Raw genomic sequence first — 114302 nt, 5'->3', positions numbered from 1 at the left:
TCAAAGAGTACTTTTTAGCCTTTAGAAATGTAGGCATTTTTCATGAGAATGTTGTAAATAAAGTTCTAGAAGATTTAGTCGCTGCCGTTGATCCGTACTCGCTAAAGGTCGTTGGAGATTATAACGTTCGCGGCGGCGTCAAGACAGTGGTTCGAAGAGAATACAGAGATAAGTAATGGAAATTTTAATCGGATATCTTGCGGCGATATTGACAACTCTTTCATATCTACCACAAGTATTACGCGTGATCCTCACTCGACAAACACGCGATATATCAAGGAACATGTATATCTTACAAGGGATTGGAGTTTTACTCTGGTTGATTTATGGTATTGCTCTCTCCAATCTTCCAATCATTCTTGCCAATCTGGTCACACTCGTTTCCGTAAGCATTATTTTGTATTATAAAATCATTTCTGAGATAAGGAAAGAATCTTTATGAGAAAAGCCTATGTCGACAAAGACAATTGTACATCGTGCAACCAATGTGCTGATAATTTTCCAAAGTATTTTATGATGGATGAAGAAGATCTATCTCAAACGCATATTGATGGCGCCTCAATTAATGACGCGGTCATTCCAGAGGATGATGAAAAGAAAGTCCAAAAAGAAATGGATGAGTGCCCAGGGGAATGCATCCACTGGAAACGCTAAAAAACATTTAGTTTTTTTTCCTTTTTGTTAACGATAGGATTTCTTTCGCTCGATTGAAGACATCCTTGACTGTAACCAGTTTCCAAGCTTCTTTGTCCTTTATTCCCTTCCAGTACACACCGCCGATTGTCTCCATTTCTCTCATCTCTGCATCATACCCGTGACCATGTATCGAGGTTTTCGACTCAGAAAAAATTTCCCCTTTCCGTGAACCAGAAAAATAGAGAGGAGCTCTCGTTGAAAGCAAGGCAATGGCATCAGGGTGTTGTAATTTCAAATTTGAATTTCCGACCAAAGAAGTCCAAATGGCACCTGGACACTCGCTAAGCAAATCTCTTTCTATGACCGCAAGCTCCTCTATGGAAGGCGATCGTGTTCCAGGCAGTAATAAAGCCGTTCCGCCCGAACTCTTAAAAATAAAATCAAACTTCTGTTCGTCTGCATGGATATATCCTTTTTTTAATAAATAGAGATTTGGTGCGCAGGAATGTTTTGCTGAATGGAATCCATGATCTGAAATCAGGATCAGGGCAAGGTCACGTCTCTCATATAATTTCAAGGACTTTATAAATTCCCCGAATTCGAAATCGATTTCCTTTAATTTTTCCTTAGCCTTTTCCGAGTGGGTACCGTATCCGTGGTGGATTGTATCTAGATCTGTTGTATAAACCAAAAGCAGGTCCGGGTGAAAGGACTCGTACATCCAAAGGGCCGTACGGAACTTAACCTGATCTTTTGACATATCATTTAATGGACTTCCAACATATGATTCTGCTAACCTATGTAAACCTTTCGTTGAAAGAGCTCGGAGCAGTTTATCATCCTCTGGGATTTTTTTTCGCCAGTACTGTGGCAGATTGTATTTAATTTCAGCACCGACGGTAACAGGCCAAAAAACATTCCCAACGGTTTTATTTGCACCCCGAGCCAGATCCCAAAGTGTCTCAACTTTGATATCCTCAGCATACCAAGTCCAACCACCGTCATTTTTCTCAAAAGGATCTAACGGTGTGTTATTATAAATCCCATGAATTCCAGGGTCGACACCTGTAATCATAGAAGTATGCGCGGGATAAGTAACGGAGGGATTAACAGTCTTTATACGGTATGAGAACGCGGACCTCTCTGAGAATTCCTTTAGGTTCGGAACAAGCTTGAGAATCTCGGGTGATTCAAAGTAGGAACCCAAAAATCCGTCGATGGATAGTAAGATTAGCTTAGTATTTTCTTTCTTTTTCGATTTAGGAGAATTTGGCTGTGAAAATATGCCTACACTCGTCGCAAGACATAAAATCAAGGAGAATGTAAATCCAGATCTCTTCACTAGATTTGGATTTTCCGCTTTGGATTTAGTATTCTTGTTCGGAACGAGTTGATCCAAGGAGTTCGTCTGGTATATCTTCAATGGAATCGCCGATTTGAATGGCCAATCGGTTGCCCACTTTGCCAGGTGTTGCTTTAAATTTTCCTCGATCTCCTACCTTCACGGTCAGATCACTTTTAATAGGGGTGTTCTCCAATTTGATGACATCTCCCATTTGCAGGTTCATTAGATCATTTAAACTGATATCAACACTTCCAACTTCAGATATGAGTGGGATCTTAACTTGGTCCAGTCGCTCTTGGATGACGGCTCTGTTTTCATCTACCTCACCTTTACGAATGGAAGAATACCAATACTGCGCTGATAACTTATTAATAATAGGTTCAATCGTGATATAGGGAATACAAAGGTTGGTCATTCCTTCCACCTCTCCCACTTTCGTCTCAAGGGTAATTAATACCACCATGTCATTGGGCGGAACAACTTGCGCAAACTGCGGGTTAGTTTCAATGTTTCCAAGACGTGGTCGCAAATCAATAACTGTAGACCAGGATTCACGCAAGTTACCTAGGATCCGGACAATAATACCTTCCATTACAGATAGCTCGATATCAGAAAGTTCCCTATTGACTTTGGATGACTCACCTTTACCACCAAACAATCGATCTATGATCGTAAAGGAAATGGAAGGGTCAATCTCTAGAATGGCTGAACCACGCAACGGATCCATGTTGATCACCGCAAGGGTTGTTGGATTTGGGATTGAACGTATGAATTCCTCGTAAGTAAGCTGATCCACGGAAGCTACGTGAACTACAACTAAGGCACGTAACTGTGCAGAGAGTCCCGTGGTTGCAAGACGAGCAAAAGTCTCATGCATCATCTGAAGTGTACGTATCTGGTCTTTTGAAAACTTATCAGGACGTTTAAAGTCGTATATTTTTACTTTTTTCTGTTCACCAACGGATGAATATTCATCTTCGGAAACTTCACCTGAAGATATGGCATTTAACAGCGCATCAATTTCGTCTTGCGAAAGGATTTCGGTCATTTTTTTACCTTTACCAAAAGATTCTTAATCTGCCAAAAACCGAAGTGGTCGCCCTCGTTTTTTTTCATGGAGTAGCTATACTCATATCTTGTTTTAAAACGACCTTGCATCCGTTCTACATAAACCTGAACCCGTGCATCATTCTTACTAGGATAGTCGACATTTAAAACTTTAAAGTATTTTAAATTGCCCGAGGGAGCTGTCGTTAGATATTCTTTAAACTCTTCTACTACGGAATCTCTATCTGATACTGGACTCTCTACATACATGCCACTGAAGCGATCATAATTTAATATATATTCTGAAAAATCAATCCATTTGAAGTGAGATTCCCAGTTCTTCTTCATTTCTGACCCTAGAAACAAAAAAATGGTTTCTTCCGGCGTAATCTTACCAGTTTCACCAATGTTTTGTGCTAAAGGTGTGTAATTACGATCTCGTTTGGCCTTTTGGAAGAGAAAAGAAGAAGTATTTTCAGACCTTAAGAAACTTTTTTTATCTTCGGTATAATTTGGATAAAAATACCCCGTCACAAAGTATTTATGGCCTGGGTGAAATGAATACAATTCATCTAGATAGATCGTTTTTGAGAATGATTCATTTTTATGCAGAATGATTTCTTTGTTTTCATCTCCAACCAAATTAACAATTGTATTACGGCGTTTCAGTATAGGGTCATGGAAATCTGGATCCTCTATTGGCGCCAATAACCGATCATCCTCATCCTTTATGATGATTTGAAAACTGTATCTGTAGTCGCCTGCGGGAAACAACCTAACGACTTCTTTTCCCGTATTGAAAATGGAATAGTTTAAAGGAATGCGTTCCCCTTCTACAAAATTTCTCTGGGGTAAGGTCACTTTAATTTTAGATTGTAAGGCCGTAAAATTTTCAATCGAATCCCCTCTCGCATCACGATCTGGGACGGCCAGGGCAGCCTGCGTAAGAGCTAATACCAATAATAAGATGATTCTGATGGCGGAACGCATACAGTATTCATTTCGGCAGATTTTAGAAATCTGAAATAGTTTTTTTAAGACATAACTCAAATTCGAGGCTATCTCTTGGCATCAGCGAGTATATAATCGGAAATCCGGATGAGGCGCTCAAAAATGCTACGTAGTTTTTTGTACTGATAGTAATTTTCCCTATGTTTATCAAGATGCGATTCGATGAGCGCAATCGTTTTCGTTGCCAATTTGAGGTTCTTTACTTCGTTTTCTGTAATTCCATAGAGATTCGCTTCGGAGACAAACCGATTTAATTCTTTCACAAGGCTCTCATCTGTCAGGTCTTGGATTTCGAAAACTTTTTCCACCTTCAGAATAAAGTCAGTAAGTGTTTTTTTGATTTTTGCTTCTTCTTCTGTAGGTCGCCTTTTTGCTGTCTCTTGATTTAGTTTCTCATATCGATCCAATGCCTGTTCGTAGAGATCATTTACTCTTTTTTTTTGTCCAAGAATGAAACTCATAAATGACAAAAGACCAAGTAAAGTATCTGGATAACGATTGATACCGCCAATTTCATCAAGAGCTTGCGAAAATCCCGCTTCATCATGATTTACGTTTCTAATGAATTCGAGAACTGGCTCCACAGAGGAACCAGATGTATACTTCTGGATGGTTTCTATACCTTCAAGGTAACTCATTATCTTTTGTCTATGATTGCAATATGTTTGATCGTGGTTTGCAAATTTCCCTTTTCGATGATACGATCTAAAACTTCATAACCCGTAACCAGCTGACCGAACACTGTATGAATGCCCGTTAGATTCACATTATCCACTTGGTTGATAAAAAACTGGGATCCATTCGTATTTGGACCAGCATTTGCCATTGCAAGAGATCCTCTAACGGGTCTTTTACTCGTCAATACTTCGTTGAATCGATACCCGACACGATGCAAAATTTCCAAAGCTGATAATTCCATAGCATCCATGTACGCTGCTTCTACTTCTTGACCTTTTTCTTCTAATTCTTGACGGGATTGGATATTGAACTCGGATAAAACGGCTCTTTGCAATTGTGTCTGGTAATACGGTGCTTCTTTTACTTTGAGCGTATCTAAGCCTAAGGATTTGCCGTTGATTTCATCTTCGAACTTATAACCTGGACCGCCCGTACCATCACCTCTCGGACAACCACCTTGTGCCATAAAATCTTTAATGACCCTATGAAATTTAAGACCATCATAAAATGGTCTTTTCTCCATTCCCTTCTCGGTGTTAAATTCTTTTTCGCCTTGGGCAAGATCAATGAAATTTTGAACGGTCTTTGGTGCTTCGTTTGCATACAATTCTAGGACCATATCCCCCGAGGTCGTAGTCATGACGGCATAGATTGCGGGTTTGTCAGGCAGCTTGATGGAGGTTCCTTCTTGTTTTTTAACAATCACATTTTGTTTCGCATAACTGACAGGTTCATAGATATTTTTTTTAAATTTTTTATTGGAACAAGTGATAAAAATCAGGCTGATTCCTAAGATAAAAAGGGTTATAGATAAGTAATGTCTAGATCGCATAGTTTAGTTTTTAGTTCCTTTGAAAACGATATTGATTTTTTTTTCGAACTCTTTGATTTTTCGCTTAGCTGCCCTTAGTTGCTCCATTTGCCTTTTTCGAGCCGTACCACCATAGACATTTTTTTTATCGCAAGAAGTTTCAAGGGCAATCGATTCTTCATAACCTGGCTCTGCAAGAACTGGATTCACTTTCGCTCTTTCGGCCGTTGGAATTGAAAACAAATCCCAACCCTTCTCCGAGCAAACTTTAACAAGTTCCCCAACTATTTCATGGGAGGTACGAAATGGAATCTTTTTTTGAAACACGAGCCAATCGGCAAGATCAGTTGCTGTACTAAATCCAGCACGCAAAGACCTTAAGGCATTTGCGGGAAAGATTTGAACTCCTTCAACCATCTCAGTGATCCCTTCGAGCCCAAGCTTCATCTGTTTGACGCAATCGAAAAGTGGAATTTTGTCCTCTTGGAAATCACGATTGTAGGCAAACGGAGTCCCTTTCATCATCAGAAAGATGTGGTTTAAACCGCCAATCACTCTTCCCGATTTCCCACGAATCAACTCTGCTACATCCGGATTTTTCTTTTGCGGCATGATGGAAGAACCAGTGGTCAGTGAATCTGGCAGCTTAAAGTAAGAAAATTCCTGAGAGGAAAAGAGAATCACCTCTTCGCAAAATCGTGAGGCATGGATGTAAAACTGTGAAGAAGCAAACAAAAATTTGAGAATGTGATCGCGTTGGCTCACCGCATCAATAGAATTTTCTGAAACTTTATTAAGTCCCAAATCGGTTTTCAAAAACTCTCTATCTGTCTCATAATTCACACCCGCCAAAGCACCTGAGCCTAACACGAGTTCGTCAGACCTTTCGTAAGCGCTCCAGAAGTCTTCAAAATCGCGAACGTTCGCCCAGAAATGAGATAAAAAATAATGGGAAGCACGAATCGGTTGTGCAATTTGTAAATGGGTGTAGCCAGGAATCATGACATCTACATTGTTTTCCGCTTTCGCGACCCAAGTGTCCAGTAGTCGTTTCATTAGTACAAGAATCTCTCGAATTTCATCTTTTAGATAAAGTCTTACGTCCTGCGAAACCTGGTCATTACGAGATCTTGCTGTATGTAGTTTTTTTCCTAAATCTCCCAAAAGTTCAGTTAGGCGAGTTTCAACCGACATATGAATGTCTTCATCTTCCATTTTAAAAACAAAGGTACCTGATGTGATTTCTTCACGTATTTGAAGAAGACCGCGTTCAATTTTTTTTTGTTCCTCATTCGTAAGGATGCCTATTTTTTTTAGCATTCTTGAATGAGAAATGGAACCCTTGATATCTTGCTTATAAAGCTCACGGTCAAAAGATATCGACTCCCCGATGCGAACCATAAGTGATGAGGGTGCTTGTGCAAATCTTCCACCCCATAATTTCTTTTGTTTCATCTAGGGCTCCTCTTCATAAGAGGCATTTATTTTTTCTGCCCAATCTTTCAGAATTTGAATTTCCTTGTCGGATAACTTAGCTTCGTTATGGATGAGTGTGTAACTAAAAAGGGGCATATTTCGCTCTTCTATCTCCTCAATGATGCTATCTGCGGCTGTTGCTTTTTGTTTCGGGCTGAGTTTCTCCCATTTTGAAAAATTGAGCTCCTCTTTGCCTTCCTCAATGTGGTTTTTCAGGAACAGGGAGATGGGAAATACATAGGAATACAATGGCCATTTGGTTTGGTCTGAATGGCAATCATAACAACTTTTTCTTAGGATTGTGAGAACAGGCTCACTCGCAAGGACGGGAGCCTCCTCTGATGCCGTGGACCTGTCGACAGGAAATAATTGTAGAAGGAAAAAAATACCAATGAGAGAGATGGCTATTCTTTTTATCATTCCCTCCAGCGTTTATTCTTTCTACAAGATTCAAAGTATAATTTTTCTTGCCAGGAGAGCGAAAGACGGACTTACTTGGGCTCGGAGACATCATTGGAAATTTTATTTCAAAACACGCCCTACCTTTGGGTCATCGGTGGCATCGTATTCATTCTCCTGGAATTTGTTTTTCCTGGCACGTTCATTATGTTTCTCGGAATTGGAGGGCTCATCACAGGTATGGTGACGAGACTCGTAACCATGTCATTTACCAACCAGGTGATCCTATGGATGGTATCTACCCTTGGTTCCTTACTGCTTGGCGGTCATTTTGTCAGAAAACTATTCAAATCGGAAAAATCTAAAGATCCATACATCAAGGATGACTACTTAAACCAAATTGTTACCGTCGAAAAAGATGTTTTAGTAGGCGAACTTGGCGGAAAGGTTTGGTTCCAAGGCACAGTCTGGGATGCCATTTCGACTGAAGAGCGAATTGGTAAAGGTGGTAAGGTAAGAATTCTAAAAAGAGATAATTTGGTCTTCACTGTGGAAAAAATCACAATCGAAACAGAATAAAAAAACTCTCTGAACTATAAAAAATCCTTTTTTTAAGAAAGGCACTCCCATAATCTTATGTCCTACATTCATTTTTAGGAGATAAGCAAGAGTTCATGGATAATGTTATTGTTGTAATATTTGTACTGATCGTTTTTATCATTCGTAAGACGATTATTGTCGTGCCCGAACAGAGCGAATACGTAAAAGAAAGATTAGGTGTTCTGCAGGGCGTTTTGAAACCAGGGTTTTATTTCTTAATCCCTTTCGTGGATCAAATTCGATACCGCCAAAATCTCAAAGAACAAACTATTGATATAGATCCGCAGGTATGTATCACAAAGGATAACGTCTCTGTCGAAGTTGATGGAGTACTTTATATGAAAGTGATCGATAGCGAAAAAGCGTCTTACGGTATCGACAATTTCATGCTCGCCACATCCCAGTTAGCGCAAACTACCTTGCGTTCAGAAATAGGAAAGTTGGTATTGGATAACTTACTGTCCGAGAGAGAAGAAATCAATTCAAATGTAGTTTCAAATATTGATAGGGCGACCGACCCTTGGGGGATTAAAGTCACAAGATACGAGATCAGAAATATCACCCCTCCAAAACAGATATTGCTTGCGATGGAAGATCAAATGAAATCGGAAAGAGAACGAAGAGCGGAAATTACGATCTCGCAAGGGGAAAAAGAATCTCTCGTAAATAAATCAATGGGCGAAATGCAAGAATCGATCAATATTTCAGAAGGTGAAAAAATTAGATTGGTAAACGAAGCGACAGGTCGAGCCAAAGAAATCGAACTCATTGCCACAGCAACTGCGAAGGGACTTCATCTCGTTTCAGAAGCCATCTCGAAAAAAGGCGGAAAAGAAGCAGTTAGCCTTCAAATCACTCAGGAATATCTCGATGCTCTTGGTACGATTCTAAAAACGAGCAAAACAACTGTCGTTCCAGAAAATTTAGCAAATATTAGTGGAGTCTTTGAAGGCCTTTCAAGAATTACCACCAAACTTCCACAAGGTGCAGGAGAGTAAAATGGATTATCACATCATCGTATTTTGGGTTCTCGTAACAATTTATCTTGCATACAAGCTATTTCGTTGCATTCGCATCATTCCCGCTCAGGATGTACTTCTCGTAGAAAGACTTGGAAAATACAGTCAAAGTTTGAGAGCAGGTTTTCATCTCTTACTTCCTTTTCTTGATAAAGACGCTTATTATCATACTTTAAAAGAACAGGCGATTGACGTACAACCACAGATTTGTATCACGCATGACAATGTTCAGGTGAAAGTAGATGGAGTTTTATATCTGAAAATCATTGATCCAGTCAGAGCATCCTACGGAATCGAAGATTACCGTTTTGCTTCCATTCAATTGGCTCAGACTACGATGCGATCGGTGATTGGAACGATGGAACTGGATAAAACCATCGGAGAAAAGGATCTCATCAATTCTACAATCGTAGCGGCGCTGGACCAAGCTTCAGAGCCTTGGGGTATTAAAGTCAATCGATATGAAATCTTAAACATTGTTCCGCCGAAGTCAGTTCTTGAAGCAATGGAAAAAGAGAAAAAAGCTCAGATCGTAAAAAGATCTCAAATTCTACTCTCGGAAGGAGAAAGAGACTCTCGCATCAATCGCTCGCTTGGTCTGAAAGAAGAGGCGATCAATAAATCGGAAGGTGAGAAGCAGAGAAGAATCAACTCAGCGGAGGGTAAAGCCAATGAAGTAGAAGCACTTGCTGCCGCTACAGCAAAAGGGATTGAATCGATTGCCAATGTCATCTCTGACCAGAGTGGTTCCGCTGCGATCAAACTTCAGATTACCAAGGCTTTCATACAGAATTTCTTAAAAATTGCCAAAGAGAATACGGAAATCCTCATCCCAGCAGATGTGATGAACCTTCCAAATCTAATTGCCAATCTAACGGAAGGAAGAAAGGCACCAAAGGCCTAAAAGCAAAGAATACCTAAGCTCATGTCAGTTTTTTCGACATGAGCTTAAGAGCACTTGTAGATTATTTTAAAGAGCCAGAACCGAGAATCGGACGTTCCTCTCGATTTAGTAGCTCAGGGTGTACAAGTAAGGAATCTTTGGAAAGCAATGGTTTTGTTTCACGCAAATTCGTTGCTTTCTCTTCCAATTCCAAATCAGACCCTCCAAAAACGACTTTATCTGGTATAAAATCTCCATCACTATCGATTTCAGCTCGGTCACTAAAAATAAATATAGAAGGAGTTCCTTTTTTAGTCGCATCAATCTCTCTTCTGACAATCTTTTTACGCACATTATAATGGCTTGTTGTTTCGAAGTAGCCATCGTGGTCTGAATCTTTTTGTGTCATCGCAATCAAATCGTTTGGAAGCAACCAACGAATTAGATCAATCTTTCCATCATTGTTCTCATCCACTTGCTCATGGACTTTCATCATGGTTCGAACTGATGGAGTTTTTGGGTCCTGGAAAGTGGCATGGCCTTGCCAAATGAACTCATCTGAGGAACCATTTCCATTTTTATCGATCTCTATATAGAGAACACGGTAGTTTCCCTTTTCCGGTATATAGTAACCATTCGTGTCGATGCTACCTTTTCCTGTTGTATCAACAGGCATGATGCGCATCTCGGCGCCAAACGGAAGAGGGATTGAAGTATCTTTACACTGAAAGAGAGAAACTGTGAGGAGAGAAAGTAGTAAAATTCGAAGCATGTCCATAAGGTTACGAAAAAAGCATTCTGTGAGGCAAGTGTTTTCCTTAAAATTAAAAAATCACACTCCCTGATTTTGACAAAGGTCAGCTAAGTTTTTTCTGTAAAAAGTAACAATTATGACCCTCAGGAAAATCTTCGATGATTCCAAATTGTTTATAGCCCCATTTTAAATAGAACTTGGGAGCTTGGAATCCAAACGAATATAAAAAGATGAGCTTCGCTCCTAATTTTCCTGCCTCTTCTTCTACCTGAGCCAGTAATTTGGTACCGAGTGCCCTACCTCGTTTTGACTCATCCACCCATAACAACTGGAGATTTAAGCCTTTGAAATAAAAATAGCATAACGCTCCAGCGATGATCGTGCCTCTTTCCGAATAGGTAATAGAAAAAAAATCGGTCGTTTTATGGTCCTCTCTATTCAATTTGGAAAGGCTGTATTCTTGCAATTTACCCCAGAGAAACTTCTGAGTTTCCTCATCGGGATTTGATGTCCGTTCGACTGTATATTGAGATTCTTCCAATGCATTTCCTCACATGAAGGCAGGTGCTCCGCCTAATCTTTCCATAGGATTGACGATTTGTGTGATTTGTATTCCATAATAATCATCGAGTACGATGAGTTTGCCTCTTCCGACTAACTTTCCATTCGCGAGTATATCGAGCTCTTCACCCACATTCTTATCTAGCTCGACAACTGTCCCTTCCGTCAGCTGGAGAACGTCTTTGATAAACATGGTCGTTCGTCCCAGTTCAATGGTCAATTGGAGAGTTACATCTAGAAGTAAGTTTAAATTGGCAGTATTACTTCCACCGCCGCCGCCAGATTGAGATTTGGAAGAATTCTTTGCGGGCGTGGGAGTCGAACTCGGTCCGAGAGCTGCTGCAATATCGGCAAAGGAAGGTCCTTCATCACCGCCACCTCCGCCACCACCACCGACGAGTGCGTCAAGATCATCAAGTCCGCCGCCACTCCCACCACCTGCAGGCGCAGCTCCCCCACTAAACCCACCAAGCAATGCATCTATATCTTCTTGTGATAGCGAACCTTCACCCATACGGAACCCTCTTCTAGTCTAACTGTCGGAGAAATAAAAATTCCTTCCTTGAAAAAAAATAAAACTTTCATTTTTTGTTCATTATGTCCAATCCCAGTTCGCACTTAGATTTCTTCAAAGCAAAAGAACTTCTCCTTTCAGAAATAGGTAGTGCGGGTTTTGAGTTTTTGACCGAAAAGGAGGAACAAATCTTTAAAATGACCCTGGCAGATCCAGGCAAAGAAAAGCTATTTGATTGTCTCGGAATCATTCGCAATTATATCGAAAATTTTCGGGTCTATAATTTTGAAAATGGCTACTTCAGTCTGCAAGGCCTGAATGAAAATCTTTTCGAACCAGAAAAAAATCTCTCAAACAAAATACGATTTCGATTTTCCTTTACATCAAATTTACTAAAATTTGAAGCATCTAAGCGGTCTGATTTTAGTTTCAAAGAACTCCAAGCATGTATTGCGCTGTATAAATTTTTTCTGGGGACAACTGCTACACAAAGAAATCCAAAAGAGATATTAACCAAGTTAGGTGTAGAGGTTTTCGACCCGGTTGAGGAGAAGGTGTCAGGAAATTTACTTAGTTTTGAAAATGTTTATGGTTACGAAAACGTAAAGGAACAGATTTTAGAAAGTTTGGTGATGCCGATTTTAAATCCAAAACCATTTCAGGAGATCACAAAGCTCACACGAAAGATACCTGGTTCCATTCTCCCTCGTGCTGTTTTATTTGAAGGCGATCCTGGCGTTGGGAAAACAACAATGGCAAAGATTGCCGCATGTGTCTGCAATGTTCCCATGATCTACGTTCCTATAGAATCCATACTAAGTAAATATTATGGAGAATCTTCACAAAATTTGGCAATGGTCTTCGATGCCGCGTCCCTTTTCGACAAATCCATGTTATTTCTTGATGAAATCGATTCTCTTGCTACATCGAGAGAGGATGGATTGTTTGAAGCTACACGAAATTTACTGAGTGTACTCTTACGTAAATTAGATGGATTTGCGGATAAAGGCAATACGATTACAATCGGGGCTACGAATCGAAAAAAAGATTTAGATCCGGCTCTACTTTCGAGATTCGATCGAAAGATTTTTTTCCCTTTGCCGAACCAAACAGAAAGAGCTCAGATTCTAGAAGGTTATGCCAAGCAGCTCTCGGAAGAGTCCAGGCTAAGGATTTCCCTAAATTTAGAAGGCGCCTCGGGTAGAAATTTGAAGGATTTTTGTGATTATGTCGAGAGGAGGTGGATCACAAGATCTATAGCGAATTTTGCTACAATTAGCGCTCCGCCTACCGATTTTTACTTAGAATCCTTGCCAGATTTTCGCTGGAAGTGATAAAAAAACAATATTTCGTCAATCTTGGCGAAAGAATTCCGATAAATGATATAGGATATTTCTTTACGGTAGCCTACCGTTCACTGGTATCCTCAATTTAACCGTTTTAGGATGACTCGGACATGAAACTATTAAAATTTGTACCTATATTTTTCCTCAGCCTTGGCCTTATCGCCCAAGGTGCTACGGAAGCAGACTCTGCCCAAGCAGGAATCGACACATCTCAAGATGGAAAATCGATCTCATCTACTGAAGATGAGCTCGATCAAAACATTTCAGAAGTATACAAAAGGCTCACACGCCACACAGTGCTTTTCAAAATGAAAGTTCGTACTTTACCGCACAGAACGATCTTGTATAAAGGAAAGACTAGTCAAGATGGCGAGAAATGTGAGGCAGCCCAAGTACAGGATGCCAAAGATAACACCTGCATCCATTTAGAAGTATTTGATTTCGTAGGTTCAGACGAGGGACGTTCCTATAAAAACCTTGGAGCCAAGTCCAAGAAAATGGAACTCTTTTTCGAAGGCGCAAACAATGCAGATCCAGATCCTAGAAAAGAGCAACCTCGTAACCTATCCAAGGTCAGAACTTATGTTTATCAGAACAATTTTATCATCGAAGATAAAACAATTTCTGTGATCGTAGACATGGCACCGAATGGAGCACCTGCTCATGATGATAAAATTGAATTGTTTTACCAACATGACGGATTTCCAAATTGGGGAACTCCAGAAACCCCTTCTGAAAAAGGTGTGGGAAAGTATGTTCTATCAAACGTAGAAAATACAAAAACAAACCCCATTAGAAACAGATTTAAGAAATCCTTCTATTTCAAAAACTTAGATTATTTTGATAAACTTTTTACCAAAGTATTTGATTATAATGATAGAGACTCTAACAAACATTATAAGAAAAATGTAGAAGTTCTTAAGAGCTCATTAAAATACTAAACGATTTGTAAAAGTTCTTCTTGAACTATTTAAAAACTTGTCCGAATTGTTCCACAACACTACGGTTTCCTGCGAGTCAGGGAACCGTACTTGTGAGATGCCCCGTCTGTTCCCATCGTTTTCAATTTAATTCCTCCTCCGATACAAATTTTCAAAAAGAAATAGAAACAAGAAGTTCCTTTCATTTCCAGCCGAGCAAAAGAGAATATTTGAATTTAATTCTCGATCTGCTCTATGCGCCGATTGATTTCTTCAAAACAAAGTATTCATCATACCAAACAAAAAGAAAAAATACCTCAGGTATAAAAAGCAAACCGAAGGTTTTCATCGAGATACTTTTATTTTTAATACTCAGCTTATATTTGTTGCGGGCTCTGAAAACTGAGGACGTGAAACAACAGATAGACGGCATCAAACTCGAAGAGGAAGCTCTACCGCCAGCGAATGATCCCGCACCGCCCACGATCGATTCGTCCGAACCCACTCTCGAAATCTAAATTTTGAATTGGATCATTATTACTGAGGAAGACGAGTTTTCGGAGGAAAGAATCCGAATCAATGGAAAACGAAATTTCCACATACAAGAAATATTAAAAAAGAAAGTTGGAGATACAATACGATTGCTCGTTCCGGGCATTTGCAAGGGTTTGTTTCAAGTCCAATCAATAAACCAGGATTTTGTAACCGTGATTCCTTCTTTCCTTGAGGATTTTACGAAGCAAAGTCCTCTCAGTCTGGTGCATGTTTACTGCGCCCTCCCGAGGCCGCAAACTGGTAAAAAGATACTTCACTTAGCAGGACTCTATGGAATCGGGCAACTAACATTCATTTTTCCCCATTCAAAGAATAAAGAATACCTCACATCACCTCTATATAAAGGCGGTGAAACTACCGAAATTTTTGATGGGATGTCTCAGTCTGGCAATCCGCATCCCCCTTCCTTAAAATATCTGAAGTCTATGTCTGAATTCTATGAGGTGATGGATCCGACGGACACGATCGTTTTTGATCCAAAGGGAGAACCTTTCTCTAAGTTTTCGAATATGATTAATTGCAGAAATGTTGCAAGCAACGTGAGTAAGTTTGTCTTTGGTCCTGAGTCAGGATTTTTGGCCGATGAGATCGAAATATTTCAGCAAAAAAGAATACCTATTGCTAAACTTGGAAATGTAATTTTAAGAACCGAATATGCATTTCATGCATTCCTGCACGAAACAAACCGAATCCTAGAAACTGATCCCTCCTGAAACAAGAACACGAAGTTCATCTGTCGATTGGAAAGTCTTTTCTGAGCTATCTAAATAGTACCGACGATAATTCTGCAATCTTAACATGAGCGGACCAAAAGATTTTGAAAGCTCTGCCGCTCCTTGTGCATTTTCGTCAATTTGAAAAGCCTTTCCTTGGCCATCATAACCCTTTTTAGTATAAAAAAAGGATAGTTTAAACGAAGAGCCTATCGGAATGTAGGCGGCGGCAAAAATTCGCTGTTTGTCCTTTCCACCATAATCTTCTAATGCAAATTCAAATCCGAGATGGTAAAAGTTAATATAAATCGTATGATAATAGCCTTTAACAGTTGTATTGCTCTGATTTTGCAACTGCTCTAACTTGGTTCGAATCGGCGCTCCCGTAGGAAAAGACTGAAATCTTTCGATTTCATAAAAACTATCAAAGTAAATCGGGGCATAATTTCCTGTCATTTGTCTAAGTTCGGGCTTAAAAATGAGGTTTAAATCTTTCGTACCCAGACGCATCATCGCACCATAATGTGTTCCCGTAGAATTATCTAAATTTTTGATGCGATTGAAATCGAAATAAGGCGTAAATTCGAGAAATGGCAGATTCAGAAGTCTATACTCCAGATCGTAACCTTCAATACTTACCTTGGTAACATCTTTCGTTTTCGGGTTATCAAGATTTACTTCGGTTACTGGAGACCCGTTGGTATTATAACTAATTTGTACTGGTGCAGATTTATCCCATGCATTTGTATAGCCAAGTGTTAAACGATTGTACCAAGGGTCTTCCTCTGCTATTTCCATACGAGAATCTTTGTTTATCGGTCGTATCTCTTTTGTTTTGGTTTCCGAAGCTTTTGCATCTGGATCTATTTCCTCTTCTACACTTTTCCTTCCAGCATCATCCAAAACTTTTCCACGGATGTTCATCATATAGACCATGCCACCAGATCCATTTCCAAACATGGAATAAATCTTTCGACCAATGGCGAGAGGCTTGATATAGACCCGAGCTGCATTCACATCAAAATTTGAAACTGAATTTGAGAAGTATTGCACCCCTGCATAATCCGAATTAACATCGGCCATGACAGAAGGATTATAAGAATCAAAGCGTGAAGCTGATTGGTATTTATTTACAATTGTACCGTGTCCAATATATCCATCTATTACCTTTCCGGTATATATTGAATATGTAATTTTACCGGGAACTTGTTGGTTGTAAGTCCCGTAAGAAATATAATTTAGAACTCTAAAATAATCAGCCTTACTGTTATAATCTATGTCGCGAATTTTGCCTGGCTTTGAGCCTTCAGTCACAGGATCGCGATCTAAGGCTAAGATATTGATTGGAAGTGAAAAGGAGTAGCCAAACTTGGATCCATGGTTATATGTAAAGTTTGGTGAGACAAATCCATAATAGTCGCCGCGGTAACTACTCGCACCGGAATCAAATTGCAGAGCAGAAGGTCGTCGCGTTTCTGTTCCCGTAGGAATCCAGACCTGTGCAACGAGTGCTCCTGAACTAGACAGAACACCTACTAACAGCATCAGAATCGAGACATTTTTCATAGGTTTCCATATTAGTATCGAATCCTATGGGTTTGAAAATAAGAATTTTAAGAAGTCAGAAATACAAATCCAATAATATGGAAATCTTTTCTGTTTTATTAGATTTTTTATCGACATCAGGGAAGAAACTGTCAGGAATGACAGAATACAACCAAGGGAGACCCATCTTATGCCACGTAACTTCAAAACAGAAACCATTGCCCTCCATGGAGGTCAGGAACCAGATCCGACCACAACCTCACGGGCGGTGCCGATTTACCAGACTACTTCGTATGTGTTCAAAGACACAGACCATGCGGCAAGGCTATTTGGCCTCCAGGAATTTGGAAATATTTATACAAGACTCATGAATCCGACAACGGACGTTTTAGAAAAGAGAGTGGCAGCTCTTGAAGGTGGAGTGGCAGCGCTCGCCACCGCGTCGGGACAGTCGGCTGAAATGTTAGCACTACTCAATATTGTGGAAGCAGGCCAAGAAATCGTGGCGTCCTCATCTTTATATGGTGGCACATACAACCTTCTCCATTACACGTTTCCAAAACTTGGGATCAAAGTTCACTTTGTGGACCAATCGAATCCAGAAAATTTCCGTAAGGCGGTAAATGATAAGACCAGAGCGTTTTATGCTGAAACCTTGGGAAATCCAAAACTCGACACGCTCGACATAGAAGCCGTGGGGAAAATTGCAAAAGAAGTGGGCGTTCCACTGGTCATTGATAATACTCTTCCTTCGCCTTATCTTGTGAATCCACTGAAACATGGTGCGGACATTGTCGTTCACTCACTCACCAAATTTCTTGGCGGACATGGCACTTCCATCGGTGGTATCATCGTAGATGGAGGTTCATTTAACTGGGGAAACGGGAAATTTAAAAATTTTACAGAACCAGATCCATCTTACCACGGATTAAAATTTTGGGAAGTATTCGGAAAATTTGAGCCTTTTGGTGGAGTCAATATCGCCTTTATTTTAAAGGCACGCGTGCAAGGCCTCAGAGACTTAGGACCTGCGATTTCCCCATTCAATTCTTGGCAAATTCTCCAAGGAATTGAAACCGTTGCACTTCGTTTAGAAAGACATTCAACTAACGCACTCAAAGTGGCTGAGTATTTAAGCAAACATCCTAAAGTGGAATGGGTAAACTACCCAGGCTTAACCACAGATAAAAATTTTGTTTTGGCTAAAAAATACCACCATAGAGGTCTATTTGGAGCGATTGTGGGTTTTGAAATTAAGGGCGGTATCGCAAACGCTAAAAAATTTATTGATGGTTTGGAGCTGTTTAGTCTTCTCGCTAACGTTGGTGATGCGAAGTCTCTAGCGATTCATCCTGCTTCTACCACGCATCAACAATTGTCTCCAGATGAGCAAAATTCAGCCGGTGTGACGCCTGGATTTGTTCGCCTTTCAGTAGGTCTGGAACATATCGATGACATTCTTGTAGACTTAGAAGAGGCATTGAAAAAAATCTGATCTGAAGAGATTAGAAATGCCTACGCCTGAGAAACTCGAATCTACCGGTCCCCAGTCTGTAGGCATAGTTGAGACTAAAGTTCTCAGCTTTGACTCCCTTACCTTGGACAATGGCGAAACCATTGTCCCATTGGAAGTCGCCTATGAAACCTATGGCGAACTTTCCTCCGAAAAAGACAATGCCATTCTTGTATGTCATGCGCTTTCCGGAGACGCACATGCGGCGGGCTTCCATTTGGGAGATAAAAAACCTGGTTACTGGGATCATTACATTGGTCCGGGAAAAGCATTTGATACCAATCATTACTTTGTCATCTCAAGCAATGTGATTGGAGGTTGCAAAGGTTCGAGTGGACCTCTGTCGACCAACCCGAAAACAGGTTTGCCTTATCAATCCGCATTTCCGTTTGTCTCGATTGCGGATATGGTAAATGCACAAGAGAAATTAGTTTCCCATTTTGGAATTAAACAATTATTCGCTGTAGCTGGTGGCTCCATGGGTGGTATGCAAGCCTTACAATGGTCAGTTGCCCATCCTGATCGCTTGCGAAATTGTATCGTTATGGCTTCCACATCAGAACATTCTGCACAACAGATCGCCTTCAATGAAGTTGGCAGGCAAGCGATTCTCTCGGATCCGAATTGGAATAATGGTGTGTATGGAAATCATAATCGCCCATCCAAAGGTCTTGCTCTAGCTAGAATGGTCGGTCACATCACATACCTCTCAGACGAAATGATGCGTGAAAAATTTGGTAGGAATCCTCCTAAAGGAAACATTCAATCTGCCGATTTTGCCGTTGGAAGTTATCTAATCCACCAAGGGGAATCTTTTGTGGATCGATTTGATGCAAATTCCTATATCTATGTTACGAAAGCTCTAGATCACTATAGCTTAGGAACAGGCAAAGAACTCACAAAAGCCTTAGCGGCCGTTAAATGTAGATTCCTTGTGGTTGCATACACTTCTGACTGGCTTTACCCTCCTTACCAATCTGAAGAAATTGTTAAGTCATTGGAAGTCAATGCGATTCCAGTCAGTTTCGTCGAATTGAACAATCCCGCTGGACATGATTCGTTTCTATTACCAAGTTTGGAGCAGGAATCGATCCTTCGTGATTTTCTATCTTCAACTGACGAAGGTTATTTTTATTAAATGAATGTTTTTAATCAAAAAAATAGCATAGATATTGATCTAACGAATAGACCAGATATATCCTACATCGCTCAACTGATCAAATCTGGTGAAAGAGTCCTAGACTTGGGATGTGGATTTGGTGAACTTATGCTCGTATTAAAACGAAAAGGAGTAAAAGTTCAAGGAATCGAAAAGGACGACCAGTGCATCATTCAATGCGTTAAAAGAGGATTGTATGTACATCATGGCGACATCGATGACGGTCTACAACACCATCTTGATAAAAGTTTTGATTTCGTAATCTTAAATCAGACCATTCAACAAACTTTAAATCCAGGGGAGATTATCAAAGAATGCTTAAGAATTGGGAAAAAGGTAATCATCGTTTTTCCTAATTTTTCACATTGGCAGATACGAATGTCAATCCTGCTCAGTGGAAAGACCCCAGTGACTGATTTGATGCCCTTTCGTTGGTATGATACTCCCAATTTGCATTTCTTATCAAACCAAGATTTTGCTGATTTTTGTGAAATTCAAAAAATCAATGTCCTCAAAACAGCAAGCTTTAATGACAAAAGGGAAATTCATGTTTTCCCAAATCTTTTTGCTAAACTGACACTATTTTTAATCCAGGCTAGTTCGTGATCTATTGCACAAATACAAAAAAGCCCGAAGTCTCCCTCGGGCTTTTTAGCTGTACGGCGATATTTACTATCTAAAATATGTATCGCCCAAAATCCGAAATCCTTTAGCACAAGCGTCCTTTGCATCAGAATAAATGAGAAATATTAATGTCCCACCAACTAACATTTGCTTTGATTGTTATCGATTTTTTTTCAAAAAGAGCTAAAGTTTTTAAAAACAGTAGGATTAAAATAGTTGGTTTCCTCATTCCTTAAAATCTTTTTGTAACCAGGCGACAGACTAAATCTTTCATGAATCAAAAGAGAATCCGATTTATGTTTTGTCTCCTAGGCTTTACCTTTTTTACTAATAGCCTCTTTTCAACGGAAACTGAAAAATCAAAAGAAATCCTAAGGATTGGTTGGGAAAATGATGTTTATTTAATATCAGACCGAGAATATACAAACGGGGTAAAATTAGAGTATGGCATTTATAAAAAAACATACTCACCCTCTGCACTTTTACTTTTGGCTCTGGATTCTATCATTCCCGCTTTAAGGAATCCAAATCAGCAATATTCTGGCGTTTCCTTACAACATAGCATCTACACTCCTATCAACTTATATTCTGCTGACACATCTTACGGGGAACGACCATATTCTGCCTATGCGCTTCTCTCGAATGTCGCTTCCTACACCTGGGACAAAAGCGCACTGTCCTTTGAGACTGCGCTTGGCCAGATGGGACCAAATGCCCAAGGAAAATATCTACAAGAAAAAATTCATATTCTGACAAACTCACCCATACCGCAAGGATGGGATAGTCAGATCCCAAAACAAAATTTGTATCAATTGAATACAGATTGGAAATTATTTTTTACAAAAAATATTGGAATTCAAACAACAGTTAAACTCGGCAATTTAGATACTTCTGTAAGTTTCGGACCGATTTTTCGATTCGGAAATATCAAGTCACCTGTAGCAACTGGTTTAAATTTACAGGACCAGACTCCAAACTATGATTTAGATGAGACCGAATCCTATTTTTATATCCGTCCGAGCATTCGAGACCAATCCATGAACTCCACACTCGGTGGAAAACAGAAAAATGAACTGACTGCGATCGTGCATCCTACAGATTCTTCTAGTCTTCTCTTCAATAACGGACAAACTATCTTCATCGGAGAACCTCTTTACAATTCGCTGTTAGACGAAAGTTCGAATTCGGCACTGACTCGCTTTTTTTTATACGACAGGACTGTTTCTCCTGATACACCCTTTGGTATGAAATTTTTAGTATTTAATACGATCTTTAATGGGGCCTCTGTTCCTGGAGATGGTTTAAAGTTGGCAATTCTAGAAACAATTTTAAATCCAAACTTCGATCGGACAAAGTATCCTGGCGTTGAATATTTTTTCTACGATACTCTCTTCAGAGACGAGACAACGGGCGTTTCCATTTTTTCCAAGTTACTTGCCGTTCAGTATTTTTATGCAAATGGAGTCTCGCGGCCTGAAACAAATTTAATTACGGCTTTTATCTTGTATAATGATCAGAATTCGGAAAAAACGTATCACGTAGACCTGAGAAGATTTCAAGGGAGAATTTCAACTGGTTATGTATTCCAAAATCAGAGTTGGTTTTTTCAAGCAGGGGTAGAAGTTACGAGTATCGAATATATCGCGAGTGATGGAGTTCCTTCTTATCACAGGTATACTAGCTTTCAGCTGGGAAAAAAATTTTAAAAAAATCGAGAAACAAAGGAAGAAGTGCCCCAACCACCTGCCCTTCCCCCTTGTTTCTCTTCCTACTTTACTGGAGCAATCTCATTACTGACTGGGACTTCATGTTCGCTTGCGCAAGCATAGAAGTAGCAGCCTGAGACAAAATTTGGTATCTCGTGAAGCTGGTCATTTGTTCAGCCATGTCAGTATCACGGATACGAGACTCAGAAGCTTGTGTGTTTTCATAAGCATTCATAAGTCCTTTTGCTGCATGCTCCATACGGTTGTAATAAGCACCTAAGTCAGCTCTTTGTTTAGAGATAACTCGAAGTGCATCATCACAAAGTCCGATCACGGAGTTTGCTTTTCCTGCAGTCGAAAGAGAGATGAATGTAAGAACCGTAGGGTTTCTTAATCCAAGAGCCGCAGTGTTCATTGTTTCGATGAAAACGCGCTCTCTTTGGTGCATGTTTGCTCCAATATGGAACCACATACTTGCAGTCGGATTCAATCGAGCAAAAGCTCCTGTAAGCAGTTTCATTTTGTTGAATTCTGCTTGAGAAGCGATACGATCGATCTCATCCACTAACTGAGAAACTTCAACTTGGATTTGTTGTCTATCTTCTTCAGTGTAGATACCGTTGGCTGCCTGAACAGCTAACACGCGAACTCGTTGCACGATTTCATGTGTTTCTTGGAGATATCCTTCAGCCGTTTGGATGAGGGACATACCATCAGCAGTATTTTGTTCTGCACGTCTAAGACCAGCAACCTGAGTTCTCATTTTCTCAGACACCGCAAGTCCAGAAGCATCATCTCCGGCTTTGTTGATACGCATACCAGAGGATAACTTCTCTAAATCCTTTCCTAAGTTCGCGTCATTCGCCTTTAAGGTCCTGTGCGCAAAAATAGCACTTATATTGTGGTTGATAATCATCCGGGTTCCTCCTTGAATCCGTTCCCCCTCCCCGTTAAAGGTGAGGGAAATTGATGAATTTTCGAAGAGGCCATCCTTGGCCCTTTCAAGATGATGATCGGTTCATTTAAGAGATGGGATAATACATAAATGAAAGTTTTTTCGAATAAAAGTCAGCTTCCCCGCTTGGCAATATGTCCCCCCGTCAAAAATAATCTTTGCTTTTACTTAAGTTTCTGTCAGAAAGTCCTTAAGTAGGTGTGATCAGTGCTCGAAAGAATTTTCTTAGCCAACCCTCGCGGCTTTTGTGCTGGAGTCAAATATGCCATTTCGTTTGTTGATACTGTTTTTGCTTCAAATCCAGCGGATACGCTTTATGTAAGAAAAGAAATTGTCCATAACCAGAGAGTCGTGGACGAGATGAAGAAGAGAGGAATCAAATTTATCGAGGAGTTATCCGAGGCTCCCGAGGGATCCACAGTTATATTCTCCGCTCATGGAGTCTCGCCCTCTGTGGTCGCCGAGGCGAAGGAACGAAAGTTACGGATCGGTGATGCCACCTGCCCTTTAGTGACCCGAGTGCACCGTAAAGCGAGAAACATCAAGGATACTCACCAGATCATTTATATAGGACATAGAGGTCACGATGAGGCAATAGGCACCATGGGCGAGGCCTATATGCACTTAGTCGAAGATGAAAATGATGTGATCAACTTGAAAGATAAAATTGATACCTCTAAGCCTTTGACCTACTTAATGCAGACCACACTCTCAGTTACTGATACCAAAAGTATCATCAGACAAATTGAAGAAACCTTCCCGTTTGTTGAACACCCACAAAAGGATGACATCTGTTATGCCACAACCGAAAGACAGGAAGCGGTCACCTTTATGATTGAGAATGTGGATGCCATGTTAGTCATTGGTTCTCCCAATTCTTCGAATTCCGTCAGGTTACTTCAACTTGCAAAAAAAACAAAACCTCTTTCTTTTCGGATCACAAGCAAAGAGGAAGTGAACCCCGATTATATAAAAACAAATGAAATCAAAACACTCGGAATAACAGCTGGAGCTTCTAGTCCGCAAGTTCTAGTTGATGAAATTGTTGGTGAACTACTAAAACATTTTCCTAACGCCAATGTTTCGCTCTATCCGGAAAGTAGAGAGGACACAATGAGTTTTAAATTGCCAAAAGACTTACTGACACAATTATAGATGTCGCACCTTTCGAATGAAAGCTTTGAAAAGAAAGAAGTCGGCAAGATTGACAACCTGCTTTTGGCATATGAGACCCTCTCACATATCAAACAGGCAGTCTTTATAGCAAAAGAAAAAAATGGTGAGGTTACTATTGTTTTTCAAAATGAACTGGCTCTAGAGGAATATGCAATCCTTGCATACAATGAAGTCATAAAAAAACATCCAAAAATTCCGAAGCACACAGCTGGGGAAGTATCCGTAGAAAAGAATCATTTTCGATTTTCCTTTCAGTATCGAATTTTTCTCATACGGTCAGTAGATTCCGAAGCAGGAAATTCCTTTAGCTGCATTTTAGAGAATACAACCATCAAAGATCGGGAAGCAATCCTCCATGAAAATCAAACAAAATTCAAAGAGGCAAAAAATAGAATTTCAAAGCTTAGTTTAATTTCCAAGTCTCGAGTAGAGCTTGCTTCTGAAATCGTCGAAATCTTACAGGAAGTCACACTTTCCAATCAGATTGAGTATTGGGTCTCAAATCATCATCAGATTTTTGATCATACTTCATCCGCTGCAAAACCAATCACTTATCATTGCATGGCATCTAATTTTAAGAGCAGTCGAGACAGTCAAAAAAAACTTTCCGACTTTCATGTGAAAGAGGACTTACTCTCATCTTTTTCGATCCAGTTTACGGAATCTAACGGATTGTTCAATCTTGTCTTATTTTTTAGAGTTTTCTCTAGAGTAGAGTCCATTCTCAAAATCTCTAACCTTCCAGAAACCTGGCATCCCGATTACATCAATTGGATGCAGCTCATCATGATCCTTGAGTCTTATCTAGATCGAGTACAAAAAGACAAATATTTAACGCTTTATCAAGAAATGTTCTTTCAAAGTCATGAAGCAAATTTATTGATCAGCTATAAAGAGAATAGACTTCTCCAAAGTAAAATTGAATCAGTTAACGACGCCTTACTCAAGTTAACCGGCTACACTAAGTCTGAATTGATCGGAAAAAATCCAAATATACTCATTGGTCCAGAAAAAAGAAAAGAATTTTTAGCACCCATTAAAGACGCAATCCTCTCTGGTACCAACTTATTTTCGGAAATTAAAGGCTATAAAAAGACCGGTGATGTTTTCGATGCAAAATTTACCCTATCCATTATTAGAAATGAAGGGGATGAATCTAATTTTATTTTTATCAATCTGATAGATATCAGTGCACAGAAGCAAATGGAAAATTTGATGTCCAGTCGGATGCTATTTGAAATCGGAGTTTCTTCTGCCACTCAATCGTTAATCGAACTAAACACTGCTCCGGACGCACTTGCACTTACGATGCACGATTTTCTTTTTTTTACTGAAATGGACTGCGTTTATCTTCTGAAGAAGGAAGGATTGGAGAGCGAATTCAGATACGACTTACTTTTCCAAAAGAAGAAAGATACTCAGTATAATGGGTATAAAGAAATATGTTCCTTGCCTGATTGGAAGGAATTGGGACTTTCGAGATGGCATGAAATACTTGTCAAAAATGAATCCTTAGGATTAACCGAAAGCGATTGCAGAGAATCAGAACGATGGTTTTTCGATAGAAACATAACGAAAGTATTACTCTTTCCGATTTTCATCCAATCAAAATTTTTTGGTGTTCTTGGATGGGAGCGTAAGTTCGAATCAACGCTTGGAGAAGATGAGTTGTTATTGTTTCAAACCATTACCAATTGGATTGGAAATTTCTTGGAAAGAAATCAAATCTTTCAGGAATTAAAGCTTCATAAAGAGCACCTGGAAGAATTGGTCAGGGATCGAACCGCTGACTTAACTCTCGCAAAGGAAAGAGCTGAATCTGCAAACCGATTAAAATCAGATTTTCTCGCCATGATGAGTCATGAACTCCGAACACCTTTAAACTCGATTCTTGGTTTTACCAAATTAATAGAACTTCCGCCGGGCAACGAGATGGGAAAGAAATATCTGGACTACATCCACAAATCTGGACAAAATCTTTTGAAGCTGATCAATGAACTTTTAGAACTTTCAAAGATTGAAGCAGGAAAAATCGAATGTGAGCTTCAAGAGACGGTCCCCTATGAAATCATACTCAATTGCAAAGAAAATCTAACCCCGCAAGCAACCGAGAAACAAATTTCCATCCAATTGATGACCCATAATTTAGAATCATTAAAAATAGTCTCGGATCCCAAACTACTTCATCAAATTCTAATCAATTTATGTTCTAATGCTTTGAAATTCTCACCTAACAGGTCCAAAATCAACATAACAATGCAAGTAAACCAGAATTTTCTTTCTATTGCCATTCGAGACAGCGGTGAGGGCATACGAAAAGAAGACCAGGCTTTTTTATTTGATGCTTTTACGCGCTTCTCTCAGGATTCGAAGGCACTGGGAACAGGTCTCGGATTGAATATATCACAAAGATTTGCCCATTTACTGAAAGGAGAAATCCTTTTTGAGAGCGATTTTGGACGTGGTTCCGTATTTACTCTCAAATTACCTTTAGGACTTATCCCTGATTCCAATTAATTTATAAAATAGATTGAAGGATTTTTTTTTTAGGCATAGGCTATCCGATACTTAGTAAGCTATGCCTTTGTCGAAATCAAACAGCCATACCACAGAAATGAAGTCTTTGATTTCCAAAATGCGAAGACCTCCGGGACCAGTCCTTATTGTCGAAGACCGGGAAGACAACCAAATGTTACTCGCTGGCATTTGCGAGAGTATACATGTTCCTTTTCAATTGGCTGAAAACGGAAAGGTTGCCTTAGAATTATTATCCTTAAACGAGGTAAGCGTCTTCTTAGTGGATCTGATGATGCCTGTTATGGACGGAAAATCATTTATCCGTGAATTAAAAAAACTGAAATCAGACGCTGTGATCCTCGTCCAAACGGCAATCGATGGCACAGATGAAATCATCGAAATCATGAAAATGGGAGTTTATGATTATCTCGTTAAACCCTTGAATGTTGATCTAGTTAAGACAACACTACTTAAGGCTCTCGAGTACAGATACTTGATAGATATTGAAAAGGTACTGCTTCGTGATGAATCAAAAGAATTGCGAGAACAGTTGGAATGGCTAAACTATAAGGAAACTGCTAGGAAAAGTTCGCAGTCATCTACAGAGGTGACTGCGATTTATAATTTGAAAACCACACTTTCCCAAGGGTCTGGTTTCGGAGCCATGACCACCCTCATAGATACCATTGTACAAACATCTACACGCAATGAGAATGGAACAGTTACCATAGACGGAGAATTTTTCCAAGTTTTAGAAGAAAATAACAATCACACAAAATCGATGTTAAGAGGTTTGGCCTCCGCAGTTGAGATTCTAGAATCAAAAGTAGAATTGACTAAGACCTTTTCAGGAGAGATCGTCAGTAGGATTGAAAAAGTCGCTTCGCATTTGGCCAGTGCCGCTGCCACAAAATCGATTACGATCAATCTTCCAATGATCAAAAGTGAAGTGAAGCTTTTGGTCAATTTAGAATTACTCAGTCTTTGCTTCAAAGAATTGCTCCTCAATGCCATTAAGTACGCAAATGCCAGCACCGCCATCGATTGCTTTATCACACTTACTGATGGTTATTTTTGCATAAGCTTCAAAAATCAACTTCCAAATGATATTTATAGTGACATCTCCGAGGATTCACAAAAAAGTCTTGTACTTCCGTTCTTTCGCATGCACCCTCCCGTCGAGGCACTGCACAAAGAAGAGCCTTTTAGCCTCGGCCTTGGGTTGACAATGGTTGATTTCATTGCAAACAAACACCATGGAATGTTTTTTATCAGAAAAGCCAAAGATCATACGTCAAAGGATGTAGGCTTTTGCACGATCGCAGAACTTTTTCTACCAATACAAATTTAATCGGAGTAAATAATGAGTAAAAAAATACTAATCATCGATGATTCTGCTGTCTTCAGAAAGATCATATCAGTTCATCTTAAAAATGCGAATTTTGAATTGATCGAAGCAAGTGATGGGATAGATGGATTAAAAAAACTTTCTGAGAATGAGATCGATCTCATTGTTTCGGACATGAACATGCCCAATATGGATGGAATTAGTTTTATCAAGAAAGCCAAGGAAAATCCAAAATACAAATTTACCCCGATTATCATGCTGACAACTGAATCCCAACCGGAGAAAAGACAGCAAGGTCTGGATGCTGGTGCTAAAGTGTGGCTGACCAAACCTTTTTCGCCAGAAGAACTTTTAGATACCATTTCTAAACTCATGACGTAACTCTCCCATATGGAACCAATCATCAGACAGAAAGAGATTCCAGGAGGCAAACTAACAGCCTGGGAAGGTTATTTAACAATCCAATACGTAAGTATGTGGAGAGATAAATTAATTGGTTTAAATCTGTCACCAGGTAGCAAATATTCTATAGATCTCAGCCGCATCCAGCGCATCGATACCGCAGGCATTCAATTTTTAATTTTCACGAAAATGTTCTGCGATGAAAAACACATCCACCTAACCATATTAAATCATTCCATTGCCGTCTTAAAAATGTACGATGTTTTAGGTCTTGTTAGTTTCTTCGGAGATAAAATCAAAGTATCCAAAGAACAAGCAGGTGAATTTGAATTTGCCTACGGAACGAGAAAGGAGCCGAATGGATCTTTCTGAAGTCATAGACGCCTACGTAATTGAATCGACAGAACTTCTTGGGGAGATGGAAAACATTCTCCTCGAAATGGAAAAGAAGGCGCCAAGTGAAGATGACCTCAATGCCCTCTTCCGAGCAGTACATACCATTAAAGGCACCTCGGGTATGTTTGGCTTTGACCAGACTGTCAAATTTACCCATAAAGTAGAAAATCTTTTAGACGACGTGCGTTCTGGAAAGGTAAAATTTACCAAAACACTGACTGATCTTCTGTTAAAAGCAAAAGATCATATTGATTACTTAGTGGTTGCTGAGCCGAAACAAAATGTAACCGAGGCTCGCATTCTGATCGGAAAGGAAATTCTAGAAGGCATCCAACCCTTCTTAAGTGAATCAACGCAAGAAACGATTCCTATTTTAACGAAAGAAGTGAAAGCTGCGACAGAACCTACTTTGGGTGAAGCTGGCTTCCCTAATTATTTAATCTCCTTCCGTCCCAAAAAGAATGTATTTCAATCAGGGCTTGACCCTTTTTCCTTCATCAATTATCTCAAAAAACTAGGTAAGATTATATCACTTAAGACCATTACATCTGAATTTCCTAAAATAGAGGAGTTTCAGCCTGAAGATAATTACCTAGGTTTTGAGATTCATTTCCAATCCTCATCTGACTTAGAAGCGGTTCGTAAGGTTTTTGATTTTATAGAAGGCGATTCATTCTTACATATTCTTCCTCCAGGAGCCGAAGTCCCAGATTTAGTTTATCTTGCAGGACAATTACCTGAAGAAGAAATCTATTTAGGTAATTTATGGAAATATTTGGGAATACTCAACGAACAAACATTAGTTGAATATCTAAAAATATTAGCTGGTGAATTGGAGAGTGAGAAGAGCGATACCAGTAATGAGATCGTAAATTCCGCAAAGTCTCAAATTGTTCCAGAACCTTCGCTCGTGCAAGGAAAGTCAGAAACCAAAGGTGCAACCCTAAAAGTAGACTCCAAGAGAGTAGACGTATTAATCAATCGAGTGGGAGAACTCGTTGTTGCATCGGCAAATCTAAACCAATCTGTGAGCGGAAAAAATGATTCTGCCCTTCAGGAATCTGCTCTTCTCGTAAGCAGATTGTTAAACGAAGTCAGAGAAATTTCTCTTAAATTGAGAATGGTTCCCATTGGAGATGTCCTGCAAAAATACCAACGTATCGTCAGGGATCTTGGCAACGATTTATCTAAACAAATCAATCTCCACATCGACGGAAAGGAAACCGAACTTGACCGTAACATCGTAGACAAATTGGGAGACCCTCTCGTGCACATCATTCGAAATGCCTGTGACCATGGGTTAGAAACAGCAGAAGAGCGAACCAAAAAAGGGAAAACCAAAGCTGGAAACCTCTGGATCAATGCCTACCATGACACAGGTTCTGTTGTGATCGAAATCAAAGACGATGGGCGCGGAATTCAATCCGATATCGTCTGGAAAAAAGCCGTAGAACGCGGGATTGTTTCTGGTCCAAAGCCTGAATCGCCTGAAGAAATCTATAAGTTGTTATTTCATGCTGGCTTTTCAACTGCTCATTCTGTAACGAATGTTTCTGGCAGAGGTGTTGGCTTAGATGTGGTACAAAAAAGCATAGAATCCCTCAGAGGGACGGTACAAATCCAATCAGAACCAGATAAGGGAAGTACATTCCAGATACGCTTACCCTTAACCTTAGCCATCATAGAAGGATTTCTCGTTGGAGTCGGTTCTTCCTACTACATTCTCCCGATGGAGATGGTTTTGGAATGTTTAGAATTTGATAAAAAACCGACAGACAATCAAAATCAATACTTTCCACTGCGCGGAAGTCTCGTTCCGTACATTCGGATGCGCGATATTTTTTTAAATGAAGAACGCAAAGAAAACGTACGCGAAAACATAGTCATTGTTCGGACCGGGGACAAAAAAGCGGGCATTGTGGTTGAAAGATTGTATGGCGAATTTCAAACCGTCATCAAACCAATGGGAAGTGTATTTCAGAATGTAAAAGGTGTTAGTGGTTCATCCATCCTTGCGGATGGAAAAGTCGCACTCATCATCGATTTACCATCGCTATTCGAGCGAACAGTCAATATTGAAAAAAATAAAACATTAATAAAATGAGGTTACTATGAAAAAATTTACGTTTGGAACCAAGCTTGCAACCCTATCTCTGATAGCCATCTGCTACTCTCTTTGGATATCCTATATTTCGGTTCAAAAAATTACGGAAGCATCTGCTTCTAGCCAAACGGAGCTGGAACCGATTGTAAGAAGACAAAAAATCCTTACAAATATTACAGAAAAGTTCATTCCTCTTCAAGCGCAAATTTCATCTTTGCTTGCTAGCTCGACACCTGAGGAATCTAGCACGCAATTTAAAAACATAAAAGAGTCAAGTGAGAGCATCTTAAACCTTGTTAGTGAATCCAAAAAGCTCGAATCTACCGAACCAAAGGTTAAGTGGGAAGTTTTTATTAGCGATCAAAATCTAATCGTCGCTACGGCACAAACGCTCGCAACTGAGATCATCACGGAAGAAGACAAGCTTGTAAAAAAAGAAAAATTGAAACTGAAAATGAACGAAACTTTTGCGAATCAAGCAAAATTCATCTCAGAACAGAATGCGCTTCTTGGTTCAAAACTATTGGAGACTAATGGTAACTCTGCAGAAAATGGTAGCTCCCTTCCATTAATCATAAGCAGTGCCATCTTGTTTTCTGCAATATTTTTATCGCTGGCGTATTATACATATTTTGTTAACAAGAAAAAGGAAAAATTTCATCAAGTTATCAGACTAGCATTAGATAGTGTTTCGACGAACATTATGATGGCAGATACAGATTTAAATGTTAACTATATGAACAAGTCCATCAGAAACATGTTTGCAAAGTCGGAGTCTGACATTAAAACCCAGTTGGGGCAGTTTTCTTTAAGTAATTTAATGAATAGCAATATTGATTCTTATCATAAAGATCCTAGCCACCAAAGAAAACTATTAGGATCCCTAACTTCTGAATATAGAAGTAGCATAACCATTGGAAGAAGAGAATTTGATCTTATCGCCAATCCCATTATGGGTCCTTCGGGAGAAAGGCTCGGCAGTGTTGTGGAATGGTCCGACTCGACAGAAAAAAATGCAAACCAAAAGGCTATTGAAAAATCTCAGGCCACAATAGAATTTAAAATGGATGGTACCATTGTTACAGCAAATGAAAATTTCTTAAAAACAATGGGTTATACTTTAAGTGAAATTCAAGGCCAGCACCATAGAATCTTTGTTGATCCTTCTGAGATCAATTCTGATGCTTACCACCAATTTTGGGCGAAACTCAATCGAGGTGAATTTCAAACCGCTGAATACAAACGAATTGGAAAGGGAGGAAAAGAAATCTGGCTCCAAGCTACTTACACTCCTATTTTGGACATCCATGGAAAACCAACCAAAGTCATCAAATTTGCCCAAGAAATCACTGAACAAAAAAGAAAGACCATCGATTATGAAGGTCAAATCGATGCGATTGGAAAATCCCAAGCGACAATCCAGTTTAACATGGATGGAACGATCCTCACTGCAAATGATATTTTTCTTCGTGTCATGGGATACTCTTTGAGTGAAATTCAAGGTCAGCATCATAGAATATTCGCCTTACCTGAGTTAGCAAATTCTGACGAATATAGACAGTTTTGGGCTAATCTGAATCGTGGAGAGTTTCAAACTGCGGAGTACAAACGAATTGGCAAAGGTGGTAAGGAAATTTGGTTACAAGCAACCTACAATCCAATCTTAGATTTTAATGGCAAACCTTACAAAGTAATCAAGTTTGCGACGGACATCACAGATCAAAAGAACCTCTCGATGGAAACAAATCGTGTAGTGGAAGACTTGGTTGTGGGTCTCGGGGCACTTGAAAGTGGTGACCTAACAGCCCAAATGGAGAGTACTTATAATTATGGCTTCGACAAGCTGAAAGATTCTTTCAACAACACGACGAAGACGCTCATTCAAATCATCAATGATGTAAAATCAAATACCGATGCCCTGGTGAATGCGGCAGAAGAAGTATCTTCAACTGCCAATACACTTTCACAAGGGGCTAGTGAACAGGCAGCATCTGTCGAAGAAACGACAGCTTCTCTCGAAGAGATGGGAGCATCGATTGACCAAAATGCGGACAATGCCAAGCAAACCGATTCCATTGCCACAAAATCCGCCAGAGAAGCTAAGCAAGGGGGAGAAGCTGTTAAAAACACGGTTTCTGCCATGAAAGAGATAGCCGATAAAATCTCTATCATCGAGGATATCGCGTATCAAACCAACTTACTGGCGCTAAATGCTGCCATTGAAGCCGCACGAGCCGGTGAACACGGAAAAGGTTTTGCTGTCGTTGCCTCGGAAGTTAGAAAACTTGCAGAACGAAGCCAAAAGTCTGCCAATGAAATCGGCTCTCTTGCTGGTGGATCGGTTGAAATCGCTGAGACTGCCGGTAGACTCATCGAAGAAATAGTACCTGCTATCAATAGAACAGCAGACTTAGTACAAGAGATAGCGGCAGCAAGCCAAGAACAATCCTCTGGTGTAAATGAAGTGAATAAAGCGATGTCCCAACTAGACCAAGTATCACAACAGAGTGCTTCAGCTTCTGAAGAACTTGCTGCGATTGCTGAAGAACTTAAATCTAGAGCAGAACAACTATTATCTTCAATTAGCTTTTTTAAGATCAATCAGATTGCTGCCCAAAGAAGCAAAGATGTAAAGCAAACAGCAAGAGTGACCAAACAAAACAATTTGGTAAGCCAAAGATCTGATTCTAAAAATGATGATAGTCGATTTCAGAAATATTAGGATCGGAGACTCGTATGCAAGAAATACAATATCTTACCTTCCTTATCTCTGAAGAAGCCTTCGGACTTGGGATTCTAAACATCAAGGAGATCATCGAGTTTGAATCGGTAACTCATGTCCCTATGATGCCATCCTATATTCCTGGTGTCATCAATCTTCGGGGGAATGTCGTTCCAGTCATTGATTTAAACCATCGGTTTTATAAGCAAAAAACGGAATTTGGTAGAAAGACATGTATCATCATCACAGAAGTTGCTCTCGAAAAGGAATCTATAGATGTGGGTCTTCTCGTTGATGCTGTGAATGAAGTGGTAGACATTCCTGAAAACATGATAGAAAATGCACCAAGTTTTGGTGCAAAAATTCGCTTGGATTTTATCCAAGGTCTAGGCAAGGTCGAAGATAAATTTGTTATCCTCTTGAATATAGAAAAGATTTTAAACTTAGATGAGCTTTCTATGTTACAAGAAAAATCGGCATTGCTTGAACAAAATTCAGATTGATGTCTTATCTTTCGCCAAAGTTAGTTACTGATATTTTTTTAAATCCTGGTGATCTTTATTTTGGCGGACCGAATGTTAGAGTTAGAACCTTACTCGGTTCTTGTGTTTCTATCGTTCTTTGGCATCCGAAGCTACATATCGGCGGGATGTGTCACTACCTTCTTGTAACAAAAGGCGATAAAAATGCATCGGGTCAACCTCAAGGAAAATACGGAGAGGATGCTTTCCAATTTCTATTAAACTCGGTTAAGTCACACCTTGCTCCCATTTCCGAATATGAAGCAAAAGTTTTTGGTGGTTCGAATATGTTTTCTAAAAACGAAAGAACGTTGATTGATCCTATGAATGAATCCAATTCTAAGCTAGTTGGTATTAGAAATATAGAATTTGCTAAAGATATATTGCAAAAACATTCCATAAAACTTGTTTCAGAAAACACGGCGGGTGTCACTCACAGGAAGGTATTCTTTACTATATGGGATGGTGAGGTGTGGCTTGAATCGCACCAGGACTCTTAATGAAAAAAATTAAAGTATTTGTAGTGGATGATTCGGCCGTGGTTCGACAGGTTTTGACAGAACTGTTTAGCAAAGATGAACATTTTGAATTTCTTGGCAGTGCGTCCGATCCAATTTTCGCCTTAGAGAAAATGAATTCCCAGTGGCCCGAGGTCATAGTTCTCGATATTGAGATGCCACGGATGGATGGCATCACCTTCTTAAAGAAAATTATGAGAGAACGCCCTACTCCCATTGTAATCTGCTCTACGTTAACCGAGGAAGGATCAGAAACAGCCCTTCTAGCACTTTCTTTAGGAGCTGTAGAAGTCATCACGAAACCTAAAGTAGGACTCAAAGACTTCCTAAATGAATCCTCTTTGTTGCTCATTGATGCAGTTCTTGCCGCGTCTCAGATTAACATGAGTAAGGTTACTTTTCAGGAAAATGAACCTGGAATTCGAAACAAAAATACTTCCGATCTTTCTCAGTTAAAAGCTACAGAAAAAATTGTAGCAATCGGCACATCGACCGGGGGTACTTTGGCTTTGGAAGAAATTCTTACAAAATTACCGAGAGAAAAAACTCCCGGCATCGTCATCGTCCAACACATGCCCGAAAAATTTACCGAAGCTTTCGCGAAACGCTTGAATGGACTCTGTGACATTGATGTGCGAGAAGGTAAACATGGGGATCGAGTCACGCCTGGGCTTGCACTCATTGCTCCTGGCAACAAACACATGCAATTGAAACGGTCGGGAGCTCAGTACCACATTGATGTATCGGATGGCCCTCTCGTAAATCGCCACAGACCCTCCGTGGATGTACTCTTTCGATCGGTCGCAAAAAACGCTGGTAAAAATGCTCGAGGTATCATCCTGACAGGAATGGGCGACGATGGCGCTTCTGGACTTTTGGAAATGAGGGAAGCTGGAGCTACAACTTTTGCACAAAATGAAGAATCTTGTGTAGTTTTTGGAATGCCAAAAGAAGCGATACGTCGCGGAGCAGCGGAAACGATCCTGCCACTCCGTGAGTTTCATAAGGTGATTACTGGGTATACTTAAAGTATACCCAGCTCGGAAGTTACCTTGATCATCCTGGCTTTGATCTCCTCAGGAGATTCTTCTTTCAAAATCTCATCAGGTTTTATCTTAAAGATTGGTTGTGCCTTCGTTACAATTTTACCATCAGAATCCACCATCAGATTTTTAACGACAGTCCCGCTAATGGGCGCTAGTATTTTATTAAACATCTTCATGACTTCTATGATGAACAATGGCTGACCTGCTTCAAAATGTTGTCCCTCTTCCACCATGGCTGGTAGATTCGGTGCTTCCTTCGAGTAGTACATCCCTCCCATAGGAGCGACGATCTCATCCCCGCTCATTTTAGGAGGAGGATTTAAGGTCTTGATGAGAGCATCTCTCGTCTCCGCCTTTTTAAACTCATCCGGTATCACACCTTCCAAGTTTTTATCCATATCCAAGCCAAAGAAATTTGATTTGATCCCAATGTTTGGAATCATAAGAAGCACATCCATTCCAGCTTGGAAACCTTTATGCGAAGCAAGACAAGCTGCCCATTCGGCTTCGGTAATGCGATTCGCATTTGGATTTTTACCTGATTCTAAGGCGGCACTTAGGTCTTTCCAAGATTTCAATCCTGTTCTTGTTTCCAACTCTCGGTAGAACGCTAAAAAAGTTTGTAATAGTTTCTCGTCATGATCCCAGATTTTATCTGAAGGTGCCTTAACCGAAACATCTTCCAGGTTCAGATAGTAGTACAACTTATCGAGAAATAGAATGGGGTTTTCTAAAAAGCTTAGTTTGCCACCCTTTCTATCCCAAAGCTTGCCATCATAATATCCTAAAAATCCACCCAAAACATGCGGATTAGCCAATAGCTTTTCCATTGGACGCAGAACAAATGTTACTTTTTTGGAATACATTTTCTTCAAGTCTGCGTCCGCTTTTTTGGCTTTCTCATTCCATAGGTATTCTAGATCCACATCATTGATAACTGCCTGCAAGGAGCCGATCCCTGCTAAGTAAGAGATCATAAATGCAGTCGATGGTTTGAACATCGCATCTTTGCCCAAAATCCATTGAATGAGTCCATAATGCACGAGCAGATTGGTTTCTAAATTCTGGCCTCGTAGCACCGTTTTGCGTAAGATGTTACCAAGAATCTCTAAGTTTTTGGTTCGATTTTCTCCATAGGACACGATCAGCGCCACATTGGAATCGTAAGCACCCGCAAGGTTATAGTGAACGAAAGATCCCGTGTCTGGATTTCGCGTGCAGATCCCCTGGTCATCGCGGATTTCTTCGGGAAGTGCTGCAGACCAATTTTGAATGATCCCACCAGCATGCGGCTGTAAGGCTCTATTTGTCGCATTAATTCTCACTTCTGCTCCAGAAACATTTCGAAGGATCCTTTCTGGTTTGGGTACCCGAGGTGCATGAATGGAGATGACTGCCATAGCTTCCACTAGAGAATCAATATAAAAGAAATCGTTTGGATTTGATGGGTTTACAAATTTCAACTTGTAAACCATTTCTGTCACGCGGTGCTCCACTTGGATCCGGGTGTTAACTTCCATAAAGAAGAAACTATTGCCTTCCACAATACACTCAAAGGTGGAAACACTGTTCAAGCGGATCGCCTTTCCAAACACTTCTGCCTGATGCTCCATGTCTTTTAGCGTTTCCAAATCTTTCCCTAGGATTTCTGCTTTTAGGGGATTTTCTGATTTGCAAGTCTCGATCTCTTTTTGCAGCAACTCTTGCGTGAGTGAAATCTCGAGTAGTTTTTGCTCATGCATCTGCAACGAACAATCCCTGCCACCCAGAGAGAGCGACCATTCCCCATTTCCTATCATTTGGATTTCATTATGACGGGTATTCTCAATATTTAATTCAATCAAGAAGTTTCGATTTGAACCAACAGCTGTTACCTTAGATTCCGCCAGAATTTCCATAACGGCAGAGTCAATTTGTGATTTCTCATTGATCACTCGTTGGCCTTTTCCGCCACCACCACCGATGTATTTAAAGCGAATGCGTTTGCCAGGATACTTTTTCCAAATTTCTTCGCAGAGAATGTGTGATTCTTTCTGAAGGTCGCTGATATCGGTGAGATCAATCGTTTTCTCATAAGACAACTGGAGTAAATTTTCCGCGTTGTCTTCAATGCTCAAGGAATCATTGAATGTAAAATTGATTTGCTTATCTTTAGCAAGTTTTACGAGTGAATCCTTACTTTTTCCAATCTTGTTTACGAGGGCAAGCGCTGTAATATTGTCTACACCCGGTGTCACGGAAACGTTTAAAGAACGCGCCAGTTTCTTTGCTTCGTCCTTTGCTCCTGCTCCCTTTGCCACATGTGAACTCGGACCCATGAAAATGATTCCAGAAGTTTCGATAGCTTCGATGAATTCAGCATCCTCTGCCATAAATCCATATCCCGCAAATATATGTGTATAGCCATTGTCTTTGGCGATTCCAATGATTTGTTTGATGCGAATTTCTTTTTCTTCTTTCCCAGCTCCCATATAGTCAGGGACCCTATGAATGTTGTCAGGATATTTGAAATTCCTAAGTTCAGGTGCTAATGCTTTTGGATAAACGATCGAATCTTTTTCCGAAAGAAGGATACCATATTCCTTAACACCAATCAAATCGAATACATCCATGGTTTCTTTCCGAACGGGCCCACGACATACGATTAAACACTTAATCGATGTTACGGCAAAGGATCGAATCCATTCTGAATCGGATTCTTGAAATTTAATGCGATTTAAATTTTTATCTAACATGGTGGTTACTCAAACTCCCGTTGAGGACCGCTCATAGGAGCAGGATTGTATTTTGACATCAAATAATTCAAATTCGTACCGAGCACCTTACGAGTGTACCCTGGTAAGATGATAGAAGAAACAGACCCAAGAGATAATGCTTCTTTCGGATTCATAAGTTCTTTTTCGTATCGATGGTTGATTTCAAGCAACTTTGCGTCTCTTAAAGAAGTGGCTTCTTTTTCATTCATGCCTTTCTTTAAATTTGCTTGGAAATCTTTTTGAATGGATGTGATTTCATCCTTGTAAACATACTCTTTTCCTGCAGGTCCCATTACTGCAATTCTTGCTGTTGGTAATGCATAAACAGCAGAGGCGCCAGTAAAATAAGAGTTAAATGTCGCATAGGCTCCACCAAACGCATTTCTGATGATGAGTGTAAGTCTTGGGGTACGCAAATCAATGATCGAGTCGAGCAACTTTCTACCTTCTAAAACGATTCCATTATGCTCCTGGTCTCGACCTGGTAGGAAACCAGTTGTATCTTCCACGAATACCATGGGTATATTATAGAGATTACAAAATCTAACAAACCTCGTTCCTTTTCTCGCAGAACCGATATCAATTTGTCCCGAAGAAACTGCTGAATTATTCGCGAGAAAACCAACGACATGTCCACCAATTCGGCCAAAGGCAGTGACGATATTTCGGGCACGTTGTGGTTGGACTTCAAAAAATTCGCCATGGTCACAGATCTGTTGTAAATAAAGTGTAATATCAAAAGGAGTGTTCATCCCCGTCGGACTGTTAAACGTCTTTCTGAAGAGAATATCTTCTTCGTAGATAAAACGATCTAACGGGTCGGACGTCGCATAAAAAGGAGCAAAAGATCGATTGTTATCCGGCAAATAGGAAAGAAGGCGAATGGCTGTCAAAAGGGATCCATATTCATCTGAGGTGACCAAATCCACGACACCGGATTGTCCGTGTACTTTTGGACCGCCTAGATCTTCTGCCGAAATATCTTCTCCGAGTACGGACTTTACAACTCCCGGACCAGTCAGTCCAAAAAAAGTATTATCACTTTGGATCATAAAAGATCCTTGTCTTGGAAGGTAGGCACCACCTCCTGCGTTGAATCCAAACATGAGCATGATAGAAGGAACAAGACCGCTAATTTTTCGGAGAGCCGTAAACGCTTCCGAATACCCGTCGAGTCCGCCAACCCCCGCAGGCACGTAAGCACCCGCAGAATCATTCATACCGATGAGGGGGATGCCATGCTCTCCTGCCATCAGGATCAAACGCGCTAACTTGCTGCCGTTTGTTGCGTCCATGGATCCTGCGCGAAGAGTAAAGTCATGCCCGTAAACGGCAACATCTCTTCCTTTGATTTTTAGGATTCCTGTGACAATGGAGGCACCATCAAGATTGGGACCCCAGTTTTGGTAGGTAATATTTGGTTCGGCATCCGTAAGGACTTTGATCCGTTCCCAGACTGTCATCCGGTTTTTCGAATGCTGGACACGAATACGATCCTCACCTCCACCTAAGAGAGGTTTTTCGATCAATTCCCGCCCGAGTTTGAGTGCATCGTCATAGATGCCTACAGTAGAGGAAGGGGACGGTTCTTGTTTGACTTGAAACGGATTTTCTAGGGAGTACGGCTTAGTTTCCATAAGATTATTTCCAATGTTTTGATTTGAGGCACTTAGAAAAGTGAAATTTATTAGAGAGCGGAATTTAGGTCAGGGTAGATTTGGAACAGTTGATTGATTCCGATCACATCAAATACCTTTTCCACTGCGGGTTTCAGGGAGCAAATGGAGATTTTGATTCCAAGATCTTGGCAAAGGCGCAGGGATGTAACCAGCACCCGTATTCCAGCTGAGGAGATAAAATTGACCGCGCCTAAATCGAAGATCACACCAGATCTGGCTTCGCGCACTATATCCATCAATTGCTGTTCAATGTGATGTGTGTTGTGTACGTCCATATTTCCTTGGATGTGAACAACGACTACCTCTCCCATCATTTCCGACCGAATGCTAATGGTGAAATCGCTCATAAGATCCTCTTTTCTAAATAGGTATGATTTTTATTGTCTTTGAATTCGTAGGATACCCTATCCATGAGCTTCTCCATAAGGAAAACTCCGAATCCACCTCTTCTCTCGCCCCTTAAATTGGCATCCAAGGAAGGCGACGGAACAGTCTCTCTCTGGAACCGTTTGGCCTCGTCAGTCAAAGTAAACAAGACTCGGTCCCCATCGAGGAAAATCTCACATCCAAATGTGGGAGCCGCCAAAGTCGTTTCCGCATAACCATGCATGACTATATTTGTCGCCGCCTCATCCAAGGATACGAGTATATCATCAAACGCGAATTCTTTCTGGATTTTTCCTTCTAGTTTTTCAGTTATGAAATCTCTAAATTTAGGTATGGCAGAAGCTACGGCAGGAAAGGTTTCCGAAAAAACTTCAGCCTTTTGGTTTGGAAATTTTAGGATCATGACGGTGAAATCGTCATATTGCTCTGACTCTTCTGAAAATTCCCGAATGATTTGGTAAATCTCTTCAATGATGATTTGTGAAGGTTTATCCTTTCTGGAGATGATTTCTTCGATGAGACGGTCGAGTCCAAACTCTTCTTCTAATTTGTTTTTCTCTTCGATCGCGCCATCCGTATAAAAAACTAACATGTCTCCGGGAGCCATGTCAATCTCACCACCGATATAGTTTCCAATCGGAACCACTCCGAGCGGTGCACCCTTTCCCTTTAGAAGTTCATAGGTGCCATCTTTTTTGATCCATAATTGGTCATTATGACCTGCTGAGGCAAAACGAATCTTTTTGGAAATCGAATCAAAGTTGGCAAAAAATAAGGTAACAAACATCCCGGACTGGGAATCTTCGTAAATCAACTGATTGGCTCGTTTCAGGAGTTCGGAAGGAGATAAGTTGGTCGTCCGCGAAAGTGTTCTAATGATGGACGATGACATAGCCATAAAAATCGCAGCCGGAAGACTCTTTCCAGAAACATCGGCTACAAGAAAAGAGAAGTTGGTATTCCCAAACTGATGGAAATCGTAAAAATCACCTGACACTTCTTTGGCGGCTACCGACTTCACACCTAAATCAAATTGATTGGATTTGATCAGAGCATTTGGTAAAATATTGTTTTGAATATTTCTCGTAATTTCGATTTCTTTTTCTATGGATTTTTTAGTGATGATTTCTTGGTTTAAACGTAAATTTTCATATGCTTTCGCAAGCGGACTGGAAATCGTCTTGAGCATACGCATATCCGATTCATCAAATCCATTTTTTCGACGTTTCCCACAGACATACAAAGCCGCCTTCAACGAACTTCCGCTTGGTGATATGGGCAGAACCAAATAGGATTCTTTCAATACAAAGGATTCCAATCCCATAAAAGTTTCCGAGTTTTCACTCGTGACTGTTCCCAGTAGATGGTTTTTCGATTCTATAGAATTTAAAATGAGGCTACTTTCTGAACTATCATAAAATGATTCGAAAACAATTCCCTTCTGCCTTGCATATACTTGGATTAGCTTTTTTTTACCTTCTAAAAATATAACCATCCCTGCGTCTTCGGCATCTAGCTCTTTCGATAGAATGCTGAGTGCACGTGACATGAGTCCGAGCTCGTCATGGGATTCTAGAACTGCCTGACCTAACTCAAATAAGGATTCAAGGGTGCTAACCTTTTGCTTCAGTTCTAAGTTGGCGACGTTTAAATTGTTTAAAAGCGTGGTCTTTTGTATGGCTACCGCACATGCCGAGGAAAAGGATAAGAAAAAATCGATATCATTTTGGCTAAAATTATTTCGGTCGATGGTATTGATCGCCTCGATCACTCCAATCACTTCATCTCCTGCAATGAGCGGTGCTGCCAAAATATTTCTGGTGACAAAATTTGATGCTTTGTCGACATCCCGAAAGACACGCGGGTCATTTTGAGCATCATTGATGATCATGGGTTGTTTCGTCATCGCGACATTGCCCGCAATTCCTTGGCCCACGGGAACTTTAATCTTTGCGACGGCTTCTTTTTTATCTCCAGTGACTGTATTAAAAACTAAGAATTCTTTTTTTTCATCTAACAATAAAAGTGAACTTGCCTCTGTTCTGAAAACGGATTTCGCCGAAACCATGACACGTTCCAAGACCTTTTCTAAGTCAAGAGATGTATTTATAATCACTGAAACTCGAATGATTTCCTCGAGTAAATATTGAAGCCTATTATTATTATTATGTATATTGGAATTGTCAACTAACAGAAAAATTGAAGTTACGAGAGAACTGTAGAATTGTTTCTCTTCATTGGAATAAACGGTGTCCCTAAAAAGTGCCGTTAGATTAGAAGAAAAGTAATTGATGAGATTTAAATCTTGTTCCGAAAAGTTATCAAAGTGTTTGATTCCTTCTAAAAGTATGACTCCAAGACTCAGTTCAGAAACATCTTCCCCTATATAACAAGCTATGTAGGAATCTTCTAAGGGAGGTGAATTCGGTGAGAGATGAACACCCTTTTTTAATCGGATGCTCTTTTGTGTTTTGAAGACGTGCTTGGCTATTTGCCCTGCGGAATCCGCATCATTGATGCTCCCTACTCTCGATAAATTGCCATTTTCATTTTTTAAAAAGAATGCTGCCGATTTTGCAGAAACGAGTCGTTTGGCTTGTCCCAAGATGAAATGATAGAGATCCACGAGCTCACTCGTGGAAGAAACAAAATAGCCTCCCCTAGCAGACTTTTGCACCAAAGGAGGCATGTTGGAAGAACTCACTAATATCTAATCTTTGTTAAATTTAAGAGATTCTTCACGAAGTTTTCGATTCGCTTCTTCTAATGCTTTAATTTTATCAAAGGCCGACATAAGCTCGTCTCGGCTTAAATTTGAAACCATGGAACTGGCCTGAACTGTTTCTTTGGCTTCTTTGAGCTCGGAACGCGAATAATCGATGATTTGTTCATACATTCGAATGATTTCATCGGCATTCGATAACTCTTGTTCATTGAGTCTTAAAACCTTTTCGTAACCTTTGATGATATCAGATTGAATTTTTAATTTCTTGTTCAGGTCGTCTACGTTGTCTTGACTCATTAGAAATGATTCCCCTTTCCGGATTCTTTGCATTGACAGGCTTCGTCCTTTTCACACTTTGGAAGTGCTAGGGGACGTAGCTCAATTGGGAGAGCGTTTGAATGGCATTCAAAAGGTCGGGGGTTCGATTCCCCTCGTCTCCACAAAATCCCTCAATTTTGCTTAAAAGGTTCCTTTTTTTGACTGGATGTCAAATTCTTTTTCCATTCTAAATTTCTAGATCACTTGATCCCTGGAGGGGGATTCCCAATCTAATCCTTAGAGAATCTATGGCAGTCAGAAAAATATTACGAATCGGCAATCCTCTCCTTCGTGAGTTGGCAGAAGATGTTTCAGAATCTGAAATCGGAACCAAAGAGTTTAAAAAACTCCTGAGAGATATGTTTGAAACCATGAGATTTGCTGAAGGTGTCGGTCTTGCCGCACCGCAAATCGGAATCCTCAAAAAAATCGTCGTAGTGGGCTCAGAGGATGATAACAATCGCTATAAAGGCTCACCAGCTGTTCCAGAACAAGTGATCCTAAATCCGGAAATCACACCACTCTCTCCCCCTGGGGAAGGTTTTTGGGAAGGTTGCCTCTCCGTTCCTGGAATGCGTGGTTACGTCGAAAGACCAGAGAAAATCAAAATGAAATGGCGAGATGAGAATTTTGATCCACATGAAGAGGTCATCGAAGGTTACCGCGCCATTGTGATGCAACATGAATGTGACCATCTATTTGGTGTTTTATATGTGGATCGGTTAAAAAGCACAAAGCTTTTTGGTTTTAACGAAGATGTTGAATCGGAAGGTAAACTTCTCGATTGATTTTCCTATTTATCTGTTAGGTGGCTAAAAATGCGTTCTTCTTTTGTAGAATACTTTCTCTCTAAAAGTTTATTTGTAAACTTACTTACTTTCCTGATACTGCTTGTCGGTGGCTTTACAGCAGCCAATATGAACAGGGAAGCCTTTCCTAACATTAATTTTGATATTGTTAGTGTTACGGCCATTTATATCGGTGCCGCACCTGCGGATGTTGAAAAACTAGTCACCAAACCTTTGGAAGATGCCATAAAGGAAGTGGACGGGATCAAGGAATTCAGATCTGCTTCTTTAGAAAACAGGTCAGGGATTGTGATTACCATTGATCCGAATGTTAAAAACACTCAAAAAGTAGTCGATGATATCAAATCTGCCATAGACCGCGTGCAAGATTTGCCGGATGATGTCGAGGATCCACTCGTTACGGAAATCACAACGGCAAGACAGCCTGTAATTGAAGTTCACCTAACGAGCACTTTAAAAGATGGGAAACCGTTACTAAATCCAAAAGAACTTAGAGACCAAGCGAAAATTCTTGAGGACAAACTAAAGGATCTTCCTTCTGTTGCACGAATTACCAAACGAGGTTGGCGTGATCGCGAAATGAAGGTCGATCTTCTTCCCGATCGAATGAAAGCACTTTCTATCTCTTCGACTCAAGTCGTTAATTCACTTAGATTGCGCAATATTAATTTTCCAGGCGGAAATATCTCGGAAAGATCAAAAGAAATCATCGTTCGAACGGTTGGTGAGTTTGATACAGTTGAAGAAATTGAAAATGTTTTTGTCAGAACCAATGATGCCGGAAGATCTGTACGCATCAAGGATATCGCCAGAGTATCTGAAGGCTTTGAAGATTCAGATTATTTAGATAAATCGAATGGTCTCTCCGCTATTGCCTTAACAATCATTAAGAGAGAAAAATCTGATGCAATCAACGTTGTCGACGAATCAAAAAAAGTAGTAAAGGAGTTCATTGCTGGCACCAATGGAAAAGTAGAATATGCCTTCGTTAACGATCTCTCGAAGTATATCAGAAGGAGACTCGGAGTATTAACATCAAATGCGATGTCAGGACTCGTTCTTGTAACTGCTTCCCTATTTGTTTTTCTTGGCTGGCGTATGGCCCTTATGACGGCTCTTGGAATTCCCATTTCCATTGCCATGACTTTTATCGCAATGAGTTACTTTGGCATGACCTTAAATTTAATCTCCATGATGGGACTAATCATCGTCGTTGGGATCCTTGTGGACGATGCCATTATCATTTGCGAAAACGTGTACCGCCACTTGGAAATGGGAGAAGAGCCTTTTGAGGCTGCTCTGCGCGGGACATCAGAAGTTCTCGCACCAGTACTTGCCACTGTCACAACTACCATTGCTGCCTTTGGACCAATGTTATTTATGACAGGGATTTTCGGAAAATTCATTGGATCCATTCCAATGGTCGTTATACTCTCGTTATCATCTTCGCTCTTTGAAGCTTTTTTTATGCTTCCTTCCCACTTATATGATATCAGTAAAACGACGAGCTTAAAAGGCGAGATCAAAGATGAGTCCCATTGGTTCACAAATTTTAAAAATAACGTTTACCTTCCCCTACTTTCCTTCGCCCTGAGACGAAAACTGATCATGTCTTCCATTCTCATTGGACTTTTTGTTTTCTCTCTTGTTTTACAAGGTATGTTTGGAAAATTTAAACTTTTTCCAGGCGCTGTAGAAACCTTTCAAATCAGGGTCACTGCTGAAACTGGTCTCACATTAGAGGAAACTGATAGGTACATCCAGGCCGTAGAAAATGTTTTGAAAACTTTACCTAAAGAAGAATTGGAAAATTACATTTCTCGAGTCGGTATCATTCAGAAAGATCCAAACGATCCATTTACAAAAAGGGGTAAAAACTATGCGCAAATCATGGTTTATTTAACCCCGGAAGAGACCAGAGATAGGTCCACAGAAAAAATCATAGAATACGTTAGACATAACACGAAGTTTATGTTAAACGATAAATCACTTCTATTACTCGAGGAAAAAATTTCAAAAGAGAATTTGGGTAAAAAGGTTGATATCTTTGAAACCGTACCGATTCCTAATCAGTTCCAGTATCTCACCGGGAAATTAGTGAATCTCGAATTTGAGAAATTAGCTGGTGGTCCGCCTGTCGGAAAGCCTGTTGCTATAGAAATCAAAGGAGATGACTTTAACACATTACAAAAAATAGGCGCCGATTACCGTAATGTCTTAAATCAAATACCAGGTGTCGTTGATATAGGTGATGATTTTAATGAAGGAAAGGATGAAATCCGAGTCAGTGTGAACGAAACCCTTGCTTCCTTTGCGGGTGTCAGCGTTCAGTCAGTATCGCTTGCGATCAATACTGCCTTGCAGGGTGCCGTGTCTACAAAAATCAAACGTGCAGATGAAGAAGTAGATGTGCGTGTCAGATTTCCTGAGGAATACAGAACCTCACTTACTCATTTGAATAAAGTTTATGTGAACAATCTCGCAGGAAATATGATCCCAGTTTCCAGACTTACCAATTTTGATAGATCGCCTGGGCGAGCTTCCATCAATCACTTGGACGGAAAAAGACTCCTTACCGTGACTGCAAATATAGATGAGACCGTGACTACATCAAGGAAAGTGAACTCGGATGCTAAGGTGCTCGGAGAAAAGATCATCAAAAACTACCCTGGCTATACGGTTCGATTTTCAGGAGAAAACAAAGATACAGAAGAATCAATGGCCTCGCTGGGAAGGGCATTTGGAGTTGGACTGATCATCATTTATATGATACTAGCCTCGCTTTTTAAATCCCTGACTCAGCCTTTCATCGTGATGAGTGCCATCCCTTTCGCTGTCATTGGAGTCATTTTTGCCTTCCTTTTACATGGGCAACCCTTATCATTTCTTTCCTTTCTTGGAATCATCGGGCTTGCGGGCGTTGTCGTCAATGACTCGATTGTACTTGTTGATTGTGCCAACCAACTTAAAATGGAAAACCCAAATATAAAGACTTATGATTTGCTTATGGAAACAGGATCGATTCGTTTAAGAGCGGTTATCTTGACGACTGTGACAACAGTTCTTGGTCTTTTGCCAACGGCTTATGGGATTGGCGGTCGTGACCCATTTCTCGTACCTATGGCACTTGCCTTTGGATGGGGGCTTGCCTTCGCAACGTTTATCACCTTAATCATGGTTCCAGTTTTTTACTTAACCACTTATGATTTTCTGCATTTTTTAGAAGCAAAGTGGAAGAAATACATCAATCGAAAGAAACAGGCGGCTTAATCACGCTCTTCGTTCAACACTTCGGATAGGGTTACAAATTTGTAGCCCTTCTTCTGCATGCGAGAAATGAACTCAGGAAGAATGTAAATCAGCTTATCAAATTTTCTTGGTCCGCCTAAATGCATCAGAATGATAGCTCCATTCATACCGTTTGGATCACTAGCTTCCCAGGAATCTAAATAATCGAGGGTCTCTTGACTCGTTTTGTAGTATGGATTTTTTACAACCTGTTTCTTTCCACCTTGTACCTTATACAAAAAAGGTTTATGAATATAATCAGGTAAATCCAAGGAACCTCGATTGTTACGAGACCACATGATATGATCCGTATAGCCGATCACCGCATGAGCATCGAGGATTAGCTGATTGATTGCACCATAAGGAAGTCTGTAGTACTTAGTGAGTTCTTGTTTGGTTAAGGCTGAAAATATATCCTCTACTCGTTTCAACTCTTCTGCCATCCTCGGGAGGTCTAAGACTTGTTTGGAAAGGTATTCTAGAACCGTTCTTTTTTTTTGGGATGTCTCAGAAACCGACCGAGCATAATTAAAATGGCTCCAAGTATGATTTGCAAATTCGACTCTTCCGGTCTTTGCCATCTTTTTAATGTTATCTAAATTCTGACGGATAAAAAACGAACCGCTTGTATCGGAAGGTCTTTCGTTCGATAAAAATACAGTCACACGTACATCATATTCTTTTATGTATTGTAATAAGGTCGCAAGTTCCTCACCGGTAGCTAGATCAAAGGTAAGTGAAATTTCTTTTTGTTTTTCATTCCCTCGAAGTATATTTCTCCCCTTTTTATTTTTTGAGGCTTCCTTTAAAAACGCGATATTATCAGAAACTTGTTTTGTGAAATACTCATCTGAATCTGTATCCAAAGGAAGGAATTGCTCTTCTCGTAATTGTTCTTGGTACATTAAGGAATAGAGACTTTCCTCCATTTCTTGAATGTTTTTTTCTTTCTGCTTTACTTCTGTTTGCAACTTAGAGACAGAAAAATTCAAATATAACAAATAACTAATAAGGAAAAAAAATCCAGAAGAGATGATAACGATAAAAGAGATGAATAGAACTCTCTTTAACTTTCTTGCAAAGTTACGATCCTTCTCAATGTCCACCGACAATTCATGGACGATGTCTTGAATTTCCTTTTCTTCTTGTGTTGGATCGAGAGGCATTTAGATATAAGAATCCCTACTCTCAAGTATCGGAACACGAGGGGTCAAATCTTCAGTCTCACTTGCTAGTAATGATACGTAAAAATTTGCCTTTTTTGCCCTGGCGAACCAGATATTCTTTTCCCTTCTCCAAAATGAAATTGGGATCGGTGAGTTTTTCCTCGTCGAGATACAAGCCCCCTGAAGCAATCAGCCGACGTCCCTCGGAAGTCGAGGGTATAAAGCCGAATTGGACAAGAACAGCCAGTAAAAGCGGATTTTTCTCGGAGAAAAAGTCGGCACTCAGATTTTCCGTTCGAATCTCTTCGGGAAGTGCCCGATTTTTAGTATTATGAATTTTTGCCCATTCTTCCACCGCTTCCAGATTTTGCTCCTTCGGGTTTAACTGGTCCATAATCAGTAGGGCAAGCTCTGTTTTTATTTCCTTTGGATGGGCCGATTTTTCTTTAATCGCCTGCTTTCTGTTACTTATTTCTAAATTTGGTAAATCCGTCAACAGGTCAAAATAATTCCACATCAAATCATCAGATATGGACATCACTTTGCCATAAATATCAATCGGCGCTTCTGTGATCCCGATATAATTACCGAGGGACTTGGACATCTTTTTTGTTCCATCAAGTCCGACAAGTAAAGGCATGGTCACTACACATTGCGGTGCAACCCCATATTCTCGTTGCAGATCTCTACCTACGAGTAAATTGAATTTTTGATCTGTCCCGCCAATTTCAATGTCTGATTGAAGATGCACAGAATCAAAGCCTTGAAACAGCGGGTATAAAAATTCAATGATAGAAATAGGATTTCCTGATTTGTACCTTTTTGTAAAATCGTCTCTCTCTAACATTTGTGATACGGTGTATTTCGAAGTTAAGAGTAAAACCTCTTCAATTTTTAAACCGAAACACCATTCGGAATTGTAAACGATTTTCGTTTTCGATTTGTCGAGTATTTTAAAAACTTGGTCTTGGTAGGTCTTAGAATTTACCAAAACTTCTTCTTTCGTTAACCTTTTCCTAGTTTCCGACTTTCCAGTCGGATCCCCTATCATTCCCGTGAAATCACCTAGCAGAAAATTGATTTCATGGCCTAACTCTTGGAAGTGTTTCAATTTCCGTAAAAGTACAAAATGCCCTAGGTGCAAATCGGGTGCCGTGGGATCAAAGCCGGCTTTCACTTTTAGAACCCCTTTCTTCTGCAGCTTATCTGTTAATTCTTTCTCGGAGATAATTTCAACTGTACCTCGTCGGATTTTTTCTAATTCGGAATGGATTTGAGATTCTGTTTTCATTTGCGGTATCTGTAATTTAAATTGGAGGAGATGGCGTGATTTGTCTATACTTACCTAACAGACTCTATAGGCAAGAAAAGCAAAAACAAAGATAGCCGTATCTCAAGCGGAATCGGTAATTATTTCAGCGGGATCTCATAATTATAATAAGAAGCCCCCGTGCTCGCATCTTTTAAAAATAAAAGATAATTCGATTTGGGATCAAATACTTCAGAGAAGCTCGTTCCGAGTTTCGTTTTGAAATAATCAAAGTCTTCATCACCAGATACAGCTCTTTTAAATACCCAAGTATCATTTCGTTCCATTCCCCCCGAGTCAAAATAACTTAGATTGATTTCAATGCCGTAAGGAGTCGAGGCAAGTATAGTATAACTTCCCTGTTTTGCAGGTTCGATTCCTCCCGATCCAGCTGCGGGATCCGCACCATATATTTCGGAAAAACTAAATGTAAAATCGGACTTAAAAAAGACAGGCAAAACTAAATTTTGATTATAAAAATTTATCGAGCCTGCCTCGTTGAGTGTGATAAGTTTTTTAAAGGCAAAGTAATGCCTGGACGCTTCCTCGAAGCCTGCAATGACGGATTTGATCTTTTCTTCATTTGTAAGTGGGAATTTTTGAAACTTACCATTGCCTACGGAACCAAAACTAAACTCAGAAAGACAAATGTCTTTAAATTTGGAACCTTTGTAGGAATCCAAAAACTCCAATCTAATGACATTTCCAACTAACTTATTGTCCAATTCGAGAAATTGTTCCGTCGGAGAATTTCCAGCAAACGATACAGGTTTTAATTCAACGGTTAATGATTTTTCCGAATTCACCTTAGTCTTGTTATCGTTAATCGATACATCTAAAGCAGTGATTTTCATTTTCTTAATCTGGGAATTTTGAGAAGCATCAGTGGCACTCTTGGCAAATCCATTCGTAACTTGGATGGCTGAAAATTCCGAATAGGAACCTAGATAAACGGTAAAGCCAGCATCCGAAACTTTTGAATCAGCGCAATAGGCTGTTGATGCTTTTCCATCAAGAGTGAACTCAGGACTATAACGCCAAGGTTGGTCTGGCTGCAATTGACCAACCGCAGTCATACTTTTATAAGTGAATGCCTTTTCCGCTTTTGGACCACAGGAACTGAAACCTAAGAAGAATAGAAAGGAAATGAATAAAAGAAATGGTAAACGTGTCATTTGCTGATCCCAATTTGTTAAATTTGAAATTAGGATCAGTTTCAAAGACTGGCAAGCGAAAATTCTAATCGATATAATCTTTCAGTTTTTTAGATCGACTCGGGTGACGCAGACGTCTGAGAGCCTTGGCTTCAATTTGACGGATTCGTTCTCTTGTGACTTTGAACTGGTAACCGACTTCTTCCAAGGTTTGCGCATAACCATCATCAAGACCAAATCGCATGCGGATGACTTTCTGTTCCCTCGCCGGAAGTGTCTGTAACACCTGACGGATCTGTTCACTTAGGATCGAAGTGGCTGCAGAATTCAATGGAGATATTACATCTTTATCTTCAATGAAATCACCAAGCTCAGAATCTTCTTCGGATCCGACTGGAATTTCTAGAGAGATTGGCTCACGAGCGACGTTTTTGACTGCCTTTACTTTCTGAACAGGCCATCCTAATCTTTCAGCAATCTCATCATTGGAAGGATCACGTCCAAATTCTTGAACAAAAAGTCTTGTTTCTCGTATGACTTTGTTTACCTGTTCAATCATGTGCACAGGAACTCTGATGGTACGAGCTTGGTCAGAAATAGCACGAGTGATGGCTTGACGGATCCACCAGGTCGCATACGTAGAAAATTTATAGCCTTTTTTATACTCAAACTTGTCGACTGCCCGGATGAGTCCGATGTTTCCCTCTTGGATTAGGTCGAAAAAATGCATCCCTCGGTTCGCATAACGTTTCGCAATCGATACGACTAGACGAAGGTTTGCTCTCACCAACTCTCGTTTAGCTTGAGCAATCTCTCTTTCGCCCTTAATGATCTTCTCGCCCCAATCTTTGATCTCACCGACAGGAGAACCTGCTTCCTGTTCCATACGACGAAGCTTTCTTTCGTTATTTCGAATGTCTTTAATGACCTCGCGCACTTCTTCGATGTCGCAACCCATCATCTTTTCGATCTCATCTAAATTCTCATTTTTCTCGATGAACCGATTTAGACCTTTGATTTCACGAACATCATGCCCGTATTTAGCTTTGATCTTTAAAAAATGTTTTTCAATCTCTTTGACACGGAAGACCATAGATTTGATCTTCTGCGATATTTTTTGAATTTCTTTTTGAGAGACTCCGATCTTGCGAATGGCTTCATCGATCTTTGCGAAAGACAAATCGATCTTTTCTTTGAGTTCTTTAAACTTCTTAGAATTCTCGGAATACTTTCGAATTCGATTCGTTGATTCGTTTAATACTTTTTCATCCTGTTGGATGAGTTCCATATTATCAAAAAATACTTTTTCTAATTTGTCCGCCTGCTCTTGGTTGAGTGCGTACATCTTGTCAACTTTGACAAGGTCATAAACTTTGATTTTTTTAGATTTGATTTTCGGGATTAATTTAGCAAAATTTTGCCTTAAAATAGAGGAACCGAGAATGGTTTCTTCTATAATCTTTTCACCTTTTTCGATTCGTTTGGCGAGAAAGACTTCCGTCTCTCCAGAAATGAGAGAAACTTTACCAATTTCTTTTAAATAAAGACGTATCGGATCTTCCGAGCTTGAGGATACTGTCGATTCCCTTTTTTTGCGTGCTGGCTTCTGTTCTTTGGGAGTGGTTTCTTCTTTTGTGGTTGTTAGGCTTGAGGATTCTTCTAAAGATTTTTTTGAATACTCTTCTACGATTTCTATCCCCATCTCATGCAACAGAGTGAACACATCGTCAATTTTCTCTGAATTGAGGATCTTATCTGGCAAAATCTCATTGATTTCATCATAAGAAACTTCCCGATTTGCTTTTCCAATAGAAATAATTTTTTGAACTTCGGGTAGACTTGCTAAATTTTCCATCTTTCTATATATCCTCTATCAAACTTCTTGGGGTTGGAGTTTTCTAAGATACTCCCATATCTTATCTCGTTCATTTTTTAAGAATGTTAACTCTGAGAGCAAATCTCTCTTTTCTTCTAATGTTAATGAACTATCACCCATTCTCTTTGTGATAACATTCATTTCAAAATCAAAGTGGAAGGCACGATGCTGCCATAAAAGTTCTTTGAACAGTTGTTTGCTGTCTTCACCTTGATTTTCTTCAGTCGTAAAATGTTCGGCAAGATGTCCGAGATACTCTTGCGGTATATCTTCTTTTGATAAAATTTCTGCAGCAGAAATTGGTTCGTTTTGTAAGTATTTAGTATAAAGATAATCCCAGAGAAAAGATGATGCTTCGTCTTTGAATTCAAGATTTAAAATCTCATCCGAGAATTCGAAATGTTCTTGGTTCTGAATCAGTTTGGCAATCATCTTTCGTTCACATACTTGGACAGAACTGACACGCCGCGGTGTCTGAATCGGCCTTGTTGTCTTATTAGTATCGACACTTAGGGGGGGTGAACTTTTCTGTGTTGTGCCCGCAAAATCCTGAAAAATCGCAGAAAAGGAAATTCCGAGCTGTTTTGCCCCTTCTTTCAAATACACTTCTTTGTCTGTCTGCTTCTCCATCGTTTTGACAAAATCCATGAGCCGACGCACACTCGCTTGTTTGGCTTCTGGAACAGAATTTGCAGTGGTTCCCGCTAAAATCTGAGAGATCATAAATTGAGATGCCGAACCAGCAGCTTCTAAAACTTCGCGTATCTCCAATTTGTTATGACCAAGAGAGAAATCGAAAGGATCCTTTCCCTCAGGAATTGACGCCACTCTTACATCGACTCCTTCCTTACTCAAGAAGGTGACGGCACGAAAGGCTCCCTTTGCACCTGCTGAATCTGAGTCCATCATCAGTATGACCTTGTCTGCCATATTCTTCAAAATACGGGCATGATTCTCTGTAAATCCCGTACCGAGTGGGGCAACTACGGCTTCGACACCTTTTCGATATAAACCGACAGCATCAAACACGCCCTCAACGACGATTGCTTCTCTCGTTTTTCTTACCGCATCTTGGGCAAGATTTAAATTATAAAAACTTCTACTTTTGTCATAGATCAGTGAATTCGGGCTGTTTATATATTTGGCTTCTTCGGAACTCCCTAAAATCCTTCCAGAAAATGCAATGGTTCTTCCTTTTGGATCGATCACTGGGAACATCACACGATTTCTAAAAAAGTCATAGGGATCTTTACTTGCGTCTTGTCGTTTCAATAACCCCAAGGACTCGCCTAATTTTGCCTCGGATTCATTACGAAATAAGTCTTTTAGAATATTCGAAAACCCCGGAAGGGCAAATCCTATACCAAAGAGCTTAATGTCCGCTTCATACAATCCACGCTCTTCCAAATACTTAAGCGCCACTTCACCAGCTTGGGTTTGGAAATTTTTTTGAAAGTATGCTTTAGCACGTTCGGAAATTTGGTATAAAAATTCTTTTTTACGATCTTCCTCTTCCTCTGCATGCGTCCTCTCGAGGAGCGCTATGCCTGAGTAGTCAGAGAGAATTTCTAGAGATTTTAAGAAATCCACCTTCTGATAATCCATCACAAATTTAAAAATATCACCGCTCGCTTTACAACCAAAGCAATGGTAATAGCCTGATTCTGGATTTACAGAGAAACTTGGTGTTTTTTCGTTATGGAATGGGCAAAGACCCGTTAAACCTCGCCCGGCTCGTCTTAGAGGAACAAATCTACCGATATAGGAATCTATGGAGACTTCCCTGCGAACTCTTTCTTTGAAATTCTGATAAGGATTCACAGGTTTTTAATTAATTCGCTGATAATGATTGTTTTACGATGTGAGAAACCTTTGAGCCGTCTATGTTTTGGCCTTTGAATACTGCCATCACTTTACCCATCACCTTACCCATATCAGATGGAGAAGATGCACCCATTTCTGCAATGGCCTTTGCGACCTCAGTCTGAATCTCCGATTCCGATATTTCCGCTGGAATATACCTTGAGATCACATCCGCCTCTTCTCTTTCCTTATCTGCCAAATCTTTCCGATTGACCTTGTCGTATTCAACGGCTGTATCTTTTCTCTTTTTGTAATTAGATTTTAAAATCTGCATTACAGATACATCATTCAGATCGGCGGCTCCCGTTTTGGTCAGCTCGTATTGAATGTCTGCTTTGATCAGGCGTAAGGTAGCTAACACAAGCTCATCTTTTGATTTAAGAGCTTGTTTTAGATCGGTATTGATGGTCTCTTGGAGTGTCATCAGAGAAAGAGGAAAGGAGTATTAGAGCTTGTCTTTTTTCGCAAACAATCTCTTCTTTTTGTCTCTCTTTCTTTTTGCTGCTTCTACAGCTTTCTTTTTCACTACGCTTGGCTTTTCAAAGTATTCTCTACGTTTGATTTCGCTCATGATACCAGCGTTAGCACAATCTCTTTTGAATCTTCGAAGCGCAGCCTCAATCGATTCCCCTTCTTTTAAATATATCCCTACTTGTGGGGTCATAGACAGTAAATGTCCTCTTGTAAATGGTTTAAATTTTACAATAATTTGAAACTGGCCTAGATGTCAATTCCGCCAATACCAATTCTATAAATTTTCCATAAAAAGGTCAGAAAAAAGGTTCGGATCCTCGGCTTCTCCCTTGGGAACCTGGTAAAGTTTCAATTTGTAGTCCAAAATCATGTGTTTCGAGGGAAAATAGAGTCCTTCCATCCTTTCATTGACCTTTGAAACGGTATCTCCAGGGCTAAAAAGATAAAAAGAGCGTACATTGAGCTGAAAAAATAATTCCCCTGGCTTGATGGCTGATTGCAGGGTGGAGGCCACTTCTCTAAGAATTTCCTGACTCTTGACGATACCAAGTGGTCTGAAAAAGGGAGAAAGGTCTTGCAGGTAGAACAAAGCCAGGACTCCAGAATCAAACCCGCTCAAGGCTTCGCAAACTTTCCTACGAAAAACCTCCGTAAAACTACGAAAACTCAGGAGCGTTTTTGCCCGGTTCGAGATTCCAATCGAAAGGTAAGTTGTGGCTGCCTGTGCAAGCAAATTCCATCTGGATTTTGGAAACTCTTCACCCATTTTCTGTATGGAGACGGAAAAGAGGAAGATTTCCTTATGCGGAATGCGCACGAGGACAGCCTGCAACTCTTCCCCAGATTCTGTCCAATTGGCAATCCGCAGAGGGTGGTAGGTCTTTGTCGATTCTTCTAATGTGCTTAAATTTTCCTGGATTTGGGAAAGGAAGTGCTCCTCTTTTTCAGATTTACCAATAGTAAACACATGTTCTGAACCCAAAAATAAATAGCCAAACCTGGCTCCCACTCCGTAAAAAGCCTGCACCAACTTGCGTATGTGGTAATCTGTGAGATTTAGATCGCTCGAAGTGTAATGATATGGTGCAGTTTCCATAATTCCGTAATTCCAGTATCGGACATACTCCTTAAGAAGAAAAGGAGAAAGGATTGCCTCTACGCCTTAGCCTCCAAAATGAAGAAAAAAGCGAAGGGCAAACCGTGAACTCAATTCCAAAACAGAAGAAGCAGATCTCTCTATCTCAATACATCATAGAAGAGCAACTCAAAATCCCACATGCGTCGGGGGAATTTTCTGCCCTACTCAATCATCTCGTTTACGCGGCCAAAATCGTAGCCAGAGAAGTCCGAAAAGCGGGGCTCCTGCATGATATTCTCGGCTCCACAAGCGATACCAACGTACAAGGCGAAACGCAGATGAAATTGGACCAGTATGCTGACGGTGCCTTCAATAATTCCCTGAAGATCTGTGGCCACCTTTGCGTCCTTGCGAGCGAAGAACATGAGGAAATCATCCAAATCCCAAATGGATACGCCATGGGAAAGTATACAATGTCGATCGACCCCTTAGATGGTTCTTCAAATATTGATACGAATGTTTCCATCGGAACCATTTTTTCCATCCACCAAAGGCTTGATGCCAACTCTAAAGAGCCAGGAACCGAAAAAGATCTATTGCAGCGAGGTTCAAAACAAAGGTGCGGTGGTTATATCATTTATGGGTCCTCTACCATGCTCGTTTTTACAACCGGGAAATTTGTCACAGGATTCACGCTCGATCCAAGTCTTGGAGAATTTTTACTTTCTCATGAAAATATGGTCATGCCTGAAACGGGAAACATCTACTCCACGAACGAGGGAAATTCTAGTTATTGGAGCGATGAAGTAAAGAACTACATCCATCACATCAAATCGATCGAATCCGGTAAAAAACCAAAAACCGCGCGTTATATCGGATCCTTGGTCGCAGATTTTCATAGAAACCTGCTAAAAGGCGGCATCTTTCTTTATCCAAATGATACCAAATCTTCCAAGTATCCGAATGGAAAGTTACGCCTACTCTACGAAGCAGCGCCCATGGCCTTCATTGCAGAGCAGGCCGGAGGTATGGCAGTCACAGTAAAGGGAGAACGAATTTTAGATTTAGAACCAAAATCTCTTCACGAGAGAACGACTTTGGTGATTGGAAGCAAGAGAGAAGTAGAAGAATTCCTTACATTCATTCAAAAAAAGTAATGCATGAGAAAAAATTTTCTTTCCTTCCTTGCGCACATACTGTATGATTTTGCAGATCCATTCAATGGAAGGAGAATGACACGTGTTAAAGAAAATTCTGAGTCTAGCATTAGGCTTATTTTTAGTGAGCGGTATAGTTTTCTGTAAAAAGGAAGAACCAGCCCCTGCAGAGACAACAACAGTTGAAAACGTTAAAGAATCAGCAGAAAAAGTTCTGACAGATGCAGAAAAGAAAGCAATGGAAGCGGCAAAAGCTGCGGAAGCGGCTGCGACAAAAAAAGCAACGGAAGGCGTTGACGCTGCCAAAGATGCGATGAAAACAAAACTTCCATAAGCATTCTTACAGATTCATCAAAAGCTAGGTACCTAGCAGATTGATGAATCTGTAATTTACTCGATTTTAACTTTCTTCTGTAATTCCTCTTCCAAGGAACATTTAGGATACGTCCCTACTGCCAAAGAAGTCCCAATGAAACCGAATGGATCCTGGGCTGTGATGATTTTTAAGTCCCAGCCATTAACAATCAAAGGACATTGGTAATTCCTATCTTTACATAACACTTGTGCGGCTTTCGGTTTTGGATAGGCCCAAGCAGAAGTTGGAAATTTACATTTGTTCTCGATGTCTGCAATGACACGGATTTTCTTAATCGCTGCATCAAATTCCACGAAACGATTGATCATAGGATCGGCTAAATCTTTTCTAAAGATGCCTTTCTCTGCATTGTATGTAAACATAACCAAAAGTTTTTCCGAGACCCTTTCCTTCTCAACGGAAACTTTTAAATTTTCCACAACATACCTTGCGATTTTTAAAGCAGATAGTACAACATCCGCGGTCTCTTCCGCGTATTCCCCTTCTTCCTCTTCGTCTTCTACGGATTCGTCTTCCATAGCTGTTCCAGCCAGCAATTCAATATTTAACGGATGTTTTCTTAAATCAGCGCCGTTGATCTCTGCAGGATTTCCATTTGGGACTTCAAAGGCAGCGAGAGGATGACCATTGATCGCTGCTATGACTTCTTCTGGCAAGGCGAACTTTCTAGCAACTTCCGAAGATAGAGAAGCTACCGTTGTTAGTGGAAGGCCAATTAATGTGCGTTTGTAATATCCATCTTTAGAAGCAGATATATCCGCACAAAGACCCGCAAGAAATGAAAATCGGTTCACCATTTTGAATTGGTATTTTTTCTGAATTACAGAACCGAGTGTCAATAGACCGATATCCGCTAAATAATTGAAAAATTCTCGCTCATTGAGTAGAATGCGGAAGATGGCAAGTGCAATTGATTTCGTATAAAATGAATTTTGAATGATACCTTTGAGACTTGCCATCTTCTCGGCATTTTGTTCGTACAGATGTTTGATGAATTGATTGGATTTGTCCTCAATTCTAGAAAGAATGGCTTTCGAGAGGACCATCTTTAACATCTTCATCAAGTCTTTCGACATTGCGAGTTTAAAGGAAGGTATGAACTTACCATCCATTTCTTCTAACTTTTTGATTAAGTTCTCTTTGATCGCAACTTTCTCTTTTAGCAGAACATTTCCGCTCTTATCCACTATGGGCTCGCTGAGGGAAACAGAACCTAACAATTCGTATTCTAAGACAAAAGTACGAAATTCGGGAAAGTCTTGAAATTCTAAACCTGTGCTTGTAATTTTCATGAAACCTTGCTTTAATGGAAGTTTTCATAATCGTTATGAGATCGCAAGATTTTTGCTTTCCATTCTCGTCTAAATGTGGTAGTTTTTGTTGTTTTTGGAGGTTCAATTGGTTTCTTCTATTCCGAAAGATGAAAAGTCGATTCATGAATTAAAAGAGTTTTATAGGCAGATGATTCTCATCCGCAAATTTGAAGAAGCAGCCGCAAAGGCATATAGCATCGGGAAAATTGGTGGATTTTTACATCTCTACATCGGACAAGAAGCAGTGGGAGTTGGCTCCATTGCAGCCTTGACCCCTATTGACTACATTGTATCTACTTACAGAGACCATGGACATGCCATTGCCAGAGGTTTGCCTATCAAATCCCTTATGGCGGAACTCTTCGGGAAAGCCACAGGCATTTCGAAAGGGAATGGTGGCTCTATGCACTTTTTTGATAAAAATGCTCATTTTATGGGCGGTCATGGCATCGTGGGAGGTCACATCTCGCTTGCTGCAGGTATTGCTTTTGCTTCCAAATATAAAAAAGATAATTCGGTCACCATTTGTTTTTTCGGTGAAGGGGCCGCTAATATTGGTTCCTTCCATGAAGGATTAAATTTAGCTGCCATTTGGAAATTACCTGTCGTCTTTATCTGTGAAAACAACCATTATGCGATGGGAACGCCGGAATACAGGGCGTTGGCAGTCAAAGATGTCTCCATCCGTGCCACTGCCTATGACATTGCTCGCGATCATATCGAAGGGGATGAAGTGAGAAAAGTGAGAGACCACGTAAAAGTTGCTGTGGAACGAGCACGGCGAGGTGAAGGACCAACTCTCATTGAGATTTCCACCTACCGATTTCGCGGACATTCCATGTCAGATCCCGCAAAGTACAGAACCAAAGAAGAACTAGATAGTTATAAAAAAAAGGACCCGATGTTTCGAGCAAGGCTTGAATTAGAACAAGCAGGCATTTCAGAAAAAGAATTAGATGAGCTCGATCTGCAGATCCAAGCTCAGGTCGACGAAGCCTACGAGTTCGCAGATACTTCTCCCGAACCACCATTGGCCCAACTCTTTCAGCATGTTTATGCGGAGGATAAATAAATGGCAATGCTCACTTATAGAGAAGCCCTAAACCGCGCCATGGTGGAAGAGATGGAAAAAGACCCACTCATTTACCTCATGGGCGAGGAAGTCGGCCACTACCAAGGAGCCTATAAAGTTTCCCAAGGTATGTTAGATAAATTTGGAGAGGCACGGGTGATAGACACCCCCATCTCCGAGAATGGATTCGCTGGTGTCGGTATCGGCTCGGCGATGACAGGACTTAGGCCCATCATCGAATTTATGACATGGAACTTTTCTCTCGTAGCCATTGACCAAATCATCAACTCAGCAGCTAAACTCAATTATATGAGCGGTGGGCAATTTCCCATGCCCATCGTCTTTCGCGGTGCAGGTGGTGTCGGAGGAAGGCTTGGAGCCCAACATTCCCAAGCTTTTGAATCTTGGTATGCCCATGTTCCAGGAATGAAAGTAGTTTGTCCTGCGACTCCAAAGGACGCACTCGGGCTGCTTAAATCCTCCATTCGGGACAATAACCCTACGATTTTTATCGAATCGGAAGTGTTATATGGTGTGAAAGGCGAGGTTCCCGATGAAGAATATTCGATTCCTCTAGGAAAAGGCGAAATCAAACGGAAAGGCACGGATATCTCCATTATCACTTGGTCAAGAGCCCTCTTATTTGCTGAGGAAGCAGCCAAAGTTTTAGAAAAGGAAGGAATTTCCGTGGAAATCGTAGACCTTCGCAGCTTACGTCCATTAGATGAGAATATCATTTATGAATCGGTGAAAAAAACAAATAAGGCCATTATCATCGAGGAAGGCTGGCCTGTCGCAGGGTTTGGTGCACAAATCGCGTATCTCATCCAAAAAAATGCATTCGATCATCTCGACCATCCTGTGGAACGAGTGACAGGGAGGGATGTTCCCATGTCATATGCGGCAAATTTAGAACGAGAGACTCTGCCGAATGTCGATCGGGTATGTGCGGCCATCCGCGAGATGTTAAAGTAGGACCCCAATATATGGCAAAACTAATAGAAATGACCCAACTCTCTCCCACCATGACGGAAGGAACCATTGTTAAATGGATTAAAAAGGAAGGTGACTCCGTATCTCCAGGCGAAGTTCTGGCTGAGGTCGAAACCGATAAAGCCGTGATGGAAATGGAAGCTTACGAGTCGGGAGTTTTACTTAAGATTGTAGAAGGCGAAGGAGCCAAATTGAAAGTTGGACAGGGTCTTGCGATCATTGGCAAACCTGGAGAAGACATTACCTCCCTACTCGCTCAAGCGAAAGCAAGTGCAAGTGCAACCAATATTGCCCACGCTGCGGAACCACCTGCCCAAGTCTTAAAACCGCAAGTGACAACCGAGCCGCTGCAAACGCCCGTTACTCCACCAGATACAAAAGCAAAAGAACCAGAGCCAAAAAAAGAAAGCCAGACAAACGAACAAAGAGGTGGGATGCGAGTCCTTGCATCCCCTTTGGCAAAGTCCATTGCGGTGGAGTATGGAGCGGACCTACACCAAATCATAGGAACAGGTCCTGAAGGTCGCATAACAAAAAAAGATGTTCTTGATTCTCTCAGTTCCAAAAAATCGGGAAGTGGATCTGCGACATTCTCTCAATCGACACCTAAAGATGAAATCATAGCCTTGGGTGGCATGCGAAAAACGATCGCCAAACGCCTAAAAGATTCCAAGCTCAATTTACCGCATTTTTATCTCAATGCTGACATCAATGCCCGGAAGTTAGAAACATTCCGAGCCGAGTTGAATGAGTTTCGAGAAAAAAACCTCCCAGAGACGACACCTAAAGTGAGTGTCAATGACATCATCATCAAGGCTGTTGCCAGTGCTCTTAGGCTGAATCCAAAGGTCAATGCCAGCTGGCAGGAAGATTCGATCATCCAATATGGTCGTGTTGACGTCGGAGTGGCCGTGTCCTTAGATGGAGGTCTCCTTACACCTGTCATTCGAAACACAGACCAAAAGTCGATCTTTCAAATCTCAAGCGAAGTGAAGGAACTCGCGAAAAAGGCTAGGGACCGAAAGTTAAAACCCGAAGAGTTTTCAAACGGAACTTTCACCATTTCGAACTTAGGGATGTATGGAATCAGCAGATTTACGGCCATCATCAATGAACCAGAAAGTGCGATCCTCGCAGTAGGTGCGATCGAAGAGAAACCTGTAGTCGAACATGGGACAGTTGTGGCGGGCAAGGTCTTGTCTCTTATGTTATCTTGTGACCACCGAGTGATCGATGGAGCTGTGGGTGCTGAGTTTTTGAAAACGCTTCGCGCCCTTTTGGAGAATCCTGCTTTACTGAGTGGGGTTTAAGAAAACTGTTTCTTTCCCTACTCCAGAGAGTTGTTTCTGGAGGTAGGGAAGATGAAAATCGTAATTATGCGGCGAAAAAGTCTGCTTTGCTGATGTCAGCGATGGGAATGCGAACGACTCCGTCGGCGAGATTGCCAATCACGATGTCATTTTCCATTTGTCTGTTTTTGTCTAGTTCGATGACTTTACCATCTTTCAAATGTAGTACGATGTCGATTCCTCTATAGTGAATGTATCTTTCTAATGTATTTCTGAATTTGTGTGCTTTGTCCATCTGGTGTCTTCCCTTTTGTTCTTTAAACTTACAAAGGGTATCGTACGAACCTTAACAAACCTTGAGAAAAAAATGTCCAAACTCTCAAGTTTTTTTTGACATAAGCACAGATTCTTTAGAATTATGTCACATGCAGAAGTTCAACCAAGTCACTGGCCCCACTGGGGTACGCAAATCCGCCCTCCTCCTTCTCTCTTTGGGCGCAGACCAAGCTGCTGAAATCTTAAAGCACTTAGATGATACCATGCTCGAAGCAGTCATCCTTGAGATGTCCAAAATACGGGCTATCTCCAAAGAAGAAAGAGCCCAAGTTTTATCTGAATTTCATTCTACCATTTCCGAACTAAAAGACGGGGCCCAAGGTGGGCTCGATGCGGCAAAAAGTCTTTTAGAAAAATCTGTCGGATCGGAAAAGGCAAGCATCATCTTAAAAAAGATCAATAAGGAAGAGACAAAAAACGATTTTGAATTTTTAAACCAAGTGGAACCAGGTATCCTGCAAGCCATCCTTGCCGCAGAATCTCCACAAATCATAGCCGTAACTCTTTCCAACCTAGATCCTAAAAAAGCAGCGGATGTTCTAAAACTTTTCCCAAAACCTGACCAAGCTAAGATTGCCATGAGGCTTGCTACTACCTCCAAAACCCATCCTGATGTGATCCAAAACATTGCCCGCATCTTAAAAAAAAGGTACGAAGAAAGAGACAAACGCGAATTCTCCGAAGCGGGCGGCGCACATGTCCTCGCGAATATTTTAAACTTTATGGAAAAAGGCATCGAAGAATCTATTTTACAAGAGTTAGATGAGGCTTCCCCGGATGTAGCAAGCCAAGTCAGAGAACAGCTCTATACCTTCGAGGACATCATCCAGCTAGATGCCAAAGAGATGCGCGTTCTCATCAACCGTCTCGCAGATGACACGACGATCTCTCTTGCGATACGAGGTGCAGGAGATGAGATTCGAAATAAATTCTTAAAAAACATGTCAAATAATCGGGCCAATGATATCTTAGACGCGTTAGATTTAAAACCTAGGGTCACCTTACGGGAAATCAATGAAGCACGCAATAAGGTAATCCAGGTGGCCCGTGAGCTCGAGGATGAGAAGCTGATATTGTTTAAGAAAGATAAAGAAGAATACGTGGAATGAATCATGGCGGAGTTGACGGGACTCGAACCCGCGACATCCTGCGTGACAGGCAGGCACTCTAACCAGCTGAGCTACAACTCCGTGATTCGTATGTCAGAATAATTAAGCGGACTTCACCGTCAAATTAAATTCAATTGTTTTCTTGCTATTCAGAGCATTTTTGAGAAATTGGATGGGCAGGGACTATGCCACTCGAAGGAAAAAAAGCCAAAGAACTCTTTGAAGACCGAATTTTTACCCTTTCTAATTTCATATCTGTTTCTCGGGTTTTCATGCTTCCTTTCTTTTTTTATACCACCGCGGAATATGCTAAAAACCCTCAAAACCTAATCTACTTTTATTCATCGATAGCTCTTTGTTTGGCGGCCGTTTTAACGGACTATTTGGACGGGCTTTTTGCCAGACTCATGCATCAAGAAACGACGCTTGGTAGGTACCTAGATCCTGTGTGTGATAAATTTGTGACACTCGGTGGACTTGTCGTTGTTAATTACCACTTTGGTTTCCCACTCTGGATCCTCATCGTCTATTTCATCCGAGAAATCTTAGGGGTTTGGCTTGGCGGTTTTTTATATTTAAAACGTGGCCTCCAGGGAAAACCAAACTGGTGGGGTAAATTTGGAGTCGGACTTGTCGCCGTATCCGTGTTATGGTATATGCTCATTCCACACCTAGTTCTCCAAGGTCTCGAGATTGCCTCATGGTATCTTCACGCAGAATACTCTGCTTATGTTTTGCTAGCAGTGGTCCTACTCGGAATGATTGCCTATATCATCAATTATTGGAATATTGTGTTTCATCCGGAAAAAACTGTCATTGATCCAGAGAATAAAAAACAAGCGAAACGATTTAACCGATTATAAAACTTTTCTTTTAGGGAGATGCAGAGATCTTATGAAATTGACTCAGATTCTAAACTTTAGTCTTGCCTGCTTACTCACGTTTCATTGCCAAATAACGGACAAAAAAGAAGCGGAATCGGAAATTGAAAAAAAATTTCTGTCTGCAGTCACAAATCAAGATAACATCAAAAACGCCTCTCTCCTTGTTCACTCTGATAAACTCCAATTGCATGTAAGCCGAAGTTTCGGCACTGTTTTTGATGGGAAAACGGAAATCCCCGCGGTTCCTATTCAACCCTTTCATACGGCAAGCATTGGCAAAATGTTTACGAGTGTTCTGATACTAAAGGAAATTGAAAAAGGAAAACTAAGTTTCGACACGAAAATTATCAATATCCTTGGACAAGAATTTTTGAAAGGGCTATTTGTTTTTGAAGGCACCGACCATGCCGACAAAGTCACCATCAAACAACTACTAAATCATACTTCAGGGATGGCCGATTATTTTGAATCAACCGATGAAACAAATAAAAATGCCAAAGCAGTAATTGGCGAAATTTCCAAAAATCCAAACCAGTTCTGGAAACCCAATGATTTGGTTGAATTTACAAGGAAATACCAAAAGGCAATCGGAAAACCCGGTGAAACATTCGCTTACTCTGACACTGGTTATGTATTACTTGGACTGATATTAGAAAAGTTAAACAAACAAACTTTAGAAGACCAACTTAAAGTAAAAATTTTTGCGCCTCTACAAATGAATTCTACCTACATGCACCTGCGAAGCCAGCCGATATCAGAGAATCAGCTGCCCCTTTCGCATATGTTTTTGGGAGAACAAGATGTGACTAATTTTAAAAGTATCAGTGCGGATTGGGCTGGAGGCGGTCTTGTTTCTACGACGGAGGATCTCCTTAAGTTCCAGAAGGCTTTGGTTTCCGGTCGGCTTATTTCTTCCAAGATGTATGAAGAGATGAAAGGAACCTACCCATTTCATGATGGAATTTTTTACGGGCTTGGGCTCATGACAGTCGATTATGGAGAGATGCTTTTTTTGATGAAGGGCACTCCCCTGCTTTATGGACATTCAGGACTTTTATCTACACTCTGTTTTTATGCACCCGAATACGACACGCATATCATAGCTAATTTTGGTAGCACCGACCATATTGATGATGCCTTCGAAATGATGTTTCACTTGATGCGCATTTTAAAAGATGTGAACACTTTGAAACAGTGAGAAATTAGTGTTCCTTTTTAAAACCAAGATATAAGCTAACGAACTTAAATTTCAATTTTTAAATTTTCGCGACTCTCCTCGTCTCGAGTATGATCCTAACCGTAACAGATAATTTTAGATTTTACTTGTTTCATTGGACTAACATAGACCGGTACCACCAATCCGATGTCAGGACGTCTCTCAACTCAACATTCACTTACCCTTCAGTATACTTTTTAAATTGATCGAGAATCGATTGCCAACCACCAATTTGCATCTCGATGGGATTTTCATTTTCGGCATCAAAGGTAATGATCACATTCGTTTCGTTACCTAGTTCTTGAAAGAGGACCGTCGCCTCTCTTCCGTCTTCCATTGTAAATGCCAACTTTTTCTCAGGCAACACCTCGCTGTAAACGGCTTCAAAATCAAATCCGAAACTTCCGTCTTTTGCTTCCATACGTGCCTTGTATTTACCACCTGCTTTTAAATCATTTTCGGCACTTGGACAATGCCAAGACGGATCTGCAAAATTCCATTTTGTAATGTGCTCGGGCGCAGTGTAATAGTTCCAAACTTTATGAACATCCGAGGAGATTTTAGCTTGTACGGTTAAGGGTGCTTGTTTCATGCCTAGTAGCATGATTCTAGTAGGTCTTCTGTCAATTTCATTTGTAGGGATTGGTATCGGGAAATTTGGAAGGATTTCGTGTAACAACGTTTGCTCGAAGGGGGACTCGAACCCCCACACCTTGCGGCACTACCACCTCAAAGTAGCGTGTCTACCAATTCCACCATCCGAGCGATGTCTAAGGTCGTTTATTCTGCCAGGGTAAGAAAAACGGTGCTTTCGTCAAGGAGATCAATTTTCTCTTGTCACACCCCACTCCTGAAAGGGTAAGGTTGTGTGATAGGCCATGCAAGTATCTGATCTTACTTTCCGACTGAAGCTTTATACCATTGGTTTTTTAAGTCCGGTAATCCTTTTCTTGAGTTTTCTGTTTGCAGCCCCCTATGTGCTTAAGGTAAGCGAGCCGTTTCATAAATCGGATCTCGCGATCCTTGAGACCCAATCCCTGCCATCCAAAAAATTTCTAAAGTCGATTGCCAGTTTATACCAAAAGAAAACATTTTCTCGATTAATTGTCGTTATTCGAGAAGATAAAGCAGACAATCTATTAATTTCGCAAACGGAAAAAGAACAGAAAATTACAGCAAATCTCGCGGCTTTACAAGTTAGTACTGATGCCATTCAATTTTTAACCATTGCACCCTCTAGGCTTGGAGATTCGGATGAAGCAGCAAAAAATATTTTGAAAGTCATTGTCTCGGAAAATCTTAAATCCATTTTACTCCTTACACGAGAATTTGAATCTAAGAGAATCCTAAAAGTGTATCAGAAAAATCTCTCTTCACTTCCGGTTCAAATTTCATGTTTTCTTTTCCCATCAGACATGACAGCTTCGAGTTGGTTTTTGTCCGATGACGGGTTTCGAGAAGTTGCCTACGAGTACATTCGCTATCTATATTATTTAATTAGAGGTATCATCTAAATGGATGACATTCACAACACAAACGAGCTCATTGAACAACGCATTCAAAAGATTAAAGATTGGAAAGCAAAAGGGATCAATCCCTATCCATTACGTTTCTTTCCGAACGCATACTCCACTTCCTTGATTGCTGGTTTTGATCCAGCAATTACTGAAAAAAAATCCTTTAAATTAGGTGGAAGGTTACACGCCAAGCGTGTGATGGGGAAAGCAAGTTTTGCCCATCTCAAAGATAAGGATGGTTTGATCCAATTGTATGCCACTAGAGATGACTTGGGCGAAGAAAACTATGCCCTTTTTAAATCGCTAGACTTAGGAGACTGGATCGGTATAGAAGGCTGGTTATTCCAAACCCAAAAAGGAGAGACCACACTCCACCTGACGTCAGTTACATTGTTAGCCAAGTGTGTCCGCCCGCTTCCGGTTGTTAAAGAAAAAGATGGAGTGATCTTTGATGCCTTTTCGGATGTCGAACAAAGGTACCGTATGCGTTACGTAGATCTTGTTGTCAACGACCATGTGCGTGAGACATTCAAGATGCGCTCTCGCATCGTTTCAGAAATCCGCAAATTTTTAACGAACGAAGGTTTTCTCGAAGTGGAAACACCGATGATGCAGCCGATTGCCGGGGGAGCTGCTGCCAGACCATTTGTCACACACCATAATACCTTAGATCTAACCCTCTTTTTACGAATTGCTCCTGAGCTCTATTTGAAGCGGCTCATCGTCGGAGGAATGGACCGGGTCTTTGAACTCAATCGTAATTTTCGAAACGAAGGTATCTCTACCAAACACAACCCAGAGTTTACGATGATGGAAGCATATATGGCTTTTGGGGATATGGAAACTATGCTAAGCCTAACGGAAAGAATGGTGATATCCGTTGCAGAGGCGATTGGAAAAGGTACAAAGTTTGCTTATGGAAAAGAAATGATCGATATCTCTTCTCCTTGGAAGCGAATCAAATATGTGGATATCATTAAAGAATATTCTGGAATTGATTTTAGTGAAATCAAAAGTCTCGATGATGCCAAATCAAAGGCAAAAGCTGTAAAAGTAGATGCCGATGATTGTGTATCGATATGGAAGGTTTGCGATGAGGTGTTTAGCTCCCTTGTAGAACCTTTTCTCATCCAGCCTATCTTTATTACAGATTTTCCGAAAGAACTCTCTCCTCTGGCAAAATCAAGAGAAGATGATCCTCGTTATGTGGAAAGATTCGAGCCTTATGTTGCCGGCCGTGAAATTGGCAATGCCTTCACTGAGTTAAACGATCCTTTTGACCAAAAAGAAAGATTTGAGGAACAAGTAAGGCAGAGAGAAGCTGGCGATGATGAAGCGTTTATGATGGACGATGATTACATCCGCGCTCTCGAATATGGACTCCCACCAACAGGTGGCCTTGGGATCGGAATCGATCGACTGGTGATGTTACTTACAGACTCACATTCTATCCGAGATACCATTCTCTTTCCACTGATGCGACCTGAATAAAAGCGAATGACCGAGAGCCCTTAGACTCTCGGTTGCTTTATTTCTTTAGGATGTTCATCTTCTTTTCTGATTCTAGAAGGCGCTGGATTTTGACAAAGTCTTCCTTCAGGCGATTGCTCTGGGATTCGGTAAGTATGTAATTTTCAGTCCTTGAACGATTCGTATAACTCACCTCTATTTTTGAAGCAGAAGCGAGAGCTGGCAAGATCTCTGGGCCCAGGAACGAACTGATAGAGATGGTATCGGTGTAGTTGGTCCCTGACTTTTTCAAGTTGTACCAAACATCTCCCAATTTCAGACTGGTCCCTAAAGGAAGATCTACATCAAAGGTGCCAATTTCGTATCTAAAATAGTATTGGACGACACCGGAAGTATTGTCCTTTTCCCCTTTGATGCTAATACAAGGTTTACGAGAGAAAAAATACAAAGTTTGTTTCAGACAAATTTCCTCTGACTCGGCCGTAAGTTGTTCGATCGTAGGTTCATACTGGATTTGGTAGGCACGACTTGATTGGCAGCCAAGGCTCAAGGCAGTGAATCCTGCTAGGAGAAGGCCTCGAAGGGCGAGTAAATGATGATTTCTTTCCATACAAGTTTCACCTTTTTCGAGATGCAAGCTTTCGCAAAGGAAAAAAACCTGTTCTTATATGGAATCTTACCCTAAGGGAAAAATCAAAGTCCTACTTCTTGAAAACATCCACAAAGACGCCTATGAACTTTTCAAACGAGACGGCTTTGATGTCGTCCTTGAGAAGGATGCTCTCGAAGAAGATGAGCTGGTTCGCCGCATCGGCGAGGTTCACGTCCTAGGAATTCGCAGCAAAACGAATGTTACTGCTAAGGCATTAAAAAATGCCCGCCGTCTTCTTACCATAGGATGTTTTTGCATCGGAACCAACCAAGTAGATTTGGAAGAAGCTGAAAAAATTGCTGTTCCTGTTTTCAATGCTCCTTATAGTAATACCCGCTCTGTTGCGGAACTGGTGATAGCTGAGATCATCATGCTTGCCAGAAAGGCAACCGATCAGTCTAGGGATGTGCACCTTGGAAAATGGAATAAAATTGCCAAAGGTTGTTTTGAAGTCAGAGGAAAGGTTTTAGGTATCGTCGGTTATGGACATATTGGATCGCAAGTCTCGGTCCTCGCAGAATCTATGGGGATGCGAGTGATTTTTTATGATATACTTGCCCAATTGCCACTTGGAAACGCAAGTTTCGTAACATCTTATGAGGAACTTTTAAAACAAGCCGACTTTATCACTTACCACGTTCCTGAGACTCCCGAAACGCAAGATCTATTTAACAGAGAGCATCTCGCATTAGTTAAGAATGGTTCTTACCTGATCAATCTATCCAGAGGCAAAGTGGTAAATATCGGCGCCCTGGCAGAAGGATTGAAATCTGGAAAAATTGCGGGTGCAGGCATTGATGTGTTTCCTGAGGAACCAAAATCGAATGATGACCCTTTTAAGAGTGAATTGCAAGGATTGCCCAATGTGATTTTGACTCCGCATGTCGGCGGTTCTACGGAAGAAGCGCAAAAGAATATCGGAACCGAGGTGGCTCAAAAGTTATTAAAATTTATCAATAATGGTTCCACTACTTTTTCAGTTAATTTTCCCAATATAGAACTTGGAAATTTAAAACCAGCTCACCATCGAATTTTAAACATCCACAAAAACCAACCAGGTTTTTTAAGGGATATCAACCAGATCATTACTGACTTAGGTGGAAATATACTGACACAAAACCTTAGCACTTCAGCGAACATTGGTTATTTATCTATGGAAATTGATAAGAACTTAGGTGATGAATTGAAAAACAAGATAAAGGCTCATCCGAATTCGATACGAACCAGAATCTTATACTAAAATGCGAAATTTGAGTGTAAAACAAATCTACACTCACTCTCCACTTCGAAACTACACCTACCTAGTGTACTCAGAAAGAAGTGGGGAGGCAATTTGCATCGATCCCTATTCTGCAGAACAAATTGTAAATTTTTTAAAAAAAAATTCACTCTCTTTAAAACGAATACTGAACACGCATGAACATAAAGACCATGTAGCAGGAAATTTGGAATTGAAGGAGGCAACGAAGGCACAGATTTTTGCCCATCCCAAAACCGTTGGTCTTGTTCCGGGATTGGATGAAGTTTTGAAAGAAGGTGATGTTGCGTTCGAGGCCGAGGGTGAGAGTCTGAAAGCTTTGGAAACTCCTGGTCACACTTTCTGCCATTTGTGTTATGTGATGGGTGACGCAACCGGATCCAAGGAGATTTTTACCGGTGATACTCTATTTCATGGTGGAGTGGGAAATTGTTACCGTGGTGGCGATCCCAAGACCCTCTTTCAAACTTTGAACTCAAAGATATTATCCTTACCTGATCATATCAAGATCAATCCTGGTCATGATTATATTGAAAATAATCTGAAATTTTCCTTAACATTGGAACCAGAAAATGACCTTCTTAAGGAGATGCAGGAATGGGTGAGTCATCATCACAATGAGGCGAGTCCTTTTGAAGCTACGCTCGGAAAGGAAAAGAAAATCAATCCATTCTTCCGCTTACGAGAAATCTTCAATGACTGTCCGGATTTTTTTCAATCGATGGGTACAGAGATCCCCAAAACAGAGGAAAATCTATTCATCTATCTGCGTTCTGTCCGAGACAAATGGTAAACTAGTTACCAAGATGCCATTTCCTCTCACCTACCGTCTCCCATTCGTATTGCTGCTTTTATTTTTATCCTTTCTTTCTAGCTGTTCTATTGATGGTGAAGAAGAAGAGGTTCATACAACAGTCGTAACAGATTTTTCGAAAGCTAAAAAATTCCTCAGGCGCATCTATCGAAATGTCGGAAAAGAATTTTATTGCGGTTGCCAGTTCACACCTGACACCGAGAAAAAAGGAGGCTTCCAAATTCTAAATGAAAGTTGTGGACTTACCAGCAGAACAGGAAGTGATAGAAGTTACCTGATTGAATGGGAACACATCGTTCCTGCTTATAGCTTTGGTAAGGATAGGGCTTGCTGGAAAAAGGAAGATTGTGAATCGAAGGGAAAGATCGTACGAGGACGGAAGTGTTGTTCTGCAACGGACCCTGTTTTTCGTGAAATCGAGGCCGACTTACACAACTTAGTTCCGTCTCCTGGTGAAATCAATAATGATCGAGGCCACTTTCCTTTTGGTATCATTGAAGGAGAAAATCGAGAATATGGAAAATGTGATTTTGAAGTAGATTTTAAAACTCATGTCGCCGAACCTAGAGAAGCCATTCGCGGAGACATTGCCCGAATCTATTTGTATATGGAAATGCAATGGGGCGTTCGCATCCCCTCGGAAACAAAAAAACTCTACCTTTTTTGGCACGAAAACGATCCCGCTGATGCCTTTGAAATTCGCAGAAATGAAATCATCGAACGAATCCAAGGCAGGAAAAATCCATTTATTCCCTGAAGCGGTATTTACAGAAAACCTCACCTTTCTTACCATGTAATCGTAGATGAAGGAATTTGACATCATCGTCATTGGTGCGGGTGCAGGGACCAAGCTTGTGACACCACCTTCCCAGTTAGGGAAAAAGGTTGCCGTCTTCGAAAAAGAGACCCCGGGTGGCACCTGTTTGAATCGAGGTTGCATCCCTTCCAAAATGATGATCTACCCAACTGAGCTTCTTTGGGAAAGTGAATCCGCCTTCAAATATCCAATCGATACCAAGGGAAAACTCCAAGCAGATTTTGCGGCCATTTCGAAACGAGTCTCCGCGACCGTAGATGCAGATTCCGTGTCCATTCCCATTGCCTACGAAAAAAATCCTAATATAGAATACTTTCCTTACCATGCAAGGTTTGTATCAGATAAAGTTCTCGAAGCAAACGGTGAAAAATTTACCGCCAAACATATATTCATTGTGGTAGGGACAAGGCCACAAATTCCAGCTATAGATGGACTTTCCCGAACGCCTTATTGGACTTCCAGGGAGGCACTTAGGAATGACCTGCTTCCTTCCTCCTTAATCGTAATAGGAGCTGGGTTTATTAGCCTTGAACTCGGAGCTGCGTACAAAGCTTACGGTTGTGATGTGGTAGGCTTAACAAGAACAGATATTTTGCGAGAAGTCGATAAGGAAATCCGTCAGGAATTCGAATCCCACCTCCCCTTTCCTATACATTCTCATTTTACGATCCAGAGTGTCAAATTTGAGAACCAACTCTTTTCTGTAAGTGGAATCAAAAGCGACGGCAACCATGCGGTCTTTACCGCTGAGAAATTACTCGTAGCCACAGGCATCGTTCCCAATAGCGAAGACTTAGGTCTAGAAAATACCCAAATCAAATGCAATCCGTTAGGATACATCCAAGTTAATGAATTTCTGGAAACAAATGTGCCAGGCGTCTATGCTTTTGGCGATGTCATAGGTAGATATTTTTTTAGACATAGTGCCAATTTTGAAGGTGAGTATCTTTTTAAAAATCTGTATCTAGATCAAAAGCAAAAACCGATCCAGTATCCATCCATGCCCTCAGCTATTTTTACCCACCCGCAAATTGCAACTGTCGGAAAAACCGAAGAACAGTTGATCACTGAAGGTAAACCGTATTATAAAGGAGTCAATCGATACTCGTCTTCTGCCATGGGCATGGCGAGGCTGAGTGATACAGGTTTTGTAAAAATTCTAGTAGATAAGGAAACAGAAAAGCTCTTAGGTGCTCACATCATTGGGGATGAGGCAAGTAACCTCATACACCAACTCATTCTCGCGATCGATTTAGGAGCAACCCTCGACCAAATGCTTGCGATGATCTATATCCATCCGGCGTTGCCAGAAGTCACAAGAAATGCATTCCGAAAGGTTCGTGACATGCGAGACCAATCCAAGGGAAAATGAAATGAAAAAAATCCTTCTATTCAACAAATACGACAAAGATACCTTACTAAAGCAAGTGTTAAGTGATCCGAGAGAAAGACAAGTCCTCTCTTTTTATCGTTATGTAAAAATCGAAAATCCGAGAGAATTTCGTGACATGCTCTATGAAACTCTGTTTCCGCTGGGAACACTCGGACGGATCTATATTGCACAGGAAGGGATCAATGCCCAAGTGTCCATTCCGACAGATGAATACCAAAGTTTCAGAAACTCCATCGACTCGCATCGGGAGCTAAAAAACGTATTCTTTAACGATGCAGTGGAAAACAAAAAGGAATCCTTTTTAAAATTGAAAGTAAAGGTCAGATCGAAAGTAGTCGCTGATGGGCTAAAGGATGATACCTTTGATGCAAGCGATGTGGGAACTCATCTCAGTCCTTTAGAATTCCATCAGGCTTTAACCGAACCAGAAGTTGTCATAGTAGATTTACGGAATAATTATGAATCTGAAGTGGGACATTTCGAGAATGCCATCTGTCCAGATGCCGGCACCTTTCGTGAAGAATTGCCAATGGTAGAAGAAATATTAGCAGGAAAGGAAGATAAAAAAATACTCCTTTACTGTACGGGTGGCATTCGTTGCGAAAAGGCGAGCGCCTATTTAAAACATAAAGGGTTCAAAAAAGTCCATCAGTTGCAAGGCGGGATTATATCCTACGCAAAGGCCATAAAAGAAAATGGCTTGAGTTCCAAATTTAAAGGTAAAAATTTCGTCTTCGATGACAGGTTAGGTGAAAAAGTAACAGACGATATATTGACAGTGTGTTACCAATGCGGAAATCCATCGGACAGGCATACTAATTGCGCAAATCTTGGTTGCCATGTTCTGTTTGTTCAGTGCGAGTCCTGCCAAGAAAAAATGGAAAATTGTTGTTCGGAGCGCTGTCTTGACTTCATACACCTTCCGATTGAAGAGCAAAGAAAGCTCAGAAAGGAAGGAAGACACCACGAATATGAAACTCATCATTTAACGAGAAAACACGTAGGAAGATAATGCCCAATCACAATTCAGATTTAGCCATCAACATCCAAGGTTTGGAAAAAACATACGCTAGCGGCGTTAGAGCCTTAAATTCGATTGACTTACAAATCGAGCATGGAGATTTTTTTGCCCTGCTTGGACCAAACGGTGCAGGAAAATCCACAACCATCGGCATCTTAAGTTCATTGATCACAAAATCGAAAGGAACCGTATCCATATGTGGAGTCGACATAGACAAAAACCAAGAGCTTGCAAAGACCTTTCTCGGAATCGTCCCTCAGGAATTCAACTTTGGAATCTTCGAAACTGTTGAAAACATTTTGATCAACCAAGCCGGTTATTATGGAATTCCGAAAAAAGATGCCTTAGCAAAAGTAGACCATTATTTAGAAAAATTGTCACTGATTGACAAACGAAAATCTCAGGCAGGCCAACTATCTGGTGGGATGAAACGACGACTCATGATCGCTCGCGCTCTCGTCCATGATCCGAAAATTCTAATTCTAGATGAACCTACGGCTGGTGTTGATATTGAAATTAGAAGGTCCATGTGGGAATTTTTATCGGATCTAAATGAGAAAGGAAAAACCATCATTCTCACAACACATTATTTGGAAGAAGCTGAGTCTCTCTGCCGTAACATTGCCATCATCAATCATGGAAAGATCGTCGAAAATACTTCCATGAAAAAGCTATTGGTAAGTCTTACGAAGGAAACCTTTATCATCGATGTCAAAGACAGTCCGAAAAAATTGCCAGTTTCCAAAAAATTTGATTTTCTATGGACGGATGAAAAGACGATAGAAGTCCAAATCAGCAAAAAACAATCAATCAATGAGTTATTTAGTGAACTTTCAAAACTTAAAATCAATGTATCAAGTTTGAGAAATAAATCCAATCGACTCGAAGAGCTTTTCTTAAACCTTACCAAAAAAAAGGGAACCTGATGTTAAAACAAAACTTAGTCGCACTTCTTACCATTGTTAGAAAAGAATGGAACCGAATCATTCGCATCTGGATACAAACGCTCATTCCTCCCGTGATTACCATGGCTCTCTATTTTTTAATCTTTGGAGAACTGGTAGGAAGGCAAATCGGTAAGATTGGAGATTTCACTTATATCGAATTCATTGTGCCTGGACTCATTATGATGAGCGTGATCACAAATGCGTATGGAAATGTAGTATCCTCTTTTTTCGGAACCAAGTGGCAGAAAAACATTGAGGAGCTTCTTGTTTCGCCTACTTCACCTTATACCATTGTTCTGGGATATACATTTGGCGGTGTTGTCCGAGGGCTATCTGTAGGTTTTTTAGTGACTTTAACTTCGCTTTGTTTTACCAAGCTTAGGATCTATAATGGGTTTCTGATTTTAATTACCGTCTTTCTCACTTCCGTACTGTTTTCTCTAGGCGGTTTTTTGAATTCACTCTTCGCTAAAAAATTTGATGATGTAACCATCATTCCGACATTTATTCTGACGCCACTCACCTATCTGGGTGGGGTATTTTATTCGGTCAAAAATTTACCAGAGGTTTGGCAAATCATATCCTATGGAAATCCCATACTCTATATGGTAAATGCCTTTCGATATGGATTTCTGGGAGTGAGTGATGTGAATGTCTATTTTTCACTGGGCATACTCAGCCTACTTTCTGCCCTTCTCTTTTATATCAACGTCCGATTGATGCAAACAGGTTATGGAATTAGAAACTAGAAAAGAGCGCATCTATCAAATTCTCGAACAGGCGCTCACACCGTCTGAGCTCCTCGTCATTGATGATTCGAATCGGCATGCAGGTCATATTGGCTCTTCTCCCAGCGGAGAGACACATTTCCAGATAAAAATTTCCTCTCCACTTTTTAAAGATCTTCCCCTTGTAGAACAGCATCGGAAAATCTATAGCTTGCTCGCAGCAGAATTAAAAAATGGTCTGCACGCTTTAGAAATCGAGTCTAAGGATTAAAATGAACAAACCAAAATTAATCAGCTTTAAATTATGCCCGTATGTTCAAAGATCTGTGATCACACTGAAAGAAAAAAATGTCAGTTTTGACATTGCGTATATCGATCTAGCAAACAAACCAGACTGGTTTTTAAAGATTTCTCCTCTCGGAAGAGTTCCCGTTTTGCAAATCGGAAATGAAGTTTTGTTTGAATCGGCAGTGATCAACGAGTATTTAAACGAGACCAATCCTCCGAGTTTACATCCCTCAGATCCATTAAAAAAAGCAAAACATCGATCCTGGATGGAATTTGCAAGCACTCTGCTATCGGATCAGTATGTGCTAACACTCGCTAAAGAAGAAGTTGAATATTCAAAAAAATATAACGATATCAAAAATAAATTTGCTCTCCTGGAAAACGAACTTCCGGAAGCAAATGGCGCGGAACTTTATTTTTCGGGAAATACGTTTTGTCTGGTAGATACATCGTATGCTCCGTTCTTCATGCGCTTGGAATTCTTGATCCATGCTCGCAATGAATTCAGTATGTTGTATGAAAATATGCCAAAGGTTGCACTTTGGGCAAAGACACTTCTATCAAGACCCTCCGTAATAAACTCTGTTCTGCCGGAAGTGGAAGCAGGATACATACAATACATCAAAGACCATAAATCCTATTTAGCAGGTATCCTTTAAAAATGACCATTCCCGAAATTCAAAAAAAAATAGAAAACGGACTGCCTGGTTCGAAAGTGGAAATACTCGATCCTTATCAAGATGGAGTTCATATAAAAGCGGTCGTCACATATAGCGAATTTGCTGGAAAGTCTTTGATTGAACAACATAGGATGGTTTACGCCACACTAAAAGACGAGTTGAAAGAAGAAATACATGCATTAGCATTAGAAACAAGGAGTGAATGATGGAAGAAATCGTAAAAACAAAAATCGAGGATTTAATTAAATCGAGTGCCGTTTTCTTATTTATGAAGGGAACCCCAGACCAGCCGCAATGCGGTTTTTCGGCTGGTGTTGTCAGTACATTAAGGAAACTGAATATTCCGTTTGGATCGTTCAATGTTCTCTCAGATATGAATATCAGAGAAGGGATCAAAGAATTTACAAACTGGCCGACCATCCCACAACTTTATGTAAATGGTGAATTTATTGGTGGTCATGACATCACGGTTCAGATGGCGAACTCTGGAGAGTTACAAAAAAAAATCGGTTCCTAAATCCATGATAAAGATTTATCATTATTTTGGTTGTCCCTACTGCTATCGAGTGTTAAGTGCACTCGAGGCATTGGGTCTAAAAGTTGGAAAAGATTATAAATTAGTAGAGGCATTACGAGGATCACCAGGTCGAGAAGAAGTTGTCCGACTTGGAGGCCAATCTCAAGTTCCGTTTATGGTCGATGGAGATGTGAAAATGTATGAGTCGGCGGATATCATTCACTATCTGGAAAATAAATTTTCTTAAATTCAAAATCCAAGAAGTTGTAAAATCTTTTTTCCGACGCGGCGTGGAGTTCCCTCATATGGGAACTCATGGATATACAATACAGGATTGAAATTAATTTCCAAAATCGCATAAAATTTAGGATCTGGTTTTTTTTCAATTTGTGTTGAAATGATATCAATCCCGCAAATGACCGCACCGGCAGCGCGTGCACTTCTCAATGCAATTTCCTTAAACTCGGGATGGACAAACTCTGTCTTGTCTAATGAATCTCCCCCTGTGGAAATATTAGAATTCTTTCGTAAATAAACGACCTGTCCTATAGGAGCAATGCTCTCAATCGTTAATCCCTGTTGCAGGAGGATCTGTTTCTCGATATCCGAAATTTGGATTTTTTCCAAAGGAGTTTTGTGCCCTTCTCCCCTTCTCGGATCTTGGTTTTTACTTTCTACCAACTGCTTGATCGTTGACTTTCCATCTCCTTTAACATTGGCGGGAACACGATTGCAAACGGCAACAACTTCATCTCCTAACACTAGAAAACGGTATTCGGGTCCCTCAATAAATTCCTCTACTATCACCGAAGTCGAAAAAGAAAATGCTACTTTTAGGTGATTTTCAAAAATTTGAAGGGATTCTCCAGCCTCCATGATTCCGATCCCAATTCCAAAATTGGTCGTCGCAGGTTTGATTACCTTTTTCATATCTTCAAAAAGATGAAAATTTTCCAATGCAGCATCGATGTTCGAAAAACTCTTTCCTTGCGGCACCCGTATTCCGTGTTCAAGTAAAACGAGTTTAGAGGCTATTTTATTTTCCATAACCAAATAAGTCATGAGACTATCGAGCCTGGTTTTAGAAGCTTCCTTTACAAACTCTTGGTGATTTCCCTTTTTTAATCTTAAAAAATTTTCTTTACGATCAATGATTTCAACTTCGATCCCAAGAGCGAATGCTTCTCGGAGGATGATCTGAGTTGAAATTTCTAGATCCTCATACCCCCTTGGCAAATCAAGATTCGACATTAATTAATTCCGGCACAAAGTTTAATCGGTTCAAGAACGATTGGTTTTTGATTCTTTTTCTCATCTGAACCTTCCAAAGATTCAACTTGTCTTTGTTCGAATAAGGACTGATTGGCGAGTTCTTCAAAAAAATTCATTTTCTGAGGAGGTAGCGGCAGGTCTCTCAAATATTGGGCATGGCTTTTGCTCAGATTCAATCCAAATTCCTGAAATCCCATCCCATTCACAACTAGATCCATTTCTGTTTGAGAGGATAGAAGCAAGGATTCGTCGTTCCATTTCTCCCATTGTGCTTCCCAAGCTTTGGAAAAATAAATATTTTCAGAATCCTTTTCATCTAATAAATCCGCAATTTCTTGCAATTCAACTAATACCTGATAAACTAAGTCTGTCACTTTCCACTTCTCACCAAATACTTTAATCTGTGTTTTCGGATTTCGGCCCGACCATGATATTTTGTCCTGGTTCTTCCTCCAATCCTTTAACTCAAGTTTATCTGCCTTAGGAGAATCTGCAAGAAGGCAGTATAGAAGAAACAAATGAACAAAGCGCAGTTCATTTTCCTCAACACCGATCGGAGAAAAAGGATCAACATCAAGAAGACGAATTTCTAAATATTCGATCCCCCTTTGTGTCAAAGCATCGATCACTCTTTCATCTGCTTCAGGAATTTGTTTCGGTCTGACTAGAGAATAATATTCATTCTCGATTTGCAAATAATGATCATTCAGTTGCTCTTCTTTTTTGACAGAGTATTTTTTATAATCTGGATAAGATTTGGAAACCGCGGCACACATTGACCCAGAATACTCGCGTAAGGAATTAACGGATATCGGGACTTTTGCTTGGACTTTACTCGTATAACCAATACTCGAAAGTCGAAGTGTTGTCGCATGTTTTGCATTCCATGTTCCCTTTGCAATTTTTTTTAAACCCTTCTTTTTCTTTAAAAACGATTCATCAACCAGACTCGAGGCACCAAACAGATAGAATAATACGGGCGATAACCGATTGAAATTACGAATGGTATCTAAATATATCTCAGATTGAGTATATTTATCCAGAGGTTTCTTATATCTTACTTCAGACACAGTGGCAAGAAGGCATTTATCAAAGGAGATGTTGTAGTGCACACCAGAGATGGTCTGCATATTTTTTCCATACCTATGTCCTAGTCCTTTTCGATAAATTGTCTTTTTTCGTCCTTCTTTACTTGTTCCATACTTTCCAACAGGAATTTCATCTTCTGACGGCAATGGACAGGGCATACTAAATGGCCAGAGTGTTTCATCTTTTAATTTCTTTAAGGTAAAAGAATGCAATTCCGTTAACTCCAAAATTGTATCTTCTATTTTTTTGTATGCATTCGTTGCATATTCGATTTGTGGTTCTGCAAAATCAGTTTTGATGAGCGGATGCATCAAACTCGAGCCTAAACTAAGAGGATGATCCTTCATGGAAAGCTGACCCTTTTCATCAATGCGTAATGCTTCCCTCTCTAAGCCATGTTTGGCGGAAAGTAAACAATCAACTCTTGACGTTGTGAGTAGATTTTTAGCAGTTTTCTTATAATTTCGAGAAAGTAATTTTTTATGTTTCATATTTTTTTAAAAACCAAGGGGCACGCCCTCTCCACGCGGGTCGGAAACGCCGATCAACTCATCTTTTTCCCGAGCGACAGCAAAAACTTTTGCCCTATGCCTAACATATTGGACTTGATAAAATGGGAGTTCTGTCAGAGGAAATCGGACTTTTGCCTCTGGTTCTACAAATAAAATATCTGGTTGGTACTGGTGGTGGTATCTAGGATGAGAGGCACTTTCGTAAAGCGAAAGACCTTTGGTTTTATATTGGTATAAAGTATTTAAGATCGTTGTTGGAATTTGAGATCCCCCAGGAGCTCCGATGGCGATTTCACTTTTTCCCGAATCGTCTAACAAGATCATGGGTGACATACTTGACAAAGGTGTTTTTCCTGGCTCAATCGCATTTGCGTTAGAACCCAAAAGCCCGTAGATATTTGGAAATCCTGGCGCAACGGCAAAATCATCCATGGTATTGTTTAGAATGAGTCCCGTTCCGGGAACAACAATTTTCGCACCGAGACTCCCATTTATGGACTGTGTACTAGAAACAGCATTTCCATCCTTGTCCATTACGGAGATGTGAGTTGTATTATAAGATTCAGTTTTTAAGTCTCCGATTGTAGATGTCCAAGCACCAGAAACAATCTTTCTCTCGATTGCGTTTGCTTCGGTTTTAATATAAACTTGTGAGAGAAGTGATTGAACATCTATTTTTGTAAATTTCGGATCTCCACCTAATTCGGCACGATCCCTATATCCGACCCGCATGGATTCAGTTAATCGAATGATCTCACCAACTTCACCGGTTGGAAGACTTTTTCTGTTTTGCAATTCTGCTAATAATTGGAAAATCGTAAGTAGGTGAACTGCCGAGGAAGGAGGCGGCATCGTTATGATTTTTTTTCCAAAGGCATAACCGACAATAGGCTCGGATTCATTGACTTTATAATTTTTTAAATCCTGAAGGCGAATGTGCTCCTGATAAGGTACGTAAAATTTTGCGATTTTTTCAGCGGTTTGTCCCTCTCTGATCTCCATCTCCTCAAGAAGTGCTAACCTTTCAAGAACTGTAGATAAGTCAATTTGGACTAATGGTTCTCCTTCTAATAAAGGACGACCTTCCTTTCCAAATATTTCCTTCATCTCCGGATTCATTAATTCCCAATTAGACTTAATAACACGCGCTAAATCACCATAAATGGCAAATCCTGATTTGGCAATTTGAATGGAAGGTTCCAAAACTTTAGCAAGAGGTAAGCGTCCATATCGTTTTTGCAGTAATAGAAGTCCCGGAATCATTCCTGGAGTCGCTGCACTAAATGGACCATTGACAGTTTTTCCAGGAATTGGTTTTCCTTCGTTATCAACGTAAGCTTCTTTCCTTCCTGCGATCGGAGCTCGTTCTCTAAAATCAAAGGCTCGTTTGGTTTTGCCCTGATCGAGATTGATAACAGCAAATCCACCTCCCAGAAGTCCCGTGGAGTGCGGTCTTACAATCGAAACAACAAAACTGGCAGCCACAAAGGCATCAACGACGTTCCCGCCTGCCTTCCAGGCATAAAGTCCAGCACTAGAGGCAAGAGGATGGTCTGTCGCGATTACAAATTCTTTTCCCGTAAATTCAAATCTCTCTCTTTTTTCTGCTGCTCCTTCAATCTGAAGCAGGGAAGGTGCTTCGGGAACCTGTAAAGTCCGGAACCTGATATTCTGGATTGGTTGGCACTGGACAATAAACAATACCGATACCAAGGCTTGGATTTTAAATATTTCGAGATTAAAGAACAAAGAGATTTGCCTCAATCATAAATGCCCATATGCATTTTTGCGTCTTCACTCGCCATTTCTCTAGGATCCCATTTGGGATTCCATACTACGTCGACGATCGCTTCATTGATCCCGTCAACTCGTAGTGCATGATTTTCAATGTCCTTTTTCATTTCTGGTCCAGAAGGACAAGCAAGAGAAGTATAAGTCATCTTGATCAAAGCCTTATCAACTTCTACTTTTACCTCATAGATTAGGCCTAATTCTACGAGTGAAATTCCAATCTCAGGATCTTCAACGGATCGTATGCTGTGAAAGACTTCCCATTCCTTTTCTGTTGATGGTTCGGTAATCATGCTTTCTCCTCTTTTAAAAATCCTTTTCTCAGAGCTTGAAACGGTAGAAACGCACACCGATGTCGCCCTGGATTTTGTTTCATTAACATCCAAAACTGAATTTCTTCTGTATTAAAACTTTCAAAACTACGATTGTCATGCAGAAAATTTTCAATGAATCCCTGGTAACGATTTAGACTGGATAGATCCCATTTTTCTCGTCGAGAAAAGAGAATGCCACTACTTGCCATACAAACGGAACAGGATTCGCCATTCATCGACTCAATCTCTATCTTTGCATTTGAAACAATACAATGAAGAGATATTTGATCTCCACAAAGTGGATTGGAGGCAGTTAGAATTGTGTGTGATTGTTTCGCTACCTCCCAGATGCCAAGTTCCTTCCAATTTAGGAAATCTTGGTATTGGTTGTTACTTTCTTGCGACACGAGAAAATATGGCTTTCACTTTATGTAAACCTGCCACCAAGGCATCTACATCTTCTTTTGTGGTATACAAATAAAAAGAAGCTCTACAGGTTCCGGGTATAGACCACTCTCGCATGAGTGGCTGGCAACAATGGTGCCCTACACGAATGGCAACACCTTCTTCATCTAGCATGGAACCTACGTCATGCGGATGAACTCCTTCCACTGTAAAAGAAACGACTCCTCCACGTTGTGAAAGATCATCTGTTCCATATAGTTTGATCCCACCCATACGACTCAGTTCTTCCAAAGCATAGGCAGTGATTTCTTGCTCATGAGAATGGATATTTTCCATTCCCACTTTTGAAAGGTAATCAAGAGCATAGGAGAATCCGATGACACCCGCAATATTTGGTGTTCCAGCCTCTAGCTTGGCAGGAAGGTTAGCATAGGTTGATGATTCTAAATTTACAGTTTCTATCATGTCCCCACCACCTAACCAAGGGGGCATCTCCTCAAGTATTTCTTCTTTCCCGAACAAAACTCCCACGCCCGTAGGCCCTAACATCTTATGGGCAGAGAAAGCAAAAAAATCTACATCCATTCCCACTAAGTCAATTTTTAAATGTGAGGAGGACTGAGCCCCATCTATGAGTACTTTTGCTCCGACTTGCCTGGCCCTTTCTATGATGGGTAGAATATCGTGAATGGTTCCCGTTACGTTCGACATTTGCGAGACCGCTACGAGCTTTGTCTTTCTCGTGATGATATTTTTTAAGCCAGAAAGATCATAGGTGGTATCTGCTTTTATGGGAATAAACTTCAATACGGCCTTTTTCTCTAAGGCCAACATCTGCCAAGGCACCAAATTGGAATGGTGTTCTTGCACAGATAACACAATCTCATCACCAGCTTGGATATTGTTTCTACCCCAGGCTTGGGCGACAAGGTTGATCGATTCGGTTGTTCCCCTTGTAAAAATAATGGCTTTCGCACATTGTGCTCGGAAAAAATTTGAAGTCTTGATTCTCGTTTTTTCATATAACTCAGTGGCATGTTGCGAGAGATGATAGATACCCCTATGTATGTTCGCATTTTCTTGTGAATAGTATTTTGTCGTTCCTTCAATTACCGAACTGGGCTTTTGGGAAGACGCAGCATTGTCCAAATATACAAGTGCTTTGCCACTGGGAGTTCTTGTATTAAGAATTGGGAAGTCTAACTTAAGCTGGTATGGATCAAGCATTAAAAAGCATCCTCATAATCCACTTCTATATCATCACCATTGATTCTTACTGGAAACAAAGTTAAGGGCTCGGTAGCTGGCTTGGCAAGAACGGCACCAGTCCGGATATTGAATTTTGCAAAATGTCTAGGACAGGTAATTACCTCACCTTCTAGTTTTCCGCAGGAGATTATTTCTCCGTCATGAGTGCAAACATCCTCAAAGGCAAGAAATTCCCCATCTAAACGAGTCAAAATGATGTTGGTAAATTTTGTTTTTTTTACTAAAATTTTTCCTTCTAAGACCTGATCTGTTTTTGCTAATTTGAGAAATGCCACTTTTAATTCCTTAAAACACTAGCTCTAATCTTTGCAGAAACCGATTCTTTAATGTGATCAGGAAATGGTATTTTGTTTATTGTTTCTTCGTAAAAAGAGGCAACCAAAATGGATTTTGATTCTTCGGGTGTTAATCCTCGTGAAAGAAGATAGAACAACTGCTCTTCGTTAATATCTCCAACGGTCGCACCATGCGTGCAAGATACATCCTCTGCCATAACTTCAAGCTTCGGGTTCGCCTCTGCCCTTGCTTTTTTATTTAAAGAAAGATTATGAGATTCTTGGTGGGCGATTACTTTTTTAACCGAATTCGGTATCGCCAAATTGCCTGTAAAGATGTGATGTGCTTTATCATTTACGATGGCCTTATAGATGATCTTGCTCGTCGAGTCGGAGGCTAAATGTGTCACTTTCGCATCGATATCAAGCAACTCTCTTCGAACAAGGGAACTAACGCCGGTTAAAAAATACGAAGAACCTTTTCCGTCGAGCTCTGGATGATAAAAATGTTTTTTACGAAAGCCTCCACTCGGAAAGGAAAAAATGTTCAATTGGCTATCGTTTTCTTGCTTTGAAACCTGACATCTGAATTGAACTAGATTTTCATCAAATTTCTCTTCATAAAGTATATCTAATTTTGATCCTGATCCGAGTTTATAGAATGATATGGAACCGAGAAGATGTTGATTTTCGCTGAGACTCGAGGAGAGGTAGGTTTCCATTAATTTTGTCTGACAGTTTTCTTTTACTGAAAAGAGAATCACTGAAAATGCGTTTCTGTCCTGTGAAACTTCATATTGGAAGTCATAATACATTTCGTCCTTTGCGTCTTTATCTAGTTCATAAAAATAAAAATTTTCAGCCTGCAGGATGGTATAGAGTGCAAAATAATTTTCACTCGCCATCTGAAGCATCTCTGTTAACATGCGTTTTGCTGTTTCGGAGTTTTTCTTTAGATCAAAATGAGTATCTTCCATTCCATGAATGTTAGATTCAGATTCATTATTGATCAGTTCAGCAAAATCTAATTGTTGAAGTGGAAACTTTCTCCAAATCTCATCAGATATCTTTGGGTAGGAAAGAAGATCAAAATGTTTTTTCGCTTCTGATTTACACCACGAAACCAGAGATTCAGGTATAAAATTCGACGTAGATTTTTGATTTAAAACCGTTGCATTCAATTATTTAATCCCGGCCTTTTCCAGTATCCAATCATAACCTTGCTCCTCTAACTTGAGAGAAAGTTCCTTGCCCCCTGTCTCAAGAATCTTGCCATTCGCAAACACATGAATGAAATCTGGGATGACATAGTTCAACATTCGCTGGTAGTGCGTAATTAAAAGTATCGAACGCTCACTCGATCGATTGGAAGTAATGCCCTCAGAGACGATTCGTAAGGCATCAATATCAAGGCCAGAATCGGTCTCATCCAATATGGCAAGTGCAGGCTTGAGTAAACTCATTTGTAGAATCTCAGCCTTTTTCTTTTCTCCGCCCGAAAATCCATCATTCACATAACGAGAAATAAATGAGTCTGGAACATCTAATAAGGACATGGCGCTTTTCAGCTCCGCTTTAAACTCTTTTACAGGGACATCTTTCCCTCTGTGGGCTTTTAAGATCGATTTTAAAAAATTCCCAATGGAGACCCCTGGAAGTGCGGTAGGGTATTGAAAGGAAAGAAAAAGACCGAGTCTCGCGCGTACATCGGTTGGCAAGTGGAGGATCGACTCTCCTTTAAAAAGAATGTCACCGGAAGTGACCGTATAGTGAGGGTGGCCTAACAATACATTGGAAAGAGTGCTTTTCCCTGAGCCATTTGGTCCCATGATGGCATGCACCTCACCGGCTCCGATGCTCAGATTGACTCCTTTCAGAATCTCTTTTTCTCCAACGACTGCTCGCAGTTCGCGAATTTCTAGAAGGACGGACAATTTTGTATCCCTTAAACTATATTTTTAGAATGGTTCTACGTTTAGACGATTCTCTACTACCAAGAAATCATTCCAATCTAAAAAAACAAACGATTCCTAATCCGTCCAGTCCACCTGGGCAATGAGGATTCGGGATTGTGCTAAAGAGAATGTAAAAATCACATATTGATTTTGATTCTGAATGTCATAAAGAGGGTACGTAACGCCCCATTTTTTTTGAAAACGATCGGATTCTGCTTTATGTTTTAAGAAGTATGGTTTCCAAGCATAATTGTTTCCAATCTGTGTGATCTTTTCTAAATAGCCGCCTGCCATTCGATCGAGATCGTATGTGGGCGTTATCTGATAGCCATCTTTATCACAGACAAAAATTTTCAAAATGTTTTTAGGCAACGTTTTTAAGATGGTTCCAAAGTAGAATACAAAGTTATCGTCAGATGCGTCTTCTAAGCCACTAAATACCTGGTTTAAGTGGTCAATGATGACCTGCTCACGTCTTCCCTTCTCTACCAGTTCAATCGACCTCTTATGACTAAAGTTTTCTAAAACATGTGTCATTTTTTCCGTAAAGGTATTTCGATTTAGAAAACTAGGATTTGGTGTCGAAAAGTAGTAGCCTTGCAAAAGGTTCGCACCCATGGACAAAGCTAGATTGACTTCTTCTTCCGTTTCAATACCTTCAAAAAGAAGTTGAGAGCCCAGCTTCTGAGACATTTCCGAAATCGCACCTAAGACTTGTTTGAAAGAATTTTTATTTAAACTCTCTCTCATGATTTGGATATCCACTTTCATGATATCTGGATGGAGATAGCCAATCCGTTCCAAGTTCGAAAAGCCAGAACCCAAATCGTCGATTGCGATCTTAAGACCATAATCTCTAAAAATTTGTACGATTTGTATCAGCCTTTCAATGGATCCTTCAAATTCATCTTCCGTGATTTCAATGACAACTTGATTTCTATTGATACCGTATTTCTCAATGAGTTGAATGATGTGAAAATTTTCTGCAAATAAGTCCGTGTGATGCACGCGAGAAAGAAAATTTGGCATCATATTAAAAAATAACTTGGTTCTAAGGTTCGACTCCTTCAATTGCAGGACTGCTTTTTCCCTGAGGATACGATCGATATTGTAGATGGGTACCATATCTTTTTCACGGCTATGAAAAAGACTACCGAGGGAATGGTATGAATTTTCTTCGGGATTGAACTGTCGCCCTAGGACTTCATAGGCGGAGATCGACCGATTGATCGCATTTACGATGGGCTGAAAATGAGGAACGAAATGACTTTCGTTCCAAAACTGATTGCCTTGCTCTGTTTCTGTAATGAACATAGTTCGCTCGCTTTCCTTGGATACCATGTGAGCCCTACTAAGGTCGGCAATCTATTTTTACGTTTTTTGTGACAATTTTAGCACAAAAAACCCTGTTCTATGTCATAAATGTGGCAGATTAAATCTCATACCCATCGGGAATTTTCGTATGTCTGGGAACTACGATGATCCCATCGCGAATCCTGACAAATTCGTCCTCATACTCCGTATATTGGTTCCGATTGAGAAGCTTAACGCCTGTTCCGATGGCACAGTCTTTGTCGACGATGGCATTTCGTATCTCACAATCTTGGCCGATTCCATTGGGAATCTTTCCTGATTTTCGATCAAAGCCGCCGTAGTGGTTCAATCCCATAATGACAGAATCATAAATTTTCGATCCACGCGCAATGAACTGTCTTACACCGATCACCGAACGGTGAATCTCACAGTGATCCAAAATTGTACCTTCAGAAATCAAGGCGCGATTCACAATCGCATTGTTGATTTTTGTGGGAGGGAGGGACCTTGCCCGTGTATAGAAAGGTGTCTTTTCCAAATACAAATTGAATTTGGGTATATCATCCGTTAACATTAAGTTAGCATCATAAAATGCTCGAATGGTTCCAATATCTTCCCAGTATCCGTCATAATTATAAGCCTTCACTTTTTTCTCACGGATCGCCTTTGGCAAAATTTCTTTCCCAAAGTCTGTCATGGATTGGTCTTCTAAGACTTCAATGAGGGTTCTTGTATTAAAAATATAAATGCCCATATTGGCGAGATACTTTCCGTCTGCTTGGCGACAGCTCTCAACCTGGGATAAATCTTGGGGTTTTTCTATGAATTCCTGTATGAATCCACCAACTCCTGTCTGCACAATTCCCAATCCATAAACCTGATCCTCAGGAACCGCATTACAGGCCACACTGATCTCAGTTTCAGGATCGATTAAATGGTTTTGCATAAAATCGGCGAGATCCATATTATAAAGCTGATCTCCAGAAAGAATTAAAACGTATTTTGGAAGTTGCTCGCGAATGTAGGGCAATACCTTTCGTACGGCATCGGCGGTTCCTTCGAACCAATTGACACTAGAAACGGTTTGCTCCGCCGCGATGATCTCGACAAAGGATTTCTGGTGGATCGAATTCGAAGCATAGGTTCTATGCACGTGGCGATTGAGGGAGTAGGAATTGAATTGAGTGAGGACAAAGATTTTCTCAAAACCACTGTTCAGTGAATTGGAAATAGGAATATCGATCAGTCGGTATTTCCCACCAAAACTAACAGCAGGCTTGGACCGTTTTTCGGTTAGAGGGAGCAACCGAGTACCCTTTCCCCCACCTAATATGACTGTCAAAACCTCATCTTTTTTTAAAATAAAATCGACACAATCGATTGAGTCTTCTTGGAAGCGCATACCAAATCTTACTACAAGGCAGAAAAAATTGCATCAAAAATTAGTTTTCCGTCCAAATGTGATGTATAAGGATTCATGGCTCTTTCAGGATGCGGCATCATACCAACAATTTTGCCTGTTCGATCACAAATTCCTGCAATGTCATTCAAGGAACCATTGGGATTGGAAGCATATCGAAACATGACTTGTCCGTCATTTTCAATTTGGTGTAAGGTTTCGTTTTCTGCAAAATAGGCACCTTCCCCATGTGCGATCGGTATCACGAGTTCTTTTTGCACTATATTTTTCGTTAGCATATTGGATGCATTTGGCACTAAGGCTACATCCTTGCAAATATATTTAAGGGAACGATTATGTAGAAGTGCTCCTGGTAGGAGTCCACTTTCAGTTAGTATCTGAAAGCCATTGCAGATTCCTAGAATCATTCCACCACGTTTCGCATGAGCCACTACCGATTTCATGGCTTCGCTATATTTTGCCATGGCTCCACATCTCAAATAATCCCCAAAAGAGAACCCACCTGGCAGAACAATCAAATCAGTATCCCCTGCAACTTGTTCTTTATGCCAAACGAAAGTTACCTTTGCCGCATACTCACTGGCTAGGATGCTACCAATATCCTTATCACAATTTGAACCTGGAAATGTGATTACGCTTACTTTCATATCTTCTCGACAGTGTACCTAAAAGTTTCAATGACTTGGTTCACAAGTACCGACTCGCAAAGCTCAATCGCATGCTTTTCTGCAATCTGCTTATCTTGCGTATCTATTTTTACTTCTATATACTTTCCTACACGAACATCGAAGATCGAATCTTTCCCTTGGTCATGTAACGCGCGTAAAACCGTTTGACCTTGTGGATCTAAAACGGAATCTTTTAGTGTGATATTTATTTTAACGATAAACATATATTAATTTTCTCTTCTAATTCTAAATATTTTGCTCTAAGCTCAGTAATCAAGGATTCAGATAATTTTGGTGGAGGTGGATTTTTGTTCCACCCTGTAGTTTCTAGCCAATTTCGCAATATTTGTTTGTCTAAGCTAGCAGGGGAAGTTCCCGTTTTGTATTCACGTTCTTCCCAATATCTCGAAGAATCTGGTGTCAAAATTTCATCTATCAGAATGGGTTCACCGTCTAAAATACCAAATTCAAACTTGGTATCACAGAGAATGATACCTTGTTTTTTCATTTGCGTATGGGCTTTTTGATAGATCGCTAACGATGTATTTTTTAAACTAAGAAACAATTCATCACCAATTTCGTTTCTCATCGTTTTTTCGCTGATATTTTCATCGTGTCCTGAATCATTCTTTCGTGCAGGAGTAAATATAGGTTCAGGAAATTTTTCTGACTCTAATAAACCCTCTGGATAAGGCAGAAAAGCTACCTGACCCGTTGCCTTATATTCCTTAAACGCAGAACCTGATATATAACCTCGCACTACACATTCATAATCGATTCTCTTTGTTTTTTTTACTAAAACTGAGCATCCAGAAAAGGACGGTTCTACCTGAAAGGGTGAAGGAAATAACTTATAATCATCAGTGATTAAATGATTTTTATATTCTGAAAAAAAATGGAACCAATTTGTTGAAATGCGCGTGAGAATCTTACCTTTTTCAGGCACAGGTTCCTCAAAGACTACATCAAAGGCCGATATCCGATCACTCGCCTTTAAGATTAAGGTTTCTCCTAGGTCATAAACATCTCGAACTTTTCCCTTATAACTTGGTTTTTGATTCATAACTGTATGCATACCATCGCCATATCATCTGTAGGCGGACGCTCTCCACAAAATTGCAATATCTTTTCCTGGACATTTACTAAAGTTTCGCCACCTTCTACGACAGCTTGATGAAAAATTCGTAACATCCCCTCTTCACCCAGAAATAAGGAACCGCTATCCATGGCCTCACTTGCTCCATCGGTATAAAGAAAAAGCTTTGAGCCAGTCGATAATTGAATTTTCTGTACTTCATCATTTGCATGTAAATCAATGCCCATGATCATCGGACTGCGGCCTTCTAAAGACTTTGTCTGACCATTCATAAAGAGCAAAGGGGCAGGATGACCACCATTAATATAAGTCAAATTTAAATCCTGGTCCAACATAGCATAACAAAACGTAATAGAATAATCTTCTGGCAGAACGATTTCCATATTTTTGCGTATATAATCCACTCGTTCCTTCAAATTCATGCTAGGATTTAGGTTAAATAATTGCATTTTGAACATGGCACCTATGAGCGCTGCACTTGGTCCATGTCCTGAACAGTCCGCGATGACGATATGTAATTTCTTTGCATCTACAAAACAGTCTACAAAATCACCACCAATTTGAAAGAAGGGTCGGAACAATGTTTGTGCCTTGATCCCATTCCAGATAAACTTTTTTTCCGGAATCAGTTGGTCCTGCACTTTTCTCGCAGCTTGTAACTCTCTTTCAAATTTGGCTTTTTCCTGAGTTAATTCGTCCTGTAAATCTTTGATTCTCAGAACAGAATGTATTTTCGCTACAAGCTCTCTTTTATTGAAAGGTTTGTTTATGAAGTCGTCTCCGCCATTTTTCATGGCCTCTTCGAAACCAATTTCACGGTCGATGGATGTGATAAACAAAATGGGCAATAGTTTGAACTGATCCATACCCCTAAGCTCTCGGCAAAAAGAAAAGCCATCTTGAATAGGCATATTGACATCTAAAAGTAATACATCGATTGGCGTATTAACAAGTATGAGCCTAGCCTCTTCTGCTGAAAAGGCAGTGTAAGTTTTAAACCCTTCGCTTCCGAGAAGATATTTTAACAACTCAACATTTTCATGCACATCATCTACTATGAGAATGTTATGATTTTGTTTATTGAATTCTGTATCGGATTTCAATTTAACCCTTTTCCGTTCTAATTCTATCACGGATCGAAAGTATTTTTTGGGTTCTATAGGTTAACAAAAATAGAATTAAAAATAATAAATGGAAAGCAAAAATAGAAAACCAAAAAGTAATTTTCATATCCGGGTCCATTCCGCCCTTACCAAGTACGCTACCAGGATGGTTTCCAGGATTTTCAATCCATCGGATCGCTCCCCAAGTGAGAACCGAACTAAGCGCACATAATATAGATAAGTAAGAGGAAATGATCGCCTTCTTTTTTAAATCTAGGATCAAAAATCGAAAGACAAAATAAGATACCAAGGACAAACATAATATAAAAAAAGATTGTAACCTAGCATCTGTTCTGTCCCAAGGTACGCCCCAGGCACTAAATGCCCAAATAGGACCTGAGAACAAGACTCCGATCGCAAAAAGAAAGGAAATTTGATTTGAAGTGAACGCAAGATCATCCCAGAGTGATTTCTTGGAAATCAGGAAAATTACAGAGAAAAAACTAGCTAGAATCGGTCCATATAATGCCACCCAGGCGACAGGTACATGAAAATAAAAAATTCGGTGACTGAGACCCTGTTCTAAAATCACATTGGGATAAACAAGGGAACCGATTACAGCAATAGGAATCGATATGGCCACAGCTAGCCACAAGGCGGCTTCCGCAAGACCTGAAATGAAACTATTTTTTTTTGCCACTCTATCCAGCTTCTTCGGTTGGTTTTAAAATTCGAGGAAAAAAGAAAGTTTAAGATTCTTTCTTGAGTATTTCCAAGAACAGACTTCCGAGCGAACCATAAAATACGGCGAAAAATAATAGTAAAAAAACGCTCGGATAATAAAAACCAGGTTCCATCCAAAATCGACTTTCAGCCTCTAGACCAAAAAGGAACAAGGGGATCGAGAACGGGATTTGCAAAAGGGGTAACACAATCTCTTTCATACGACTTTCCTCTGAAATAATACCCATGGAAACTCCGAGAAAAACTAGGGATATACTGCCTAAATTTGAAAAAAGCCATTCCCCAAAAAATCGATCCATAGCCGCATTTTGAAAGAAGACAACAAAAACTAATATAAGTATGGCGTTCACAAGAGAAGTGCATAGCCAAATGATCAGTGATTTGGCCAAAAAAAGTTTCGTCAGTGAAACTTGGGAAAGAGTAGCGAACCACCCTCCCGACTCACGTTCTTCAAATAAAGATTGTCCCACCAAAATGAAATTTAGAAGGAAAAGTATAGCCCACTTCAGTCCGCGAACACTGCGGATACTTAAAGCTTCGTTAACCTCTATGGAAGAGTAGAAAATAAATAACAAACACAAACTCAAAGATAGAAGGGAAACAATTCCACCGAGTGACCTACCTATAAGAACAAACTCTTTTTTTAATATTTTATAAAACATTTAGTTTTGATCTGTTCCAAGATAAATTGTATCATCAACCTCTAGTCCCTTCGGTATTTCATGTAGAACAATCACAAGCAATCGATTCGCCTTTTCACGATTCAATTGTTTCGTAAATAGAGCTATGGAGTTTGTGTCCAATCCAGTAAATGGTTCATCTAATAATAAAATTTTTGGGGATTGGACAAAACTTCGAATGATGGCTGCCTTTTGTTTCATTCCTCTTGAGAACATATAGATAGGATCACTTGCTCTGCGAGAGAGTTGGTAGTAGTTGATCAGACTTCGCAATTCCTCCTGTGAGATAGGAGTGGGTCCAAGTGATTGGTAGTATTCCAGATTTTCGATTAGGGAGAGTGAGGAATAGAGTCCGAGTTCATGACCTAAATAACTTATAGAGGCTTTACCTAGCGGCCAATGCCATGACTTTTTGTTTTTTGAGTTTAGATAGATTTCCTTCAGAAGAGTCGATTTGCCAACACCATTCTCCCCTCTTAAGAGAATCAGTCCCGTTTGTGGAAATCGGAGTTGTTTCTCACGAAAAAGTGTTTTATAACCGACAGTTAGAGTGAGTGAATTGATTTCTAAAATCACATCTTGAGACATACACCAACCATGTTACGATTTCTACTTTCCTTCGCACTTCTGTTTTCCTTTTCCGAGAGTCTTCTCTCTCAAAAACAGATAGGGAATCAGGAATACGCAGAAATTCTCTGGGGAAAGAACGAGGAATTTGATACAAGTGATTTCCCAGACGGATCCTTTGTCTACCATAGTGCCGATTTCATTCTAGCTAGCGGGAAATTGTTTTCAGGTAAGCCTCCCGATTCAAAGGGAGAATTTACCTTCGAAAACAAAACGATCAAAAATTCGGGAGAATGGAATAATGAAGCCGTAAAAATTGCGCTGTCGGGAAAAGAAACCGATCGAGCACTTGCAAAAAAGATGCTACTTGCCGGCGTACGCTTTGATCCGCAGTTTTTTCCCTTTCGATACAATTTGGGGAGACTCTACTCTATCGACTTTCAATACAAAGAAGCCCTCATTCAATTTGAATATGCAAAAGCAGAAATGCCAGAGTATTTTAAGACGTACCTACACATCGGCATACTCTCAGAAATGACAAGAGAAGTATACTATGCCATCGAACATCTTAAAATCGCTGCCAAAAAAAATCCCTATGACACAGAAGCATTGGTTCGACTAAGTGATCATTATATCTCGACAGGTTTAAAAAATAGAGCCTATATCTACCTAAACGAAGCTTCGAAAATCCAGGAGACAAACCCAAACGTGAAGCTAGGTTATGCAAGACTTGAGATGGAAAAAGGCAATTACCATATCGCCTATAAAATCTTTTTAAAAACTTTACTCTCGTCTCAAGAGGGTAAACCAATTCCTTACGATAAAAAATTTCATTATTATTTCGCGGAAACTGCCTCGAAAGTTACGGACTATGAAATTGCCGAGAGAGAGTACACAAAAATGTTAAGTTTTCCTAATGATCCTTTTTTTGCTTCGGTTTCTGCCAAAGTCATTGCACGAAGAAGAGACATTGCCAGAAAATTTGCAGAGGCGAAACGAACACAGTTAGATGATTCCGAAGAAGTGAATGAAGAAAAAACGGAGTGAATTATATAACAGTGAGATCTCTTGAAAGTAGCAGTTGTTTTGTGAAATCAGTTTTCGGTTTTAAAAAGACTTCTTCTGTCCTACCTGCTTCAATCATCTCACCTCCATCTAAAACATAAACAAAATCGCTTAAATTTCTCACCAAACCTAAATCATGTGATACTAAAATAAAACCGATATTTTGAGATTGATTTAGTTCACGAATCAACTCGATGATTTCTGCCTGTACGAGTGCATCAAGAGCGGTAACTGGCTCATCGAGTAAGATCATCCTAGGATTGGAGAGTATGGCTCTTAAAATGGCAAGGCGCTGGAGTTCACCTCCACTCAATTCGCTTGTTTTTTTGTTTAAAACATTTTTCTTTAAATGAAATCGCTCTAAAAACCCTTCAATGCGTTCTGTCTCCTCGGCGAGGATTTTTTTTGAAACTAGAAAGCCATGTTGAATGTAAACTGGTTCCAACAAACAAGTGGACATCTTTAAAAACGGAGAAAAAAAAGTAAACGAATCTTGAAAAACGGGCTGGATGGGACGGTTAGGATTATTTAAGAGATCTTTTCCTTCCCATAAAATTTGTCCTGTGATTTGAAAATTCGCAACCATTTCATCAATGGCAAGTATCGATTTAAATAAAGTCGACTTTCCCGAACCTGATTTGCCAACAATGCCAGTGATTTCTCCACTACGAGCCGTTATGTGAATGTTTTTTAGAATTACTTTCCCATGGACATTTACATTTAGATTTTTAATTTCTAGCATAAGATTTAAGGAATAAAAACGAATTGCAATGCTTGGTTCAAGAGAATAATAGGATGAGAACAGGTGGTGGCAAGTGAAATTTGTTAAAGTAACTGAAGTTGGCCCTAGGGACGGATTGCAAAATGAAAAATCAATTGTTGCAACAAATGATAAATTCCAGTTTATCAAATTTTTAGCAAAATCAGGATTGAAACACATTGAAGCGACTTCCTTTGTCAAAAAAGAATCCATCCCACAGATGGGAGATGCAAGGGAACTCTCTGAAAAAATCTTTGCAGATACTGCTTTAAACTCTGTTTCGTTTTCCTGTCTAACTCCTAATTTAAAGGGATATGAATCTGCACTCGAGGCAGGTTTTAAAGAGATCGCTTTATTTACGGCAACTTCTGAATCCTTTACAAAAAAAAATATAAATCGATCCATCAAAGAATCCATCGATGGATTTCGTGAGATTTTTAAAAGAGCAAGGACAGACCATATTAAGGTAAGAGGCTATATTTCTACTGTTATTGCTTGTCCTTATGAAGGAAAGATGCCGGCTGAAAAAACTCTCGATATCTCAAAACAATTATTTGATGAAGGCGTATATGAAATTTCACTTGGGGAAACCATTGGTGTTGCCGTTCCTTCAGAAGTTGAATCTCTCTTAAACTGTTTATTAAAAGAATTTAACTCCGATTTGTTTGCAGGCCATTTTCATGACACGTATGGTATGGCCATTGCCAATGTAAATCAGGCCATAAAGATGGGCATTCGTTCCTTTGATTCAGCGAGTGGTGGTCTCGGAGGATGCCCGTATGCAAAGGGAGCTTCAGGAAATTTAGCCACAGAAGATCTACTGTATTACCTAGAAAGGGAAGGATTCGAAACTGGAATTAATTTGGATGAGATTTTGAAAGCTTCAAGTTTCATACAAGAAACAATTGGCCGTAGACTTTCGTCTCGGACCTTTACTGCAAAAATGAGTAAATGAAAGAAGCAGATGAATTCCCGATTGCCTTGAAGCTAGCCTTACAAGATACTATCGATGAATACAAACACGCTAAATATTTAGAATCAGATCCCATACTCTTTCCCAGCAGGTTTAAAAATCCTTTCGATATAGAAGTGATTGCCCTATTCTCTTGCTTGTATGCATATGGGAACGTAAAGGCCATCAAAAGCTTCTTGAACCCTTTGTTACTTGCACTCGGTCCCTCTCCTTACCGCTCATTGACAAAAGATAATTTTGCTGTGGAACAAATAGCTAGTAAAATTGGCTACTACCGATTTCAATCAGCAGAGGATAATGCCCTTCTTCTACTTTCCATTTCCAATATTGTGAAACACCATTTCAAAACCAAAAGCATAGAGCCGATCTTCGAATCATATTTTCTAAATGATTCTGGAACCTTTGAACCTGAGTTAGGCATCTCTTCTTTCCAAAGACAAATAGAAGCTTCCATCTTAAATATTTCGAATCAAAACAAGCTAACGAGAGGCTTACGATTTTTGATAGGGGATCCAGGATCTAAATCTGCAAAAAAAAGAATTTGTTTATTTCTTAGATGGATGGTTCGAAAGGACTTTCCCGATTTTGGAATTTACTCCAGGATTTACACAAAAGACATTTCATTTCCTCTGGATGTCCATATACAAAGACTCATTAAAATTCTCGGTATCTCGAATCGAAAGAGTTTCGGAATGAGGGAAAGTATACTAGTGAGGGATTTTTTTCGAAAATTGAATGAAGACGATCCGTTGTTATACGACTTTTATTTGACTCGTGTAGGGATGATTCAAAAATGCAGAGGGGTCAAAATCGATTCGATTTGCGAACCTTGTAGCCTAAAAAAAATTTGTTTGATTGGTAGTGCCACGGGGAATTGAACCCCGATTGCAAGGATGAAAACCTTGTGTCCTAACCATTAGACGATGGCACCGTTTTAAATGACACGTTACTTGAGTCGTCGGGGATTCGAACCCCGGACCCATTCCTTAAAAGGGAATTGCTCTACCAGCTGAGCTAACGACTCGTGCTATGTTGCCAAGAATAAAGACCTGCCCTTCTTGGTCAATCACTAGTAAAAAAAATACCCTTCCAAGTTCAAAATTCTTACCTATTTCATGATGATGGTATGATCCCGATCCGGCCCAGTTGAGACGATACCAATCCTAGTTCCCACAAGTTCTTGCAAAGTGTTGATATAACTTTGACAAGACGCAGGTAACCTTGAGAAATCAGAAATACCTGAAATATCGTCTTTCCATCCTTTGAATTCAGCAAACACAGGTTTAACGTCCTCCAAACCCTGTGAAGGGAAATGTGAGACTCGTTTCCCTTTGTATTCATAGCCGACAACAACGGGAATGGTATCGTAATGTGATAGAACGTCAATTTTAGTAAGCACAATGCTATTGATCCCATTTACGACAATCGAATGTTTAATCATCTGCACATCAAACCAGCCACATCGTCTCGGACGACCAGTTGTAGACCCGTACTCACCACCTAACTTCCGGAGGATTTCACCCGCTTCACCCATGATTTCGGAAGGAAAAGGTCCCTCACCCACTCGCGTTGCATAGGCTTTTGTGATACCAATCACATCTTTTAGATGTCGGAAATTTACTCCTGATCCGGCAAGGGCACCTCCTGTCGTTGGATTTGAGCTCGTGACATACGGATAGGTTCCAAAATCAATATCAAGCCCAGTACCTTGTGCGCCTTCTAAAAGAACACGCTTTCCTTTATCCAATTCATCATTTAAATAGTAGATAGTATTTACAATATTATTGCCAATTTGATCGGCAAAACTCAAAAGACTTTTATAGATTTCGTCAAATCTAACTGGTTCTAGATCATAATATTTAACTAGTTCCTGATTTTTCACATCAAGGATGTGCGTTAGTTTACGTTTTAGCATATCCTTATCGAGTAGATCGCCAGCGCGCAAGCCTATGCGTAACATTTTGTCCGCATAACACATACCTATACCTTTCTTAGTAGTCCCAATCTTTCCTTCCGGACTTGAACCCAACTCTCGCACCTCGTCGATCAAACGGTGGTGAGGAAGTAAAATATGGCAGGAATCACTGATTAGAACTTTTTCCTTTACCTTAAATCCGCTTTTCTCTAAGTCAGCACACTCTTGTAAAAAATATTCTGGGTCAAGTACGACCCCATTCCCGATGACACAAACAGTGTTATCATAAATGATACCTGAAGGAACCAAATGAAATACATACTTATTGCCACCGACGACGACCGTATGCCCAGCGTTTGCACCACCTTGGTAACGAACAATAATATCTGTATCCTTCGAAAGGTAATCAATTACCTTTGCTTTTCCTTCATCACCCCACTGGGCTCCGACAACTAAATTCGCGGGCATAAATTACCTCATTTTTTTGAATAAATCTTCTCTTCGATTGGATCGATGTGTAACGCAAAACCACAGGCATCTTTCTTTATTTCAGCATATGTTTCATACAGATTATTATATACACCACCAGCAAAAACTGGTTCGGAAAATCCTTCCATATAACCTTGAAAAACGAGACCAGAGTAGTAATCAAGATCACGAATTAAGGATGGATCCCATACTCCTGTAAAGCCAACTTTTTTATTTTTCCAATTTAAGATGAAGGCTTCCATCTCAAGTAAGTGATCCGCTAAGGTTTTATTTGACTGAATCTCTGAGCTAATACCGAGTAGCGATTTCTTAAAATCTTGAAATCCATCAAAGGACAATGGCTTTAAGGTAAGCTTTAAAAGTTGAATTGAAGATGGTGAGAGGTCCTTGTTCTTTACAAAATGAGCAAGCTCTGGCTCATTTTTCGTATATAAAAATTGAGCAATGATGGCTTCGTCCGAGGGGTCTAGCTTCAAAGTATCAAATACAAAACTTAAGAAGCCTGCATGCCCTAACACCAAACTCGCCTTAGTTTCCGGTAAAGCAACTTTCCACATTTTTTCTAAAATGAGAATCTGGGAGATTACATTTTCCGGTGAACTATCCCCGATGCTTTCGCCACCGATTTGCAAAATTTCCCGTCTCGATGCATTTCGTTTTTTATGATCGCGGATTTTACGACCGATATAGAACACGTTCTGATTTTCTTCCCAATGAGACCTTCCCGCCATGCCTTTTACTACTTGTAAAGTTAGGTCAACACCAGGGGAAAGCGAGAAACCGTCATAGTCTTTCGCGATCAAAAATGCAGACGAATCGAGTCCGCCAATATGAGTTTGGTATGAGGACGTATAGTCGAATGCGGGTAGATTGATTTCCGAATACCTCGCAACTTCAAGGCATTCGATCAAAGATTGGAGAAGATGGCGGCGATTCCTACTCTCTTCTGGGCCTAAAAAATGAAAGCCATCGGGAATCCAGCGCCGCTCGGAAAGTTTAGATTTTTTTACTGCATTCATGACTTGGAAAGCATGTCCAAGAAGACAGTTTAAAGAAATCAAGGATTTATGCAATCACTTGTAAAAATCGGATAGACAAAACGAATTCTTACATTAACTTAATGTCGGTTCAGGGGATACGCATGACAGAAAAAGAAGCCACACTCGGCAGGTGGCATAAGGAATTTTTCGAAAACATTCATTTATTTATGAAATCCGGTCTCTCGGAGTCGGAAGCAAAGGCCATTTTAGAAGAATTTCTCTTACTCTCCCAGGCAACGCCCAAACCAAAGGTTATGGAGATCTTCCAAGATCCAGACCGCCTGGAAGAAATCGGGGTTTATACTGATATCAAAGAAGAACCGAGGAACTTTATGCTTAAGTTTCTCGATCCGATCATCAAAAAATTCACTGTGGAAGGAGTTGAAAATCTAGAGCTCCTAAACGACGTCATTGGAAAGTACCCCGTGACTCTCATCTCTAATCATTTAAGCCATTTAGATGCACCGGCTATTTTTACACTGCTGTATGGAACGGGAGAGATGGGAAAAAAAATTGCCCAGTCTCTTGTTTTCATCGCTGGCAGACTCGCATTTGAGCCAGATTTTACAAGGCTTGGTCTGTATATGTTCGGAACCCTCCTCGTTTGTTCTAAAAAAGACATGGCAGACAATCCCTCACTCTCAGACGTGATGACGAAGATCAATATGCGTGCCTTCAGAAACTCACAAAAATTGCAGGCCGATGGTCGTATCATCTCGATCTTTCCAGAGGGGACAAGATCTCGTGATGGCCGTTTGATGCCATTTGTTGATACAGTTTACCATTACGTGGCTAATAAAGTCATTTTACCTATATCGCTTGAGGGCACAGATCGCATCCTTCCTATCGAAGGACTCCTTTTCAACCAAGCTGTGGGAAAGCTAGTGATCGGTAAACCCGTATTAGTTGGTGAATTAACAAAAAAAGAAATGGCGACATTCCCATCTCATATTGAACAGATTTCCTTCCCTGGAGTCGGTGATAAAAAACAGTTCATTATTGATAATTTGGCACTACTTGTTGGCTCCAACTTGAACAAGCACAAGCACGGAACCTATCGAAACCTATATAAAGGTGACGACCAAAAATCCAACCAACTCATTTCTACCCCCAAAGAGCCGAAGGAAAGGATTGTCATTCTTGGTTCCTCGAACATGTCCGTGGCTGTAGGGTGTGTTCTCGCAAATAAAAATGTAGAGGTCGTCGTATACCAACCTGAAGAGGAAGTAACAAAACAATGCAATGAAGAACGCAGGGACATTGTTCACTATCCGATTTATAAACTTCCTCCGAACATTACATTTTCATCCGATCCAGCCGTATGTGAAAATGCCACACTCTTCATCCAAGGAACCAACCCTTGGGATTTTGATGCCGTTTTTCCTAAAATCAAAACATACCTTCAGAAAAATAAATCACCCATCATCAATGTGATCAAGGGTTTTACAGGATCAAAAAAAGGTCTGATTCTCGAGGATTTACACGAACTCATGGGAATCGAGAGAGATAGACTGGCTGTGATCTCTGGTGCTTGCTACCCAGATCAAATTATGGAAAGAAAAATTTCAGGTTTTGAAATTGGATCTTTTGAAGATTCACTCATACCGAAGCTTTCAGCACTCTTTACTACAAGTTATGTATTTACAAGACCTGCCATCAACTCAAGGGATACTAAGGGCGTACAGCTAGGTGGTGCATTAAAAACAGTCTATGCTGTTGCGATGGGGCTTGTCGAAGGATACTTCAAAAGGGAATTGGGCGGAAACGTAGACAATACCCTTTTCCATCTTTCCAATCGTTTTTTCAATGAGATGGTTTCGATAGGTGTATTACTAGGTGGAGATCCGACAACTTTTAATGGTCTATCGGGTATGACTGATTTCATGCTCGCTTGTTTTGGTTCCGATACAAGAGACCGGAAATATGGTTATGATCTCGCTTACGGCACCCGTCCCGAAAAAATAACAAATGGTTTTTACGGTCTGAAGGTGCTTCCCAATCTCATCAACTTAGATGAGAAAAGGCATCCAATTGTGACGGCATCCTACCGGGCTGTCATTCAGAACGAGAACTTCGATAACATCGCCGACTCGCTCCAACTGCAATTGGCTAGAATTTAAAATCTAGCCAGTTAGATCTCTGGACATAAAAAAACCGCGGAGGAAAGATTCCTTTCGCGGTTTTCCGAGAACTTTTCGATCGAAAAGTTTATTTCGCTTTCGCTACTTTCTTTTCTTTTTTCTCTTTCTTAGCTTTTACTTCTGTTTTTCCTTTTGCGGATCCTGCAGATTTTTCACGTTTCTGGCGAACTTCTTCTTTTAGCTCATCTTGCGTCTTACGCTCAACAAGTTCCAAAATCCCCATGGCTGTGTTATCAGATTGGCGATTAACAAGGCGAATGATGCGTGTGTAACCACCGACCCTAGTCGCATAGCGATTCGCTAGATCATTTAAAAGTTTATTAACGATTTCTTGGTCCGCTAAATGAGTATAAAGGTAGCGAGTGTTGTGCAAAACAGTCTCTGCTTTCTTTTTCTCATCTAAATTTACAAGATTTGCATCTAAGTTACGTTTCGCGCGAGTGATGATACGCTCTGCATAAGACCGAGCTACTTTCAATTTTGCAACTGAAGATTCAATCCTTTCATGACGTAGTAAAGAAATCACCATATTCTGAATCATAGCTTTTCTATGATCCGCTGACCTGTTGAGTTGTTTAACTTTATTCTTTTTTCTCATTTTAAAAATCTCTCATTCCGAAAGAAAGTCCAAGCGAGGATAGTTTAGCTTTTAATTCTACTAAACTTTGGTCGCTATAATGTTTCGATTTAGTCATTTCTTCTTCTGTGCGCTTTACTAGCTCACCGATAAAGTCTATTTCAAGACTTCTAAGAACATTTGTCGAACGAACAGATAGTTCCAATTCTTCAACATGCTTAGATAGTGATGCTTTTAATTTCTCATCAGCTTCATCTAATTCTTCTTCTTCTTCTTCAATTTCTTCTTCAAAGTTAATGAAAACGGTTAGATGATCTTTGAGTATTTTTGCTGCCTGGGCAACCGCATCCTCTGGAGAAACAGAGCCATCGGTCCAAACTTCCAGAGTCAATTTTTCATAATCAGATCTCTGTGCTACGCGAGTTTCGGAAACTTCAAATAATACTTTTTGTATCGGAGAAAAGATAGAATCAATGGGGATCGTTCCCAGAACTTCGATATCTTTTTTCTTATCCTCTGCCGGAACGTAACCTCTGCCTCTCTGTATTTCTAGATCGAGGATCACATTTGCATCTTCATTCAAAGTCGCAATATGAAGGTCTGGATTCATGATTTCAATCGATGAATCAATCGCTAAGTCACCCGCTCTGAAATACCCTGCCCCTTTCAGTTCAATGTGTATTACTTTGCTAGCTTCTTTGTCTTCTGGCTCATATTTGATGCGCACTTGTTTCAAGTTCAAAATGATACGCGTTACGTCTTCTGCAACGCCTTCCACATACGCAAATTCATGTGTAACGCCTTCAATACGAATGGCAGAAATAGCTGCCCCTTCGATCGATGACATAAGAGTTCTGCGGAGTGAATTTCCTATTGTTGTGCCGATTCCCCTTTCGAAAGGCTCAGCCACAAACTTACCATAGTTAGGAGTATTCACGTCAGTCGTGAATTCGATTTTCTTTGGTCTTTTAAAACCTTTTAATAAATTCTTTGGGGACAATGTCGTAACCTTCTCTCTAGATTCGTTTGCTTACTTAGAGTACAACTCTACGATAACTTGTTCTTTAATCGGGATATCAATATGATCTCTTGTCGGTAGAGATAAAATTTCTCCAGAAAACTGAGCATAGTCTACGCTCAACCAAGAAGCACTTCGATTGATGGCTTGCGCCAAACGAATGTTTTCTTCTATAAAGGTTGATTTCTGGAATTTATCTCTGATTTCAATTTTATCTCCAACATTCACTCTGTAAGAGCAAATATCCACTCTGTGGCCATTGACTAGAACATGTCTGTGTGCCACAAAGTTACGTGCTTGTCTGCGAGTTACTGCATAACCCATTCTATATAAAACATTATCCAACCTTCTTTCAAGGAATTGGAGTAAATTTTCACCAGGGATCCCTGGTGTATGCGATGCCTCTTCAAAATATCTTCTGAACTGTTTTTCTAAGACACCATACGCTCTTTTAACTTTTTGTTTCTCTCTAAGCTGAGCGCCGTACTCCGTGATCTTTCCTTTTTTCTTAGGTGGAAGACCAGGTGGATACTTTCTTTTTTCAAGTGATGACTTCTCTTTGTGCAGAGTATGACTATTTTTTAAGAAGAGATTCAAACCCTCTCTTCTCATCAATTTTACAACGGGTCCTCGATAACGTGCCATATATAATTCCTATTTTCCTACTAGACTCTTCTTCTTTTTCGAGGGCGACAGCCATTATGAGGCAATGGAGTCACATCCTTGATTAACTTGATGGACAATCCCTTAGTCGTTAAGGAACGAATCGCAGACTCTCGGCCAATGCCAGGTCCTGATACCATCACGTCCACTTCTGAGAGTCCCGCTGCTTCGATCGCTTTTTCAGCAGCATTTGTTGCAGCTATCTGTGCTGCGTAAGGAGTGGATTTTTTTGAACCGCGAAATCCCATCATTCCGGAAGATGACCAGGAAAGAACATTTCCTGCCATATCAGTGATCGATACAATGGTGTTATTGAAAGAAGCTTGGATGTAAACTTTTCCTCTCGGAACGTTTTTCTTTTCTTTTTTCTTAACTTTCTTGGTATCTTTTTTGCCTTTTGTCTCTTTTTCAGCCATGAATGATATCCTTACTTAGTAACTTTTTTCTTATTCGCAACGGTCTTTTTCACACCCTTTCTCGTACGGGCGTTCGTTCTGGTCCTTTGACCATTGACCGGGAGTCCTCTTCTATGACGAAGACCTCTATAACAACCAACATCCATAAGTCTTTTGATGTTCAGGTTCACTTCAGAACGAAGATCCCCTTCAACTTGAAAGTCTTCTTCGATCACGCGACGAATCGCCGCTTCGTGTTCGTCGGAAAGATCTTTCACTCGGATACTTTCATCAATCCCTGCTTTTTTTAGGATTTTCTGGGAAGATGTTCTACCTATGCCAAATACATAAGTAAGACCGATAACAATTCTTTTGTTTGAGGGTAAATCAACGCCTGCGATACGTGCCATACTTTCTTATCTTTGCCTTTGTTTGTGTTTTGGATTGGTGCAAATCACGCGGATCACACCTTTTCTACGAATGACTTTGCATTCCGTACAGATTTTTTTAACTGATGCTCTAACTTTCATATACTTTCCTATTTCTTTCTGTAAGTAATCCGACCCTTGGTCAAATCATAGGGAGATAGCTCCACTGTCACCTTATCACCAGGAAGGATCCTGATATAGTGCATTCTCATCTTACCAGAGATGTGCGCCAAAACCTTATGCCCATTTTCAAGTTCCACTCGGAACATCGCGTTTGGTAACGGTTCAAGAACAGTTCCGTCTATGGTAATTGCTTCTTCCTTAGCCAGGGTGATTCTCCTATTGAATCTGTTTTAAAATAGAATCGGTGATTTCTTCCATACTTCCCAATCCATTGATTTGCCGAAGGATTCCTGTGCCTTTGTAAAAGTCAATCAGGGGCAAAGTCTTTGTGTTGTAAGTATGCAGACGGTTTTTGATGGTCTCTTCGTTGTCATCTGAGCGTCCTTCTTTGATCGCTCTACCTAGCAACCGTTTCACCAATTCTTCATCGGGAACGTCTAGGTTGACAACGGAGTCGAGCTCCATTCGGAGCTCTTTGAGGATTCCCGAGAGAGCTTTTGCTTGCTCCACCGTCCTAGGAAATCCATCCAGTATGAATCCATTCGCACAATCCGTTTCGACCAATCGGTCTCGGATAATGCCTATAACGACAGCATCTGGAACAAGGTCTCCAGCGTCCATAAATTTTTTCGCTTCCAAACCCATTGCCGTGCCATTTTTCACAGCGACACGTAACATATCTCCCGTTGAGATCTGCGGAATTTTGAATTTTTCTTTTACGATATCAGCTTGCGTACCTTTTCCCGCACCTGGGGGGCCCATAAAAATCAATCGTTTCATATACCTATGCCCTACCCTTTATCTTAGTCTTTTTCATAAAACCTTCGTAGTTTCGCATGAGAAGTTGTGCTTCGATTTGTTTGAGCGTCTCTAAAGCAACACCAACCATGATCAGAAGTGAAGTTCCACCAAAGGTATATACGAGAGTCCCTCCTCCAGTATTCGATCCCAAATTTAAAAATTTGATGATGAGATACGGAGCTAGAGCAAGACCGGCAAGAAATAAAGCGCCAGGTAAAGTAATACGGTTTAAGATTTTTTCAATCATTTCCTTCGTTTGGGATCCTGGACGGACCCCGGGAATAAACCCACCATATTTCTTTAGGTTATCAGCAAGTTCTTGTGGATTGAACTGAATCGCCGTATAGAAATAGGCAAAGAATATAATGAGAGAGGTATATATTATGAAATAGAATAGAGAGTGATACCAAATTTGAGAAAACGGATTAAAATAGTCCATAATCACTGCCCATCCTGCCCACTGACCGCCTTTAGATGACAACCACTGAACAATTGTTTGCGGAAACAAAATCAAAGAAGAAGCAAAAATGATTGGCATTACATTCGCACTATTTACTTTAAAAGGTATGGACTGGCTACGTGCTTGAACCATCTTTCTTCCGACCATTTGTTTTCCATAATTTAACGGAACTCGCCTAACTCCTTGCGTCAGGATCACTGTCAAAGCAATTAGGGCGACAAAGATAATCAGTAAGATTAAGACGGAAAGAGCATCCGAAGTATCCGAAGTGAACATAGAAATAAGGGCTTCCGGCATACGACCTATGATACCAGCAAAGATAATGAGGGAGATGCCGTTCCCGATTCCCCGTTCCGTAATCTGCTCACCCAACCAAATTAGCAAAACGGTTCCTGTTGTAATCGAAAGCATGGCTAAAGGTAAGAAGTAGGAATCGACGGATGGGTTGATCAGTCCAGGGTATTTAGCAGGAGAATTTCCTGATCCTGTCGACCAAGAATTTGCAAGTTGAATCACTGCCAGTGACTGAATCGCGCAAAGAAGTAGGGTTCCATACTTTGTATACTGTTGTATCTTTTTTCTTCCTTCCTCTCCTTCCTTTTGCATTTTTTGCAAAGAAGGAATCAGCACCATAACTAACTGCATGATGATAGAAGAAGATATATATGGCATGATACCAAGTGCAAAGATGGAAAATTTTAATAAAGCGCCACCAGCAAACAAATCGACCATCCCGAGGAAACCTTCACTTGGATCAGCGGTGATTCCCGTTACAATCAAGCTGTTGATTCCCGGAATGGTTACATGCGTCCCCATTCTAAAAAGAAGCAACATCCCGATTGTAAAAAAAATTTTTGATCTTAATTCTGGAATTCTAAAGATGTTTGCGATTGTTTGGAACATTGGTTATGTGCTTTTTTTCTCTACTTTTTTCTTTTCACGAACGATAACTTGCCCACCTGCCTTCTCAACTTTTGCTTTCGCAGAGGTTGAAAATGCATCAACGGTAATGGTAATCGCATTTTTGATCTCACCTGTTCCTAAGAGTTTCACCAAACCTTCTGCAGATTTGATCATATTCTTGGAGCGAAGGATTTCTGGAGTAATCACACCAGAGAGTTCAGCTTTCGCAATCGCGATCAAATTGATCGGTTGGAATTCTTGGCTGAAGATATTCGTAAATCCTCTTTTCGGTAACCTTTTGTGAAGTGGCATCTGACCACCTTCAAATCCTCTTTTCATCGAGGAAGCTCTTGCTCTTTGGCCTTTGGAACCTCGCGTAGAAGTCTTTCCCATTCCAGAACCAGGCCCCTGGCCCACTCTTTTCTTGGAAGTTTTTGCGCCCTTTGAAATCGGAATTAGGTTCTTGTTTCCAAGAGCTGTACTTTTTTTAGGTCTTTTCTTTCCAAAACCACGGGCACGTTCAATTCTCTCTGATGCTGCCATTTAATTATACCTTATCCACTTTTAGAAGGTAGCCAACTTGTCGTAGCATGCCCTTTAATTGTGGACTCATTTTATGCTTTCTTGATTGCCCTTTCTTTTTTAATCCAAGCGCAATCAAAGTTTTCTTATGGGTAGGAATGATACCAATAGAACTTTTTTCTTGGGTGACCAATACTTCTTCCATATATTTTACCTTTTATAGATCTTGTCCGAACAAGTGTTTGAGTGTAACACCTCTTCGTTTTACGGCCATCGATGGAGTCTCAAGTTGCTGTAAGGCATCCATTGTCGCTTTTACAATGTTCATCGGATTTGAGGAACCCCATGATTTTGTTAGCACATCCTGTACTCCTGCTCTTTCGAGAACAGATCTCACAGAAGCTCCCGCAATGATTCCCGTTCCAGGTGATGCCGGTTTTAAAATCACACGAGCTGATTTAAAACTTCCTATCACATCATGCGGAACAGTATGACCAATATAATGAATCGATTTTAAATTTTTCTTAGCAGATTCTATTGATTTTCTGATGGCATCAGGAACTTCATTTGCTTTACCAAATCCAATTCCAACTTTGCCTTTCGAATCCCCAACAACGGAAAGTGCATTAAAGGAAAACCTTCTACCGCCTTTCACTACCTTGGCTACGCGATCGATCTTTACTACTTTCTCGGTAAATTCTTTTGTTTCTTCTTCTAAAATCATCCTAGAACTCCAGACCACCTTCGCGAGCAGAATCAGCGAAGGCAGCAATACGACCATGATACACCATACCCGAACGATCCAAAACGACTTGCAATACTCCGGCCTTTTTTGCTTTCTCAGCAATTACCTTGCCGAGTAAAGTTGCCGCAGATTTACTTTTTTTTGAATTTTCATGTTTAGGGAAATCTTTCTCTAACGTAGTTGCGTAAACAAGCGTCACGCCTTTCGTATCATCAATCACTTGTGCCGTTAAATAACGATTGGATTTATTAAAAACTAATCTAGGACGACCAGATGTTGCCTTTAGTTTATATCGAACACGCTCAGCGCGCCTTTCTCTTTGTAAATTTTTTGCTGTCTTGTTGATCATAGCGACTTACTTCTTACCAGTTTTTCCGGCTTTTCGTCGGATATATTCATCACTATACTTCACACCCTTTCCTTTGTAAGGCTCAGGTGGACGTTTGGAACGAATATCTGCGGCTACTTGACCAACCAGTTGACGGTCAATGCCAGATACTTTGATTTTGAGCTGATCAAGAACATCTATCTTGATTCCTACAGGCTCAGGGAAGACCACTTCATGAGAATAGCCAAGGCTCATTACCAAGTCCTTACCTCTTTTCTGTGCTCTATACCCAACGCCTGTGATTTCGAGATTCTTTTCCCAACCGGTTGTTACACCTTTAACACTGTTCATCGCAAGCGAACGAACTAATCCATGAAGGGCAATGATCTTTTGATCCTCGCTGTTTCTTGTAAAAACGAGTTCCCCGTTTTCAACCTTTGCAGCTACACCTTCATAGATAGGCGACTTAAGTTCGCCTAAAGGACCTTTGATGGTTATGAAATTTGATTCAGCTTTTACTTCCACTTTAGGAGGTAGTTTAATTATACTTTTACCGACTCGAGACATGATGTTGATCCAATGTTAGGTTAGAATACCTTACAAAGAACTTCCCCTCCTACTCTGAGCTTACGAGCACGTTTTCCTGTCATAACTCCCTTCGATGTGGAAATAATCATCGTTCCGATGTTATTTCTAAAAGGGCGAATCTCGGAAGACTGTATGTAAACGCGACGACCAGGAGTCGAAACACGTTCAATCATACGGATGACTGGCTTCTTATTCGTATCGTATTTTAATTTCACTTGGAAATCATCAAAACTTCCGTTTTTCACGGTTTGGATCTCATCTACAAAACCTTCTTCTTTGAGAAGATCAAGGATGGATTTCTTAATTTTACTTCCCGGAATCACACACAACTCATGTTTGGCTTGCTGTGCATTGCGGATTCGGGTCAGCATATCTGCTATAGGATCTGAAAGACTCATTCTATATAACCTTTCCTACATCTACCAGGAGGATTTTCTTACGCCAGGGATCTGAGCTTTGCTCGCAAGATCTCGGAAGCATAGACGACACATATCAAAGCGACGCAAATAAGCGCGTGAGCGACCACAGAGAGGGCAACGATTGTACTCTCTAACTTTGAATTTTTGCTTTTTGGCGTGGCGTTCCATCATCGATTTTTTCGCCATGACTCTCTCCTATTTTCCCCCGGCACGATAAGGCATGCCGAAAGCTTGAAATAATTCGTACGCTTCTTTGTCTTCTTCTGTACTTGTGACAAAGGTAATGTTAATCCCATAAATCGTATTGATCTTATCAAAATGGATTTCAGGGAAAATGATTTGCTCTTTTACGGAGAGGTTGTAATTTCCGCGACCATCAAATCCTTTTGGATTTACGCCGCGAAAGTCCCTTACTCTCGGTAATGCAATGTTGATAAATCTGTCAAGAAACTCATACATGTAATTACCACGAAGAGTCACCTTACAACCAAGAACCATGCCTTCGCGCACTTTGAAACCAGCAATGGACTTCTTTGCGAAGGTTTTTACTGGTCTTTGACCCGTAATTTGGCCAATCTCTACTAAACATGCTTCCATCGCTTTTGGGTTGGTATGAGCTTCGCCCATTCCAACATTGATGACGATTTTCTCCAACTTTGGCACACGCATCACACTTTGGAATCCAAGCTCTTTTTGGAGGCTTGGTCGGATGACCTTCTCGTATTTTTCTTTAAGCCTAGGTATCATGATTAAACTTCTTTCCCTTCTGGACGTGTGATTCTCAAGGTTTTACCATCTTTTTTCAAAAACCCTAAGCGTACAGCCTTAATTTTCTTCTTTGGCTTCGCTTTGTTATCAGCCTTTGGATCTGAAAACATAACGTTCGATAGATGAATCGGGAATTCGATTTCGATAGCGCCGCCTTGCGGATTCTCTTGGGTAGGTCTAACATATCTGCGTCTTTTGTTAACGCCTTCAATGTATACGCGATCTTTTCTTTTATCAATCGCGAGCACCTTCCCCTTTTTACCTTTCTCTTTTCCGGCAATCACAAGAACTTCATCGTCTTTTTTGATTTTGGTTTTCTTAAATTTCGTTGGCTCAGAGCCACGATATGCTAATTTAGTAGCCATTTATAAAACCTCCGGAGCAAGAGAAATGATTTTCATATATTTCTTATCGCGAAGCTCACGTGCCACAGGCCCGAAAATACGAGTCCCTTTGGGATTGCCTTTATCGTCTATGATGGCAACTGCGTTGTCATCGAAACGAATGTAAGTCCCATCGGCTCTGCGAACTTCTTTTTTTGTTCTCACAACGACTGCTCTTTGAACTGCTTTGTTGTGTACTTTTTTTCCCTGACCATCACGTAAACCGTAAGCAGGTTGTGCGTCTTTCACTGCCACGATGATTTCATCGCCGAGTGTCGCGTAACGTTTCTTCGAACCGCCAAGCACCTTAACGCACATGACTTTTTTTACACCCGAATTATCGGCTACTTGTAAAATAGTTTCTTGTTGGATCATACTAGTTTAGCCTTTTCCACCACTTTCACGAGCTTGTGGTGCTTTTGTTTAGAGAGAGGACGAGTTTCTACAGCAATCACGCGGTCACCCACCTGACATACATTCTTCTCGTCATGGATTTTCACACGGGATGTTTTCGTCATAATTTTCTTAAAACGAGGATGGACCTTGCGAGTGATCACTTCAATCACAACCGTTTTGTCCATCGCATCGCTCACTACGACACCCTGAATGGTTAGAGATTTTTTTGTATTTTTATCTTCCATAACCTACTTCTTTTTTCCCTTAGCCGGTTTCGCAGCTACAGCTGGCTTTCCAGCTTTTGGTGGGATTTGTTTCAACTTTCCAGAGGATGCTAATTCTTTTTCACGAATGATCGTGAGCCCTTGTGCTATCCTCTTCTTATGATTTCGAATCACACGTGGATTTTCAAGAGATCTCGTAACCCCGAACTGAAACCTTGCTTTCCTTACTTCTTCCGAAGAAGACTGGATCTCTTTCTTTAATTCCTCTACAGATAAAGATCTAAAATTATCTTTCATAGGATGTTCCTTTTCACAAAAGCGGTCTCGACTGGCAGCTTGAAGGCTGCTAAATGAAGGGCTTTTCTTGCTGTCTCTTCATCTACTCCTGCCATCTCGAATAGCACTCTTCCTGGTCGTATTTCAGCGATCCAGAATTCTGGGTTACCTTTACCTTTACCCATCCTGGTTTCCGCAGGCTTTTTGGTAATAGGTAAATGAGGGAATATACGAATCCAAAGTTTTCCACCACGTTTCACTTGGCGGTTGATGGTAATCCTTGCGGCCTCAATTTGACGTGCCGTAATTCTGCCTGAACTCAAGGCTTTCAGACCAAATTCTCCGAAAGCGACGTAAGAACCTCTTTCGTCTTTTCCTTTCAGACGCCCTCTTTGGCGTTTTCTAAATTTAACTCGCTTAGGTGCTAACATTTTACTTTCTCTTTATCAGTTCTTAACTTGTTCTACGTTTTACAGCGTATTTATCTTCTTCAGATTCTTCTTTTGTAGGGAAATAATCACCAGTATAAGTCCAAACTTTAACGCCGATTTGACCAAAAGTCGTAAGAGCTTCCTTGAAACCAAAATCGATTTTCGCACGAAGTGTATGCAACGGTACCCGACCTTCCATATACTTTTCTGTTCGCGCCATGTCTGCTCCGTTCAACCTACCGGAGATCTGGATTTTAACACCTTCGACTCCACCGCGCATCGCTCGTCTCAGTTCTGCTTTCATAACCCTACGAAATGGCATCCTTTGTTCAATTTGAAGTGCCACAGTTTCCGCAATTGCTTGCGCAATCACCTCAGGCTTTTTCACTTCAATGATGTTCATGCCGATTGGTTTATCAGCCATTTTCTTCAGTTCTTGTTTCACTGCTTCAATGTTCTGACCTTTCTGTCCGATTACCATACCTGGTTTTGCGGTGTGCAGATTGATGTTTACTTTTTCAGGAAATCTTTCAATGACGATCTTAACGACAGAGGCATTCTTAAACTTCTTTTGAAGGAATCTTCGAATTTTTATGTCTTCGTGTAGATTTTTAATATAATCTTGTTTCGAAAACCAGATAGAATCCCAATTTCTTGTGATTCCAATGCGAAGACCAATTGGATTTACTTTTTGACCCATATCTTAACTTGCCTTTTTAACTATCTCGGATACAACCACTGTGATATG

Annotated in this window: 126 protein-coding genes, 5 tRNA genes and 2 pseudogenes (2 of these 133 cut by a window edge); 55 read left to right on the top strand and 78 right to left on the bottom strand. The window is 40.4% G+C overall.

What is annotated here, in order from left to right; translation table 11 throughout:
• The 3 genes in view from queF to EHQ58_RS13780 are tightly spaced (each overlapping or abutting the next) and all read left to right on the top strand, a layout consistent with a single transcriptional unit that may run on beyond the window.
• A protein-coding gene (gene queF / locus EHQ58_RS13790) for a preQ(1) synthase (RefSeq protein ID WP_135624484.1) crosses the window boundary here: on the top strand, positions 1 to 176 show its 3' portion. 229 nt of this gene lie to the left of the window's left edge; only the last 176 of its 405 coding nucleotides appear in the window; its start codon lies beyond the left edge, outside the window; its stop codon occupies positions 174 to 176.
• A complete protein-coding gene (locus tag EHQ58_RS13785) occupies positions 176 to 442 on the top strand; it encodes a SemiSWEET transporter (protein ID WP_135624483.1) in 267 nt (88 codons plus the stop codon). The genes queF and EHQ58_RS13785 overlap by 1 nt, the downstream gene beginning before the upstream one ends.
• Entirely contained in the window at positions 439 to 654 is a 216-nt protein-coding gene (locus EHQ58_RS13780) for a ferredoxin (protein WP_135624482.1), read from the top strand. Before EHQ58_RS13785 ends, EHQ58_RS13780 begins: the two co-directional genes overlap by 4 nt.
• Positions 655 to 661: 7 nt before the next feature.
• Here EHQ58_RS13780 and EHQ58_RS13775 read toward each other — a convergent pair whose 3' ends face one another.
• From EHQ58_RS13775 to EHQ58_RS13745, 7 genes are all read right to left on the bottom strand, one after another.
• On the bottom strand, positions 662 to 2035 hold the full coding sequence (locus tag EHQ58_RS13775) for an alkaline phosphatase family protein (protein WP_167883638.1): 1374 nt from the start codon (positions 2033 to 2035) through the stop codon (positions 662 to 664).
• Positions 2004 to 3029 carry a flagellar motor switch protein FliM gene (gene fliM / locus EHQ58_RS13770; RefSeq protein WP_135624480.1) on the bottom strand — a complete coding sequence of 342 codons (1026 nt, stop codon included), beginning with the start codon at positions 3027 to 3029 and terminating at the stop codon, positions 2004 to 2006. Before fliM ends, EHQ58_RS13775 begins: the two co-directional genes overlap by 32 nt.
• The gene (locus EHQ58_RS13765; RefSeq protein ID WP_135624479.1) at positions 3026 to 4018 is read right to left on the bottom strand and encodes a hypothetical protein; all 993 of its coding nucleotides are present in this window, start codon (positions 4016 to 4018) and stop codon (positions 3026 to 3028) included. The genes fliM and EHQ58_RS13765 overlap by 4 nt, the downstream gene beginning before the upstream one ends.
• 68 nt (positions 4019 to 4086) lie before the next feature.
• Positions 4087 to 4677 carry a hypothetical protein gene (locus tag EHQ58_RS13760; RefSeq protein ID WP_135624478.1) on the bottom strand — a complete coding sequence of 197 codons (591 nt, stop codon included), beginning with the start codon at positions 4675 to 4677 and terminating at the stop codon, positions 4087 to 4089.
• Positions 4677 to 5549, bottom strand: coding sequence for a peptidylprolyl isomerase (locus EHQ58_RS13755; protein ID WP_135624477.1), 873 nt, complete (start codon positions 5547 to 5549; stop codon positions 4677 to 4679). Before EHQ58_RS13755 ends, EHQ58_RS13760 begins: the two co-directional genes overlap by 1 nt.
• A 3-nt stretch (positions 5550 to 5552) precedes the next feature.
• The gene (gene argH / locus EHQ58_RS13750) at positions 5553 to 6983 is read right to left on the bottom strand and encodes an argininosuccinate lyase (protein WP_135624476.1); all 1431 of its coding nucleotides are present in this window, start codon (positions 6981 to 6983) and stop codon (positions 5553 to 5555) included.
• Positions 6984 to 7424, bottom strand: coding sequence for a heme-binding domain-containing protein (locus tag EHQ58_RS13745; RefSeq protein ID WP_135624475.1), 441 nt, complete (start codon positions 7422 to 7424; stop codon positions 6984 to 6986).
• Between the two features lie 93 nt (positions 7425 to 7517).
• On the opposite strand from EHQ58_RS13745, the gene EHQ58_RS13740 reads away from it, so the two are divergent.
• The 3 genes from EHQ58_RS13740 to EHQ58_RS13730 all read left to right on the top strand — a co-directional run bounded on the left by EHQ58_RS13740 (position 7518) and on the right by EHQ58_RS13730 (position 9926).
• Positions 7518 to 7982, top strand: coding sequence for an NfeD family protein (locus EHQ58_RS13740; protein ID WP_135624474.1), 465 nt, complete (start codon positions 7518 to 7520; stop codon positions 7980 to 7982).
• Between the two features lie 95 nt (positions 7983 to 8077).
• Entirely contained in the window at positions 8078 to 9001 is a 924-nt protein-coding gene (locus tag EHQ58_RS13735) for an SPFH domain-containing protein (protein ID WP_135624473.1), read from the top strand.
• 1 nt (position 9002) lies between these two features.
• Entirely contained in the window at positions 9003 to 9926 is a 924-nt protein-coding gene (locus tag EHQ58_RS13730; protein ID WP_135624472.1) for an SPFH domain-containing protein, read from the top strand.
• A gap of 61 nt (positions 9927 to 9987) precedes the next feature.
• Here EHQ58_RS13730 and lsa25.6 read toward each other — a convergent pair whose 3' ends face one another.
• The 3 genes from lsa25.6 to fliN all read right to left on the bottom strand — a co-directional run bounded on the left by lsa25.6 (position 9988) and on the right by fliN (position 11734).
• Positions 9988 to 10677, bottom strand: coding sequence for an Lsa25.6 family adhesin (gene lsa25.6, locus EHQ58_RS13725; RefSeq protein ID WP_135624471.1), 690 nt, complete (start codon positions 10675 to 10677; stop codon positions 9988 to 9990).
• An 85-nt stretch (positions 10678 to 10762) separates the two neighbouring features.
• Positions 10763 to 11200: a GNAT family N-acetyltransferase gene (locus tag EHQ58_RS13720; RefSeq protein ID WP_135624470.1), complete on the bottom strand. Its 438-nt coding sequence runs from the start codon at positions 11198 to 11200 to the stop codon at positions 10763 to 10765.
• 9 nt (positions 11201 to 11209) lie between these two features.
• On the bottom strand, positions 11210 to 11734 hold the full coding sequence (gene fliN, locus EHQ58_RS13715; RefSeq protein ID WP_135624469.1) for a flagellar motor switch protein FliN: 525 nt from the start codon (positions 11732 to 11734) through the stop codon (positions 11210 to 11212).
• Positions 11735 to 11817: 83 nt separating this feature from the next.
• Here fliN and EHQ58_RS13710 point away from each other — a divergent pair, with 83 nt between their 5' ends.
• The 4 genes from EHQ58_RS13710 to EHQ58_RS13695 all read left to right on the top strand — a co-directional run bounded on the left by EHQ58_RS13710 (position 11818) and on the right by EHQ58_RS13695 (position 15268).
• A complete protein-coding gene (locus tag EHQ58_RS13710) occupies positions 11818 to 13068 on the top strand; it encodes an AAA family ATPase (RefSeq protein WP_135624468.1) in 1251 nt (416 codons plus the stop codon).
• Between the two features lie 122 nt (positions 13069 to 13190).
• The gene (gene fcpB, locus EHQ58_RS13705; protein WP_135624467.1) at positions 13191 to 14021 is read left to right on the top strand and encodes a flagellar-coiling protein FcpB; all 831 of its coding nucleotides are present in this window, start codon (positions 13191 to 13193) and stop codon (positions 14019 to 14021) included.
• A gap of 209 nt (positions 14022 to 14230) precedes the next feature.
• Positions 14231 to 14518, top strand: a complete 288-nt coding sequence (locus EHQ58_RS18770; protein ID WP_167883637.1) for a hypothetical protein — start codon at positions 14231 to 14233, stop codon at positions 14516 to 14518.
• 3 nt (positions 14519 to 14521) lie between these two features.
• Complete coding sequence (locus EHQ58_RS13695; protein WP_167883636.1) at positions 14522 to 15268, top strand: RsmE family RNA methyltransferase; 747 nt, start codon at positions 14522 to 14524, stop codon at positions 15266 to 15268.
• Here the strand turns inward: EHQ58_RS13695 and EHQ58_RS13690 are convergent.
• Positions 15248 to 16834, bottom strand: coding sequence for a hypothetical protein (locus EHQ58_RS13690; RefSeq protein WP_135624464.1), 1587 nt, complete (start codon positions 16832 to 16834; stop codon positions 15248 to 15250). The two genes, EHQ58_RS13695 and EHQ58_RS13690, sit on opposite strands and share 21 nt — an antisense overlap.
• A 169-nt stretch (positions 16835 to 17003) precedes the next feature.
• Between EHQ58_RS13690 and EHQ58_RS13685 the strand changes: the two genes are divergently transcribed.
• The 4 genes from EHQ58_RS13685 (at position 17004) to EHQ58_RS13670 (ending at position 21815) form a co-directional block, all read left to right on the top strand.
• Positions 17004 to 18308, top strand: a complete 1305-nt coding sequence (locus tag EHQ58_RS13685; protein ID WP_135624463.1) for an O-acetylhomoserine aminocarboxypropyltransferase/cysteine synthase family protein — start codon at positions 17004 to 17006, stop codon at positions 18306 to 18308.
• Positions 18309 to 18324: 16 nt separating this feature from the next.
• Positions 18325 to 19464, top strand: coding sequence for a homoserine O-acetyltransferase MetX (metX, locus tag EHQ58_RS13680; RefSeq protein WP_135624462.1), 1140 nt, complete (start codon positions 18325 to 18327; stop codon positions 19462 to 19464).
• Entirely contained in the window at positions 19465 to 20091 is a 627-nt protein-coding gene (gene metW / locus EHQ58_RS13675) for a methionine biosynthesis protein MetW (RefSeq protein ID WP_135624461.1), read from the top strand. It abuts the gene before it with no gap.
• Positions 20092 to 20381: 290 nt separating this feature from the next.
• Entirely contained in the window at positions 20382 to 21815 is a 1434-nt protein-coding gene (locus EHQ58_RS13670; RefSeq protein WP_135624460.1) for a lipid A-modifier LpxR family protein, read from the top strand.
• A 67-nt stretch (positions 21816 to 21882) separates the two neighbouring features.
• Here EHQ58_RS13670 and EHQ58_RS13665 read toward each other — a convergent pair whose 3' ends face one another.
• On the bottom strand, positions 21883 to 22731 hold the full coding sequence (locus tag EHQ58_RS13665; protein ID WP_135624459.1) for a flagellin N-terminal helical domain-containing protein: 849 nt from the start codon (positions 22729 to 22731) through the stop codon (positions 21883 to 21885).
• A gap of 246 nt (positions 22732 to 22977) precedes the next feature.
• On the opposite strand from EHQ58_RS13665, the gene ispH reads away from it, so the two are divergent.
• The 12 genes and pseudogenes from ispH to EHQ58_RS13615 all read left to right on the top strand — a co-directional run bounded on the left by ispH (position 22978) and on the right by EHQ58_RS13615 (position 35502).
• On the top strand, positions 22978 to 23925 hold the full coding sequence (gene ispH, locus EHQ58_RS13660; RefSeq protein ID WP_135624458.1) for a 4-hydroxy-3-methylbut-2-enyl diphosphate reductase: 948 nt from the start codon (positions 22978 to 22980) through the stop codon (positions 23923 to 23925).
• A complete protein-coding gene (locus EHQ58_RS13655; protein ID WP_135624457.1) occupies positions 23926 to 26463 on the top strand; it encodes a sensor histidine kinase in 2538 nt (845 codons plus the stop codon). It begins immediately after the preceding gene.
• 118 nt (positions 26464 to 26581) lie between these two features.
• Entirely contained in the window at positions 26582 to 27814 is a 1233-nt protein-coding gene (locus EHQ58_RS13650; RefSeq protein WP_246047362.1) for an ATP-binding response regulator, read from the top strand.
• Between the two features lie 12 nt (positions 27815 to 27826).
• Positions 27827 to 28192 (top strand): response regulator, encoded by a 366-nt coding sequence (locus EHQ58_RS13645; RefSeq protein ID WP_135624455.1) that lies wholly within the window; start codon positions 27827 to 27829, stop codon positions 28190 to 28192.
• A gap of 9 nt (positions 28193 to 28201) precedes the next feature.
• Complete coding sequence (locus tag EHQ58_RS13640) at positions 28202 to 28585, top strand: STAS domain-containing protein (protein ID WP_135624454.1); 384 nt, start codon at positions 28202 to 28204, stop codon at positions 28583 to 28585.
• On the top strand, positions 28572 to 30713 hold the full coding sequence (locus tag EHQ58_RS13635) for a chemotaxis protein CheA (RefSeq protein ID WP_135624453.1): 2142 nt from the start codon (positions 28572 to 28574) through the stop codon (positions 30711 to 30713). Before EHQ58_RS13640 ends, EHQ58_RS13635 begins: the two co-directional genes overlap by 14 nt.
• A 667-nt stretch (positions 30714 to 31380) precedes the next feature.
• Positions 31381 to 31740: pseudogene (locus EHQ58_RS19120) on the top strand (PAS domain-containing protein); the annotation flags it as partial.
• 36 nt (positions 31741 to 31776) lie between these two features.
• Positions 31777 to 32016 (top strand): annotated as a pseudogene (locus EHQ58_RS19115) (PAS domain-containing protein); the annotation flags it as partial.
• Between the two features lie 126 nt (positions 32017 to 32142).
• Positions 32143 to 33435 (top strand): methyl-accepting chemotaxis protein, encoded by a 1293-nt coding sequence (locus tag EHQ58_RS19110; RefSeq protein WP_425460488.1) that lies wholly within the window; start codon positions 32143 to 32145, stop codon positions 33433 to 33435.
• Positions 33436 to 33449: 14 nt separating this feature from the next.
• On the top strand, positions 33450 to 33938 hold the full coding sequence (locus EHQ58_RS13625) for a chemotaxis protein CheW (RefSeq protein WP_135624451.1): 489 nt from the start codon (positions 33450 to 33452) through the stop codon (positions 33936 to 33938).
• Positions 33938 to 34456, top strand: a complete 519-nt coding sequence (locus EHQ58_RS13620; protein ID WP_135624450.1) for a chemotaxis protein CheD — start codon at positions 33938 to 33940, stop codon at positions 34454 to 34456. The genes EHQ58_RS13625 and EHQ58_RS13620 overlap by 1 nt, the downstream gene beginning before the upstream one ends.
• Positions 34456 to 35502, top strand: coding sequence for a protein-glutamate methylesterase/protein-glutamine glutaminase (locus EHQ58_RS13615; RefSeq protein WP_135624449.1), 1047 nt, complete (start codon positions 34456 to 34458; stop codon positions 35500 to 35502). Before EHQ58_RS13620 ends, EHQ58_RS13615 begins: the two co-directional genes overlap by 1 nt.
• On the opposite strand, the gene EHQ58_RS13610 is transcribed toward EHQ58_RS13615, so the two are convergent.
• From EHQ58_RS13610 to EHQ58_RS13590, 5 genes are read right to left on the bottom strand one after another with little or no spacing between them, the layout of a single operon-like run.
• Positions 35499 to 38255: an ATP-binding protein gene (locus EHQ58_RS13610; protein ID WP_135624448.1), complete on the bottom strand. Its 2757-nt coding sequence runs from the start codon at positions 38253 to 38255 to the stop codon at positions 35499 to 35501. The genes EHQ58_RS13615 and EHQ58_RS13610 overlap by 4 nt on opposite strands.
• 5 nt (positions 38256 to 38260) lie before the next feature.
• Positions 38261 to 39913, bottom strand: a complete 1653-nt coding sequence (locus EHQ58_RS13605) for an acyl-CoA carboxylase subunit beta (protein ID WP_135624447.1) — start codon at positions 39911 to 39913, stop codon at positions 38261 to 38263.
• A 50-nt stretch (positions 39914 to 39963) separates the two neighbouring features.
• Entirely contained in the window at positions 39964 to 40302 is a 339-nt protein-coding gene (locus EHQ58_RS13600) for an STAS domain-containing protein (protein ID WP_135624446.1), read from the bottom strand.
• Entirely contained in the window at positions 40299 to 43046 is a 2748-nt protein-coding gene (locus EHQ58_RS13595) for a SpoIIE family protein phosphatase (RefSeq protein ID WP_135624445.1), read from the bottom strand. The genes EHQ58_RS13600 and EHQ58_RS13595 overlap by 4 nt, the downstream gene beginning before the upstream one ends.
• Before the next feature lie 6 nt (positions 43047 to 43052).
• A complete protein-coding gene (locus tag EHQ58_RS13590) occupies positions 43053 to 43364 on the bottom strand; it encodes a hypothetical protein (RefSeq protein WP_135624444.1) in 312 nt (103 codons plus the stop codon).
• Between the two features lie 70 nt (positions 43365 to 43434).
• On the opposite strand from EHQ58_RS13590, the gene EHQ58_RS13585 reads away from it, so the two are divergent.
• The 3 genes from EHQ58_RS13585 to EHQ58_RS13575 all read left to right on the top strand — a co-directional run bounded on the left by EHQ58_RS13585 (position 43435) and on the right by EHQ58_RS13575 (position 47464).
• Positions 43435 to 43507 (top strand) — tRNA-Ala (locus tag EHQ58_RS13585).
• A gap of 126 nt (positions 43508 to 43633) precedes the next feature.
• Positions 43634 to 44173, top strand: a complete 540-nt coding sequence (gene def, locus EHQ58_RS13580) for a peptide deformylase (protein ID WP_135624443.1) — start codon at positions 43634 to 43636, stop codon at positions 44171 to 44173.
• Positions 44174 to 44203: 30 nt separating this feature from the next.
• Positions 44204 to 47464, top strand: coding sequence for an efflux RND transporter permease subunit (locus tag EHQ58_RS13575; RefSeq protein WP_135624442.1), 3261 nt, complete (start codon positions 44204 to 44206; stop codon positions 47462 to 47464).
• Here EHQ58_RS13575 and EHQ58_RS13570 read toward each other — a convergent pair.
• From EHQ58_RS13570 to EHQ58_RS13535, 8 genes are all read right to left on the bottom strand, one after another.
• A complete protein-coding gene (locus tag EHQ58_RS13570; RefSeq protein ID WP_135624441.1) occupies positions 47461 to 48648 on the bottom strand; it encodes a polysaccharide deacetylase family protein in 1188 nt (395 codons plus the stop codon). The two genes, EHQ58_RS13575 and EHQ58_RS13570, sit on opposite strands and share 4 nt — an antisense overlap.
• Positions 48649 to 48706: 58 nt before the next feature.
• A complete protein-coding gene (gene tyrS / locus EHQ58_RS13565) occupies positions 48707 to 49939 on the bottom strand; it encodes a tyrosine--tRNA ligase (RefSeq protein WP_135624440.1) in 1233 nt (410 codons plus the stop codon).
• 119 nt (positions 49940 to 50058) lie between these two features.
• Complete coding sequence (locus tag EHQ58_RS13560) at positions 50059 to 51132, bottom strand: NADase-type glycan-binding domain-containing protein (RefSeq protein WP_135624439.1); 1074 nt, start codon at positions 51130 to 51132, stop codon at positions 50059 to 50061.
• 64 nt (positions 51133 to 51196) lie between these two features.
• Positions 51197 to 52966 carry an RNA polymerase sigma factor RpoD gene (gene rpoD, locus EHQ58_RS13555; protein ID WP_135624438.1) on the bottom strand — a complete coding sequence of 590 codons (1770 nt, stop codon included), beginning with the start codon at positions 52964 to 52966 and terminating at the stop codon, positions 51197 to 51199.
• Positions 52967 to 52984: 18 nt separating this feature from the next.
• Positions 52985 to 54808: a DNA primase gene (gene dnaG / locus EHQ58_RS13550; protein ID WP_135624437.1), complete on the bottom strand. Its 1824-nt coding sequence runs from the start codon at positions 54806 to 54808 to the stop codon at positions 52985 to 52987.
• A gap of 10 nt (positions 54809 to 54818) precedes the next feature.
• Positions 54819 to 55274 (bottom strand): GatB/YqeY domain-containing protein, encoded by a 456-nt coding sequence (locus tag EHQ58_RS13545; RefSeq protein ID WP_135624436.1) that lies wholly within the window; start codon positions 55272 to 55274, stop codon positions 54819 to 54821.
• 21 nt (positions 55275 to 55295) lie between these two features.
• Positions 55296 to 55514 carry a 30S ribosomal protein S21 gene (rpsU, locus tag EHQ58_RS13540; RefSeq protein WP_002973784.1) on the bottom strand — a complete coding sequence of 73 codons (219 nt, stop codon included), beginning with the start codon at positions 55512 to 55514 and terminating at the stop codon, positions 55296 to 55298.
• 84 nt (positions 55515 to 55598) lie between these two features.
• Complete coding sequence (locus EHQ58_RS13535; RefSeq protein WP_135624435.1) at positions 55599 to 56420, bottom strand: hypothetical protein; 822 nt, start codon at positions 56418 to 56420, stop codon at positions 55599 to 55601.
• 104 nt (positions 56421 to 56524) lie between these two features.
• Between EHQ58_RS13535 and fbp the strand changes: the two genes are divergently transcribed.
• Together fbp and EHQ58_RS13525 are read left to right on the top strand one after the other, a co-directional pair.
• Positions 56525 to 57559, top strand: a complete 1035-nt coding sequence (gene fbp, locus EHQ58_RS13530) for a class 1 fructose-bisphosphatase (protein WP_135624434.1) — start codon at positions 56525 to 56527, stop codon at positions 57557 to 57559.
• Positions 57560 to 57641: 82 nt separating this feature from the next.
• The gene (locus EHQ58_RS13525; protein ID WP_135624433.1) at positions 57642 to 57893 is read left to right on the top strand and encodes a hypothetical protein; all 252 of its coding nucleotides are present in this window, start codon (positions 57642 to 57644) and stop codon (positions 57891 to 57893) included.
• A gap of 56 nt (positions 57894 to 57949) precedes the next feature.
• On the opposite strand, the gene EHQ58_RS13520 is transcribed toward EHQ58_RS13525, so the two are convergent.
• Positions 57950 to 59227, bottom strand: coding sequence for a hypothetical protein (locus EHQ58_RS13520; protein ID WP_135624432.1), 1278 nt, complete (start codon positions 59225 to 59227; stop codon positions 57950 to 57952).
• Between the two features lie 106 nt (positions 59228 to 59333).
• On the opposite strand from EHQ58_RS13520, the gene pdhA reads away from it, so the two are divergent.
• From pdhA to EHQ58_RS13505, 3 genes are read left to right on the top strand one after another with little or no spacing between them, the layout of a single operon-like run.
• Positions 59334 to 60320, top strand: coding sequence for a pyruvate dehydrogenase (acetyl-transferring) E1 component subunit alpha (gene pdhA / locus EHQ58_RS13515; RefSeq protein ID WP_135624431.1), 987 nt, complete (start codon positions 59334 to 59336; stop codon positions 60318 to 60320).
• The gene (locus EHQ58_RS13510) at positions 60321 to 61295 is read left to right on the top strand and encodes a pyruvate dehydrogenase complex E1 component subunit beta (protein ID WP_135624430.1); all 975 of its coding nucleotides are present in this window, start codon (positions 60321 to 60323) and stop codon (positions 61293 to 61295) included.
• Between the two features lie 11 nt (positions 61296 to 61306).
• Complete coding sequence (locus tag EHQ58_RS13505) at positions 61307 to 62623, top strand: pyruvate dehydrogenase complex dihydrolipoamide acetyltransferase (RefSeq protein WP_135624429.1); 1317 nt, start codon at positions 61307 to 61309, stop codon at positions 62621 to 62623.
• Positions 62624 to 62687: 64 nt separating this feature from the next.
• Here EHQ58_RS13505 and EHQ58_RS13500 read toward each other — a convergent pair whose 3' ends face one another.
• Complete coding sequence (locus tag EHQ58_RS13500) at positions 62688 to 62897, bottom strand: hypothetical protein (protein ID WP_135624428.1); 210 nt, start codon at positions 62895 to 62897, stop codon at positions 62688 to 62690.
• 130 nt (positions 62898 to 63027) lie between these two features.
• Between EHQ58_RS13500 and fliG the strand changes: the two genes are divergently transcribed.
• The gene (gene fliG / locus EHQ58_RS13495; protein ID WP_135624427.1) at positions 63028 to 64047 is read left to right on the top strand and encodes a flagellar motor switch protein FliG; all 1020 of its coding nucleotides are present in this window, start codon (positions 63028 to 63030) and stop codon (positions 64045 to 64047) included.
• Positions 64048 to 64051: 4 nt separating this feature from the next.
• Here the strand turns inward: fliG and EHQ58_RS13490 are convergent.
• A tRNA-Asp gene (locus EHQ58_RS13490) sits at positions 64052 to 64128 on the bottom strand.
• Positions 64129 to 64232: 104 nt separating this feature from the next.
• Here EHQ58_RS13490 and EHQ58_RS13485 point away from each other — a divergent pair.
• Complete coding sequence (locus EHQ58_RS13485; RefSeq protein WP_135624426.1) at positions 64233 to 64910, top strand: CDP-alcohol phosphatidyltransferase family protein; 678 nt, start codon at positions 64233 to 64235, stop codon at positions 64908 to 64910.
• 31 nt (positions 64911 to 64941) lie between these two features.
• Positions 64942 to 66129, top strand: coding sequence for a serine hydrolase domain-containing protein (locus EHQ58_RS13480; RefSeq protein ID WP_135624425.1), 1188 nt, complete (start codon positions 64942 to 64944; stop codon positions 66127 to 66129).
• Between the two features lie 196 nt (positions 66130 to 66325).
• On the opposite strand, the gene EHQ58_RS13475 is transcribed toward EHQ58_RS13480, so the two are convergent.
• Both EHQ58_RS13475 and EHQ58_RS13470 read right to left on the bottom strand, forming a co-directional pair.
• A complete protein-coding gene (locus EHQ58_RS13475; RefSeq protein WP_135624424.1) occupies positions 66326 to 66739 on the bottom strand; it encodes an SRPBCC family protein in 414 nt (137 codons plus the stop codon).
• Positions 66740 to 66830: 91 nt separating this feature from the next.
• Positions 66831 to 66912, bottom strand: a tRNA-Leu gene (locus tag EHQ58_RS13470).
• 113 nt (positions 66913 to 67025) lie between these two features.
• On the opposite strand from EHQ58_RS13470, the gene EHQ58_RS13465 reads away from it, so the two are divergent.
• Positions 67026 to 67661, top strand: coding sequence for a hypothetical protein (locus EHQ58_RS13465; protein ID WP_135624423.1), 636 nt, complete (start codon positions 67026 to 67028; stop codon positions 67659 to 67661).
• A 9-nt stretch (positions 67662 to 67670) separates the two neighbouring features.
• Complete coding sequence (gene lysS / locus EHQ58_RS13460; protein ID WP_210412829.1) at positions 67671 to 69155, top strand: lysine--tRNA ligase; 1485 nt, start codon at positions 67671 to 67673, stop codon at positions 69153 to 69155.
• Between the two features lie 37 nt (positions 69156 to 69192).
• On the opposite strand, the gene EHQ58_RS13455 is transcribed toward lysS, so the two are convergent.
• Positions 69193 to 69744, bottom strand: coding sequence for a hypothetical protein (locus EHQ58_RS13455; RefSeq protein WP_135624421.1), 552 nt, complete (start codon positions 69742 to 69744; stop codon positions 69193 to 69195).
• 58 nt (positions 69745 to 69802) lie between these two features.
• Between EHQ58_RS13455 and serA the strand changes: the two genes are divergently transcribed.
• From serA to EHQ58_RS13395, 12 genes are read left to right on the top strand one after another with little or no spacing between them, the layout of a single operon-like run.
• The gene (gene serA, locus EHQ58_RS13450) at positions 69803 to 71026 is read left to right on the top strand and encodes a phosphoglycerate dehydrogenase (protein ID WP_135624420.1); all 1224 of its coding nucleotides are present in this window, start codon (positions 69803 to 69805) and stop codon (positions 71024 to 71026) included.
• A gap of 1 nt (position 71027) precedes the next feature.
• Positions 71028 to 71837 carry a hydroxyacylglutathione hydrolase gene (locus EHQ58_RS13445; RefSeq protein WP_135624419.1) on the top strand — a complete coding sequence of 270 codons (810 nt, stop codon included), beginning with the start codon at positions 71028 to 71030 and terminating at the stop codon, positions 71835 to 71837.
• A 13-nt stretch (positions 71838 to 71850) separates the two neighbouring features.
• A complete protein-coding gene (locus tag EHQ58_RS13440) occupies positions 71851 to 72615 on the top strand; it encodes an endonuclease (RefSeq protein ID WP_135624418.1) in 765 nt (254 codons plus the stop codon).
• Positions 72616 to 72661: 46 nt separating this feature from the next.
• Positions 72662 to 74047, top strand: a complete 1386-nt coding sequence (locus EHQ58_RS13435) for a dihydrolipoyl dehydrogenase (RefSeq protein WP_135624417.1) — start codon at positions 72662 to 72664, stop codon at positions 74045 to 74047.
• Position 74048: 1 nt separating this feature from the next.
• Positions 74049 to 75080, top strand: a complete 1032-nt coding sequence (gene trhO / locus EHQ58_RS13430) for an oxygen-dependent tRNA uridine(34) hydroxylase TrhO (RefSeq protein ID WP_135624416.1) — start codon at positions 74049 to 74051, stop codon at positions 75078 to 75080.
• Complete coding sequence (locus EHQ58_RS13425; RefSeq protein ID WP_135624415.1) at positions 75080 to 76015, top strand: ABC transporter ATP-binding protein; 936 nt, start codon at positions 75080 to 75082, stop codon at positions 76013 to 76015. Before trhO ends, EHQ58_RS13425 begins: the two co-directional genes overlap by 1 nt.
• The gene (locus EHQ58_RS13420; protein WP_135624414.1) at positions 76015 to 76785 is read left to right on the top strand and encodes an ABC transporter permease; all 771 of its coding nucleotides are present in this window, start codon (positions 76015 to 76017) and stop codon (positions 76783 to 76785) included. The genes EHQ58_RS13425 and EHQ58_RS13420 overlap by 1 nt, the downstream gene beginning before the upstream one ends.
• A complete protein-coding gene (locus tag EHQ58_RS13415; protein ID WP_135624413.1) occupies positions 76769 to 77035 on the top strand; it encodes a BolA family protein in 267 nt (88 codons plus the stop codon). Before EHQ58_RS13420 ends, EHQ58_RS13415 begins: the two co-directional genes overlap by 17 nt.
• Position 77036: 1 nt before the next feature.
• Positions 77037 to 77711 carry a glutathione S-transferase family protein gene (locus tag EHQ58_RS13410; RefSeq protein WP_135624412.1) on the top strand — a complete coding sequence of 225 codons (675 nt, stop codon included), beginning with the start codon at positions 77037 to 77039 and terminating at the stop codon, positions 77709 to 77711.
• A gap of 2 nt (positions 77712 to 77713) precedes the next feature.
• Positions 77714 to 77938 (top strand): BolA/IbaG family iron-sulfur metabolism protein, encoded by a 225-nt coding sequence (locus EHQ58_RS13405; RefSeq protein WP_135624411.1) that lies wholly within the window; start codon positions 77714 to 77716, stop codon positions 77936 to 77938.
• Positions 77938 to 78249 (top strand): Grx4 family monothiol glutaredoxin, encoded by a 312-nt coding sequence (grxD, locus tag EHQ58_RS13400; RefSeq protein WP_135624410.1) that lies wholly within the window; start codon positions 77938 to 77940, stop codon positions 78247 to 78249. The genes EHQ58_RS13405 and grxD overlap by 1 nt, the downstream gene beginning before the upstream one ends.
• 4 nt (positions 78250 to 78253) lie before the next feature.
• A complete protein-coding gene (locus EHQ58_RS13395; protein WP_135624409.1) occupies positions 78254 to 78496 on the top strand; it encodes a glutathione S-transferase family protein in 243 nt (80 codons plus the stop codon).
• 2 nt (positions 78497 to 78498) lie between these two features.
• Here EHQ58_RS13395 and gshAB read toward each other — a convergent pair whose 3' ends face one another.
• From gshAB to EHQ58_RS13305, 18 genes are all read right to left on the bottom strand, one after another.
• Complete coding sequence (gene gshAB / locus EHQ58_RS13390) at positions 78499 to 79500, bottom strand: bifunctional glutamate--cysteine ligase GshA/glutathione synthetase GshB (RefSeq protein ID WP_135624408.1); 1002 nt, start codon at positions 79498 to 79500, stop codon at positions 78499 to 78501.
• Positions 79500 to 81101, bottom strand: coding sequence for a glutamate--cysteine ligase (gene gshA / locus EHQ58_RS13385; RefSeq protein ID WP_135624407.1), 1602 nt, complete (start codon positions 81099 to 81101; stop codon positions 79500 to 79502). The genes gshAB and gshA overlap by 1 nt, the downstream gene beginning before the upstream one ends.
• A 6-nt stretch (positions 81102 to 81107) precedes the next feature.
• Positions 81108 to 82871, bottom strand: coding sequence for a gamma-glutamyltransferase (gene ggt, locus EHQ58_RS13380; RefSeq protein WP_246047360.1), 1764 nt, complete (start codon positions 82869 to 82871; stop codon positions 81108 to 81110).
• Positions 82872 to 82882: 11 nt separating this feature from the next.
• Entirely contained in the window at positions 82883 to 83206 is a 324-nt protein-coding gene (locus EHQ58_RS13375) for a metal-sulfur cluster assembly factor (RefSeq protein WP_135624406.1), read from the bottom strand.
• Positions 83203 to 83634, bottom strand: a complete 432-nt coding sequence (locus tag EHQ58_RS13370) for an iron-sulfur cluster assembly scaffold protein (RefSeq protein ID WP_135624405.1) — start codon at positions 83632 to 83634, stop codon at positions 83203 to 83205. The genes EHQ58_RS13375 and EHQ58_RS13370 overlap by 4 nt, the downstream gene beginning before the upstream one ends.
• Positions 83618 to 84859 (bottom strand): cysteine desulfurase, encoded by a 1242-nt coding sequence (locus EHQ58_RS13365; protein ID WP_135624404.1) that lies wholly within the window; start codon positions 84857 to 84859, stop codon positions 83618 to 83620. Before EHQ58_RS13365 ends, EHQ58_RS13370 begins: the two co-directional genes overlap by 17 nt.
• Complete coding sequence (locus EHQ58_RS13360; protein WP_135624403.1) at positions 84859 to 85176, bottom strand: Rieske (2Fe-2S) protein; 318 nt, start codon at positions 85174 to 85176, stop codon at positions 84859 to 84861. The genes EHQ58_RS13365 and EHQ58_RS13360 overlap by 1 nt, the downstream gene beginning before the upstream one ends.
• 2 nt (positions 85177 to 85178) lie before the next feature.
• Positions 85179 to 86357, bottom strand: a complete 1179-nt coding sequence (locus EHQ58_RS13355; protein WP_246047359.1) for a SufD family Fe-S cluster assembly protein — start codon at positions 86355 to 86357, stop codon at positions 85179 to 85181.
• Positions 86358 to 87110: a Fe-S cluster assembly ATPase SufC gene (gene sufC / locus EHQ58_RS13350; protein ID WP_135624402.1), complete on the bottom strand. Its 753-nt coding sequence runs from the start codon at positions 87108 to 87110 to the stop codon at positions 86358 to 86360.
• 96 nt (positions 87111 to 87206) lie between these two features.
• Entirely contained in the window at positions 87207 to 88445 is a 1239-nt protein-coding gene (locus tag EHQ58_RS13345; protein ID WP_135624401.1) for an EAL domain-containing protein, read from the bottom strand.
• 118 nt (positions 88446 to 88563) lie between these two features.
• The gene (locus EHQ58_RS13340; RefSeq protein ID WP_135624400.1) at positions 88564 to 89847 is read right to left on the bottom strand and encodes a sugar phosphate nucleotidyltransferase; all 1284 of its coding nucleotides are present in this window, start codon (positions 89845 to 89847) and stop codon (positions 88564 to 88566) included.
• An 11-nt stretch (positions 89848 to 89858) separates the two neighbouring features.
• Positions 89859 to 90512: a phosphoribosylformylglycinamidine synthase subunit PurQ gene (purQ, locus tag EHQ58_RS13335; RefSeq protein ID WP_135624399.1), complete on the bottom strand. Its 654-nt coding sequence runs from the start codon at positions 90510 to 90512 to the stop codon at positions 89859 to 89861.
• A complete protein-coding gene (gene purS, locus EHQ58_RS13330) occupies positions 90509 to 90757 on the bottom strand; it encodes a phosphoribosylformylglycinamidine synthase subunit PurS (protein WP_135624398.1) in 249 nt (82 codons plus the stop codon). The genes purQ and purS overlap by 4 nt, the downstream gene beginning before the upstream one ends.
• Positions 90739 to 91596, bottom strand: coding sequence for a phosphoribosylaminoimidazolesuccinocarboxamide synthase (locus EHQ58_RS13325; protein WP_135624397.1), 858 nt, complete (start codon positions 91594 to 91596; stop codon positions 90739 to 90741). The genes purS and EHQ58_RS13325 overlap by 19 nt, the downstream gene beginning before the upstream one ends.
• Complete coding sequence (locus tag EHQ58_RS13320; RefSeq protein ID WP_167883635.1) at positions 91593 to 92732, bottom strand: PP2C family protein-serine/threonine phosphatase; 1140 nt, start codon at positions 92730 to 92732, stop codon at positions 91593 to 91595. The genes EHQ58_RS13325 and EHQ58_RS13320 overlap by 4 nt, the downstream gene beginning before the upstream one ends.
• Before the next feature lies 1 nt (position 92733).
• Positions 92734 to 93411, bottom strand: coding sequence for a cytochrome c biogenesis protein CcsA (gene ccsA / locus EHQ58_RS13315; RefSeq protein ID WP_210412828.1), 678 nt, complete (start codon positions 93409 to 93411; stop codon positions 92734 to 92736).
• 70 nt (positions 93412 to 93481) lie between these two features.
• Entirely contained in the window at positions 93482 to 94138 is a 657-nt protein-coding gene (locus EHQ58_RS13310) for a heme exporter protein CcmB (protein ID WP_135624395.1), read from the bottom strand.
• Positions 94139 to 94744, bottom strand: a complete 606-nt coding sequence (locus tag EHQ58_RS13305) for an ABC transporter ATP-binding protein (protein WP_135624394.1) — start codon at positions 94742 to 94744, stop codon at positions 94139 to 94141.
• Between the two features lie 9 nt (positions 94745 to 94753).
• On the opposite strand from EHQ58_RS13305, the gene EHQ58_RS13300 reads away from it, so the two are divergent.
• Positions 94754 to 95770 (top strand): tetratricopeptide repeat protein, encoded by a 1017-nt coding sequence (locus EHQ58_RS13300; protein ID WP_135624393.1) that lies wholly within the window; start codon positions 94754 to 94756, stop codon positions 95768 to 95770.
• 1 nt (position 95771) lies between these two features.
• On the opposite strand, the gene EHQ58_RS13295 is transcribed toward EHQ58_RS13300, so the two are convergent.
• Entirely contained in the window at positions 95772 to 96530 is a 759-nt protein-coding gene (locus EHQ58_RS13295; RefSeq protein WP_135624392.1) for an ABC transporter ATP-binding protein, read from the bottom strand.
• 73 nt (positions 96531 to 96603) lie between these two features.
• Here EHQ58_RS13295 and EHQ58_RS13290 point away from each other — a divergent pair, with 73 nt between their 5' ends.
• Complete coding sequence (locus tag EHQ58_RS13290) at positions 96604 to 97503, top strand: hydroxymethylglutaryl-CoA lyase (protein WP_135624391.1); 900 nt, start codon at positions 96604 to 96606, stop codon at positions 97501 to 97503.
• A complete protein-coding gene (locus EHQ58_RS13285) occupies positions 97500 to 98399 on the top strand; it encodes a TIGR02757 family protein (RefSeq protein WP_246047358.1) in 900 nt (299 codons plus the stop codon). Before EHQ58_RS13290 ends, EHQ58_RS13285 begins: the two co-directional genes overlap by 4 nt.
• Here the strand turns inward: EHQ58_RS13285 and EHQ58_RS13280 are convergent.
• The 4 genes from EHQ58_RS13280 to EHQ58_RS13265 all read right to left on the bottom strand — a co-directional run bounded on the left by EHQ58_RS13280 (position 98378) and on the right by EHQ58_RS13265 (position 100986).
• Positions 98378 to 98452: transfer RNA gene (locus EHQ58_RS13280), tRNA-Glu, on the bottom strand. The genes EHQ58_RS13285 and EHQ58_RS13280 overlap by 22 nt on opposite strands.
• Positions 98453 to 98472: 20 nt before the next feature.
• Positions 98473 to 98545 (bottom strand) — tRNA-Lys (locus EHQ58_RS13275).
• A gap of 84 nt (positions 98546 to 98629) precedes the next feature.
• Complete coding sequence (locus tag EHQ58_RS13270; RefSeq protein ID WP_135624390.1) at positions 98630 to 99904, bottom strand: adenylosuccinate synthase; 1275 nt, start codon at positions 99902 to 99904, stop codon at positions 98630 to 98632.
• A gap of 8 nt (positions 99905 to 99912) precedes the next feature.
• Complete coding sequence (locus tag EHQ58_RS13265; RefSeq protein ID WP_246047357.1) at positions 99913 to 100986, bottom strand: ATP phosphoribosyltransferase regulatory subunit; 1074 nt, start codon at positions 100984 to 100986, stop codon at positions 99913 to 99915.
• An 80-nt stretch (positions 100987 to 101066) separates the two neighbouring features.
• On the opposite strand from EHQ58_RS13265, the gene EHQ58_RS13260 reads away from it, so the two are divergent.
• On the top strand, positions 101067 to 103085 hold the full coding sequence (locus tag EHQ58_RS13260; RefSeq protein WP_135624389.1) for a 1-acyl-sn-glycerol-3-phosphate acyltransferase: 2019 nt from the start codon (positions 101067 to 101069) through the stop codon (positions 103083 to 103085).
• Positions 103086 to 103173: 88 nt separating this feature from the next.
• Here the strand turns inward: EHQ58_RS13260 and rplQ are convergent, their stop codons facing one another.
• The 24 genes in view from rplQ to rplV are tightly spaced (at most 30 nt apart) and all read right to left on the bottom strand, a layout consistent with a single transcriptional unit that may run on beyond the window.
• Positions 103174 to 103704: a 50S ribosomal protein L17 gene (gene rplQ, locus EHQ58_RS13255; protein ID WP_135624388.1), complete on the bottom strand. Its 531-nt coding sequence runs from the start codon at positions 103702 to 103704 to the stop codon at positions 103174 to 103176.
• A gap of 1 nt (position 103705) precedes the next feature.
• Positions 103706 to 104683 (bottom strand): DNA-directed RNA polymerase subunit alpha, encoded by a 978-nt coding sequence (locus EHQ58_RS13250; protein ID WP_135624387.1) that lies wholly within the window; start codon positions 104681 to 104683, stop codon positions 103706 to 103708.
• Between the two features lie 30 nt (positions 104684 to 104713).
• Positions 104714 to 105346, bottom strand: coding sequence for a 30S ribosomal protein S4 (gene rpsD / locus EHQ58_RS13245; protein WP_135624386.1), 633 nt, complete (start codon positions 105344 to 105346; stop codon positions 104714 to 104716).
• 20 nt (positions 105347 to 105366) lie between these two features.
• A complete protein-coding gene (gene rpsK, locus EHQ58_RS13240; protein ID WP_135624385.1) occupies positions 105367 to 105780 on the bottom strand; it encodes a 30S ribosomal protein S11 in 414 nt (137 codons plus the stop codon).
• 11 nt (positions 105781 to 105791) lie between these two features.
• On the bottom strand, positions 105792 to 106169 hold the full coding sequence (rpsM, locus tag EHQ58_RS13235; RefSeq protein WP_135624384.1) for a 30S ribosomal protein S13: 378 nt from the start codon (positions 106167 to 106169) through the stop codon (positions 105792 to 105794).
• A gap of 6 nt (positions 106170 to 106175) precedes the next feature.
• The gene (rpmJ, locus tag EHQ58_RS13230) at positions 106176 to 106289 is read right to left on the bottom strand and encodes a 50S ribosomal protein L36 (protein WP_135624383.1); all 114 of its coding nucleotides are present in this window, start codon (positions 106287 to 106289) and stop codon (positions 106176 to 106178) included.
• 8 nt (positions 106290 to 106297) lie between these two features.
• On the bottom strand, positions 106298 to 106516 hold the full coding sequence (gene infA / locus EHQ58_RS13225; RefSeq protein ID WP_012476295.1) for a translation initiation factor IF-1: 219 nt from the start codon (positions 106514 to 106516) through the stop codon (positions 106298 to 106300).
• A gap of 10 nt (positions 106517 to 106526) precedes the next feature.
• Complete coding sequence (locus EHQ58_RS13220; RefSeq protein ID WP_135624382.1) at positions 106527 to 107090, bottom strand: adenylate kinase; 564 nt, start codon at positions 107088 to 107090, stop codon at positions 106527 to 106529.
• A gap of 4 nt (positions 107091 to 107094) precedes the next feature.
• Positions 107095 to 108474, bottom strand: coding sequence for a preprotein translocase subunit SecY (gene secY, locus EHQ58_RS13215; RefSeq protein ID WP_135624381.1), 1380 nt, complete (start codon positions 108472 to 108474; stop codon positions 107095 to 107097).
• 3 nt (positions 108475 to 108477) lie between these two features.
• Positions 108478 to 109017, bottom strand: coding sequence for a 50S ribosomal protein L15 (rplO, locus tag EHQ58_RS13210; RefSeq protein ID WP_135624380.1), 540 nt, complete (start codon positions 109015 to 109017; stop codon positions 108478 to 108480).
• Between the two features lie 4 nt (positions 109018 to 109021).
• Positions 109022 to 109201: a 50S ribosomal protein L30 gene (gene rpmD, locus EHQ58_RS13205; RefSeq protein ID WP_135624379.1), complete on the bottom strand. Its 180-nt coding sequence runs from the start codon at positions 109199 to 109201 to the stop codon at positions 109022 to 109024.
• 12 nt (positions 109202 to 109213) lie between these two features.
• A complete protein-coding gene (rpsE, locus tag EHQ58_RS13200) occupies positions 109214 to 109720 on the bottom strand; it encodes a 30S ribosomal protein S5 (protein WP_135624378.1) in 507 nt (168 codons plus the stop codon).
• A 1-nt stretch (position 109721) separates the two neighbouring features.
• Positions 109722 to 110090, bottom strand: a complete 369-nt coding sequence (gene rplR / locus EHQ58_RS13195; protein ID WP_135624377.1) for a 50S ribosomal protein L18 — start codon at positions 110088 to 110090, stop codon at positions 109722 to 109724.
• 6 nt (positions 110091 to 110096) lie between these two features.
• A complete protein-coding gene (gene rplF, locus EHQ58_RS13190) occupies positions 110097 to 110636 on the bottom strand; it encodes a 50S ribosomal protein L6 (RefSeq protein ID WP_135624376.1) in 540 nt (179 codons plus the stop codon).
• 20 nt (positions 110637 to 110656) lie between these two features.
• Entirely contained in the window at positions 110657 to 111055 is a 399-nt protein-coding gene (gene rpsH, locus EHQ58_RS13185) for a 30S ribosomal protein S8 (RefSeq protein WP_135624375.1), read from the bottom strand.
• A 21-nt stretch (positions 111056 to 111076) separates the two neighbouring features.
• Positions 111077 to 111262, bottom strand: a complete 186-nt coding sequence (locus EHQ58_RS13180; protein WP_135624374.1) for a type Z 30S ribosomal protein S14 — start codon at positions 111260 to 111262, stop codon at positions 111077 to 111079.
• Positions 111263 to 111271: 9 nt separating this feature from the next.
• Entirely contained in the window at positions 111272 to 111823 is a 552-nt protein-coding gene (gene rplE / locus EHQ58_RS13175) for a 50S ribosomal protein L5 (protein WP_135624373.1), read from the bottom strand.
• Positions 111824 to 111825: 2 nt separating this feature from the next.
• Complete coding sequence (gene rplX, locus EHQ58_RS13170; protein WP_135624372.1) at positions 111826 to 112209, bottom strand: 50S ribosomal protein L24; 384 nt, start codon at positions 112207 to 112209, stop codon at positions 111826 to 111828.
• On the bottom strand, positions 112210 to 112602 hold the full coding sequence (rplN, locus tag EHQ58_RS13165) for a 50S ribosomal protein L14 (protein WP_135624371.1): 393 nt from the start codon (positions 112600 to 112602) through the stop codon (positions 112210 to 112212).
• Positions 112599 to 112868, bottom strand: a complete 270-nt coding sequence (gene rpsQ, locus EHQ58_RS13160) for a 30S ribosomal protein S17 (protein ID WP_135624370.1) — start codon at positions 112866 to 112868, stop codon at positions 112599 to 112601. The genes rplN and rpsQ overlap by 4 nt, the downstream gene beginning before the upstream one ends.
• A 3-nt stretch (positions 112869 to 112871) precedes the next feature.
• Positions 112872 to 113144 carry a 50S ribosomal protein L29 gene (gene rpmC / locus EHQ58_RS13155; RefSeq protein ID WP_135624369.1) on the bottom strand — a complete coding sequence of 91 codons (273 nt, stop codon included), beginning with the start codon at positions 113142 to 113144 and terminating at the stop codon, positions 112872 to 112874.
• A complete protein-coding gene (gene rplP, locus EHQ58_RS13150; RefSeq protein ID WP_135624368.1) occupies positions 113141 to 113554 on the bottom strand; it encodes a 50S ribosomal protein L16 in 414 nt (137 codons plus the stop codon). The genes rpmC and rplP overlap by 4 nt, the downstream gene beginning before the upstream one ends.
• Positions 113555 to 113576: 22 nt before the next feature.
• Complete coding sequence (rpsC, locus tag EHQ58_RS13145) at positions 113577 to 114254, bottom strand: 30S ribosomal protein S3 (protein WP_135624367.1); 678 nt, start codon at positions 114252 to 114254, stop codon at positions 113577 to 113579.
• 3 nt (positions 114255 to 114257) lie between these two features.
• A protein-coding gene (gene rplV, locus EHQ58_RS13140; protein ID WP_135624366.1) for a 50S ribosomal protein L22 crosses the window boundary here: on the bottom strand, positions 114258 to 114302 show its 3' portion. The gene runs 306 nt beyond the window's last position; 45 of the gene's 351 nt are visible here — the last part of the coding sequence; its start codon lies beyond the right edge, outside the window — the gene reads right to left on this strand; the stop codon is at positions 114258 to 114260.

This window comes from Leptospira ognonensis, assembly GCF_004770745.1.
GTDB classification, from domain to species: domain Bacteria; phylum Spirochaetota; class Leptospiria; order Leptospirales; family Leptospiraceae; genus Leptospira_A; species Leptospira_A ognonensis.
This window is presented reverse-complemented; position numbering and strand designations above follow the sequence as displayed.

Excerpts from the sequence above, each read along its gene's own strand:
- EHQ58_RS13785 (WP_135624483.1), top strand. The coding sequence starts at position 176 with ATGGAAATTTTAATCGGATATCTTGCGGCGATATTGACAACTCTTTCA.
- EHQ58_RS13780 (WP_135624482.1), top strand. The coding sequence starts at position 439 with ATGAGAAAAGCCTATGTCGACAAAGACAATTGTACATCGTGCAACCAA.
- fliM (WP_135624480.1), bottom strand. The coding sequence starts at position 3,029 with ATGACCGAAATCCTTTCGCAAGACGAAATTGATGCGCTGTTAAATGCC.
- EHQ58_RS13765 (WP_135624479.1), bottom strand. The coding sequence starts at position 4,018 with ATGCGTTCCGCCATCAGAATCATCTTATTATTGGTATTAGCTCTTACG.
- EHQ58_RS13760 (WP_135624478.1), bottom strand. The coding sequence starts at position 4,677 with ATGAGTTACCTTGAAGGTATAGAAACCATCCAGAAGTATACATCTGGT.
- EHQ58_RS13755 (WP_135624477.1), bottom strand. The coding sequence starts at position 5,549 with ATGCGATCTAGACATTACTTATCTATAACCCTTTTTATCTTAGGAATC.
- argH (WP_135624476.1), bottom strand. The coding sequence starts at position 6,983 with ATGAAACAAAAGAAATTATGGGGTGGAAGATTTGCACAAGCACCCTCA.
- EHQ58_RS13745 (WP_135624475.1), bottom strand. The coding sequence starts at position 7,424 with ATGATAAAAAGAATAGCCATCTCTCTCATTGGTATTTTTTTCCTTCTA.
- EHQ58_RS13735 (WP_135624473.1), top strand. The coding sequence starts at position 8,078 with ATGGATAATGTTATTGTTGTAATATTTGTACTGATCGTTTTTATCATT.
- EHQ58_RS13730 (WP_135624472.1), top strand. The coding sequence starts at position 9,003 with ATGGATTATCACATCATCGTATTTTGGGTTCTCGTAACAATTTATCTT.
- lsa25.6 (WP_135624471.1), bottom strand. The coding sequence starts at position 10,677 with ATGCTTCGAATTTTACTACTTTCTCTCCTCACAGTTTCTCTCTTTCAG.
- fliN (WP_135624469.1), bottom strand. The coding sequence starts at position 11,734 with ATGGGTGAAGGTTCGCTATCACAAGAAGATATAGATGCATTGCTTGGT.
- EHQ58_RS13710 (WP_135624468.1), top strand. The coding sequence starts at position 11,818 with ATGTCCAATCCCAGTTCGCACTTAGATTTCTTCAAAGCAAAAGAACTT.
- fcpB (WP_135624467.1), top strand. The coding sequence starts at position 13,191 with ATGAAACTATTAAAATTTGTACCTATATTTTTCCTCAGCCTTGGCCTT.
- EHQ58_RS13690 (WP_135624464.1), bottom strand. The coding sequence starts at position 16,834 with ATGAAAAATGTCTCGATTCTGATGCTGTTAGTAGGTGTTCTGTCTAGT.
- EHQ58_RS13685 (WP_135624463.1), top strand. The coding sequence starts at position 17,004 with ATGCCACGTAACTTCAAAACAGAAACCATTGCCCTCCATGGAGGTCAG.
- metX (WP_135624462.1), top strand. The coding sequence starts at position 18,325 with ATGCCTACGCCTGAGAAACTCGAATCTACCGGTCCCCAGTCTGTAGGC.
- metW (WP_135624461.1), top strand. The coding sequence starts at position 19,465 with ATGAATGTTTTTAATCAAAAAAATAGCATAGATATTGATCTAACGAAT.
- EHQ58_RS13670 (WP_135624460.1), top strand. The coding sequence starts at position 20,382 with ATGAATCAAAAGAGAATCCGATTTATGTTTTGTCTCCTAGGCTTTACC.
- EHQ58_RS13665 (WP_135624459.1), bottom strand. The coding sequence starts at position 22,731 with ATGATTATCAACCACAATATAAGTGCTATTTTTGCGCACAGGACCTTA.
- EHQ58_RS13655 (WP_135624457.1), top strand. The coding sequence starts at position 23,926 with ATGTCGCACCTTTCGAATGAAAGCTTTGAAAAGAAAGAAGTCGGCAAG.
- EHQ58_RS13650 (WP_246047362.1), top strand. The coding sequence starts at position 26,582 with ATGCGAAGACCTCCGGGACCAGTCCTTATTGTCGAAGACCGGGAAGAC.
- EHQ58_RS13645 (WP_135624455.1), top strand. The coding sequence starts at position 27,827 with ATGAGTAAAAAAATACTAATCATCGATGATTCTGCTGTCTTCAGAAAG.
- EHQ58_RS13640 (WP_135624454.1), top strand. The coding sequence starts at position 28,202 with ATGGAACCAATCATCAGACAGAAAGAGATTCCAGGAGGCAAACTAACA.
- EHQ58_RS13635 (WP_135624453.1), top strand. The coding sequence starts at position 28,572 with ATGGATCTTTCTGAAGTCATAGACGCCTACGTAATTGAATCGACAGAA.
- EHQ58_RS19110 (WP_425460488.1), top strand. The coding sequence starts at position 32,143 with ATGGATGGAACGATCCTCACTGCAAATGATATTTTTCTTCGTGTCATG.
- EHQ58_RS13625 (WP_135624451.1), top strand. The coding sequence starts at position 33,450 with ATGCAAGAAATACAATATCTTACCTTCCTTATCTCTGAAGAAGCCTTC.
- EHQ58_RS13620 (WP_135624450.1), top strand. The coding sequence starts at position 33,938 with ATGTCTTATCTTTCGCCAAAGTTAGTTACTGATATTTTTTTAAATCCT.
- EHQ58_RS13615 (WP_135624449.1), top strand. The coding sequence starts at position 34,456 with ATGAAAAAAATTAAAGTATTTGTAGTGGATGATTCGGCCGTGGTTCGA.
- EHQ58_RS13610 (WP_135624448.1), bottom strand. The coding sequence starts at position 38,255 with ATGTTAGATAAAAATTTAAATCGCATTAAATTTCAAGAATCCGATTCA.
- EHQ58_RS13605 (WP_135624447.1), bottom strand. The coding sequence starts at position 39,913 with ATGGAAACTAAGCCGTACTCCCTAGAAAATCCGTTTCAAGTCAAACAA.
- EHQ58_RS13600 (WP_135624446.1), bottom strand. The coding sequence starts at position 40,302 with ATGAGCGATTTCACCATTAGCATTCGGTCGGAAATGATGGGAGAGGTA.
- EHQ58_RS13590 (WP_135624444.1), bottom strand. The coding sequence starts at position 43,364 with ATGAGTCAAGACAACGTAGACGACCTGAACAAGAAATTAAAAATTCAA.
- def (WP_135624443.1), top strand. The coding sequence starts at position 43,634 with ATGGCAGTCAGAAAAATATTACGAATCGGCAATCCTCTCCTTCGTGAG.
- EHQ58_RS13575 (WP_135624442.1), top strand. The coding sequence starts at position 44,204 with ATGCGTTCTTCTTTTGTAGAATACTTTCTCTCTAAAAGTTTATTTGTA.
- EHQ58_RS13570 (WP_135624441.1), bottom strand. The coding sequence starts at position 48,648 with ATGCCTCTCGATCCAACACAAGAAGAAAAGGAAATTCAAGACATCGTC.
- tyrS (WP_135624440.1), bottom strand. The coding sequence starts at position 49,939 with ATGAAAACAGAATCTCAAATCCATTCCGAATTAGAAAAAATCCGACGA.
- EHQ58_RS13560 (WP_135624439.1), bottom strand. The coding sequence starts at position 51,132 with ATGACACGTTTACCATTTCTTTTATTCATTTCCTTTCTATTCTTCTTA.
- rpoD (WP_135624438.1), bottom strand. The coding sequence starts at position 52,966 with ATGGAAAATTTAGCAAGTCTACCCGAAGTTCAAAAAATTATTTCTATT.
- EHQ58_RS13545 (WP_135624436.1), bottom strand. The coding sequence starts at position 55,274 with ATGACACTCCAAGAGACCATCAATACCGATCTAAAACAAGCTCTTAAA.
- rpsU (WP_002973784.1), bottom strand. The coding sequence starts at position 55,514 with ATGACCCCACAAGTAGGGATATATTTAAAAGAAGGGGAATCGATTGAG.
- EHQ58_RS13535 (WP_135624435.1), bottom strand. The coding sequence starts at position 56,420 with ATGGAAACTGCACCATATCATTACACTTCGAGCGATCTAAATCTCACA.
- EHQ58_RS13520 (WP_135624432.1), bottom strand. The coding sequence starts at position 59,227 with ATGAAAATTACAAGCACAGGTTTAGAATTTCAAGACTTTCCCGAATTT.
- EHQ58_RS13510 (WP_135624430.1), top strand. The coding sequence starts at position 60,321 with ATGGCAATGCTCACTTATAGAGAAGCCCTAAACCGCGCCATGGTGGAA.
- EHQ58_RS13505 (WP_135624429.1), top strand. The coding sequence starts at position 61,307 with ATGGCAAAACTAATAGAAATGACCCAACTCTCTCCCACCATGACGGAA.
- EHQ58_RS13500 (WP_135624428.1), bottom strand. The coding sequence starts at position 62,897 with ATGGACAAAGCACACAAATTCAGAAATACATTAGAAAGATACATTCAC.
- fliG (WP_135624427.1), top strand. The coding sequence starts at position 63,028 with ATGCAGAAGTTCAACCAAGTCACTGGCCCCACTGGGGTACGCAAATCC.
- EHQ58_RS13485 (WP_135624426.1), top strand. The coding sequence starts at position 64,233 with ATGCCACTCGAAGGAAAAAAAGCCAAAGAACTCTTTGAAGACCGAATT.
- EHQ58_RS13480 (WP_135624425.1), top strand. The coding sequence starts at position 64,942 with ATGAAATTGACTCAGATTCTAAACTTTAGTCTTGCCTGCTTACTCACG.
- EHQ58_RS13475 (WP_135624424.1), bottom strand. The coding sequence starts at position 66,739 with ATGAAACAAGCACCCTTAACCGTACAAGCTAAAATCTCCTCGGATGTT.
- EHQ58_RS13465 (WP_135624423.1), top strand. The coding sequence starts at position 67,026 with ATGCAAGTATCTGATCTTACTTTCCGACTGAAGCTTTATACCATTGGT.
- EHQ58_RS13455 (WP_135624421.1), bottom strand. The coding sequence starts at position 69,744 with ATGGAAAGAAATCATCATTTACTCGCCCTTCGAGGCCTTCTCCTAGCA.
- serA (WP_135624420.1), top strand. The coding sequence starts at position 69,803 with ATGGAATCTTACCCTAAGGGAAAAATCAAAGTCCTACTTCTTGAAAAC.
- EHQ58_RS13445 (WP_135624419.1), top strand. The coding sequence starts at position 71,028 with ATGCGAAATTTGAGTGTAAAACAAATCTACACTCACTCTCCACTTCGA.
- EHQ58_RS13440 (WP_135624418.1), top strand. The coding sequence starts at position 71,851 with ATGCCATTTCCTCTCACCTACCGTCTCCCATTCGTATTGCTGCTTTTA.
- EHQ58_RS13435 (WP_135624417.1), top strand. The coding sequence starts at position 72,662 with ATGAAGGAATTTGACATCATCGTCATTGGTGCGGGTGCAGGGACCAAG.
- trhO (WP_135624416.1), top strand. The coding sequence starts at position 74,049 with ATGAAAAAAATCCTTCTATTCAACAAATACGACAAAGATACCTTACTA.
- EHQ58_RS13425 (WP_135624415.1), top strand. The coding sequence starts at position 75,080 with ATGCCCAATCACAATTCAGATTTAGCCATCAACATCCAAGGTTTGGAA.
- EHQ58_RS13420 (WP_135624414.1), top strand. The coding sequence starts at position 76,015 with ATGTTAAAACAAAACTTAGTCGCACTTCTTACCATTGTTAGAAAAGAA.
- EHQ58_RS13415 (WP_135624413.1), top strand. The coding sequence starts at position 76,769 with ATGGAATTAGAAACTAGAAAAGAGCGCATCTATCAAATTCTCGAACAG.
- EHQ58_RS13410 (WP_135624412.1), top strand. The coding sequence starts at position 77,037 with ATGAACAAACCAAAATTAATCAGCTTTAAATTATGCCCGTATGTTCAA.
- EHQ58_RS13405 (WP_135624411.1), top strand. The coding sequence starts at position 77,714 with ATGACCATTCCCGAAATTCAAAAAAAAATAGAAAACGGACTGCCTGGT.
- grxD (WP_135624410.1), top strand. The coding sequence starts at position 77,938 with ATGGAAGAAATCGTAAAAACAAAAATCGAGGATTTAATTAAATCGAGT.
- EHQ58_RS13395 (WP_135624409.1), top strand. The coding sequence starts at position 78,254 with ATGATAAAGATTTATCATTATTTTGGTTGTCCCTACTGCTATCGAGTG.
- gshAB (WP_135624408.1), bottom strand. The coding sequence starts at position 79,500 with ATGTCGAATCTTGATTTGCCAAGGGGGTATGAGGATCTAGAAATTTCA.
- gshA (WP_135624407.1), bottom strand. The coding sequence starts at position 81,101 with ATGAAACATAAAAAATTACTTTCTCGAAATTATAAGAAAACTGCTAAA.
- EHQ58_RS13375 (WP_135624406.1), bottom strand. The coding sequence starts at position 83,206 with ATGATTACCGAACCATCAACAGAAAAGGAATGGGAAGTCTTTCACAGC.
- EHQ58_RS13365 (WP_135624404.1), bottom strand. The coding sequence starts at position 84,859 with ATGCTTGATCCATACCAGCTTAAGTTAGACTTCCCAATTCTTAATACA.
- EHQ58_RS13345 (WP_135624401.1), bottom strand. The coding sequence starts at position 88,445 with ATGTTCATTACAGAAACAGAGCAAGGCAATCAGTTTTGGAACGAAAGT.
- EHQ58_RS13340 (WP_135624400.1), bottom strand. The coding sequence starts at position 89,847 with ATGCGCTTCCAAGAAGACTCAATCGATTGTGTCGATTTTATTTTAAAA.
- purQ (WP_135624399.1), bottom strand. The coding sequence starts at position 90,512 with ATGAAAGTAAGCGTAATCACATTTCCAGGTTCAAATTGTGATAAGGAT.
- purS (WP_135624398.1), bottom strand. The coding sequence starts at position 90,757 with ATGTTTATCGTTAAAATAAATATCACACTAAAAGATTCCGTTTTAGAT.
- EHQ58_RS13325 (WP_135624397.1), bottom strand. The coding sequence starts at position 91,596 with ATGAATCAAAAACCAAGTTATAAGGGAAAAGTTCGAGATGTTTATGAC.
- EHQ58_RS13310 (WP_135624395.1), bottom strand. The coding sequence starts at position 94,138 with ATGTTTTATAAAATATTAAAAAAAGAGTTTGTTCTTATAGGTAGGTCA.
- EHQ58_RS13305 (WP_135624394.1), bottom strand. The coding sequence starts at position 94,744 with ATGTCTCAAGATGTGATTTTAGAAATCAATTCACTCACTCTAACTGTC.
- EHQ58_RS13300 (WP_135624393.1), top strand. The coding sequence starts at position 94,754 with ATGTTACGATTTCTACTTTCCTTCGCACTTCTGTTTTCCTTTTCCGAG.
- EHQ58_RS13295 (WP_135624392.1), bottom strand. The coding sequence starts at position 96,530 with ATGCTAGAAATTAAAAATCTAAATGTAAATGTCCATGGGAAAGTAATT.
- EHQ58_RS13285 (WP_246047358.1), top strand. The coding sequence starts at position 97,500 with ATGAAAGAAGCAGATGAATTCCCGATTGCCTTGAAGCTAGCCTTACAA.
- EHQ58_RS13270 (WP_135624390.1), bottom strand. The coding sequence starts at position 99,904 with ATGCCCGCGAATTTAGTTGTCGGAGCCCAGTGGGGTGATGAAGGAAAA.
- EHQ58_RS13260 (WP_135624389.1), top strand. The coding sequence starts at position 101,067 with ATGACAGAAAAAGAAGCCACACTCGGCAGGTGGCATAAGGAATTTTTC.
- rplQ (WP_135624388.1), bottom strand. The coding sequence starts at position 103,704 with ATGAGAAAAAAGAATAAAGTTAAACAACTCAACAGGTCAGCGGATCAT.
- rpsD (WP_135624386.1), bottom strand. The coding sequence starts at position 105,346 with ATGGCACGTTATCGAGGACCCGTTGTAAAATTGATGAGAAGAGAGGGT.
- rpsK (WP_135624385.1), bottom strand. The coding sequence starts at position 105,780 with ATGGCTGAAAAAGAGACAAAAGGCAAAAAAGATACCAAGAAAGTTAAG.
- rpsM (WP_135624384.1), bottom strand. The coding sequence starts at position 106,169 with ATGGCACGTATCGCAGGCGTTGATTTACCCTCAAACAAAAGAATTGTT.
- rpmJ (WP_135624383.1), bottom strand. The coding sequence starts at position 106,289 with ATGAAAGTTAGAGCATCAGTTAAAAAAATCTGTACGGAATGCAAAGTC.
- EHQ58_RS13220 (WP_135624382.1), bottom strand. The coding sequence starts at position 107,090 with ATGAAACGATTGATTTTTATGGGCCCCCCAGGTGCGGGAAAAGGTACG.
- secY (WP_135624381.1), bottom strand. The coding sequence starts at position 108,474 with ATGTTCCAAACAATCGCAAACATCTTTAGAATTCCAGAATTAAGATCA.
- rplO (WP_135624380.1), bottom strand. The coding sequence starts at position 109,017 with ATGGCAGCATCAGAGAGAATTGAACGTGCCCGTGGTTTTGGAAAGAAA.
- rpmD (WP_135624379.1), bottom strand. The coding sequence starts at position 109,201 with ATGGAAGAAGTATTGGTCACCCAAGAAAAAAGTTCTATTGGTATCATT.
- rpsE (WP_135624378.1), bottom strand. The coding sequence starts at position 109,720 with ATGATTTTAGAAGAAGAAACAAAAGAATTTACCGAGAAAGTAGTAAAG.
- rplR (WP_135624377.1), bottom strand. The coding sequence starts at position 110,090 with ATGATCAACAAGACAGCAAAAAATTTACAAAGAGAAAGGCGCGCTGAG.
- rplF (WP_135624376.1), bottom strand. The coding sequence starts at position 110,636 with ATGTCTCGAGTCGGTAAAAGTATAATTAAACTACCTCCTAAAGTGGAA.
- rpsH (WP_135624375.1), bottom strand. The coding sequence starts at position 111,055 with ATGAGTCTTTCAGATCCTATAGCAGATATGCTGACCCGAATCCGCAAT.
- EHQ58_RS13180 (WP_135624374.1), bottom strand. The coding sequence starts at position 111,262 with ATGGCGAAAAAATCGATGATGGAACGCCACGCCAAAAAGCAAAAATTC.
- rplE (WP_135624373.1), bottom strand. The coding sequence starts at position 111,823 with ATGATACCTAGGCTTAAAGAAAAATACGAGAAGGTCATCCGACCAAGC.
- rplX (WP_135624372.1), bottom strand. The coding sequence starts at position 112,209 with ATGGCTACTAAATTAGCATATCGTGGCTCTGAGCCAACGAAATTTAAG.
- rplN (WP_135624371.1), bottom strand. The coding sequence starts at position 112,602 with ATGATCCAACAAGAAACTATTTTACAAGTAGCCGATAATTCGGGTGTA.
- rpsQ (WP_135624370.1), bottom strand. The coding sequence starts at position 112,868 with ATGGAAGATAAAAATACAAAAAAATCTCTAACCATTCAGGGTGTCGTA.
- rpmC (WP_135624369.1), bottom strand. The coding sequence starts at position 113,144 with ATGAAAGATAATTTTAGATCTTTATCTGTAGAGGAATTAAAGAAAGAG.
- rplP (WP_135624368.1), bottom strand. The coding sequence starts at position 113,554 with ATGTTAGCACCTAAGCGAGTTAAATTTAGAAAACGCCAAAGAGGGCGT.
- rpsC (WP_135624367.1), bottom strand. The coding sequence starts at position 114,254 with ATGGGTCAAAAAGTAAATCCAATTGGTCTTCGCATTGGAATCACAAGA.